The 115,343-nt window shown below is 31.4% G+C and carries 120 protein-coding genes (1 of these 120 running past the window's edge); 64 read left to right on the top strand and 56 right to left on the bottom strand.

What is annotated here, in order from left to right; all coding sequences use genetic code 11:
• Positions 1-2,364 carry the 3' portion of an AsmA family protein gene (locus Q0945_RS04995; protein WP_299431436.1) on the top strand. 378 nt of this gene lie to the left of the window's left edge, so the window shows 2,364 of its 2,742 coding nt (coding positions 379-2,742); its start codon lies off the left edge, out of view; the stop codon is at positions 2,362-2,364.
• 1 nt (position 2,365) lies between these two features.
• Here Q0945_RS04995 and Q0945_RS04990 read toward each other — a convergent pair whose 3' ends face one another.
• On the bottom strand, positions 2,366-3,160 hold the full coding sequence (locus Q0945_RS04990) for a DUF2797 domain-containing protein (RefSeq protein ID WP_299431433.1): 795 nt from the start codon (positions 3,158-3,160) through the stop codon (positions 2,366-2,368).
• Positions 3,161-3,273: 113 nt separating this feature from the next.
• Here Q0945_RS04990 and Q0945_RS04985 point away from each other — a divergent pair, with 113 nt between their 5' ends.
• Both Q0945_RS04985 and Q0945_RS04980 read left to right on the top strand, forming a co-directional pair.
• On the top strand, positions 3,274-4,788 hold the full coding sequence (locus tag Q0945_RS04985; RefSeq protein ID WP_299431430.1) for a GH3 auxin-responsive promoter family protein: 1,515 nt from the start codon (positions 3,274-3,276) through the stop codon (positions 4,786-4,788).
• Positions 4,789-4,861: 73 nt separating this feature from the next.
• Positions 4,862-5,419 carry a hypothetical protein gene (locus Q0945_RS04980; protein ID WP_299431427.1) on the top strand — a complete coding sequence of 186 codons (558 nt, stop codon included), beginning with the start codon at positions 4,862-4,864 and terminating at the stop codon, positions 5,417-5,419.
• A gap of 77 nt (positions 5,420-5,496) precedes the next feature.
• On the opposite strand, the gene clpX is transcribed toward Q0945_RS04980, so the two are convergent.
• The 6 genes from clpX to Q0945_RS04950 form a co-directional block, all read right to left on the bottom strand.
• A complete protein-coding gene (gene clpX / locus Q0945_RS04975) occupies positions 5,497-6,732 on the bottom strand; it encodes an ATP-dependent Clp protease ATP-binding subunit ClpX (RefSeq protein WP_299431424.1) in 1,236 nt (411 codons plus the stop codon).
• 91 nt (positions 6,733-6,823) lie between these two features.
• Positions 6,824-7,504: an ATP-dependent Clp endopeptidase proteolytic subunit ClpP gene (gene clpP / locus Q0945_RS04970; RefSeq protein ID WP_298484270.1), complete on the bottom strand. Its 681-nt coding sequence runs from the start codon at positions 7,502-7,504 to the stop codon at positions 6,824-6,826.
• 90 nt (positions 7,505-7,594) lie between these two features.
• Positions 7,595-8,917: a trigger factor gene (gene tig / locus Q0945_RS04965; protein WP_299431420.1), complete on the bottom strand. Its 1,323-nt coding sequence runs from the start codon at positions 8,915-8,917 to the stop codon at positions 7,595-7,597.
• A 199-nt stretch (positions 8,918-9,116) separates the two neighbouring features.
• A complete protein-coding gene (locus Q0945_RS04960) occupies positions 9,117-9,461 on the bottom strand; it encodes a phage holin family protein (protein ID WP_299431417.1) in 345 nt (114 codons plus the stop codon).
• 54 nt (positions 9,462-9,515) lie between these two features.
• Complete coding sequence (locus Q0945_RS04955) at positions 9,516-10,292, bottom strand: alpha/beta fold hydrolase (RefSeq protein WP_299431414.1); 777 nt, start codon at positions 10,290-10,292, stop codon at positions 9,516-9,518.
• Positions 10,289-11,002: a pyridoxine 5'-phosphate synthase gene (locus Q0945_RS04950; protein ID WP_299431411.1), complete on the bottom strand. Its 714-nt coding sequence runs from the start codon at positions 11,000-11,002 to the stop codon at positions 10,289-10,291. Before Q0945_RS04950 ends, Q0945_RS04955 begins: the two co-directional genes overlap by 4 nt.
• A gap of 92 nt (positions 11,003-11,094) precedes the next feature.
• Here Q0945_RS04950 and Q0945_RS04945 point away from each other — a divergent pair, with 92 nt between their 5' ends.
• The 7 genes from Q0945_RS04945 (at position 11,095) to Q0945_RS04915 (ending at position 18,391) form a co-directional block, all read left to right on the top strand.
• The gene (locus tag Q0945_RS04945) at positions 11,095-11,751 is read left to right on the top strand and encodes a CBS domain-containing protein (RefSeq protein WP_299431408.1); all 657 of its coding nucleotides are present in this window, start codon (positions 11,095-11,097) and stop codon (positions 11,749-11,751) included.
• Between the two features lie 3 nt (positions 11,752-11,754).
• Positions 11,755-12,636, top strand: coding sequence for an NAD kinase (locus Q0945_RS04940; protein WP_299431405.1), 882 nt, complete (start codon positions 11,755-11,757; stop codon positions 12,634-12,636).
• A 115-nt stretch (positions 12,637-12,751) separates the two neighbouring features.
• Entirely contained in the window at positions 12,752-13,438 is a 687-nt protein-coding gene (locus tag Q0945_RS04935) for a DUF6089 family protein (protein ID WP_299431402.1), read from the top strand.
• 103 nt (positions 13,439-13,541) lie between these two features.
• Positions 13,542-14,282, top strand: a complete 741-nt coding sequence (locus tag Q0945_RS04930) for an isoprenyl transferase (protein ID WP_299431399.1) — start codon at positions 13,542-13,544, stop codon at positions 14,280-14,282.
• Between the two features lie 4 nt (positions 14,283-14,286).
• Entirely contained in the window at positions 14,287-16,917 is a 2,631-nt protein-coding gene (locus tag Q0945_RS04925) for a POTRA domain-containing protein (protein ID WP_299431396.1), read from the top strand.
• A 92-nt stretch (positions 16,918-17,009) separates the two neighbouring features.
• The gene (locus tag Q0945_RS04920) at positions 17,010-17,825 is read left to right on the top strand and encodes an OmpH family outer membrane protein (RefSeq protein WP_299431394.1); all 816 of its coding nucleotides are present in this window, start codon (positions 17,010-17,012) and stop codon (positions 17,823-17,825) included.
• 56 nt (positions 17,826-17,881) lie between these two features.
• Positions 17,882-18,391 (top strand): OmpH family outer membrane protein, encoded by a 510-nt coding sequence (locus Q0945_RS04915; RefSeq protein ID WP_299431391.1) that lies wholly within the window; start codon positions 17,882-17,884, stop codon positions 18,389-18,391.
• Between the two features lie 65 nt (positions 18,392-18,456).
• On the opposite strand, the gene Q0945_RS04910 is transcribed toward Q0945_RS04915, so the two are convergent.
• The 4 genes from Q0945_RS04910 to gcvP form a co-directional block, all read right to left on the bottom strand.
• Entirely contained in the window at positions 18,457-19,308 is an 852-nt protein-coding gene (locus tag Q0945_RS04910) for a glycosyltransferase family A protein (protein WP_299431388.1), read from the bottom strand.
• Positions 19,309-19,319: 11 nt separating this feature from the next.
• The gene (locus tag Q0945_RS04905; RefSeq protein ID WP_299431385.1) at positions 19,320-19,850 is read right to left on the bottom strand and encodes a methyltransferase; all 531 of its coding nucleotides are present in this window, start codon (positions 19,848-19,850) and stop codon (positions 19,320-19,322) included.
• Positions 19,851-19,915: 65 nt separating this feature from the next.
• Positions 19,916-20,977 carry a ketoacyl-ACP synthase III gene (locus Q0945_RS04900; protein WP_299431382.1) on the bottom strand — a complete coding sequence of 354 codons (1,062 nt, stop codon included), beginning with the start codon at positions 20,975-20,977 and terminating at the stop codon, positions 19,916-19,918.
• 169 nt (positions 20,978-21,146) lie between these two features.
• The gene (gene gcvP / locus Q0945_RS04895) at positions 21,147-23,996 is read right to left on the bottom strand and encodes an aminomethyl-transferring glycine dehydrogenase (RefSeq protein ID WP_299431379.1); all 2,850 of its coding nucleotides are present in this window, start codon (positions 23,994-23,996) and stop codon (positions 21,147-21,149) included.
• Positions 23,997-24,136: 140 nt separating this feature from the next.
• On the opposite strand from gcvP, the gene Q0945_RS04890 reads away from it, so the two are divergent.
• Positions 24,137-24,955 (top strand): hypothetical protein, encoded by an 819-nt coding sequence (locus Q0945_RS04890; protein ID WP_299431376.1) that lies wholly within the window; start codon positions 24,137-24,139, stop codon positions 24,953-24,955.
• Here the strand turns inward: Q0945_RS04890 and Q0945_RS04885 are convergent.
• Positions 24,938-25,165 carry a hypothetical protein gene (locus tag Q0945_RS04885; protein ID WP_299431373.1) on the bottom strand — a complete coding sequence of 76 codons (228 nt, stop codon included), beginning with the start codon at positions 25,163-25,165 and terminating at the stop codon, positions 24,938-24,940. The genes Q0945_RS04890 and Q0945_RS04885 overlap by 18 nt on opposite strands.
• Positions 25,166-25,167: 2 nt before the next feature.
• Entirely contained in the window at positions 25,168-25,722 is a 555-nt protein-coding gene (locus tag Q0945_RS04880) for a sigma-70 family RNA polymerase sigma factor (protein ID WP_299432242.1), read from the bottom strand.
• 81 nt (positions 25,723-25,803) lie between these two features.
• On the opposite strand from Q0945_RS04880, the gene Q0945_RS04875 reads away from it, so the two are divergent.
• On the top strand, positions 25,804-26,154 hold the full coding sequence (locus Q0945_RS04875; protein WP_299431370.1) for a rhodanese-like domain-containing protein: 351 nt from the start codon (positions 25,804-25,806) through the stop codon (positions 26,152-26,154).
• Positions 26,155-26,343: 189 nt separating this feature from the next.
• Here Q0945_RS04875 and Q0945_RS04870 read toward each other — a convergent pair whose 3' ends face one another.
• A complete protein-coding gene (locus Q0945_RS04870) occupies positions 26,344-27,339 on the bottom strand; it encodes a DUF2927 domain-containing protein (RefSeq protein ID WP_299431367.1) in 996 nt (331 codons plus the stop codon).
• Positions 27,340-27,566: 227 nt separating this feature from the next.
• Between Q0945_RS04870 and Q0945_RS04865 the strand changes: the two genes are divergently transcribed.
• On the top strand, positions 27,567-30,107 hold the full coding sequence (locus Q0945_RS04865; RefSeq protein ID WP_299431364.1) for a hypothetical protein: 2,541 nt from the start codon (positions 27,567-27,569) through the stop codon (positions 30,105-30,107).
• A gap of 57 nt (positions 30,108-30,164) precedes the next feature.
• Here Q0945_RS04865 and Q0945_RS04860 read toward each other — a convergent pair whose 3' ends face one another.
• The 3 genes from Q0945_RS04860 to Q0945_RS04850 all read right to left on the bottom strand — a co-directional run bounded on the left by Q0945_RS04860 (position 30,165) and on the right by Q0945_RS04850 (position 34,234).
• Positions 30,165-32,180, bottom strand: coding sequence for a M3 family metallopeptidase (locus Q0945_RS04860; protein WP_299431361.1), 2,016 nt, complete (start codon positions 32,178-32,180; stop codon positions 30,165-30,167).
• Positions 32,181-32,586: 406 nt separating this feature from the next.
• On the bottom strand, positions 32,587-33,075 hold the full coding sequence (purE, locus tag Q0945_RS04855; protein ID WP_299431358.1) for a 5-(carboxyamino)imidazole ribonucleotide mutase: 489 nt from the start codon (positions 33,073-33,075) through the stop codon (positions 32,587-32,589).
• Positions 33,076-33,079: 4 nt separating this feature from the next.
• Positions 33,080-34,234 (bottom strand): 5-(carboxyamino)imidazole ribonucleotide synthase, encoded by a 1,155-nt coding sequence (locus tag Q0945_RS04850; protein WP_299431355.1) that lies wholly within the window; start codon positions 34,232-34,234, stop codon positions 33,080-33,082.
• Between the two features lie 116 nt (positions 34,235-34,350).
• Here Q0945_RS04850 and Q0945_RS04845 point away from each other — a divergent pair, with 116 nt between their 5' ends.
• The 3 genes from Q0945_RS04845 (at position 34,351) to Q0945_RS04835 (ending at position 37,088) form a co-directional block, all read left to right on the top strand.
• The gene (locus tag Q0945_RS04845; RefSeq protein ID WP_299431352.1) at positions 34,351-35,463 is read left to right on the top strand and encodes an adenylate kinase; all 1,113 of its coding nucleotides are present in this window, start codon (positions 34,351-34,353) and stop codon (positions 35,461-35,463) included.
• 26 nt (positions 35,464-35,489) lie between these two features.
• Positions 35,490-36,491, top strand: coding sequence for a GTPase ObgE (gene obgE, locus Q0945_RS04840; RefSeq protein ID WP_299431349.1), 1,002 nt, complete (start codon positions 35,490-35,492; stop codon positions 36,489-36,491).
• 66 nt (positions 36,492-36,557) lie between these two features.
• Complete coding sequence (locus Q0945_RS04835; protein ID WP_299431346.1) at positions 36,558-37,088, top strand: DUF4136 domain-containing protein; 531 nt, start codon at positions 36,558-36,560, stop codon at positions 37,086-37,088.
• Between the two features lie 52 nt (positions 37,089-37,140).
• On the opposite strand, the gene Q0945_RS04830 is transcribed toward Q0945_RS04835, so the two are convergent.
• The 7 genes from Q0945_RS04830 to Q0945_RS04800 all read right to left on the bottom strand — a co-directional run bounded on the left by Q0945_RS04830 (position 37,141) and on the right by Q0945_RS04800 (position 51,741).
• Positions 37,141-37,515, bottom strand: coding sequence for a DoxX family membrane protein (locus Q0945_RS04830; protein WP_299431343.1), 375 nt, complete (start codon positions 37,513-37,515; stop codon positions 37,141-37,143).
• Between the two features lie 77 nt (positions 37,516-37,592).
• Positions 37,593-38,603 carry a transglutaminase domain-containing protein gene (locus Q0945_RS04825; RefSeq protein WP_299431340.1) on the bottom strand — a complete coding sequence of 337 codons (1,011 nt, stop codon included), beginning with the start codon at positions 38,601-38,603 and terminating at the stop codon, positions 37,593-37,595.
• On the bottom strand, positions 38,603-39,322 hold the full coding sequence (locus Q0945_RS04820; protein ID WP_299431337.1) for a carboxypeptidase-like regulatory domain-containing protein: 720 nt from the start codon (positions 39,320-39,322) through the stop codon (positions 38,603-38,605). The genes Q0945_RS04825 and Q0945_RS04820 overlap by 1 nt, the downstream gene beginning before the upstream one ends.
• Positions 39,323-39,435: 113 nt before the next feature.
• Positions 39,436-45,507 (bottom strand): MG2 domain-containing protein, encoded by a 6,072-nt coding sequence (locus Q0945_RS04815; protein WP_299431334.1) that lies wholly within the window; start codon positions 45,505-45,507, stop codon positions 39,436-39,438.
• Positions 45,508-45,700: 193 nt separating this feature from the next.
• Positions 45,701-47,866 carry an OmpA family protein gene (locus Q0945_RS04810; protein ID WP_299431331.1) on the bottom strand — a complete coding sequence of 722 codons (2,166 nt, stop codon included), beginning with the start codon at positions 47,864-47,866 and terminating at the stop codon, positions 45,701-45,703.
• 8 nt (positions 47,867-47,874) lie between these two features.
• On the bottom strand, positions 47,875-48,816 hold the full coding sequence (locus Q0945_RS04805; protein ID WP_298484237.1) for a type IX secretion system membrane protein PorP/SprF: 942 nt from the start codon (positions 48,814-48,816) through the stop codon (positions 47,875-47,877).
• Between the two features lie 36 nt (positions 48,817-48,852).
• Entirely contained in the window at positions 48,853-51,741 is a 2,889-nt protein-coding gene (locus Q0945_RS04800) for a gliding motility-associated C-terminal domain-containing protein (protein WP_299431328.1), read from the bottom strand.
• 230 nt (positions 51,742-51,971) lie between these two features.
• On the opposite strand from Q0945_RS04800, the gene Q0945_RS04795 reads away from it, so the two are divergent.
• Together Q0945_RS04795 and Q0945_RS04790 are read left to right on the top strand one after the other, a co-directional pair.
• Positions 51,972-53,330 carry a Mur ligase family protein gene (locus Q0945_RS04795; RefSeq protein WP_299431325.1) on the top strand — a complete coding sequence of 453 codons (1,359 nt, stop codon included), beginning with the start codon at positions 51,972-51,974 and terminating at the stop codon, positions 53,328-53,330.
• 67 nt (positions 53,331-53,397) lie between these two features.
• Positions 53,398-53,580 (top strand): hypothetical protein, encoded by a 183-nt coding sequence (locus Q0945_RS04790; RefSeq protein WP_299431322.1) that lies wholly within the window; start codon positions 53,398-53,400, stop codon positions 53,578-53,580.
• Here Q0945_RS04790 and Q0945_RS04785 read toward each other — a convergent pair whose 3' ends face one another.
• The gene (locus Q0945_RS04785) at positions 53,581-54,024 is read right to left on the bottom strand and encodes a DUF1569 domain-containing protein (RefSeq protein ID WP_299431319.1); all 444 of its coding nucleotides are present in this window, start codon (positions 54,022-54,024) and stop codon (positions 53,581-53,583) included. It lies immediately after the preceding gene.
• 61 nt (positions 54,025-54,085) lie between these two features.
• Between Q0945_RS04785 and radC the strand changes: the two genes are divergently transcribed.
• The 6 genes from radC (at position 54,086) to Q0945_RS04755 (ending at position 59,744) form a co-directional block, all read left to right on the top strand.
• Entirely contained in the window at positions 54,086-54,784 is a 699-nt protein-coding gene (radC, locus tag Q0945_RS04780) for a DNA repair protein RadC (protein ID WP_299431316.1), read from the top strand.
• A gap of 12 nt (positions 54,785-54,796) precedes the next feature.
• A complete protein-coding gene (locus Q0945_RS04775) occupies positions 54,797-56,092 on the top strand; it encodes a polysaccharide deacetylase family protein (RefSeq protein WP_299431313.1) in 1,296 nt (431 codons plus the stop codon).
• Positions 56,085-56,774, top strand: coding sequence for a YjjG family noncanonical pyrimidine nucleotidase (locus Q0945_RS04770; protein ID WP_299431310.1), 690 nt, complete (start codon positions 56,085-56,087; stop codon positions 56,772-56,774). The genes Q0945_RS04775 and Q0945_RS04770 overlap by 8 nt, the downstream gene beginning before the upstream one ends.
• Positions 56,775-56,836: 62 nt before the next feature.
• A complete protein-coding gene (locus Q0945_RS04765) occupies positions 56,837-57,382 on the top strand; it encodes a hypothetical protein (RefSeq protein WP_299431307.1) in 546 nt (181 codons plus the stop codon).
• Positions 57,379-58,812: a DUF5723 family protein gene (locus Q0945_RS04760; protein ID WP_299431304.1), complete on the top strand. Its 1,434-nt coding sequence runs from the start codon at positions 57,379-57,381 to the stop codon at positions 58,810-58,812. Before Q0945_RS04765 ends, Q0945_RS04760 begins: the two co-directional genes overlap by 4 nt.
• 92 nt (positions 58,813-58,904) lie before the next feature.
• Positions 58,905-59,744, top strand: coding sequence for a hypothetical protein (locus Q0945_RS04755; RefSeq protein ID WP_299431301.1), 840 nt, complete (start codon positions 58,905-58,907; stop codon positions 59,742-59,744).
• Here the strand turns inward: Q0945_RS04755 and Q0945_RS04750 are convergent.
• Complete coding sequence (locus tag Q0945_RS04750) at positions 59,741-61,018, bottom strand: replication-associated recombination protein A (protein ID WP_299431298.1); 1,278 nt, start codon at positions 61,016-61,018, stop codon at positions 59,741-59,743. The genes Q0945_RS04755 and Q0945_RS04750 overlap by 4 nt on opposite strands.
• A gap of 80 nt (positions 61,019-61,098) precedes the next feature.
• Here Q0945_RS04750 and Q0945_RS04745 point away from each other — a divergent pair, with 80 nt between their 5' ends.
• On the top strand, positions 61,099-61,830 hold the full coding sequence (locus Q0945_RS04745) for a rhomboid family intramembrane serine protease (protein ID WP_299432239.1): 732 nt from the start codon (positions 61,099-61,101) through the stop codon (positions 61,828-61,830).
• Here Q0945_RS04745 and rlmB read toward each other — a convergent pair whose 3' ends face one another.
• The 5 genes from rlmB to Q0945_RS04720 all read right to left on the bottom strand — a co-directional run bounded on the left by rlmB (position 61,831) and on the right by Q0945_RS04720 (position 72,247).
• Positions 61,831-62,565, bottom strand: a complete 735-nt coding sequence (rlmB, locus tag Q0945_RS04740; RefSeq protein ID WP_299431295.1) for a 23S rRNA (guanosine(2251)-2'-O)-methyltransferase RlmB — start codon at positions 62,563-62,565, stop codon at positions 61,831-61,833.
• Positions 62,566-62,628: 63 nt separating this feature from the next.
• Positions 62,629-64,101, bottom strand: coding sequence for a SusD/RagB family nutrient-binding outer membrane lipoprotein (locus Q0945_RS04735; RefSeq protein ID WP_299431292.1), 1,473 nt, complete (start codon positions 64,099-64,101; stop codon positions 62,629-62,631).
• Positions 64,102-64,111: 10 nt separating this feature from the next.
• On the bottom strand, positions 64,112-67,396 hold the full coding sequence (locus Q0945_RS04730) for a SusC/RagA family TonB-linked outer membrane protein (RefSeq protein ID WP_299431289.1): 3,285 nt from the start codon (positions 67,394-67,396) through the stop codon (positions 64,112-64,114).
• A 338-nt stretch (positions 67,397-67,734) separates the two neighbouring features.
• Positions 67,735-69,192: a SusD/RagB family nutrient-binding outer membrane lipoprotein gene (locus Q0945_RS04725; RefSeq protein WP_299431286.1), complete on the bottom strand. Its 1,458-nt coding sequence runs from the start codon at positions 69,190-69,192 to the stop codon at positions 67,735-67,737.
• 10 nt (positions 69,193-69,202) lie between these two features.
• Positions 69,203-72,247 (bottom strand): SusC/RagA family TonB-linked outer membrane protein, encoded by a 3,045-nt coding sequence (locus tag Q0945_RS04720; protein WP_299431283.1) that lies wholly within the window; start codon positions 72,245-72,247, stop codon positions 69,203-69,205.
• A 394-nt stretch (positions 72,248-72,641) separates the two neighbouring features.
• On the opposite strand from Q0945_RS04720, the gene rpsL reads away from it, so the two are divergent.
• The 38 genes from rpsL to ctlX all read left to right on the top strand — a co-directional run bounded on the left by rpsL (position 72,642) and on the right by ctlX (position 97,565).
• Entirely contained in the window at positions 72,642-73,016 is a 375-nt protein-coding gene (gene rpsL / locus Q0945_RS04715; protein WP_013305196.1) for a 30S ribosomal protein S12, read from the top strand.
• A gap of 21 nt (positions 73,017-73,037) precedes the next feature.
• Positions 73,038-73,514 (top strand): 30S ribosomal protein S7, encoded by a 477-nt coding sequence (gene rpsG / locus Q0945_RS04710; RefSeq protein WP_121062855.1) that lies wholly within the window; start codon positions 73,038-73,040, stop codon positions 73,512-73,514.
• Between the two features lie 6 nt (positions 73,515-73,520).
• Entirely contained in the window at positions 73,521-75,653 is a 2,133-nt protein-coding gene (gene fusA, locus Q0945_RS04705) for an elongation factor G (RefSeq protein ID WP_299431279.1), read from the top strand.
• A gap of 10 nt (positions 75,654-75,663) precedes the next feature.
• Positions 75,664-75,969 (top strand): 30S ribosomal protein S10, encoded by a 306-nt coding sequence (gene rpsJ, locus Q0945_RS04700; protein ID WP_121062851.1) that lies wholly within the window; start codon positions 75,664-75,666, stop codon positions 75,967-75,969.
• 354 nt (positions 75,970-76,323) lie between these two features.
• Positions 76,324-76,941: a 50S ribosomal protein L3 gene (gene rplC, locus Q0945_RS04695; RefSeq protein ID WP_121062849.1), complete on the top strand. Its 618-nt coding sequence runs from the start codon at positions 76,324-76,326 to the stop codon at positions 76,939-76,941.
• Complete coding sequence (gene rplD, locus Q0945_RS04690; RefSeq protein WP_299431269.1) at positions 76,941-77,570, top strand: 50S ribosomal protein L4; 630 nt, start codon at positions 76,941-76,943, stop codon at positions 77,568-77,570. Before rplC ends, rplD begins: the two co-directional genes overlap by 1 nt.
• 5 nt (positions 77,571-77,575) lie before the next feature.
• Complete coding sequence (gene rplW / locus Q0945_RS04685; RefSeq protein ID WP_121062845.1) at positions 77,576-77,866, top strand: 50S ribosomal protein L23; 291 nt, start codon at positions 77,576-77,578, stop codon at positions 77,864-77,866.
• 9 nt (positions 77,867-77,875) lie between these two features.
• The gene (gene rplB, locus Q0945_RS04680; RefSeq protein ID WP_299431265.1) at positions 77,876-78,700 is read left to right on the top strand and encodes a 50S ribosomal protein L2; all 825 of its coding nucleotides are present in this window, start codon (positions 77,876-77,878) and stop codon (positions 78,698-78,700) included.
• 13 nt (positions 78,701-78,713) lie between these two features.
• Positions 78,714-78,992: a 30S ribosomal protein S19 gene (gene rpsS, locus Q0945_RS04675; protein WP_121062841.1), complete on the top strand. Its 279-nt coding sequence runs from the start codon at positions 78,714-78,716 to the stop codon at positions 78,990-78,992.
• Positions 78,993-78,995: 3 nt separating this feature from the next.
• Positions 78,996-79,403 carry a 50S ribosomal protein L22 gene (rplV, locus tag Q0945_RS04670; protein ID WP_299431261.1) on the top strand — a complete coding sequence of 136 codons (408 nt, stop codon included), beginning with the start codon at positions 78,996-78,998 and terminating at the stop codon, positions 79,401-79,403.
• Position 79,404: 1 nt separating this feature from the next.
• A complete protein-coding gene (rpsC, locus tag Q0945_RS04665) occupies positions 79,405-80,124 on the top strand; it encodes a 30S ribosomal protein S3 (RefSeq protein ID WP_121062838.1) in 720 nt (239 codons plus the stop codon).
• Positions 80,125-80,144: 20 nt separating this feature from the next.
• Positions 80,145-80,570: a 50S ribosomal protein L16 gene (gene rplP, locus Q0945_RS04660; RefSeq protein WP_121062836.1), complete on the top strand. Its 426-nt coding sequence runs from the start codon at positions 80,145-80,147 to the stop codon at positions 80,568-80,570.
• Between the two features lie 11 nt (positions 80,571-80,581).
• On the top strand, positions 80,582-80,773 hold the full coding sequence (rpmC, locus tag Q0945_RS04655) for a 50S ribosomal protein L29 (RefSeq protein ID WP_121062834.1): 192 nt from the start codon (positions 80,582-80,584) through the stop codon (positions 80,771-80,773).
• A 13-nt stretch (positions 80,774-80,786) separates the two neighbouring features.
• The gene (gene rpsQ, locus Q0945_RS04650) at positions 80,787-81,044 is read left to right on the top strand and encodes a 30S ribosomal protein S17 (protein WP_121062832.1); all 258 of its coding nucleotides are present in this window, start codon (positions 80,787-80,789) and stop codon (positions 81,042-81,044) included.
• 1 nt (position 81,045) lies between these two features.
• Complete coding sequence (rplN, locus tag Q0945_RS04645) at positions 81,046-81,414, top strand: 50S ribosomal protein L14 (RefSeq protein WP_013993867.1); 369 nt, start codon at positions 81,046-81,048, stop codon at positions 81,412-81,414.
• A 13-nt stretch (positions 81,415-81,427) separates the two neighbouring features.
• Positions 81,428-81,742, top strand: a complete 315-nt coding sequence (gene rplX / locus Q0945_RS04640) for a 50S ribosomal protein L24 (RefSeq protein WP_298484214.1) — start codon at positions 81,428-81,430, stop codon at positions 81,740-81,742.
• A gap of 2 nt (positions 81,743-81,744) precedes the next feature.
• On the top strand, positions 81,745-82,296 hold the full coding sequence (rplE, locus tag Q0945_RS04635; protein WP_121062828.1) for a 50S ribosomal protein L5: 552 nt from the start codon (positions 81,745-81,747) through the stop codon (positions 82,294-82,296).
• 1 nt (position 82,297) lies between these two features.
• Positions 82,298-82,567 carry a 30S ribosomal protein S14 gene (gene rpsN / locus Q0945_RS04630; protein ID WP_121062826.1) on the top strand — a complete coding sequence of 90 codons (270 nt, stop codon included), beginning with the start codon at positions 82,298-82,300 and terminating at the stop codon, positions 82,565-82,567.
• A gap of 68 nt (positions 82,568-82,635) precedes the next feature.
• Entirely contained in the window at positions 82,636-83,034 is a 399-nt protein-coding gene (gene rpsH, locus Q0945_RS04625) for a 30S ribosomal protein S8 (protein ID WP_121062824.1), read from the top strand.
• A gap of 18 nt (positions 83,035-83,052) precedes the next feature.
• On the top strand, positions 83,053-83,595 hold the full coding sequence (gene rplF / locus Q0945_RS04620) for a 50S ribosomal protein L6 (RefSeq protein WP_299431251.1): 543 nt from the start codon (positions 83,053-83,055) through the stop codon (positions 83,593-83,595).
• 10 nt (positions 83,596-83,605) lie between these two features.
• Positions 83,606-83,959, top strand: a complete 354-nt coding sequence (gene rplR / locus Q0945_RS04615; protein WP_121062820.1) for a 50S ribosomal protein L18 — start codon at positions 83,606-83,608, stop codon at positions 83,957-83,959.
• Between the two features lie 8 nt (positions 83,960-83,967).
• Positions 83,968-84,492 carry a 30S ribosomal protein S5 gene (gene rpsE / locus Q0945_RS04610; protein ID WP_121062818.1) on the top strand — a complete coding sequence of 175 codons (525 nt, stop codon included), beginning with the start codon at positions 83,968-83,970 and terminating at the stop codon, positions 84,490-84,492.
• An 11-nt stretch (positions 84,493-84,503) separates the two neighbouring features.
• Positions 84,504-84,683, top strand: coding sequence for a 50S ribosomal protein L30 (rpmD, locus tag Q0945_RS04605; RefSeq protein WP_299431246.1), 180 nt, complete (start codon positions 84,504-84,506; stop codon positions 84,681-84,683).
• Between the two features lie 14 nt (positions 84,684-84,697).
• Positions 84,698-85,150, top strand: coding sequence for a 50S ribosomal protein L15 (rplO, locus tag Q0945_RS04600; protein WP_299431243.1), 453 nt, complete (start codon positions 84,698-84,700; stop codon positions 85,148-85,150).
• A 16-nt stretch (positions 85,151-85,166) separates the two neighbouring features.
• Positions 85,167-86,510: a preprotein translocase subunit SecY gene (secY, locus tag Q0945_RS04595; RefSeq protein ID WP_299431240.1), complete on the top strand. Its 1,344-nt coding sequence runs from the start codon at positions 85,167-85,169 to the stop codon at positions 86,508-86,510.
• Between the two features lie 3 nt (positions 86,511-86,513).
• A complete protein-coding gene (infA, locus tag Q0945_RS04590) occupies positions 86,514-86,729 on the top strand; it encodes a translation initiation factor IF-1 (RefSeq protein WP_013751343.1) in 216 nt (71 codons plus the stop codon).
• 11 nt (positions 86,730-86,740) lie between these two features.
• Positions 86,741-86,857 (top strand): type B 50S ribosomal protein L36, encoded by a 117-nt coding sequence (gene ykgO, locus Q0945_RS04585; RefSeq protein WP_013621733.1) that lies wholly within the window; start codon positions 86,741-86,743, stop codon positions 86,855-86,857.
• Between the two features lie 2 nt (positions 86,858-86,859).
• Positions 86,860-87,234, top strand: a complete 375-nt coding sequence (gene rpsM, locus Q0945_RS04580; protein ID WP_121062810.1) for a 30S ribosomal protein S13 — start codon at positions 86,860-86,862, stop codon at positions 87,232-87,234.
• Between the two features lie 12 nt (positions 87,235-87,246).
• Positions 87,247-87,639 carry a 30S ribosomal protein S11 gene (gene rpsK / locus Q0945_RS04575; protein ID WP_121062808.1) on the top strand — a complete coding sequence of 131 codons (393 nt, stop codon included), beginning with the start codon at positions 87,247-87,249 and terminating at the stop codon, positions 87,637-87,639.
• An 85-nt stretch (positions 87,640-87,724) separates the two neighbouring features.
• Entirely contained in the window at positions 87,725-88,330 is a 606-nt protein-coding gene (gene rpsD / locus Q0945_RS04570) for a 30S ribosomal protein S4 (protein WP_121062806.1), read from the top strand.
• Between the two features lie 16 nt (positions 88,331-88,346).
• On the top strand, positions 88,347-89,339 hold the full coding sequence (locus Q0945_RS04565; protein WP_121062804.1) for a DNA-directed RNA polymerase subunit alpha: 993 nt from the start codon (positions 88,347-88,349) through the stop codon (positions 89,337-89,339).
• 54 nt (positions 89,340-89,393) lie between these two features.
• Positions 89,394-89,891, top strand: coding sequence for a 50S ribosomal protein L17 (rplQ, locus tag Q0945_RS04560; protein WP_121062802.1), 498 nt, complete (start codon positions 89,394-89,396; stop codon positions 89,889-89,891).
• A gap of 97 nt (positions 89,892-89,988) precedes the next feature.
• Positions 89,989-91,092, top strand: a complete 1,104-nt coding sequence (carA, locus tag Q0945_RS04555; protein WP_299431235.1) for a glutamine-hydrolyzing carbamoyl-phosphate synthase small subunit — start codon at positions 89,989-89,991, stop codon at positions 91,090-91,092.
• 138 nt (positions 91,093-91,230) lie between these two features.
• Positions 91,231-92,523: a phosphopyruvate hydratase gene (gene eno, locus Q0945_RS04550; RefSeq protein WP_299431233.1), complete on the top strand. Its 1,293-nt coding sequence runs from the start codon at positions 91,231-91,233 to the stop codon at positions 92,521-92,523.
• 123 nt (positions 92,524-92,646) lie between these two features.
• On the top strand, positions 92,647-94,188 hold the full coding sequence (locus tag Q0945_RS04545; RefSeq protein WP_299431232.1) for a glycogen/starch synthase: 1,542 nt from the start codon (positions 92,647-92,649) through the stop codon (positions 94,186-94,188).
• Positions 94,189-94,330: 142 nt separating this feature from the next.
• Positions 94,331-95,620, top strand: coding sequence for a citrate synthase (locus tag Q0945_RS04540; RefSeq protein ID WP_299431229.1), 1,290 nt, complete (start codon positions 94,331-94,333; stop codon positions 95,618-95,620).
• Positions 95,621-95,714: 94 nt separating this feature from the next.
• Positions 95,715-96,626: an arginine deiminase family protein gene (locus Q0945_RS04535; protein ID WP_299431227.1), complete on the top strand. Its 912-nt coding sequence runs from the start codon at positions 95,715-95,717 to the stop codon at positions 96,624-96,626.
• The gene (gene ctlX, locus Q0945_RS04530; protein ID WP_299431225.1) at positions 96,627-97,565 is read left to right on the top strand and encodes a citrulline utilization hydrolase CtlX; all 939 of its coding nucleotides are present in this window, start codon (positions 96,627-96,629) and stop codon (positions 97,563-97,565) included.
• Positions 97,566-97,609: 44 nt separating this feature from the next.
• Here the strand turns inward: ctlX and Q0945_RS04525 are convergent, their stop codons facing one another.
• Positions 97,610-98,347: an SDR family oxidoreductase gene (locus Q0945_RS04525; protein ID WP_299431223.1), complete on the bottom strand. Its 738-nt coding sequence runs from the start codon at positions 98,345-98,347 to the stop codon at positions 97,610-97,612.
• A 98-nt stretch (positions 98,348-98,445) separates the two neighbouring features.
• Here Q0945_RS04525 and Q0945_RS04520 point away from each other — a divergent pair, with 98 nt between their 5' ends.
• Positions 98,446-98,790 carry a helix-turn-helix domain-containing protein gene (locus Q0945_RS04520; RefSeq protein ID WP_299431221.1) on the top strand — a complete coding sequence of 115 codons (345 nt, stop codon included), beginning with the start codon at positions 98,446-98,448 and terminating at the stop codon, positions 98,788-98,790.
• A gap of 424 nt (positions 98,791-99,214) precedes the next feature.
• Here Q0945_RS04520 and Q0945_RS04515 read toward each other — a convergent pair whose 3' ends face one another.
• The 24 genes from Q0945_RS04515 to Q0945_RS04405 all read right to left on the bottom strand — a co-directional run bounded on the left by Q0945_RS04515 (position 99,215) and on the right by Q0945_RS04405 (position 115,263).
• The gene (locus Q0945_RS04515; protein WP_299431219.1) at positions 99,215-100,195 is read right to left on the bottom strand and encodes an LD-carboxypeptidase; all 981 of its coding nucleotides are present in this window, start codon (positions 100,193-100,195) and stop codon (positions 99,215-99,217) included.
• A gap of 491 nt (positions 100,196-100,686) precedes the next feature.
• On the bottom strand, positions 100,687-100,965 hold the full coding sequence (locus Q0945_RS04510; protein ID WP_299431217.1) for a hypothetical protein: 279 nt from the start codon (positions 100,963-100,965) through the stop codon (positions 100,687-100,689).
• Complete coding sequence (locus Q0945_RS04505; RefSeq protein WP_299431215.1) at positions 100,965-101,354, bottom strand: VOC family protein; 390 nt, start codon at positions 101,352-101,354, stop codon at positions 100,965-100,967. Before Q0945_RS04505 ends, Q0945_RS04510 begins: the two co-directional genes overlap by 1 nt.
• 133 nt (positions 101,355-101,487) lie before the next feature.
• Positions 101,488-102,237: a helix-turn-helix domain-containing protein gene (locus Q0945_RS04500; RefSeq protein WP_299431213.1), complete on the bottom strand. Its 750-nt coding sequence runs from the start codon at positions 102,235-102,237 to the stop codon at positions 101,488-101,490.
• A 70-nt stretch (positions 102,238-102,307) separates the two neighbouring features.
• Positions 102,308-102,814 (bottom strand): cupin domain-containing protein, encoded by a 507-nt coding sequence (locus Q0945_RS04495; protein WP_299431211.1) that lies wholly within the window; start codon positions 102,812-102,814, stop codon positions 102,308-102,310.
• A gap of 3 nt (positions 102,815-102,817) precedes the next feature.
• Positions 102,818-103,435 (bottom strand): NAD(P)H-dependent oxidoreductase, encoded by a 618-nt coding sequence (locus Q0945_RS04490; protein ID WP_299431209.1) that lies wholly within the window; start codon positions 103,433-103,435, stop codon positions 102,818-102,820.
• 58 nt (positions 103,436-103,493) lie between these two features.
• Complete coding sequence (locus Q0945_RS04485) at positions 103,494-104,324, bottom strand: sigma-70 family RNA polymerase sigma factor (RefSeq protein ID WP_299431207.1); 831 nt, start codon at positions 104,322-104,324, stop codon at positions 103,494-103,496.
• Positions 104,325-104,501: 177 nt separating this feature from the next.
• Positions 104,502-104,642 (bottom strand): nucleotidyltransferase family protein, encoded by a 141-nt coding sequence (locus Q0945_RS16120; protein ID WP_366135938.1) that lies wholly within the window; start codon positions 104,640-104,642, stop codon positions 104,502-104,504.
• A gap of 61 nt (positions 104,643-104,703) precedes the next feature.
• A complete protein-coding gene (locus Q0945_RS04480; protein ID WP_299431205.1) occupies positions 104,704-104,925 on the bottom strand; it encodes a nucleotidyltransferase family protein in 222 nt (73 codons plus the stop codon).
• Positions 104,926-105,062: 137 nt separating this feature from the next.
• Positions 105,063-106,172 carry a serine hydrolase domain-containing protein gene (locus Q0945_RS04475; RefSeq protein ID WP_299431203.1) on the bottom strand — a complete coding sequence of 370 codons (1,110 nt, stop codon included), beginning with the start codon at positions 106,170-106,172 and terminating at the stop codon, positions 105,063-105,065.
• Between the two features lie 171 nt (positions 106,173-106,343).
• The gene (locus Q0945_RS04470) at positions 106,344-106,697 is read right to left on the bottom strand and encodes a hypothetical protein (RefSeq protein WP_299431201.1); all 354 of its coding nucleotides are present in this window, start codon (positions 106,695-106,697) and stop codon (positions 106,344-106,346) included.
• 11 nt (positions 106,698-106,708) lie between these two features.
• Complete coding sequence (locus Q0945_RS04465; protein WP_299431199.1) at positions 106,709-107,182, bottom strand: YHS domain-containing (seleno)protein; 474 nt, start codon at positions 107,180-107,182, stop codon at positions 106,709-106,711.
• Between the two features lie 32 nt (positions 107,183-107,214).
• Complete coding sequence (locus Q0945_RS04460) at positions 107,215-107,568, bottom strand: hypothetical protein (RefSeq protein WP_299431197.1); 354 nt, start codon at positions 107,566-107,568, stop codon at positions 107,215-107,217.
• A 68-nt stretch (positions 107,569-107,636) separates the two neighbouring features.
• Entirely contained in the window at positions 107,637-108,695 is a 1,059-nt protein-coding gene (locus Q0945_RS04455; RefSeq protein WP_299431195.1) for an AraC family transcriptional regulator, read from the bottom strand.
• Positions 108,696-108,892: 197 nt separating this feature from the next.
• The gene (locus Q0945_RS04450) at positions 108,893-109,180 is read right to left on the bottom strand and encodes a hypothetical protein (RefSeq protein WP_299431193.1); all 288 of its coding nucleotides are present in this window, start codon (positions 109,178-109,180) and stop codon (positions 108,893-108,895) included.
• Positions 109,181-109,500: 320 nt separating this feature from the next.
• Positions 109,501-109,653 (bottom strand): hypothetical protein, encoded by a 153-nt coding sequence (locus tag Q0945_RS04445; protein WP_299431191.1) that lies wholly within the window; start codon positions 109,651-109,653, stop codon positions 109,501-109,503.
• A 134-nt stretch (positions 109,654-109,787) separates the two neighbouring features.
• Positions 109,788-110,495: a class I SAM-dependent methyltransferase gene (locus Q0945_RS04440; protein WP_299431189.1), complete on the bottom strand. Its 708-nt coding sequence runs from the start codon at positions 110,493-110,495 to the stop codon at positions 109,788-109,790.
• Between the two features lie 11 nt (positions 110,496-110,506).
• Positions 110,507-111,247: a glucose 1-dehydrogenase gene (locus Q0945_RS04435; protein WP_299431187.1), complete on the bottom strand. Its 741-nt coding sequence runs from the start codon at positions 111,245-111,247 to the stop codon at positions 110,507-110,509.
• A 71-nt stretch (positions 111,248-111,318) separates the two neighbouring features.
• A complete protein-coding gene (locus Q0945_RS04430) occupies positions 111,319-111,885 on the bottom strand; it encodes a cyclic nucleotide-binding domain-containing protein (protein WP_299431185.1) in 567 nt (188 codons plus the stop codon).
• A gap of 27 nt (positions 111,886-111,912) precedes the next feature.
• Positions 111,913-112,470, bottom strand: a complete 558-nt coding sequence (locus Q0945_RS04425) for a GNAT family N-acetyltransferase (RefSeq protein WP_299431183.1) — start codon at positions 112,468-112,470, stop codon at positions 111,913-111,915.
• A gap of 161 nt (positions 112,471-112,631) precedes the next feature.
• Positions 112,632-113,600: a hypothetical protein gene (locus Q0945_RS04420; protein ID WP_299431181.1), complete on the bottom strand. Its 969-nt coding sequence runs from the start codon at positions 113,598-113,600 to the stop codon at positions 112,632-112,634.
• Positions 113,601-113,768: 168 nt separating this feature from the next.
• Positions 113,769-114,071: a type II toxin-antitoxin system RelE/ParE family toxin gene (locus Q0945_RS04415; protein WP_299431179.1), complete on the bottom strand. Its 303-nt coding sequence runs from the start codon at positions 114,069-114,071 to the stop codon at positions 113,769-113,771.
• Positions 114,068-114,310, bottom strand: a complete 243-nt coding sequence (locus tag Q0945_RS04410; RefSeq protein ID WP_028284019.1) for a type II toxin-antitoxin system ParD family antitoxin — start codon at positions 114,308-114,310, stop codon at positions 114,068-114,070. Before Q0945_RS04410 ends, Q0945_RS04415 begins: the two co-directional genes overlap by 4 nt.
• A gap of 221 nt (positions 114,311-114,531) precedes the next feature.
• A complete protein-coding gene (locus tag Q0945_RS04405; RefSeq protein WP_299431177.1) occupies positions 114,532-115,263 on the bottom strand; it encodes a DUF3784 domain-containing protein in 732 nt (243 codons plus the stop codon).
• Between the last annotated feature and the right edge of the window lie 80 nt (positions 115,264-115,343).

Below are 115,343 nucleotides of genomic sequence, written 5' to 3'. Positions count from 1 at the left end.
GAAGCTAATTATGCTATTTCTAAAGGGGAGGAAGAAGAAAGTAATACAACCAACGCAGGAGAAAATTCTGGGTTTAGTTTTTCTATGAATTCTTATACAATTAAAAATTCAGATATAAATTATATAGATAAATCTACAGGAATAAGCTTAATACTTAAAGATGTAAACCATTCTGGGTCAGGAGATTTGTCTTTAATAACTTCGGAACTAAATACACATACAGATGCTTTAGTGTCTTTTACATTGGACTCTACCAATTATCTAAATAAAAACAAGATAAAATTAGATGCAGTTGTAGGGATAGATTTAGAAAAAAGTAAATACACCTTTTTAAAGAATAAAGCGCTTATAAACCAATTGCCTCTTGTGTTTAATGGGTTTATACAAGTTAATGATAACAACCAAGAGTTAGATATTACTTTTAAAACCCCGTCGTCAAATTTTAAAAACTTTTTGGCATTAATTCCAGAAGTATATTCCAAAGATATAGGCAATGTAAAAACCTCAGGAGATTTTACGGTAGAAGGAGCTTTTAATGGAATAGTAGATGATGCACATATTCCAAAATTTAATATAGCAATAGCATCTCATAACGCTTCCTTTAAATATCCAGATTTACCAAAAACGGTACAAGACATAAATATAGATGTGGCTATAAATAATGAATCAGGTATTGCAGAAGATACTTATGTAGATATTAATAAAGGAACCTTTAGGATAGATGAAGATACGTTTTCCGTAATAGCAAATATTAAAGAGTTAATGGGAAATACAAAAGTTAATGCCCAATTAAAAGGAATAATGAATTTGGCTAATATTTCTAAAGCATATCCTGTTCCATCGGATTTAGATTTACAAGGGCTTTTAAATGTAGATATAAGCACTGCTTTTGATATGGCTTCTGTAGAACAAGAAAAATATGAGAATACAAAAACACAAGGAACTTTACAGCTTAAAGACTTTGTGTATAAAAGTAGTGAAGTACCAAATCCAATAAAATTAAATACTACATCGGTTACATTTAATCCTAAAACAGTTACCTTAAATACTTTGGAAGGAAAAACAGGAAAGACCGATTTTAAGGCAAATGGTACTATAGATAATTTATTGGGTTTTATGTTTAATGATGAAAAGGTAGAAGGGAACTTTAACTTAAACTCAAACACTTTTGCGTTAGAGGATTTTATGGTTGCTAAAGAAGAAATGGGGTCTGCAACTTCACAAAACAAAACAACAGAACCTAGTTCTGGTGAAGAGAAAATTAAAATCCCATCATTTTTAGATTGCACCATAAATGCCGATGCTAAAACAGTATTGTATGATAATTTAACACTTACTAATGTTAAAGGTAGCCTTAAGATTAAAGACGAAAAGGCAACTCTAAATAATATGACATCTTCTATGTTGGGAGGTAAGGTTGGTTTTGGGGGCGAAGTATCTACTAAACAAGATATACCAACATTTGCAATGCAATTAGATTTAGATAAATTAGGTATTGCAGAGACTTTTAAATCCTTAGAATTTTTTAAAGTGTTAGCACCAATTGCAAGTGCGTTACAAGGTAAGTTAGATTCTAATATAGAAATAACAGGAAACTTAACAGATGATTTTACGCCAGATTTAGGTTCTATTTCTGGTAATGTTTTGGCAGAATTACTTTCTAATGATATAGATCCTAATAAAGCTAAATTACTTTCTTCTTTAACCAGTAATCTTAGTTTTATAAAGTTAGATGATATAGATTTAAAAGGAGTAAAAACTGCTCTAACTTTTGAAGATGGAAAAGTAAAAGTAAAACCATTTTCTGTTAACTATAAAGATATAAAAGTGAATGTATCTGGTGGTCATAATTTTGATAGTAGTTTAGATTATAAAGCTACTTTAGATGTACCTGCTAAATATTTAGGCAGCGAAGTAACGAGCTTAATATCTAAAATAGACGATAGTAGTTTAGAGAATTTAACTATACCTGTTACCGCAAATATTGGAGGTTTGTATAACAGTCCAAAAGTATCTACAGATATGGCTAGTGGAGTAAAAAGTTTAACATCTAAATTAATTGATATTCAAAAACAGAAATTAATTAATAAAGGAAAAGATAAGGCAAAAGATTTATTGTCGGATGTTTTAGGGGGCAGTGCTTCTGAAAATGATACAACACAATCTAAGGATAAAACCAAAGAAGGGGTAAAAGAGGTATTAGGAGGTATTTTAGGTGGTAGTAAGCAAAAAGAATCTTCGGAAAATTCTTCAGAAACAAAAGAGGATTCTACAGCTGCTCCTAAAAAGGAAGAAGATGTAATAAAAGAAAAGGCTAAAAATATTTTAGGCGGACTCTTGGGTGGTAAAAAGAAAGAGGAGTAAACTAGTTAATAGTTAGTCCAACATACAATCCTTCATTTGCTCTAATATTAAAAACAGTATTGTCTTCAAAAATTAGATATTGACCTTTAATACCAGTAAGTTTTCCTTTGTAATTTGGAGTTTTAGATAGATTTAGACTTTTTACTTTTTCAGGATACGATAGTACAGGAAAATGTAAATGAGTTTCTAAATTAGAATCTATAAAATATTCCTGGGTTTCCTCTGGAATATATTGTTTTAGCTTATTTCTCCATTCTACTAAATTTTCATCATCAATAGTATTAGTGAGCATTTTACGCCAATTGGTTTTATCTGCAACATGTTCTTTTAAAGCAACCTCAGTAATACCAGCTAAATATCTATTTGGTACTTCTACAATTTCTATAGCTTCATGTGCACCTTGGTCTATCCATCTAGTAGGAATCTGACCTTTTCTAGTTACACCAACTTTTATATTGCTAGAGTTAGCCAAATAAACTATATGTGGTTGTAATTGCGCTTTTTTTTCAAATTCTAAGTCACGATCTTCTTTTCCTAAATGTGCAGTACTTAATTCTGGTCTCATAATCCAATCTCCAGCAGAAGGAGTTTCAAAAAAGCAAGATTTGCAAAATCCTTGTCTATAAATAGCTTTGTCTAAATGGCAATTAAGACATTCATATTTAATAAAATCTATAGACAGTTCTTTGCTTAAAACTTGATTTACGTTCAAAAAGTCATTTTCAAAAATTAAATAATATTGAATAGGGTCTCCTATTTCTGTTTGCATTTTTTTTAAAACACCTTGGTATTGCATGATAAATAATTGAATTAAAAAATCTATTTGAAAATGATAACTTTTAGAGCTAAATTTAGTGTCTATTTCCTAGTTTAGGAAGAAATAGAAAAACAGGATAAAGATACCTAAAAATGCCAATACCATTATTTAATTCTATAGCTTCTTGGCTCTTAAAAAAGAGATTTCATCAAATAGAACTTTTTATAAAATATCCGGAAGAGGTGCAAGCTGAGGTTTTAAGTCAGTTAATTGAGTATGCAGAAGATACAGAAATTGGAAGAAGATATGATTTTACATCTGTTAAAAACTATCAAACATTTAGAGAAAGGGTTCCTATAGTTTCTTATGAAGAAATACAGCCAATAATAGAACGCACAAGAAAAGGGGAGCAAAACCTTTTTTGGCCAACATCTATTAAGTGGTTTGCAAAGAGTAGTGGTACTACCAATGCTAAAAGTAAGTTTATACCTGTAAGCTCTGAAGCTTTAGAAGATTGTCATTATAAATCGGGAAAAGACTTGTTGTGCTTGTATTTAAATAATAATGAAAACTCACAATTATTTACTGGTAAGAGTCTAAGGCTAGGAGGTAGTAAAGAAATTTATGAAGATAATGGTTCCTTTTTTGGAGATTTATCTGCTATCTTAATAGATAATATGCCTTTATGGGCAGAGTTTAGTAGTACGCCAAGTAATAAGGTGTCTTTAATGAGCGAATGGGAAGATAAATTAAGAGCAATAATAAAAGAAACCACCCAAGAGAATGTAACTAGTTTAGCAGGAGTGCCTTCTTGGATGTTAGTACTTCTTAATAATGTAATAGAAGAAACTGGAAAAAACCACCTTTTTGAAGTTTGGGAAAATTTAGAGGTATATTTTCATGGAGGTGTAAGTTTTAGCCCCTACATGGACCAGTATAAAAATTTATTTCCAAGAAAGGGTTTTAAGTATTATGAGATTTATAATGCCTCGGAAGGTTTTTTTGCTATTCAGGATTCTAATTACGAGAAAGATTTATTGTTAATGTTGGACTATGGTATTTTCTATGAATTTATTCCAATGGAAACTTATGGTACTATAGAACAATATGCTATTCCTTTATGGGAAGTGAAAATGAATAAGAACTATGCTATTGTAATTACCACTAATTCTGGCTTGTGGCGTTATAGAATTGGAGATACGGTTCGTTTTACATCTTTAAAACCTTATAGAATAAAAGTTACTGGGCGTACAAAACATCATATTAATGTATTTGGAGAAGAGTTAATTATAGAAAATGCCGAAGAGGCTTTAAAAAGTGTTTGTATTAAAACAGGTGCTAAAATTAAAGACTATACTGCGGCACCTATATTTATGTCTGGAAAAGAAAAGGGAACACATGAGTGGGTAATAGAGTTTAGAAAACCTCCTGAGAAATTAGATTATTTTATTGAATTTCTAGATAATGCCTTAAAATCATTAAACTCTGATTATGAAGCAAAAAGATATAATAATATAACTCTTAAAATGCCAGTAGTTCATATTGCTAGAGAGAACTTGTTTAATGATTGGTTAAAATCTAAAGATAAGTTAGGAGGGCAACATAAGATACCAAGATTGTCTAATAAAAGAGACTATATCGAAGAATTACTTCACATGAACAATTAAATGTGGATATGTTTCGTTTAATACTCACCTTAGGGTTCTAATCATCACAGAACTGTAACTTAAACTAACAAATATGGCAGAAAGACTAGTTATTATATCCGACATGTGGGGAGCAAAAAAAGGTCTTTGGATTACATCTTATTTAGGGTACCTTCAACAGTATTTTGATATTGTATTTTATGATAGTCAGCAATTAGCGAACTTAGATTTGAAAGTAAATTCAGGGGAAAATATTCATAAAGCCTTTGTGGATGGTGGAATTGATACAGCAGTTGCGCATTTGTTGAAGAAAGAGAAAGTTGAAAGTCATTATTTAGCATTTAGTACTGGTGGTACAATAGCTTGGAAAGCTGCAACATTAGGTTTGCCAATGAAATCTTTATATAATGTTTCTGCTACGAGAATACGAAATGAAGAAAGTAAGCCAAAAGTGCCAACAAAATTAATTTTTGGTAAAAATGATGCATACAAACCATCTCATGAATGGGAGAAAAAGTTGGGTGTTGAATCTGAACGTATTGAAAATTTTGGACATACACTTTATACGGATGAGAAAATTATTAAAAAGGTATGTATGGATTTACTGAATCAAGTAACTAAATTACCAAATAAAGCGAAGAAGGTAGTTTAAAATTTACATAATATCAGAAACAAAAAAGCGAAGAATTTAATTCTTCGCTTTTTTGTTTTTAAGTGATTTACTTTGGATTAAGAAACTGCTTTTAGTTTCTTAATAGTCTCATAAGATATTTTTTTCTCTGCGTAAGGTTTAGTTACCTTAAACTCTTTTTTGTCACTGCTAGGTAACTCAAACATAGCATCTGTAAAAATAGCTTCGCAAAGAGAACGTAAACCTCTTGCTCCTAATTTATATTCTATAGCTTTTTCAACTATATATTCTAAAGCTTGTTCTGTGATAGTAAAAGTAATATCATCCATTGCAAAAAGCTTCTCATATTGTTTTATGATAGCATTTTTTGGCTCTGTTAATATTGCTCTTAGAGTTTTGGCATCTAATGGGTTCATATGCGTTAAAACAGGAAGCCTTCCTATAATTTCAGGAATTAAACCAAATTCTTTTAAATCCTTTGGGATTATATATTGAAGAATATTGGCTTCATCTAATTGTTCATCTGCTTTAGAAGCACTATAGCCAACAGCTTGCATATTTAAACGTTTGGTTATAGCTCTTTCTATTCCGTCAAAAGCTCCACCTGCTATAAATAATATATTTTCTGTATTTACTTCAATAAATTTTTGATCTGGGTGTTTTCTACCTCCTTTTGGTGGTACATTAACTACTGTTCCTTCAAGAAGTTTAAGTAATCCTTGTTGTACGCCTTCTCCAGATACATCTCTGGTTATAGATGGGTTATCACTTTTACGAGCAATTTTATCTATCTCATCTATAAAAACAATACCTCTTTCTGCTTTTTCTAAATTGTAATCTGCAGCTTGTAAAAGACGAGTTAATATACTTTCTACATCTTCACCTACATAACCTGCTTCTGTTAAAACAGTAGCATCTACAATTGCTAAAGGAACATTAAGCATTTTTGCTATGGTTTTTGCCATTAAGGTTTTTCCTGTGCCTGTTTGGCCAACCATTATAATATTACTTTTTTGTATTTCTATTTCATCTTCCGAAGAAGAGGGTTGTAATAATCTTTTGTAGTGATTGTATACAGCAACAGACATTACTTTCTTAGTGCGCTCTTGTCCAATAATAAAAGTGTCTAGAAAGTCTTTAATTTCTATTGGCTTTTTTAAAACAAGCTCACTAGAAAGATCATTGGTTTTGGTTTGTTTAGATTCTTCTGCTACAATGCCGTGGGCTTGTTCTATGCAGCGGTCACATATATGCGCATCTAAACCAGCTATTAATAAGTTGGTTTCTGGTTTTTTACGACCACAAAATGAGCATTCTAAGTTTTCTTTTGCCATATCAAATTAGTACCTTTTCGTATACATAACGAAAGGTTTTCTTTTTTGGTTTATCCTCTTTTAAAAAGGAAGAGTATTTAAATAGTCGAAATTATTGCTTATCCCTAACCAAAATTTCATCAATCATACCGTATTTTTTTGCTTCTTCGGCTTTCATCCAATAGTCACGATCACTATCATCATGAACCTTATCTATAGTTTGTCCTGAGTGCTGTGCTATTATTTGGTATAATTCTTCTTTTAATTTTAGAATTTCGCGAGCGGTAATTTCAATATCACTTGCTTGTCCTTGTGCACCACCCATTGGTTGGTGTATCATTACACGAGAGTGGGTTAAACCACTACGTTTTCCTTTTTCACCTGCACATAAAAGAACAGCACCCATAGATGCAGCCATACCAGTACAAATAGTTGCAACATCTGGTTTTATAAATTGCATAGTGTCATAAATTCCTAAGCCAGCATATACACTACCACCTGGAGAATTAATATATATTTGTATGTCTTTAGAAGCATCTGCACTTTCTAAAAATAATAATTGTGCTTGTACAATGTTTGCAACTTGATCATTTATACCTGTGCCTAAGAATATTATACGATCCATCATTAATCTAGAAAAAACATCCATAGCAATAGCATTTAGTTGTCTTTCTTCTATAATATTAGGAGTCATATTTGTTGGGTACATGCTACTCATGATTTTGTCATAGTACATGCTGTTGATTCCTTGGTGATTTATGGCGTAATTCTTAAATTCTTTTCCGTAATCCATAATTAGGTATTTATTCAATTTTATAACTAAAAAAAGGTGCCGAAAATAAATTTCCGGCACCGTAAAGATACTTATTTATTTTATGCAAAACTACCCGTAAACCTCTTTCACAAAGTTTTCGTATGTTACCTCTTTTGTCTTTAAGTTTACTTTTTCTTTATAAAGAGAAAGTAGCTTTTGACTCATTAACTGTTCTGATAATCTTTTTACTTCGTCTTGGTTGCTTAAAACTCTAGTAGCAATATTATCTAATTCTTCTTCTTTTGGGTCTAATTGCCCAAATTGTGCCATTTGACTTTTAATAAATCCTTTAGCAAATTCTTTTAACTCCTCCATTTGAATTTGAATATCATTGTCTTTAATGATTTTCCCTTCAATTAGTTGGTAGCGTAATCCTTTTTCAGATTTTTCAAACTCTTCAGCAGCTTGTTCCTCTGTTAACGGTTTTTCTCCCGTAGATTGTATCCACTTAGTTAAAAAATTTGTTGGAAGTTCAAATTTTGTATTTTCAATGAAGTATTCAGTAACGTCATTAAGCAATTTTTGGTCTGCTTGTTGCTCAAATTGTTTTTCTGAATCTTCTTTTATTTTTTCTTTTAATTCTTTTTCAGAAGTAACTGTGTCTTTTCCAAAAAGTTTGTCAAATAACTCTTGGTCTAATTTAGCAGGTTCTCTTTCATTTATTTCTTCAATAGTAAAAGTAACTTCTGTATTTAAGTCTTTAGCTTTTTCTGCATCAACACCTAAAGTGCTAGCTAATAAATGTTCTTCTTTTAAAAGACCTTTTGTTTTTAAGGTAACAACATCGCCAACTTTTTTACCAACTAAACTATCAATAGCTTTTTTAGCTTTTAATTTATCTAGTTCTAGTGTGCTTTTGTTCTCTATAGCTTCTTCTTCATTAGAGAAAGTACCAGTTACTTCGTCTTTTTTACCTGCCTCTTCTTTGCTAACTAATTTTCCGTACTGCTTAGTAATACGTTCTATTTGTTCGTTAACCATTTTGTCATCGGCAACAATTTTGTAGCTAGTAATTGCTTTCTTTGTTTTTAAAGCAACATCAAAACTAGGCGCTAGTCCTAATTCAAACTCAAAATTAAAATCGTCCTTATCCCAATCAAAACTTTCTTGTTGTTTTGGTAGTGGATTTCCAAGAACATCTAACTTCTCTTCGGTAAGATATTTGTTAAGGTTTTCTTGAATAAGTTTATTTACTTCGTCTACTAAAACAGCTTTACCATATTGCTTTTTAATAAGTCCCATAGGTACTTGGCCTTTTCTAAAACCAGGGATATTTGCTTGTTTTCTGTAATCTTTTAAAATACTCTCTACTTTGTCTTGGTAGTCGTCCTTAGTAATGGCAACTTTTACAACAGCATTTAAATCGTCTATCTGCTCTTTTGTGATGTTCATTCTTGAATCTATTTTTGCATAAATAAAATGGTGTGCAAAAGTACTATAATTTATAAAGCCTCACAACTTTTTAAACTACTGAATTTCAAACCTTAAACTTCGGCTTTATTTGCTCGATAATTGAGATTTAAATACGAAGGGCTTGTTGGTAATTTAAAAGCTTGTTTTCTCGTAAATATATCTTGGGAATATCTAAGGGTTATTTACTTTCTTTAAGTAAAGAGAAAAGTATGGATTGTAGAAAAGATAAAAGTAAACTAAATAGTACTGCAGACCAGAAGCTAGTTACGTGAAAACCATCAATTAAATTGTCTGCTAAAAAGATAATAATAGCATTAATTACGAGCAGAAATAGCCCTAAAGTTAGTATGGTAACTGGTAAAGTGAATATTACTAATATAGGTTTTACTATAAAATTAAGTAGACTAAGAACAATTGCTACAATAATAGCGGTAATGTAATTGTCTACTTGTACATTTGGTAAAAGGTTGGATAAAACTATTACAGCTAATGCACTTAAAAGTGTTCTTAGTATTAATTTCATAGTTATTTTAAATAAGGTGTAATTCTTACTAAATATAGGAATTATTAATGGTTTCTACTTATGGTTTAAAAAAATACTGGATTTAGAAAAAAACTGTTTAGGGTTTTCGGCATGAAGCCAATGACCAGCATTATCTATGGTTTCTATAGTTGCTTTAGGAAAATGTAGTTTAATTTGAGGAAAATCATTTGGCATTATATATTCTGATTTATCTCCTCTTAAGAATAAAGTATCTCCATTAAAAACATCTAAGTTACTAACGTTTTCTCCTATTTCTTCCATTTTAGTGCTTAAAACTTTTAAGTTAAACCTAAAGCCTAATTTGCCTTTTTCTTCCCAATAGAGATTTTTAAGTAAAAATTGGCGTGTACCAAAATCTGGCATATACTTTTCTAGAGCTAGGTCTGCTTCTTTTCTAGATGCAATCTTTTCTATAGAAATGGCATTTAAGCTTTCTATGATATTTTCATGGTGCGGAGGGTAAAATTTAGGAGCTATATCTGCAATTATTAACTTTTTTACCATTTCAGGGTAAGAACACGCAAATTGCATAGCGGTTTTGCCTCCCATAGAATGACCTATTATAAATGTAATTTGTATGTTATGATAGTCAAGATAATTTTTTAAATCTGCAGCTAAAATGTCATAATTAAACTCCTCAGAATGAAAACTTTTCCCATGATTTCGTTGGTCTATTAAATGAACCTGAAAACCTTCTTCTGCATAATTACTACCTAATGTTTTCCAATTATCAGACATGCCTAAAAAACCATGCAAAATACATAAAGGTTGTCCTTCTCCTATTATTTTGGAATGTAATATTTTACTCATTTTAATTTGTTTAAATACATGTTTACAACATTTTCTAATCCTAAATAAAGTGATTCGCTTATTAAAGCATGCCCAATAGACACTTCTAATAAGTTAGGAATATTTTCTTTAAAATATTTTATATTGTCTAAACTTAAATCGTGTCCTGCATTAATACCTAGCCCTAATTTATTAGCTAATATAGCTGCATTCGTAAAAGGCTTTATGCCTTCTAGATTTTTTTTAGCATAATCATCTGCATAACTTTCTGTATATAATTCAATACGATCTGCTCCAACTTTTGCAGCGCCTTCAATCATTTTAGAAACAGGGTCTACAAAAATAGAAGTTCTAATATTGTTGTTTTTAAAAGTGGAAATTACATCACTCAAAAAAGATTCATTTTTAATAGTATCCCAACCAGCGTTAGAAGTTATTGCATCTATGGCATCTGGCACTAGGGTAACTTGCGTGGGTTTGGTTAGTAAAACTAAATCTATAAATTTTTGAATTGGGTTACCTTCAATATTATATTCGGTGGTCACAATTTCTTTTAAATCTATAGCGTCTTGGTAGCGAATATGCCTTTCATCTGGTCTAGGGTGTATGGTAATGCCTTCTGCTCCAAAATTCTCAATATCCTTAGCTACTTTTAATAAATTAGGAACATTTCCTCCACGAGAATTTCTTAGAGTTGCTATTTTATTTATGTTAACACTTAACTTAGTCATAGATATTATTTTAATTTAAAGCAGAGCAAAAATACAAATTAGGCATGCCTTTTGATATTTTAAATTAGTATTTTGCGTTATATTTTAAAGATATGCAGATTCAAACTCACATATTAACAAACATTCCTGTTTTTAAAGTAGAAGATTCTTTAAAAGCAGTGGTTAAATTTTTTAAGAATACAACTTTTTCTCACGTAGCAGTTATAGAAAAAGGAAAGTTTTTAGGTGTCTTAAGTGAAGATGATTTAGAAAACTTAAAAGTAGATGAAAAAATAGAAGGATATAGGTATGGTTTAGATAACTTTTTTACTCGTAAAGACGCTAATTGGTTAGATGTTTTAGAAGGTTTTGCTCGTAACGAAGCAAATTTATTACCTGTTCTCGGAGAAAACGAAGAGGTTCTTGGTTATTACGATTTAACAGATGTAGTTGGAGTTTTTATAGATACGCCTTTTTTTACAGAACCTGGGAATATTTTAGTAGTAGCAAAAGGAACCAAAGATTATTCTTTTAGTGAAGTTGCTCAGATAGTAGAGAGTAATAATGCAAAATATATTGGTGGTTTTATTACAGGAATGATGAATGATGTAGTACAAATAACCATAAAAATAAGTACGGAAAACTTTAGTGATGTAGTACAAACTTTCAGAAGGTACAATTACAATATAGTTTTTGGGAATAGTGATGATAAATTTTTGGAAGATTTAAAAGAACGTTCCAATTATTTGGATAAATACTTAAATGTTTAAGAAATGAAAGTTGCCATTTATGGTCAAACATATCAAGACAATGCCATAGAGTACGTGTTGGAATTGGTAGAAGAGCTTCATAAGCAATCTGCCGAAATTTATTTTGAAGAAGAATTTCATTCTTTATTATTGTCAAAAACAGCATCTAAAACATATAAAACTTTTACAGCAGAGGCAGGTTTAGATTCTTCATTTGAAATGTTTGTAAGTTTTGGAGGAGACGGCACAATTTTAAGGGCAACAACCTATGTTCGTGATTTAGGAATTCCTATAGTTGGTGTAAATACCGGTAGGTTAGGTTTTTTGTCTACATTTAAAAAAGAGGATGTTAAAAAGGTTGTAAAAGAGTTTGTTCAAGGGGCGTATACTATTGTAGAACGAAGTTTGTTAGAAATAAAAGCCAAAGGTTATGAGAATGAATTTCAAGATTTAAATTTTGCTTTAAATGAAATTACAGTAAGTAGAAAAGATACAACATCTATGATTACGGTAGAAACACATTTAAACGATGAATATTTAACTTCTTATTGGGCAGATGGTCTAATAGTTTCTACACCAACCGGCTCTACAGGTTACTCTTTAAGTTGTGGAGGTCCTGTTATTGTTCCTACAGCAAAATCGTTAGTTTTAACGCCAATTGCACCACATAATTTAAATGCAAGGCCATTAGTAATTTCAGATAACACGGTAATAAGATTAAAGGTTTCAGGTAGAGAAGAGAATCATTTAGTGTCTTTGGATTCTAGAATTGCTTCTGTGGAAAATGAAACCGAAGTTGAAATTAGAAAGGCCAATTTTACAGTAAAAATGATTGAGTATACTTCTGAAAGTTTCCTGAAAACACTTCGTAATAAATTATTGTGGGGAGAAGATAAAAGAAATTGAGAAGCTTGTAAAACAATAAATGCCTTTAAAAGCTGTTTATCTTGAGAGAACAGAACAAGAACAATTTTATAGTCTAAGCTATTGAAATTGTTATATTTGCAAACTTTTAAATTTTATGAAGAGAATTATTTTTGTAATCTTCGCTATTACTTGTTTAGGATTAAATGCGCAAACCTATGAGGTTGGGGTGTTTGCTGGTGGCGCTAACACTATTGGAGACGTTGGTAGAACAAGTTATTTAGTCCCTTCTGGCTTAGCTTATGGAGGTCTTTTTAAGTGGAATGTAAGTAAAAGATATGCTTGGCGAGCAAGCATTATTCGTGGTAGTTTTACAGCAGACGATTCTAAATCTAATATGACATCAAGACAGCAAAGAGGATATGTAGTAGATAATTCTGTTTTAGAAGCTTCCTTAGGATTAGAATTTAATTTTGTAGACTATAATTTACATAAATTAGGGCCGGCATTTACCCCTTATTTATATACTGGGTTTACTTATTTTAGATACGATTACAGCTATTTTAATAGTGGTATTTTGCAAGAAATTAACCAAAAAGATGGAGCATTAGCTATACCAATGACAGTTGGTTTTAAGTATCGTATTAGTCAAATGCTTATTTTTGGCGCAGAAATTGGAGCTAGGTATACTTTTACAGATAATTTGGATGCCAGTAATCCTAAAGGTTCAAATTTTGAGCCATTTAGATTTGGAAATATTTTTAGTGATGATTGGTACGTGTTTTCAGGGGTTACATTAACCTATACTTTTGGAAGAAAACCATGTGGCGATTGTTTTGAATAATAACTTTTAAGGGAAGCCTAAAATGTATATATGAGAAAGTAACCTTTAAAATTAGAGAGAATTCTCAAAGCATTTAAATCTCAATTATCGAGTAAAACTATACATGAGCACTATAGAAGAAATAAAAGGCCAACAATTACCATCCCATTTAGCAATAATAATGGATGGCAATGGTAGATGGGCAAAGCAAAAAGGGAAATTGCGTGTTTTTGGTCATGAAAACGGAATAAAAACTGTAAGAAGAACAGTAGAGAGTTGTGTAAAAATAGGCATAGAGTATTTAACTTTATATACTTTTTCTACAGAAAACTGGAATAGACCTAAGTTAGAGGTTGAGATGCTAATGCGCTTATTAGTAAGTTCCTTGAAAAAAGAATTAAAGACTTTTTTACAAAATAATGTTAAATTAAATACAATTGGAGATGTTAACGCTTTGCCAGTAAAAGTGCGTAAAGAGCTCCAAGAAGTAATGGCAAAAACGGAGGGTAATACAGGAATGACATTGACCCTTGCATTAAGCTACGGCTCTCGTGAAGAGATAAAAAATGCAGTGCAACAAATAGCCATCAAAGTTAAAAATAATATAATTTCTCCAGAAAATATTGATGAAACCATTATAAATACTCATCTTTACACGCAAAATTTACCAGACGTAGATCTTCTTATAAGAACTAGTGGGGAACAACGTATAAGTAATTTTTTACTTTGGCAAATTGCATACGCGGAATTATATTTTATTGATGTATTTTGGCCAGATTTTACTGAAGAACATTTAGTAGAGGCACTTAAAAATTATCAGAACAGAGAACGAAGATTTGGAAAAACTAGCGAACAACTTAACTAGCAATATGTATAAGGGCATATTCCTAAAACCCTTTTTTACCATCCTATTTAGTATTATTACAAGCTTGGGCTTTGCGCAAGAAACCGCTTCTTATGAAGATGGTAAAAAGTATATATTAGGAGGTTTAAAAGTAACTGGCTTGCAAAGCTATAATGAGCAAACAGTTAAAACGTATACAGGATTAAGAGAAGGGCAACCTATAACGCTTCCTGGAGAGCAAATAAGTGCTATAATTAATAAATTATGGGGGTTAGAGCTATTTAGTGAAATAGACTTTTATATCACAAATATAGTAGAAGATAAAGTTTATTTAACCCTAAACATTATAGAAAGACCTACCTTATCTAAAATAACGGTTTACGGAGTTAAGAAAAGAAAAACAGATGAAATTCTTAAGGATACAGACCTTAAAAAAGGAAAGAAAATAACGCAAAGTTTAATAGCGAATTCTAAAAACTACTTGCAGAATAAATACAAGAAAAAAGGGTATTTAAACGCAAATGTTACCATTGCTACAGCAAAAGATACATCAGAAACCAATGCCCAGAGCATGGTGGTAAATGTAAAGAAAGGTGATAAGGTAAAGATAAAAGACATTGTTTTTGAAGGCAATAAAGAAATGTCTTCAAAAAGATTAAGAAGAGCACTTAAGAAAACTAAAAAGAAGCAACTTGGACGTTTTTGGAAAAAATCTAAATTTATAAAAGAAGATTATAAAAACGATTTATCCTTATTAGTAGATAAGTTTGCTGAAAATGGATATAGAGACGCTCGTATAATCTCAGATTCTATTCAGAAAGTAGATGAGAATAATATTATAATAAAACTAAAAGTAGAAGAAGGTAATAAATATTACTTTGGAGATATAGACTTTGTTGGTAATAGTGTTTATACAGATAGACAATTAAGTAGAGTTTTAGGAATTAAAAAAGGCGCAACTTATAATGGTGTACTATTAAGAGAGCGTATTGCAGATGACTCTAAACCAGATGCTCAAGATGTAACAAGCCTTTATCAAAATAATGGGTATTTATTTTCTAGTATAAATCCAGTAGAGGTTTCTGCAGAGAATGATACTATTAATTTTGAGATACGTATTATAGAAGGTAAAGAAACTTTCTTAGATCACATTACGGTAAATGGTAATGATAAAACCAATGACCATGTAATATTTAGAGAATTAAGAACAAGACCTGGTCAACGTTATAATAAGTCTGACATTATTAGAACAATAAGAGAATTAGGACAATTAGGTTATTTTGATGCAGAACAAGTAAAACCAGATATTATTAACCCGGATCCAAATGCTGGTACGGTAGATATAGCTTATAGTTTAGTAGAATCTGGATCTAGCCAAATAGAACTACAAGGTGGTTATGGCGGTGGTGGTTTTATAGGAACATTAGGACTTTCTTTCAGTAATTTTTCTATAAAGAACTTATTTAAAGGAAAAGAATATAAACCTGTTCCAATGGGAGATGGGCAAACTTTTGCTTTGCGTGTACAAGCCAGTAGAACCTTTAGAGTGTATAGTTTAAATTTTGCAGAACCCTGGTTAGGTGGTAAAAAACCAGTACGTTTTAATATGTCTTTATCTAGAACACAACAATTTAGAGCTTCATTTGGGAACAACGGAAGAGTGCAAGTAGATAAAAATCAGCAATTCTCTATAACAGGTATTACGGCAGGTTTGGCAAAAAGGGTGCAATGGCCAGATGATTTCTTTACCATATCACACTCTTTAAGTTACCAATTATACGATTTTAAGAATTATAGATTACAAGGTTTATTTAATTTTGGAAATGGTAAATCTAATTCTATAGCCTATACTTTGGGTATTTCTAGAAATGCTACCTCTGGGGGTAGAATTTTCCCAAGAGGAGGTTCTAACTTTGAAATTACAGCAAAATTCACACCACCATTTTCTTTAATAAATGGGAAAGATTATAAATCTTTATTAAAAGCAGAAGATGTAAGAGACCCATCTTCAGATGGTGGTACAGCAATTACTGCTGCTGAGGATAACCAATTAAAGAAAGACGATCAAGAACGTTTTAAATGGCTAGAGTATTACAAAGTTAAATTTAAAGGAGATTGGTATACAACTTTATTAGGTAGTGCGGATCATTCTTTAGTTTTACGTACTAATGCAGAGTTTGGGTTTTTAGGTAATTACAATAGCTCTGTAGGTAATGTTCCTTTTGAGCGTTTTTATGTTGGTGGGGATGGTTTAGGAAACTTTACTTTAGATGGTAGAGATGTGGTACAGTTAAGAGGATACGAAAATCAATCTTTAACTCCATATACAACTAATTTACTTACTGGTAATTTAGATCAAGAAGGGGCGTTAGTGTATAATAAATTCTCCATGGAATTAAGATATCCGTTAACCTTAAAGCCTTCTGCATCTATCTATGGTTTAGTATTTTTAGAAGCGGGTAATGCTTTCAACAATTTTCAAGACTTTAATCCGTTTGAGTTAAAACGATCGGCTGGTGCAGGATTGCGTATTTTCATGCCAGCATTTGGTTTACTAGGTATAGACTTTGGGTACGGATTTGATTCTGATGCACAATCTCCAGGAACCGGTGCTCACGGATGGGAAACACACTTCATAATTGGTCAACAGTTTTAATTTAAAACATAATGCTAAATTCTAAATCGTTCATTTCTATGGTTTTAGTATTTTTGGCACGATATTTTCAATAAGATAAAACGATATCAATAATGAAATTAAAAATAAAAGTTTTTTTAGTATTAGTTGCAGGTTTGTTTTCTATTTGTGTAACAGCACAAAGAGGTGTTAGAATTGCTTATGTAGATATGGAATACATTTTAGAAAATGTAGAAGAGTATAGAGACGCTACATCGCAATTAGAAACTAAAGTGCAAAAATGGAAAGTACAAATAGAACAAAAGCGTAGTGTTGTAGAGCAAATGAAAAAAGACCTTATGGCAGAAAAAGTATTGCTAACTGAGGAGCTTATTGCAGAAAGAGAAGAGGAAATACAAATACTAGAAAAAGAAATGATAGAGTACCAACAAGATCGTTTTGGTCCTCAAGGAGATTTAGTTTTACAAAAAAGACAGCTTATACAGCCTATACAAGATCAAGTTTTTAATGAGGTACAGACTATAGGAACAAATAAAAAGTACGATTTTATTTTTGATAAATCTGCGGATGTTGTAATGTTGTATTCTCAAAAAAGACACGATATTAGCGATTTAGTTTTAAGAGGTATTGCAAGAACAAGAAAAATTAGCAAACCTAAAAAGAAAGTAGCTAGAAGACTAGCGGATGATTTTGATAGTAAAGAAGAATTAGAAAAAGAAATTAGCGATGAGCTAAAGGAAAGACAAGCAAAAGCTGAGCAAGCAAGTGAAGCAAGAGCAAAGTCTGCAGATGAAAAAAGAGCAGAGCAACTTAAATTGCGTGAAGAACGTAAAAAAGCATACGAAGAAAGAAGAAAAAAATTATTAGAAGAAAGAGAAGCTAAGAAAAAAGCAAAACAAGAAGAACGTAACACAGAAGAAGAAAACTAATTTTAATAACAAAAATTTAGTACCATTAATTAACACTCAAATAGAAATTGAAAATCATGAAACAAGTAAAGAAAATAGCTGTAGCATTAGTATTATTTATAGCAGCAACAAGTTTTGTAAACGCACAAAGTAAAGTAGCGCATATAGATGTAACACAATTGTTATCTCAAATGCCAGAAATGAAAACTGCAGAGGCAGAACTTAAAAAGTTGCAAGAAACTTATAATGCAGATATACAAGCTTCCATGACAGAGTTGCGTAATAAGTTTACGCAGTATCAAAACGAAGCTGCTTCTAAATCTAAAGAAGAAAATGATAAAAGAGCTGTAGAGTTACAAGGATACGAGAAAAGTATTGGTGAAGCACAACAGGCTGCACAACAAGAATTCCAGAAAAAACAAGCAGAGTTATTTGCTCCAATTTCTGAAAAAGCTAAAGCTGCAATAGAAAAAGTAGCTGCTGCGCAAGGTTACGACTATGTAATAGATGCGCAAGCTGGTGGTGGTTTAATCGTTGCCAAAGGAAAAGATCTTTTAGTAGATGTTAAAAAGGAATTAGGTTTCTAAAAACATTACTCTATAATTTATTAAAAAACCATCCTACATTAGGATGGTTTTTTTTATACTACAATTTAGAATAATTTTTGTTTAATTTTTTTCCATCTAAGTTTTCTTATGAAGTCTCCTTCTTCTTTAGAAACTAAAAAAGGGACTTTTTCTTTTTTAGCATTTCTATATCCCTCAAGATTATGAAAAAAAGTAGCGCTTTTTTTCTGTTTTAAGGCCATTTTTAATGAAGCAATTATAGTGATCCAAAAACCATAGCGTAATGCGTGCATGGCTTTTCCTTGCAGTAACTTTGCTTTTTTGTTGTAAGCACCACCAGTAGGTCTTAAATGTTTAACCTGTAGTTGATCTTTAGTATATATTTCAAAGCCATGGTATTGTGCTAATAACTCATCTACCGTATCCCAACCCATGGCATTTTTAAGCCCTTTAATGGCTTTAAAACAAGTTTTAGAGTATGCTTTAAAAGCGCCACGTACATGGTCTTTATTCATGGGGTGATTTAAAAGCCATTCGCCATCTTTAGTTTCTTCATATGCAAATCCTCCAGCAATACCAACTTTAGGATTGGTTTTAAATATATGGGCTATAGTTTCAAAATAATTTTCTGGGAGAATAATATCAGCATCTAACTTAACAATAAAATCATAAGAGTTATCTAGTAACTCTAGTCCTTTATTAAAAGCATTTATAACTTTACTACCAGGCATGTGCTCTTTAGAAGAAGTGGTATTTAGCTTTGTAATAAAATTGTGTTTAGAAATATAAATTTCGATAATTTCTTCTGTCTTGTCAGTAGAGTTGTCATTTACAAGGATTACTTTTTTTGGGCGTAGAGATTGTTTTAAAATAGAATCTAACGTATAAGAAATATACTGTTCTTCATTATGAGCGGGTATTACTATATAATAATCCATAATGCAGACTTTTAAATTTGTTTTATTTTTTCTGCATATACAATGTAGTATCTAGGAGTAAAATAACGTAAAAGAGGCCTAATTCCAATTTTTTTAACAGGGTTGGTCCATTTTGCGCTATCTTTTATTTGCCAACCCGCTTTTTCTAAAAGCCAATCAAATTGCCAATCTTCAAACTCATGGTAATGTCTGTCCCAAGGGTCTGTTTTACTTTGGTAAGCAGGGGAAAACCATAAACGCATTGGTATACTTGCCACTAATTTATCTGCTTTAATTTCTTTTAAGATAGTAAGCGGATTTAGTAAGTGTTCAAAAATTTCAAAAGCAGTTACTACTTCTGCATTAGAGGTTGTAAGGCTAGAGAAATCAATATCTATATCTTCTCCTTTAGTGTTTTCTACAGAATACCCATTTTCTTTCATAATTTTAGAAAAAGGATTAGGAACCCCTAAATCTAAAATAGACTGGTTAGTGGAAATATGTTTTTCTAAGAATGTTAAGGTGTGTTTAAATCTTTTACTAGGAAAAGTCTTTTCGTACATCTACTATCATTTTTGATATGGTTACGAAGGTAAAAAAATTAGTGTATACTTTACTAGGTGTTTTTTTAAACTCTATATACTATAGCATTAATATTCATTCCAGCACCAACACTAGCAAAAATAACTACATCTCCTTTATTTATATTTTGATTCTCAATTTTATTTTTATTAACCAAATCATATAATGTAGGTATGGTTGCTACAGAACTATTACCAAATTCTTCAATAATCATTGGCATTATTCCTTTTGGAACTTCATCTATGTCATAAAGTTTATAAAAGCGTTCTACTATTGCTTCATCCATTTTTTCATTGGCTTGATGGATAAATATTTTCTTTAAATCTTTGATAGGAATATTTGCGTTATCTAAACAATGTTTCATAGCTACAGGAACATTAGTTAAAGCAAATTCATATATTTTTCTACCAAACATTTTAATATAAAGAGTATCATCTTCTATTTTGGTATTGTACGTTTTACCAAAGAAAAGGTAATTTGCTTCGCCATTTGCATAAGTGGCGGAGTCATGAAAAAGAATCTCTCCTGCATTGGGGCTATTTTCTACAATTGTTGCGCCAGCACCATCCGAATAAATCATAGAATCACGATCATATTTATCTACAATTCTAGATAATGTTTCGGCACCAATTACTAAGCATTTAGTTGCAATTCCACTTTTAATAAAGGCATGTGCTTGTATCATAGCTTGTACCCATCCTGGACATCCAAAAAGAATATCATAAGCCACACATCTAGGATTTTTTATTCCCAACTTATGTTTTACACGGGTTGCTAAACTTGGTAGTGTGTCTCCTTGTATATTACCGTAAGTAACATCTCCAAAATTATGAGCAACAATGATATAATCTAAAGTTTCTTTATCAACTCCAGCATTTTTGATAGCTTTTTCTGAGGCGAAAAATGCTAAGTCTGATGTGTTATGCTCTTTATTAGCATACCTTCTTTCGCTAATTCCAGTAATTGCTTTAAACTTTTTTATTATTATAGGATTTGGGGCTTTTATTATGGTGCCGTCTGAGTTTAAAAATTCATGAGATTCAAAATCTTCATTTTTTGTTATTTGTGTTGGTAAATAACTTCCGGTTCCAGTAATTCCTATAGGCATATTCTTGACTTTTATAGCAAAGCATACAATATAGTTAAAAGTGTATTTTTTATTATGCGTGCATAATAAAAAATACGATAGCCAGTAATCATATTTTAAATATTTAAAAAAATAACAAGCCCTTTTGAATTAACAAAAGGGCTTGTTGTATAGGGCTTTTGACAGTTTTTTATACTTCTGCGTACGCTTCAATAGGAATACAGCTACATATTAAATTACGATCGCCATAAGCATCATCCACTCTTCTAACCGATGGCCAAAATTTATTTTCCTTTACAAAGTCTAAAGGGAAAGCAGCTTTTTGTCTACTATATTCAAAATTCCAACTATCGTTAGTTATCATTTCTAAAGTATGCGGCGCATTTTTTAGAACGTTATCCTTATTCTCAGAATATGCCTCTTCTATTTCTTGTCTTATAGATAGCATTGCATCACAGAAGCGGTCTAATTCTGGTAAGCTTTCACTTTCCGTGGGTTCTATCATCAATGTTCCTGCCACAGGAAAAGAAACCGTAGGAGCATGAAAACCGTAATCCATTAATCTTTTAGCAATATCGGTTACTTCAATGCCATTTTGTTTAAATGGTCTACAGTCTATAATCATTTCATGAGCCGCTCTTCCTTTTTCTCCAGTATATAAAACATCATAACCACTACTTAATCTATTTTTTATGTAGTTAGCATTAAGTATTGCAGTTATTGTAGACTGTTTTAATCCTTTTTCGCCTAACATTTTAATGTAGCTGTAAGATATTAAGCATACTAATGAACTACCCCATGGAGCAGCAGAAATAGCAGAAATTGCTTTAGATCCTCCTGTTTTTATTACTGGGTTAGATGGTAAAAATGGAGCTAATTGTTCTGCAACACATATTGGCCCTACACCAGGACCGCCACCGCCATGCGGAATTGCAAAAGTCTTATGAAGATTTAAGTGGCAAACATCTGCGCCGATGGTTGCTGGGTTAGTAAGACCAACTTGCGCATTCATATTTGCTCCATCCATATAAACTTGTCCACCATGATCATGGATAAGTTTTGTAATTTGTTTAATAGAAGATTCAAAAACCCCATGCGTAGATGGGTAAGTCACCATTAATGCCGATAAATTTTCGGAATGTAGTTTTACTTTTTCTTCTAAATCTGAAACATCAATATTTCCTCTTTCATCTGTTTTAGAGACTATTACTTTCATACCTGCCATTACTGCAGATGCAGGGTTGGTACCGTGCGCTGAAGCTGGAATAATACATATATTCCTATTCGTATCTCCATTAGATTCATGGTAGGCTCTAATAGCCATAAGTCCTGCATATTCTCCTTGCGCACCAGAGTTAGGTTGTAAAGATGTAGCTGCAAAACCAGTAATGATAGAAAGGTCGTTTTCTAGTTCTCTTAATACAATTTGGTAACCTTCTGCTTGTTCTATTGGAGCAAAAGGGTGTATGTTACCCCATTGGTTAGAGCTTAATGGTAGCATTTGCGTTGCCGCATTTAACTTCATAGTACAAGAACCAAGAGAAATCATAGAGTGGTTTAATGCTAAATCTTTACGCTCTAGTTTTTTAATATAACGCATTAACTCTGTTTCGGAGTGATAGGAGTTAAAAACAGGATTCTCTAAAAATGCTGAAGATCGTTGTAGTTCTTGTGCAATTTCTTTTTTATCTATAAAAGAAGTTATCTGGATAGTTTTATTTTCTTTTGCTTCCGAAAAAATAGTTACAATAGTATCTACATCAGCAATAGAAACGCTTTCGTTTAAAGAGATAGAAATTGTATTTGCATCAACATAATAAAAATTAATTTCTTTTTGCTCTGCTAATGGCTTTATTATAGCAGACTCAGCTTTAATAGTAATAGTGTCAAAGAAGCTGGTATTTAATTGTTTATAACCTAATTTCTCTAAATTTGTAGCAAGGGTAACTGCTGCTGCGTGTATTTTGTTAGCAATATATTTTAGGCCTTCTGGGCCATGATACACAGCATACATCCCTGCCATAACAGCTAATAATACCTGAGCTGTACATATGTTAGAGGTAGCCTTATCTCTTTTAATATGTTGCTCTCTAGTTTGTAGCGCCATTCTAAGGGCTTGTTTGCCATCAGTATCTTTAGTAATACCAATTATTCTTCCTGGAATATTACGTTTGTAAGCCTCCTTTGTGGCAAAAAAAGCAGCATGTGGACCACCATAACCTAAGGGAATACCAAAACGCTGTGTTGTACCAACAACAACATCTACACCAAATTCTCCTGGCGGTTTTAATAAGGTTAAACTTAAAATGTCTGCAGCAACTGCAACTTTTATATCCTTTTCATTAGCCTTAGAAACAAAAGAATCAAAGTTATGTACTTGACCATTTTTTCCTGGATATTGTAATAACATTCCAAAGAAATCATTAGTAAAGGTAAACTCTTCATGATTACCAATAACTAATTCTATTCCTAATGGTGTAGAACGCGTTTGTAACAATGATAGCGTTTGCGGTAGTACTTCCTCAGAAACAAAAAACTTTAAGATGTTAGCTTTTTTTTGAGCTCTGCTACGAACATCAAAAAGCATAGTCATAGCTTCTGTTGCTGCAGTACTTTCATCTAAAAGAGAAGCATTCGCAATTTCCATAGCAGTTAAATCGCAAACTACTGTTTGGAAATTTAATAAGGCCTCTAATCTACCTTGCGCTATTTCTGCTTGGTATGGCGTATATGCAGTGTACCATCCTGGGTTTTCTAGTATATTACGCTTAATTACAGAGGGGGTAAGAGATTCATGATATCCTAAGCCAATGTATGACTTAAACACCTTATTTTTATTAGATAGCGCTTCTAAATGATTAAGAAACTCGTGTTCGCTCATTGCAGGAGACAATTGTAAGTCTTGCTTAAGGCGAATATCATCTGGTATTGTTTCGTAAATAAGTTGTTCTAGATTAGTAACACTTATGCTTTGTAGCATGTGTTTGTAATCTTCTTTTTTTATGCCAATATGGCGAGATGCAAATAAGTCTGTTCGCATATTCCGAATTAGTTTTTTTACTTTAAATAGTTTTGCAAAATAAGGAAATTATTTATGGGATTTTAGGACTAGGTAAAGGAAGAATACTAAAGTTTTTAACCAAAAACTAAGGTTATAAACAGTTTAGCTATTTTTGTTAAATGAAGGTAATAAAAACTCTTTTTAATTTTTACTTAGATGCTAGTATTCATGTTGCTATAGCTGTAGTTTCTTTACTTTTAGTGACAGGCTTATTATTTTCTATAAAAATTGATAATCATTTACTGTCTTTTGTTTTTTTTAGTACTATTTGTGGATATAATTTTATAAAATATGGGGTAGAGGCTAAGAAATACATTTTAGTTGCAAATAAATACCACAAAAACATTCAGTTTTTTAGCTTTATAGCTTTAGCTATTGGTATATATAATATCTTTTATTTGCAGTCTAAAACTATTTTAGGCTTATTAGTTTTAATTACTTTAACAGGTTTGTATGCTATTCCTGTTTTACCACATATAAAAAAGTTTAGAGATTTTGGTGGCTTTAAAATTATATCTGTAGCCATGGTTTGGGCAGGAATAACAGTTATTGTTCCTGTTTTGAATATAAATTTACCATTGACTTGGGATATTTGGGTAGAAACATTACAGCGTTTTATTTTAGTTTTAATTCTTCTTATTCCTTTTGAAATACGAGATTTAAAATATGATTCTCCAGAACTTAAAACATTACCGCAACGATACGGAGTTACAAAAAGTAAAATAATAGGTGCTTTTTGGGTACTAATTTTCTTTTTATTAATTTATTTAAAAGACATTATTACAACAATAGATGTTTTAGCAAAAGGTATTTTGTTTTTAACGTTGGGAATTTTAATGTATGTAACTAAAAGAAATCAGAATAAATATTTTGCTTCTTTTTGGGTAGAAAGCATTCCAATATTTTGGTATATATTACTTTTATTTTTTCCCCTCTAATTTATTTTTCATAGCTATTTTGTCATTATCAGACAAAATATGAAGGTTAGCTTTATTACAAAGCGACGTTAATTCTGCATTTTTTTTACTGTGTTTAGAACAAGCCTTACACATAAAAAGATGGAATTTTAATTTTATTTTCTCCATTAAAGAAGCCTCATCATACTGAGCTTTGTTACAAATTACTGCTGCTTTATCACAAGAAATCATACTTAAAACCAATTTTTATTTAAACAATCCATGAGAGCAGTTCTTGCTCTATGAATCATAACCCACAAGTTAGACGGATTAATTTTTAGTTCATTACAAATATCTTCTGTATCTATACCCTGAATTGTTTTCATGACAAAAACTTTAGATTGTTTTTTTGGTAATTTAGAAATGCATAGTTGTATGGCTTCACCCAATTCTTCGTTCTCTAGTACATTGTTATTCATAGTACTAAAAGGGTCTGCTACTTGTTCTTCTAGCCAATCTCCTTCAGAATCACTATTAGAACTATAGTTCATACGAACTTCTGCTTTCCCTTTTTTAGAATTTATTTTTCGGTAATGGTCTATTACTTTTCTTTTAAGGATAGCTATTAACCAAGTACGCTCCGCGGCATCTCCTTTATAATTTTTAGCAGATTTTAATCCTGCAAAAAAAGTTTCTTGTACTAAATCTTTTGCAATTTCTGCATCACTAACCCTAGTAACTGCGTAATTAAAAAGATAATCTGCGTATTTATCTACCCAGATATTTGGATTTAGTTGATGCGGAGCCATTCTATTATTTATTAATACCAAAAGTAAAAGATTTTTATTTAATAAGTTAATTTTGAGTTGTTATGAAACAAAATAAATGTTATGAAATTATTTTTCTTATCTTTTACATTGTTGTTTTTATTTTTCTCTTGTTCACAAAATAAAGCAATACATATCACAGAATTTTCACAAAAAAATATAAATAATGCAATACTTATAGATGTAAGAACACCAATAGAGTATGCTAAAGGGCATTTGAAAAATGCCAAAAACATTAATTGGTTTGATAAGAATTTTGAAGAGCAAGTTAAATCTTTAGATAAAGAAGAAACTATTTATTTATATTGTAAGGCTGGCGGGCGTAGTGCGAAAGCGCAGCAGAGACTTTTAGATATGGGGTATAAAAATGTGATAAACTTAGAAGGAGGTTATTTGGCTTTTGTAGCAAAATAATCTCTTTGTTAGAGTATTTCTTAATCCAAATAATTTATGACCGTGCCTTTTTTAAATCTAAGCCGAGACCGTTGTCTTTAATAGATAAAGTTGTTTTTCCATTACTTACAATAGATTTTATTTTAATTTCAGACGCGCGGTCTGGTTACATATATTTTATGGCTTGAACTTAAAAAAATATAAGCTGTATTAATTTAATAAAATTAAGTTACCTACAGCATTATTTAGCTCTTCTGCAGTTGTTCCTGGAACCATATCTTTGTGGTAAAGAAAACGTATAATTTCTTTTTCTACGTCTAAAAAGTCGTTATTTGGGCTTATAGTAGAGCATAAAAAACTTTTTTCTTCATCACATTTATTAGAGTGTCCAAGCCCTAAAGAATGACCTAGTTCATGTTTTAGTAAAGATTCTATTGGGCTAGATATCCAAATTCTAGAGTTGTTAAGAGCAAGACCAGTTCCAGAACTTATTGCGTAACCATCGTAGGTTTTACCCTCAATAATCTCATGCATATCTGGCCATAAGGTTTCTATTTCTTCTGCATTTCCATAGTATAAATGAACATTGGATTCTGTTTTGGTTTCTACAATTGTAATAGAAAAAGTTCCTAAATTAAATAAAGCATTATATTGGTCTAATACGCTTTGTACCGTTGCTTTATAGTCTGTACTTATAGCGCCATCTAAAAATATTTTCATTGGGGCACCCCATTTTTGAATAGAACTTAGGGCGTTAGAGTCTTCCCATAATGTTAAATATCTAAAATAATCTACAAGCTCTTTTTGCTCTGCTGTTAAAATAGCATATTCCTCTATATTTTCTAAAGTTATAATAATGTCTTCATCTACAATAGTAGTGCCATCAAAAACAGAGATAGTAGCAGAAATACTTGGTGTAGTTTCAAAATCTAGAATGGTATTCTCTCCTATGGTAATTTCTCCGGTGTTTTCATTTATTATTAAATCGGCTTCAGATTGTATAGTATAAGTTAAAGCATCATTATCTTTATCGGTAGCTTTAATAATGCCAATACTGCTTTCAAAAGCAGAATGTTCTTCAATGCTAAAACTTTGATTAGCCGTAAATTCTGGATTGTTATTATCTAAATCATTAGAGTCATTAGTAGAATCTTTACTACATGAAAAGATTAATAAAGAAAAAATTGGGATCATAATTTTTTTCATGATTTTTTATTTGGACGCTAATTTATTCAGCATTTATAACTTAATAATCCCTGTAAATAGGGTTTTTAATTACAACTATTAGGTTTTTTAAAACGGTAGGTTTAGTAATAAAATTGTATTTCTTTAAAATAGAGCTACTATTTTATGGTTATACTATTAAAAATACCTATTTACAGGGATGCTTAACGTTTTTTTTAGGGATATTTTTGTAAAAAATAAAATACAAGATGAAGGTAGTAAAGAGTTTAAAACAATTAATAATAGTTGTAATTGTAGTATTATATAGTACTACTAATTTATTAGCTCAGCAAGACACTTTGTGGTATGACTCTAAATGGAAGAAAACTACAAAAGAAAATGCAAGTTATTACAGGCCACCTGTAAAAGCAGAAGGAATTTTTTTTAGAGTAAAAGATTATTACAAGTCTGGTGTTTTACAAATGAATGCTTTATCTAAATATGTTGATAAAGACTTTTGGGAAGGTAAAGTTACTTGGTATAAAGAAAATGGAAAAGCATACCAAGAAGGTACATATAAAAATAATAAGTTAGATGGAGAATATATAAGTTACATACAAGATAAAAAGATAATTTCTACCTATAAGAATGGCTTATATGTAAGCGGAGAAACAAATTTAAATTACAGTTCTTATTATATTTATTTTAAAGAAATTGAAGATGGTTTTAAGAGAACATATCATAATGGAGATTTAAATGGGCTGCGTTACGAAGAGTATTTAGATAAGGATAACAAAAAAAAATATACGAAGTATTATGATAAAAATGGAAAGCTCTTAGGAGAGTCTAAATATTTATCTAACGGAAATAAAGTAGGTATAGAGGCGTATTATAATTACAATCCATTTTCTATATCTAGTATACAATATTATTCTAAAGGAGGGGCTGTACTAGGTAAATCTGTATATTATAAAAACGGAAATATAAGAGAAAAATTTATTTCGGAACCAAACTACAAAACAATTTATTATACTACTAATGGGAAAGAATTAGGTTCTTTAACCTACAGTATGGTTAACTCTTATTTGAGCCCTAGAAATGGAACACAATATACTTTTAAATCTAATTATTCATACTCAAAAAAGGAAGAAGATTGGCTTTCTTATATTACTGTTTATGAAGAAGGAAAGATTGTAGAGTCTACAGAAAAGTATAAGAATGGAAAAATGAAATCCCTTTTTACATATAAAGATGGCGTTAAGTTGCTAGATATTTTTTATGATGAAGAAGGGAAAGAAAAATCAAGACTAAGTTATAAAGATTACAAAGCTTATAATGGAATACAATATAACAGAGATTCTAAAATAACATATGTAGACGGAGATTTAATTGAAGAGATAAAATACTACCCAGAAACTAAGATTAAATTCATGGTTTCAAAAGATGATTTAAAAACGTATTACAATAAAGAAGGAAAGGTTTTGGGGACCTTAACATTAAGAAGTGGGTCTTACGGATCTCCAGAAGATGGGGTTAAGTATAGTTATTATAATGGTGTTTATGATAGAATAGAAGAATATAAAGCAGGAAGAATAATAAAAGTGACTACTTTAAGAAAAGGGAATAAAGGTGCTTATTATAAAACTATTGAGATATATGATTCTAGCGGTTATAATAAAGAAAAAGAAATAAGATTTTATAGTAATGGAAAGCCGCAAAGTAATACAGATTTTAAAAATTATAAACCAGTCTTAGGGGTTTATTTTAATGAAAAAGGAGAGAAGATTGGTAGCTATGATTTTAAAACGAAAGAAGGAAAACGTTATGAGTTTTTCTACGAATCTGACCAAATAAAAGAAGTTGAAGAAATAAATAACGGTAAGTTAATTAGTGCTCTAACTTATGAAAGAGTTTATAATTATGATAAGAAAGACTATGAATATGTATTAATAAAAGATATAGATAGTTCTAAAGATGCCAAATTTTTTGATAAAGAAGGAAAGTTAATTGCTAAAGCTACTTTTAAAAATGGGGAATTATATAACGGTACTACTTTTGATGCAAAAGATAAGGTCTTGTATACTATAAAAGATGGTAAGAAAAATGGTATTTATAAAAAGTATGATTATAACTCTAATGTGCTAGAAAAAGGTGCTTATAAGAACGATTTAAAAGACGGACTTTTTGTAACCTACAATGCTTCTGGTTCTAAAAAGTCATCTGTAAATTATGTTAATGGAAAACCAGAAGGAGATGCTATTTATTATAAAGGGGATGAAATACTAAGTAAAATGACCTATAAAAATGGCAAGCCTTATAAAGGAAAAGTAACTAATTACAATTCTTATTCAGATACGTATCAAGAAGACACATACGTTGATGGAAGTATAGTAAAATCTATAGATACTAAAAAGGATGGAAAAATTATAACAACATATACTAGCAAAACAAATAAAGAAATTGTTAAGTATAATTTAAATGATAAAAAGGTCTTAACCTATAATTTGCATAATGAAAGTTTAGAAGGAAAAGTTATTGGTTATGATGATGAAGGTAATGTGGAAAGAACAGCAGAATTTGAGAAAGGTAAATTAGTAGCTGGAAAAGTAAAAGTAAAAGGACAATCTTATAACAATCCTTCTAGTTATATTTTTTTAATAAGAACAGATACCACTTTTGCTATAGAACAATATAATGAAGATGGCTTGGAATATAAAGCTTTTGAAAAAGTTGAAAAAGGAATTCGTTTACAACATTTGTATAAGCTAGATTCTAAAACGGAGTATATTTACCATACCGATTTATTATAAGAATTATAAAAGAAGCTCCACTAGTACTACTAGTGGAGCTTCTTTTTAGTAGAACTGTTATAACAAACCAGCACGCTCTAATAAAGCTTCTACTTTAGGTTCTGCGCCTCTAAAACGTTTGTATAAAACCATAGGGTTTTCTGTTCCCCCTTGGGAGAGTACGTTGTCTTTAAACTTTGTTGCAACCTCTTTATTAAATATTCCTTTTTCTTTAAAATATGCAAAAGCATCAGCATCTAAAACCTCTGCCCATTTGTAACTGTAATACCCAGAAGAATACCCTCCTTGAAAAATATGAGCAAAAGCAGTACTCATACATGTTTCTTTTGTTTCTGGGTATAAGTTTGTTCCTGTAAACGCTTTTGTTTCATGAGCTTTTACATTTGTAATATTTGTTGGGTCTGCACCATGCCAAGACATGTCTAACAAGCCAAAACTTAATTGACGTAGCGTTGCCATACCTTCTTGAAAAGTGGCAGATTCTTTTATTTTCTGAACCAAATCCATCGGGATTAATTCTCCCGTTTCATAATGCGTAGCAAAAAGCTCTAAAGCTTCTTTTTCATAACACCAGTTTTCTAAAACCTGACTTGGTAGTTCTACAAAATCCCAATACACAGACGTTCCAGATAAGCTAGGATAGGTTGTGTTTGCGAGCATACCGTGTAATCCGTGGCCAAACTCATGAAAAAGGGTAGTAACCTCGTTAAACGTTAGTAAAGAAGGTTTGCTTTTTGTAGGTTTGGTAAAGTTACATACGTTAGATATATGCGGGCGCACATTTTCTTCTCCTCTTTTGTATTGCGACTTAAATGAAGTCATCCAAGCACCACCACGTTTTCCTGCCCTTGGGTGAAAATCTGCATAGAAAAGAGAAATAAAATTCTTTTCTACATCATATACTTTATATGTTTTTACTTCTTCATGGTATTTGTCTACATCAAAAACCTCTTCAAATTGTAGGCCAAAAAGTTTTTCAGATACTTTAAAAACACCATCAATTACGTTTTCTAATTTAAAGTACGGTTTTAAAATTTCATCGTCTAGATTAAAAAGTTTTTGTTTTAATTTTTCAGAATAGTAAGAGCCATCCCATTTTTGTAATTGCTCTATACCATCTAATTCCTTTGCAAAATCTTCTAATTGTTTAAACTCACGTTCTGCAGCAGGTTTTGCTTTTTCCAGTATCTCGCTTAAAAATGCTTGGACTTTTTCTGGCGTTTCTGCCATACGCTCTTCTAAAACAAAATGTGCATGGGTTTCATAACCTAAAATATTAGCACGCTCATGTCTTAGATTTGCTATTTGCAGTACATTTTCTTGGTTATCTAAATTATCTCCTTTAAAACCTTTGCTACCAAAAGCCAGAGTAAGTTCTTTACGTAGTTCTCGGTTACTAGCATACTTCATAAAAGGAATATAGCTTGGATATTCTAAGGTAATTAGCCAACCATCTAAATCTTTAGATTTTGCTAATTGTGCAGCAGCTTCTTTTGCACCCTCAGGTAGTCCATCTAAATCAGCTTCGTTAGTAAGGTGTTTTTGGTACTTATTGGTTTCGGCTAAAATATTTTCACCAAACTGTAATTTTAGTTTTGCAAGTGCAGCATCAATTTCTCTTAGTCTTGTTTTTTTATCTTCAGGCAGGTTAGCACCATTACGGCTAAAAGCTTTATATCTTTTATCTAATAAAGTTTGTTGTTCTGTATTTAGTGTTAAGGAATCTTTTTGGTCATAAACCGCTTTAACTCTAAGAAATAAATCTTTGTTAAGTGTAATATCGTTTCCAAACTCAGAAAGTAAAGGAGATATTTCTTGCGCTATTTTCTGAATTTCTTCATTAGTTTCTGCGGAGTTTAGATTAAAAAACACAGATGAAATTCGGTCCAATTGCTGTCCAGAAAATTCTAAAGCTTCAATAGTATTTTCAAAACTCGGAGATTCTGTATTTTTTGTAATAGCATCAATCTCTGCTCTAGCATCTTTCATTGCCTGTAAAAAAGCAGGTTTAAAATGTTCGTTTTCTATAGTAGAGAAAGGAGCAGTATCAAAAGGAGATAAAAGTGGGTTCATATTCTAGGTTAATAGTTTGTGAATGTTCGTTTATAGTTGTTGGTTAGTGGTTGTCGGTTGTTTTTTTGATTTTGAAAAATGTTATACTTAAATTAATAAGTAAATATGTAAAGGAAATAATAGTTGAAAAAATGGCTCCTGTAATAAAAGAAAAGTTTTTAGCTGTGTCTTTTGAATTGTTTGGAGAAATAAAAAATTCCCATTTAATGAATACTACTATCTGAATAAGAACATAAATAAATAAAAAAAGAAGGAAACTTCTAGACAAGCATTTAGCATAACTATTGCTAAACTTATTTTTAAACACAAACAAAATAATAATAATTACAACTGCACAAAGAGTAAAAATGATAGTAGGAGTATTCACTTGAATAATCTGTTTTATTAAATGTCTTTGTACTTATTACTAAATACTTCGAACTTCTTTCGCTCCATCAATAACTTTTTGTTTTAACCCTTCTTTATAAAGAATAATTTTATCTAGAACACATTTGTCACTAGCGCCAATAATTTGTGCTGCAAGAATACCTGCATTTTTTGCGCCATCTAAGGCAACTGTAGCTACAGGAACACCACCAGGCATTTGTAGTATAGATAAAACAGAATCCCAACCATCTATAGAGTTGCTACTTTTAACAGGAACACCAATTACTGGTAGCGGTGACATAGAAGCTACCATTCCGGGTAAATGTGCAGCACCACCAGCACCTGCAATTATTACAGAATAGCCGTTAATATGGGCATTTTTACTAAAATCGAATAATTTTTCTGGAGTTCGGTGTGCAGAAACAATGTCTACATCTACTTTAATATCAAAACCTTTTAAAATATCTATTGCATCTTGCATTACTGGTAGGTCGCTTGTGCTTCCCATTACTACTGCTACTTTGCTCATATCTTTATTTGCTTATAACTTTTATTGTTTCTTTTACTTGTTGTGCAATTTCTCTTGCCTTTATAATATCTTTATTTACTATGGTAACATGTCCCATTTTACGAAAAGGCCTTGTTTGTTTTTTACCATAAATATGCGGGGTAACACCTTCTAATTTAAGAATTTGTTCTATATTCTCATAAATAACATCACCAGTATGGCCTTCGGCACCAACTAGGTTTACCATAATACCAGCTACTTTATTTTCAGTACTTCCTAAAGGTAAATCTAAGATAGCTCTTATATGTTGTTCAAATTGATTGGTGTAACTTGCTTCTATAGTTTGGTGTCCGCTGTTGTGAGGTCTTGGAGCAACCTCATTTACTAAAATTTGGTCATCTTCTGTTTGGAACATTTCTACGGCTAGTAAACCAACTTGCTGTATTTTATTAGAAACTTTTAGCGCTATTTCCTGTGCTTTTTTTGCTACATCTTCATTAATTCTTGCCGGGCAAATAACATATTCCACTTGGTTGGCTTCTGGGTGAAATTCCATTTCTACCACAGGATAGGTAACTACCTCACCAGATGCGCTACGGGCAACTATTACAGATAATTCATTTTTAAAAGGAACCATTTCTTCTGCAATACATTCTACATTTGGTAAACCTTTTAAATCTTCTACCTTACGAACCACTTTTACCCCTTGCCCGTCATATCCAAATTGGGCGCATTTCCATACAAAAGGAAATTGTAATCCGCCATTTTCAATGCTGTCTTCTATTTCGCTAGTATATGCAAAACGGGAGAATGCTGCGGTTGGAATGTTATTGTCTGTATAAAATAATTTTTGAGTAGCTTTATTTTGAATAATACGTAAGGCTTTTGTTGGCGGATATACTTTTACTCCTTCGTCTTCTAATTTTTCTAAAGCTTTGGTGTTTACATTTTCAATCTCTATAGTAAGTACATCTACACTTTTTCCAAAATTATAAACGGCATCAAAATCTAATAAATTCCCTAAAACAAATTCATTACTAGCAATTTTAGAAGGTGCATCTTCGGATGCTTCTAAGACTTTAGTTTGTATGTCAAATTTTCGGGTTTCATACAACATCATTTTGCCAAGTTGGCCACCACCAAGAATACCTAATTTAAAATCTGAAGAAAAATAACTCATGTTTATACTATACTTTAGTAAAAATAATAACAAAAATACAGCTAAATCTTAGAAACCAATTCTATAAAATCTAAAAACCACCCTCAAAATGTTATCTTTGCCAACTTAGTAAAATTATGGGACTAATAAAACTTCAGGATAAAACCTTTAAACTTTTTTTAAGCGAAGCGCAAATTCTTGCTGCTGTAAAGAGTGTAGCAGATAAAATTTCTGCTGATTATAAAGACCAGAATCCAATTTTTGTAGGTGTATTAAATGGGTCTTTTATGTTTGTTTCCGATTTTTTAAAAGCCTATGATTTTCCGTGTGAAGTATCTTTTGTGAAATTAAGCTCTTACCAAGGCTTAACCTCTACGGGGATAGTAGAAACGTTATTAGACTTGCCAGAAAATATTGAAGGTAGAAGTGTAATTATATTAGAAGATATAATTGATACTGGTAGAACCTTAAAAGAAATTATTCATTTGTTTAGTAGAACAAATGTGAAAGAATTTAAAATAGCTACTTTATTTTATAAATCTAGCGTTTACAGAGGGGAATACCCTATAGATTATTTTGGATTAGATATTCCAGATAAATTTATTGTAGGCTATGGCTTAGATTATAACGAACAAGGTAGAAACTTAAAAGAAGTATATCAATTAAACCAAACAACTATGATCAATCTTGTCCTATTTGGAAAACCAGGAGCTGGGAAGGGCACTCAGGCCGAATTTTTAAAAGAAAAATATAATTTGAAACACATTTCTACGGGAGATGTTTTTAGATTTAATATTAAGAATGGTACTGAATTAGGAACATTAGCAAAATCTTATATAGATAAAGGGGAGTTGGTTCCTGATGAGGTTACTATTAACATGTTACAGGCTGAGGTGGAAAAAAATCCAGAAGTTGCAGGTTTTATTTTTGATGGTTTTCCTAGAACTACTGCACAGGCAGAAGCTTTAGATGCTTTTTTAGAATCTAAAGACATGGTTATAAACGCTACAGTTGCATTAGAAGCTAATGATGAGGTGCTTATTCAAAGATTATTAGAAAGAGGGAAAGTTAGTGGCCGTTCAGATGATCAGGACGAAAACAAAATTCGTAATCGTTTTGAAGAATATAATTTAAAAACAGCTCCTCTTAAAGAATTTTATGAAGAGCAAAATAAATTCTATAGTGTAAACGGTATTGGTAGTATTACTGAAATTACAGAACGTTTAGCAGGCGTTATAGATAGTTTGTAGAATAACAGTAATAAGAATTTGTACGTATGACGGAGGGGAATTTTGTAGATTATGTAAGAGTGTTTTTAACTTCTGGTAACGGGGGTAAAGGATCTGTACACTTACATAGAGAAAAGTACATAACAAAAGGTGGTCCAGATGGGGGAGATGGTGGCCGTGGCGGTCATGTTATTCTTAGAGGGAATAAAAACCTATGGACACTAGTAACTTATAAGTTTAAAAAACACTTTAAAGCTACTCATGGAGAACATGGTGCAAAAAGTAGAAGTACTGGAGCAGACGGTAAAGATGTGTATTTAGACGTGCCATTAGGAACTATTGTTAAAGACCCGGAAACAGAAGAAATACTACATGAAGTAACTTCTGATGGTCAAGAAATAATAATCTTAAAAGGAGGCATGGGAGGCCGTGGAAATTGGCACTTTAAATCTCCTACGAACCAAACACCTAGGTATGCACAACCTGGCATGGAAGGAGAGGAAAGAGATTTTATATTAGAATTAAAAGTATTAGCAGATGTAGGTTTAGTAGGTTTTCCTAATGCAGGAAAATCTACTTTACTGTCTGTAATAACTTCCGCAAAACCCAAAATTGCAGACTATGAGTTTACTACCCTAAAACCTAATTTAGGAATAGTTCAATATAGAGATTTTCAGAGTTTTGTAATGGCAGATATTCCTGGTATTATAGAAGGAGCTGCGGAAGGAAAAGGATTAGGACATTATTTTTTAAGACATATAGAACGTAATTCTACGTTGTTATTTTTAATACCTGCAGATAGTAAAGATATTGGTAAAGAGTATCAAATTCTTTTAGATGAATTACGTAGATATAATCCAGAATTATTAGATAAAGAAAGACTTATTGCAATATCTAAAAGCGACATGTTAGATGAAGAACTTATTACAGAAATGAAGGTTGAGCTAGATAAAGACCTTAAAGGAGTTCCTTATATGTTTATCTCTTCGGTAGCGCAATTAGGCATTACAGAGTTAAAAGATAAACTTTGGAATATGCTTAACGTTTAGTCGAAAAAATCTATTTATGTAGATTTTCGCACTCTTTTTTATGTACATTTATAAAAAGCATGTACTATGAAAAAGTTATTTTCTTTACTTTTTGTTCTTGTTTTATTTTCTTGTAACGCTGTTCGTGTGCAGTATGATTATGAGAAAACTACAGACTTTACAAGCTACACTACCTATAATTATTTTTCAGACATAGAAACAGGCTTAAGCGATTTAGATACTAAAAGATTACTAAAAGCCTTAGATATAGCCATGCAAAGCAAAGGAATGCTTTTGTCTGAGGAACCAGATTTTTACATAAATATTGAAAGCAAAATATACCAAACTACAAATGGAAATACGGTTGGTGTTGGGGTAGGTGGTACTGGTAACTCTATTGGCGGTGGTGTATCTGTAGGTATTCCAGTAGGGCAACCCAAAATGAAAAGAGAAATAGCTTTTGATTTTGTAGATACTAAAAAGGATGCACTTTTTTGGCAAGCTATAGGTATAGATATTTACAAGGAAAACCAAACACCTGAACAAAGGGAATTGCATTTACACGCTATTGTGAATAAAGTGTTAGATAAATATCCGCCTAAAGTAAAGAAGAAATAAAAAAAGCTTCAAGTAATTGAAGCCTTTTTTAGACGATTCCGTTTTTTTAAATTTATGCCTCAAGCAAATCAGTATATTGGTCTTTGTATCCATAAAGCATTATTACATTAAATACAATTAGAATTATGGAGCCAGCTATAGTTGCTGGTTCTAATGTTCCATGGTATAAAACTGCATTTATTGATATACTCATTAGAATAACCATAAGTAATGCACCAAATTTATTTAAAAGTAAAGATAGCCCTGCAATAATTTCAATAATAGCTACTATATGCATAGTTTTAGTAGCCTCTAGGGCTTCTAAATAATTTACAGCATTTTCTGTTTCTGGTACAAATATTATAAAATCAAAAAACTTGTTAAGCCCAAAAAATAAAAGAAAAAGCCCATAAAGAATACGTAATACTAGAAATAATTTTGAATTCATACTACTTGGTTTTAGTTGTTGAACACTAAAAGTACGTAATATTTTTCTTTAAGTTTTTAAGATTATTGTGTTTTTGACTACTTATGAGTTTTCACTGTATAGGTAGCAATTATTAATTCATCAACTTTAATGTGAACATCATAATGTCCCGTTTTATTAAATGTATGCGTTAGAATGCATTTATTTTTAATTAGTATAGTTTCTGGTGTACTAGTTTTAGAGCCACTTCCGTTAATAATAACCAAAGCTATTTCCTCATTTGTGAATGGTTTAGTTTGTAAAAGTTCAAAACGAACCGTTTTGTTTTTTTGACTTTCTATATGCATAACTCCTGGTGAAATAGGAATAACATCATTTGTGTAAGCTTCCTTATAAACAATAGGCCCGTTAATAAATTGAGCATAAGAAGGAGCATTGCTCATTAAAGTCCAATCTAAATCTAACGGATAATGATTTTTAATGAATATGGATGGTTCTCCTAAAAAATACCCATCAAAGTAATCCGCTTTAAATTTAGGTTTTCCTTCTTCTAATAGGACTTTTCCGGCCGACCAAGTTGCATCGCAGAAATACCATTTTCCATTAAGTTTTACTACATTCCAAGAATGATTGGGGAGACTATTTTTATCTAAATTTAAGTTAACTGTACGACCAAAACCATTTATTATTTTACATTCTAAATCTGCCAAACTAGCAAGTTCTCTTATTAAATATGCATAGCCCGTGCATGCAGTTTTCTTATGATTTAAAAGTTTTTTAAAAACTTTAGGGGTAAAACTAGAGTTCCATTGTAAGAACGCACCTCTGTCTTTCTTAATTTTTTTTCGATTCTTTTTAGTCTTTAAATAGGAAGAGTAGTCGTTTTCTATATTAGTACAAACCCAAGTATAGATAGCTCTAAATTTTTCAACATCAGTATCTAGATTACAAGTTAAATTTTGGGTTAGTAGTGGTAAGTTTTTTAAACTTTCACCTTTATAGGTATTGGCAATGCTATCAGCTTTTTTAAAACTAATTTGTTTAAAATCGCTTCGTTGCCCAAAAGAAACTGTAAAGGTGAATAGAAAAAGTAATGTGGTATATTTCATTATTTAAATAGACCAACAAATTTTTGAAAGATATTTTGCTTGGTTTTATAAACTTCCCCAACTTGTATTTCTCCCATAAGCTCAACATCGGCATTTGTAAAGTTTATGGTAATACTTATAGTGTCAGAAGTGCTTTCTTGTATTTTATATTCTTTAGTGTCGTATCCTATATAACTAAAAATTAAAACATCATTTATATCAAGTTTGTTGGGGAATTCAAAATTACCGTCTAAATCTGTTACCGTTCCTTGTTTTGTGCCTTTTAAAACCACATTAACGCCAGGTAACGGAATGTTCTCTTCATCAAGTACCGTTCCTTTTACTGTATATTGAGAAACCGTATTTACAGAAATATTTCCCCGTTGAATGTTAGATGTTTCTGTTTTAACTATAGGTTCTAAACTTGCTATTTCTTGAGCATTTACATTAGAAATAGCACATAATGCAAGTAGCGAAAAACCCATGCTTGCAATTCCTTTGGAGAAAGTTGTACACATTGTAATATAGTTTTTAGTTTGTAATTGAGACGATTTAAAACGCCCACAAGTATTTGGCTTTGGTACTAAAAAATAATTGTTTATTTCTTCCTGTGTCATCGTTGTAAAATCTATTACTTCTTTTTCACAGGAGTTACAATAACCACCAAGTTCTGTTTTATTAAAGGTATTAAAATTTTCTTTACATGCTTTTTTAATGGTAATGTTACTATCATTTTTCATAATACTTTGGTTTTAGATTATACCTCTAATCTATACCCCAAAAAGTACTTTAAAAACTAGCATTTAGTGAATACCTATAATTTATACGTAAAAGTATTATTTCAGTTAGTTATCTATTTTACACTAACTCTTACTCCTTCACTATGGCTACTAAATTCTGGAGCATACATACTTTGTATGGTAGTTATACCATTGCTAAAATCTCCAGCATTATTTACACGTACATCATACTCAAAAACATAAACTCCTTTAGGTAAATAATCAAAAAAGAAATTAGTGCTTGCATCTTTAGTAGTTTCATAATACCCTAAACCATCTTGCCATTTGTATTGCGAGAATACATTTACGGGTTCAAAACCAGCGGCACGCATATCTTTCATGTGAATATATTGCATAGTCCTGTCTACTTTTAATTCTATACGAATACGAACTAAGTCACCTACTTTTACATTGGTTTTAGAAGTGATTTCGTAGAGTTGTTCTCCTGTATCTGTATTCTTTTTTAGAAATAATTTTTTCTTTAATCGTAATGGCGTTTCTGCAGAGGTAATTTTATCCAAATCTTCAAAATATTGCCAATAAAGAGCTCCCCAGGCAATGCCATTTCCTTTTTTAGAAATATTAACTTCTCCTAAACTTGTATCTATTTCGTTAGCATCCCAAGTGGTTTTGTAATAACCGGTTCCAGCTTCAGTTTTTACATTTTTTAGCTTTTCTGTGGCTATTTTATTTCCTCCAATTAATACGGCTACAGTTTCCGATACTGACAGCCATTCACTTCCTTGTAATAATAATGCATATACCGCTTCTGTAGTTGCCTTAGTAGTTTTCCATTGATTAGTTTGTTTGTTTTTAAGTAACCAAATTTTAAGATTATCAACGGTAGTTACATCATTCTCTATCTCAGAAAAAGCCTCTATAAGTAACGCTTGCGTTTCTATAGGGGCTTGGTACCAATACCAAGAATTGGTGTTCTCTTTCCAGTACATTCCTAGTTCCTCCGAAGTGATACTATTCTCTTTTAGCGACCTTAGAATTTTAGAAGCTGTAGTTGCATTTTTTGCTCTATGACTAATTAATGCTAACATTCCTTTTCTATACAAACTATTAGCTTTCCAATATTTCTTAGTTTGTCCAAAATAGTAATTGGTTATCTCGGTTACTTTTTTTGATGCTTTATACTCCGAGAAAAAGCTTCGCATATACAAGTAATGAATTTGCGTACTGGTTAAGTGGTTGTCATTTATGTTAGAAGTATGTTTTTTCATGTACTCATACTCTTTCACAAACTCTTTGTCTAAATAGGCTATCGCTTTTTTAAGCATAGTATTTCTTTCTTTCTTGTTATTGGTAACATTTAATTGTTTTAAATGACCTAAGCCAGAAGTAATATGTTGTGTAATAAAACGATTTTCTCTACCACCTTTAAACCAAGGCCATGCACCAGAAGACATTTGATTCTGTTGTAGTTTTAATAGGGCAAAAGCTTGTTCATTTTGCATTTTATTGAGGTTAAACAATAAAGCAATTCTTTTTTTCTGTTCCGTTTCTGACTGTGCATCTCTTAGCCAAGGAGTTTCTTGTATTAAAAGCGATTTTAATTCTTGGTTCTTTTCTAAATTACTAATCAAAGCATCAGAATTTGCCCACTGTTTAAATACATCTTGAATTCTAGGATTACTATTTACAATATGACTAGCTAGTGCATTTGCGTAATATCTAGAGAAAGTTTGTTCGTTACAATCATAAGGGTATTCCATTAAATAGGGAAGTGCCTGTACTGCATACCAAGCAGGGTTACTTGTAATTTCTAAACTAAGTTTATAATGCGTTAATGTACTTTGACTACGCTCATCATTCGGTAAGTTTTTTAATTTATCTAAAGTAAACGTTTTACTTTGGTTACTACGAACCCACATAGGTAGAGTTTCTGTAACCAACATTTTATTACTTAAAACAGGAAGTGAATTTTGTTCCCCATCACTATAATTTCCTGCTTTTGCAATTACGGTATATTGAACCCCTTGTAAACCTTCAGGAATATTTAATTTCCATGATACTTGAGTGTTGTTTAATGAATCCGCGGTAAATGAAAGTGTTGTTTTAGTGCTAATTAGTTTATTAGAAATAGGTTTTCCAGTTATAACATCAGTTAGTTTTAATTCTGCTGTTCCAATTAGTTTCTTATCGGTTAGGTTTGCTATTTTACTACTTATTACTATAGTATCTTTTTCTGTTAAAAATCGTGGGGCATTAGGTACTACCATAAGTTCTTTTTGGGTAACAGTATGCATGGTAGATATAGCGCTTTCCCCAGTTTTGTTATGTGCTAATACTTGTAGCTTCCATTTGGTTAAAGCTTCTGGTGTGGTAAAGCTAAAAGTAACATTCCCTTCTTTATCTGTTAGTAAATGTGGAAAGAAAAAGGCAGTTTCCTGCAAATTAGTACGGATTTTTACAGGCTCTTTTTCTTTATATTTAGTATCTAAATTTTCTTTGTCTTTGGTAGCATTCCCTGTTTCTGAAATATTCATTTCAGTTTTAGGAGCTCTCTCTGGAGCAGCCATATCCATTTCGGCAACTTCTTCAGAGTCTTCGGTAATTATAATTTCATTCATAACAGCCATTGGAGCACTACTTTTTCTTAAAATTCCTCTACTTCTGCCATAATTATACCCAAACTGTAATCCAAACCATTGGAATGTATCATAATATTGGTGTGTATAATTATAACTACTATTAAAAAGATTATAAGCTGTAAAATTGATAGTATTAAAACTATCATATCCGTTAATAGAACATTGAGAATAGTAATACGGTTGAGCATTAGGGTAATAGTTCCAATAATGATTTCTAAAAGAATCTAAAGAAGCATCATACATACTAGCTAGTATTTCTGCCGATACCTTTTCTCCTTCTGCGCCTTTAATTTTAAATGACCAAGTTTCCTCTGTTCCAGGGAATAATTTATCTCTAAAAGTAAGGGTCTCAATTTCTAAATCTTTTTTAGGGTATGGAACATTAATGTTAATTCGATCACTGGTAAACGAATTGTATGCGGCAAAGCTATAACCAATAGAGAATCCTCCTAAGTCTTTTTTGTTAACCGGAATACTAATAGTTTTACTAGTACCATTTATATATAGAATTTGAGTGTCAACAATTTTTTTATCTTTTTCAATGAATAATGTTACTTCTAAATCTTTAACATTAGAGAAAATACTTAGTTTTACTTTATCACCAACTTTATAAGAAGATTTATCTGTTTTAATATGAAATAGTTGATTGTCGGCTAAAGTTTTGTCCTTTTCGCTAAATACAGTAGTGCTGGCAATATCTTTTACAGAGTTTCCGAATTTGTCTTTTGTTTCTAGTTCTATTCGGTATTTCCCAGATTCCCAATCTTTAATTTTTCCCAGAGTTAATTCACTAGTTTCTTTGGTGTTAAAATTACTTTGCCAAACCATTTTTCCTTTTTTCCAAGTTTGTGAATCATGTTCATTAGCATAACTTTCATTAGGGAAAAGTTTTTTAAATTCCTCTTTACTCCATGCTTTGTAATATGGAGCATTCCATGGCCTTTGCCTAAGAACATATTTTGGAGCGTTTAGCTTATATATTTTAACAGACCCTTTTGCAGGAACTGCAGAACCATTAAGATTTTGAATGTAAATTTGTAGTGTATTGTCTTTATTTTCTTTATCTAAAACATTTGGAATATTAATGGTAGCAGTTATACTATGGTAACCTACTTGTACTATTGTAGAAGTGCTGTGGGTTTCACCATTAACATCAGTAACATCGGCGGTAATTTCATAACTAAATGTAGGTAAATCTTTTTTGCTTAATGCGTTGTCTGGAATGGCTTTAAAGGTAATGTCATACAAACCACTGTCATTTGTAGTAACTTCTCCATGAGCAATTTCTTGAGGTTCTATATGTCTATAAGATCTATAACTCCAATAATACCATCTAGGAAAATAAACTACTCTTTTTACGCTGTAACTAACTTTTGCATTGGTAATAGAACTGCCTGCAAAGGCAATAGCTTTTCCTGTAACTTTTATACTATCATTAACTTTATAAGTTTCCGAAATTGGATTAAAATAAGTTTTAAATTTTGGCCTTTTATATTCTTCTACAGAGAAGTTTGTAGAACCATTTATATTAATTTTGGTGGAGTTTACATAGAGAGAAAAATTACCAGTGAGACCGTTGGTTGGTAAAATAAATTCACCTGAAAAAGAACCATATTCATTGGTTACATAATCTATTTTTTTAACTTCTTGGTAGTTGGCGTCTTTAAGAGTTACTGTAACATTTGTGTCTTCCAATAAGGTCGATTTTTGTTGGTCTTTTTGTATAGCAATCCCTTTAAAATACAAAGGTTGTCCTGGTCTGTAAATACTTCGGTCTGTAAAAAGAAAACAAGTATTTGTTGCTTTGGGTGTTCTTTTATTGTATTTCTGATTCACATAGAATTCACCAAAAAAGGCTTTATCTCCTGTACTTTGAGCTTCAATATGAACATCGCTCAATCTTTGTTTAGTAAGTGGAATTGATACAAATCCTTTAGCATCAGTTTTTAGGATTTTAGTTTGTTTTGGTCCATCGTAATTAATTCGATAAGTATATTTTATATTACTTTCAGTTTTTGGTTTCCCATTATTTCTATCAATAAGCTGATATTTATAAAAGTCTGGTGTTCTTGTTTCCACAAGAGCCAAATTAGTTACTTGTATGGGCGAATATGCAAAAGAAACCTTATCATCTTTAGATTTTGCTAAAAGTAAAAAAAAACCATTTTCTAATTCTGGCAGTAAAATTTCTGTAGTGTGTGTTTGGTAATCTTCTTCATTGGTTAAAGAAGCGTTCCATTGTTTATAAACTTTAAGAGTTTTAATAAATTCTAACTGTTTTTTTTCAGGATATAAATTGTTTAGTTTTTTTAATTGGGAGGCTTTAATTTTGATGGCCGAAAAAGCTAAATTTTCTTGATTTTTATATCTCACCAACACTTTAGAAGGTTTATTAGTTGGGATGTATTCTTCCGTTGTTAATGCTATTTTTTTACTTAAAATGGTAGCTTTTAATGCTCTACATTGGTTAGCTCCATAACTTTTAGGAAAACTAGCAATAGTTTTTTCGCAAAGCTCTAAAGCTTCTTTTAACTTCCATTGGTTTTTTGTTTCTCCAGTTGGGGAGTATGAAGCTCCTAATTGTTGATACAAGCTTGCTGCCTCATAATTATAAAGCGCAGAAACTTTATCTTTTTTATAACTTTCCGCATTGTTTTGAAGCGTGTGTAGGTATTTTAAATCTTTATCTTGCACTACTGTATTGGCATGTACAAACTTTAATCGGTCTATATCTACAGGAGCAAAAGCATCTAGAGTTTTATCTTTTGCATGAAAGCTTAGTAGTTGTTGGTATATTTCGAGTGCTCTATATTCTAAAGAAGTTTTGTCTTTTGTATTTATTTTTTCATTAGTGAATATTGATGCATCACATAAATAATTATCCTTATTAATTTCAAATTTATCTGCAGGTCTTGTGATACTAGTTTCATTAAACTTATAAAAATCTAATGCAGTATGCGCTAAAACATCAAACAAAGTAGGTCTAAATAAATCAGATTTTTTTTGGTGATTTAAGATGGCAGAATACTCTGAAATTGGCGATTCTTGTAATTTTTTAGTATGTAATAAGGAATTAGAAAAATGAAGGTTTATTTCATGAAATAAAGTAGTTAAATCCCAAGTTCTAAAATCTTTACTATTTACTTTACTTTCTGTATTTGTTCTATTATAAAATTGGTATCTGTTTTGTTGAAAATATTGCCAATATAGATTAGCTAAATAACTTTCCAAAATGTTTTTAGTAGGGAAAGATGCTTCTCTAATCTGTGTATTAAAGTTGGCTATAATTTTTAGTTGTGCATCCTCCTCTAAAGTCATTGCATATTTAGAAGAATATAAAAGCGCTTTAATTTTTTGTGAGGTATTATTTTCTTTATTCGCTTTTTTAGAAATAAATTGTACTACCTCTAAAGCAGATTTAGTTAAAGCATCTTTTTCTAATTGCTCTACTTTTTGCCATAAAACATCAAATGAGCTATTTTTTTTTTGAGATTGCATCATTTGCGCAAAGAAAATTATAGTAAGTATAGTTATGGTATTTTTCATCTATATAAATTTACGTAACAAATATGAACTCTTATAATCTTTACTACAAGATTAAATGAGTGAAACGGACTTTAGAGTTAGTGAACCCAACATTTAGTACGTTAGAAACCAAATTCTAATCTTGTTTTAATAAAAGAAAACTCCCATAACAACATGTTGTTATGGGAGCTTAATTTATAAAGATAGTATTACGTTATTTCCAATCTACAATAACAAACTCACATCTACGGTTAATTTCATGTTGTTCTTCGGTACAGGATTCTTCCGTTTCACATTTAATTAGCGGCATTTTTTCACCATATCCTTTTGCAGTTAGCCTTTCTTTAGAGATGCCTTGCCTTATTAAATATTCTAGTACGGAGTTAGAGCGTTTTTGCGAAAGTATTTCGTTGTAATTATCATTACCTCTAATATCTGTATGCGTACCAATTTCTAATTGTATACCAGGGTTATTTTTTAAGATTCTAATGATTTTATCTAAGGTTTCTTTACCTTCTAAACGTATGTACCAAAGATCATAATCAAAATGCACTTTTGGTTCTGCTTTTATAACAATACGTTTTCCTTGTCTTACAACGGCAGGCTCATCTTGTATAGCTTTTTCAATACGTGCTTTACGTTCTTTCTCTGCTTTAATTTTGGCCTCTTCTTTGCGTTTTTCTTCTTGCTCTTTTACTCTTTTAGCTTCTTCTTTTTTACGTTTTTCTTCTTTTATACGCTCTTCTTTAGCAAGTTTTTCTAGCCTTTCCTTTTCTTCTTTAGCTTTCTGTATTTTATCATTCTTTTCTTTCTCTATTTGAGCAATAGATCGTAATTCTAAAGAACCATCTTTAACACTATTACGTTTTTTATCTGTAATAATAATTTTAGAATTGTCTTTATATTCTGCTTTTCTAGCTTTTACGGTATATTGCGCCATACAAGTAACAGAAAATTTAAATTCTGCTTTTTCTGATGCAGTTTGCGACTCTACTAATGTTCCGTCTTCTGTAACTAAATCTACTACAGCAAAAGCAATTGGTTTTTGTGAAGATGCTTCTGTAACAATACCAGCTATAAATTGGGAACAATCTTTAATGTGTAAAGGTTTTGTTTCTTCTAATTTATAAATATCATCACCACCAACACCTCCTGGTCTATTGGAAGCAAAGAAACCCTGGTTGTTATTTGAAGATATATTGAATGAAAAATCATCATAACCACCATTAATAGGTTTACCTACATTATTTGGTTTTTGGAAAGTATCTCCTTGTTTTTTACTAACAAAAACATCTAATAATCCAAAACCAGCATGACCGTTAGAAGAGAAATATAAGTTGTTTTTTTTGTCGATAAATGGAAACTGTTCTTTCTTTTCCGTATTTATAGTTGCACCTAAGTTTTTAGGTTCTCCAAATTCTCCATTTGCGTTTAAAGAAACCGCATATAAATCTAATGAGCCAAAACCTCCTGGCCTGTCTGATGCAAAATACATTATAGTTTCACTTGCATTTAAAGCGGGATGTTCTGTAGAAAAATTATCTCCATTAAATGGTAATTCTTCTATATTTTCCCATGAGCCATCTACTAATTCTGCTTTATAAATTTTTAATCTAGATATTTTTTTGCCATCTGTTTTCTTTTTCCCTTTATGGAAGTTATTACGTGTAAAGTAAATGGTTTTTCTGTCTTTTGTTATCGCAAAAGTTGCTTCATGCATTTTTGTGTTAATAGTAGAGGAAAGACTTACACTAATACTATCTCCTAAAGTAATTTTATCTAGTGGATGTGTGTACATGTCTAAATAGTTTTCACTATTCCATCTATAACGTTTGTTTAATCCTGGGATTGCTTTTTTCTTAGAAGCAGCATATATTATACTACTATCTACTCTAGTTGCACCAAATTCAGATTTTATAGTGTTTAATGCTAGATTTTCTAATTTAAAACGCTCACCAATAGCATCTACATTTTCTAAGTGCCTTAAATCTTCTTTAAGTAAAGCAACTTTTTCTAGGTTGTTTTGGCTTTTGTAATAGTCCATTAAAACCTCTGTTGCTTCTTCAAATTCCCCAACTGCTTTTAAGGTTTGGCTGTATTTAAAGAAATAACTTTCGTCTAAATTATCTCCATAAACAGAAGTTAAATAAGAATACCATTTAGCTGCTCTTGGCAGTTGGTAGGTATTGTAATAACTGTCTGCTAAGTTTTTTACAACTTTAGAACTTTTATTTGTTTTTACAATTTCTACATATAATGGAATAGCATCCGTATAAAAAGCTCTTTCAAAATACATGTTTGCTCGCTTTAATTCTTCTTGAGCAAATGAAACGGTCTGTAATAGACCCGTGAATAGTATAAATAGGAATATTTTTTTCATAGTATAGTTTAGTAGAATCTTGGAGATTTATCATATCCTCTTTGTAGACCAAGTAAATCTAAATCAAACAAAAGGAAAATTTCATGAGAACCAGCACTAAAATCACTTAGATTAGATAAGGTGTAATCATATGCGTAACCAGCTTTTAAACCAGGTAATATTTTCATGTTAAACATAGCATTTACTGCGTCTTCTAATCTGTAAGATACTCCAGCCTCAAATTTATTATGGATCAAAGTATTTAAAGAAACATCAAAGGTAATAGGAGCTCCTTTTACCATTTTTGCTAGCATAGACGGTTTAAGTTTAATATTATCATTTAGGTCATAAACATATCCTGCGGTAACAAAAACATGCATTTTTTCTGAGCCTACAGTACTAATTCCGTTTTGATTGTCTATGTGTTTAGAATTAAGTAAATTAGGAATAGAAACTCCTGCGTAAATCTTATCTCTATGGTAAAAAGCACCTAAACCAACATTAGGGAAAGTACTATTTATGTTTTCATTAAAAGCAATATCATCTTGTGTTTCTGGTAAAGTAAAACCATTAAAATTGCTGTTAAAATTAGTAATACCAGCTTTAAGCCCTAAAGCTAATCTGCTTTCTTCATCTAATTTAAGACTATAGGCAAAATCTGCAAAAATGTTATTTTCTTTTAAAGCACCATCTCCAATTTCATCTTTTATAAAAGAAATCCCTGCTTCTACTTTTTCTGTAAGAGCAGCATGCGCAAAGAAGGTTAATGTTTTTGGTGACCCTACAGCAGAAGCCCATTGACTTCTGTATAGTGTTCCAAAGTTTATTACACTAAGATTGTTCGTTGTATAAGCTGGGTTTATAACACTCATATTATACATGTACTGGGTATATTGTGGATCCTGTTGCCCTTTTACATAAGAGGAATGTAATAACAACAGAAAGAAAAAATATAGAAATGTTTTTTTCATTATTATTTTATTAATGATAGTTGGTTGGTGTATAGTTTATCTATTAAGGTATAAGTCGCCTTGAATTGGGTTATAGCCTTCTTTATTGTAGTTTATTATATAAAAATAAACTCCGTTTGGTGCAACACTACTTTTGTTATTGGTACCATCCCAAGCAGGGTTATTTATATCTCCTTTAAACATGCTACTACCGTATCTATTAAGAATTTCTAAGGTAAAGTCAGGAAATATTATTTCTATGTTTGGAATAAAATACAAATCGTTTTTACCATCTCCGTTAGGGGAAAATGCATCTGGAATAAAAAAGTTGTATGCATCTGGTTCACAATTACTAAGAAGTATTGTTACCGCGAAACGTTCTGGGTTAATACAACCAGTAATTGGGTTATAGCTTTCTGCATAGTACATTGCATTTGCAACTAAGGGGGTACTACTATCTAATGGTGTAGTACTTTCTGCGTCATTAAACCAACGGGTTTCGTAGGAATTAGAGTTTTCTAAAACAGCTAAATTAGTTACGGTTGGGTTGTCTAAACCGCATAAACTTAATGTTGTAAACTCTAGAGTAGCTGGTTCTAATTCATGTACTATTGGTGTAACCTCTACACGATCTGTACTATGACAGCCGTTAGAATTTTCAGAGCTTGCAAAGTAGCTAATTCCGTTTTCTAAAATAGTAGTTTGGTCAAGTAAGTTACCACCAGTTAAAGCATCATACCAAACAGTAGTATCTCCGTTTGGAACATTTACACTAAGGTTACTTACTGTAGCATTATCCGCAGCACAAAACTCTGGATTAGTTTCTGTAACGGTAGGTCCTTCTGGATTAGTTAGCATAGTAACTACCTGTACTCTATTAGATCCTTCACAATTATTATTTAAATCGGTATTAGATATAAAATAATCTTCTCCATTTACAAGAGCAGTTGTTATTGGTAAAATAGAAGTGTCTGTAGCGGTACTATAAAAAAGAATTGTTCCAGTAGCTGTAACACTAATATCTTCTAATGTTGGGCCAGAACTAGTATAATTATTTAAGCAAAAAGTTTGTAAGGCATCTGCAACTGGAGCGTCTGGAACGCCACCTCTTGCAAAGTTTTCTTGTAATTCAAAATCAAATTGTAATCTACAAGGTGTAGTATCATTTTGAGAGCTTCGTACACTAACCGTATAATTTCCTTGAGCAAACCCAGCAACATCTATTTGATAACTAGCAGTACCTCCTGTAAAGTTTATACTGTTTTGTGTTAGTACATTATTTGATAATTGATCTATAACATCATAAGTTATAGAATACGTTCCACTTGCTAAGGTTGGAGCATCAATAAGAACATCAATTAAAGTAGCATCACAATTATCATCTACAACTAAATCTAATTGTATTTCTGATGGAGTAGGAGTAATAGAACTACTAGAGCTTAAAGTACATCCTAAATCTAAACCACCAACTACATCAAAATTAAAATCATAATCACCACCTTCTACAAAATTAGTTCCTGGTATAGTAAAGGATGCAGTACCATTTGAAAAACTAAGAGCATTTTCTGATAAGTTTGTTATTATGCCACTAGGACTAGTAATACTATAATCTATAGTATGAGTTTGATTTGATAAAACTTCTGTATTATCAAAAATATTCATGAAGTCTACAGTTACATCAGTATTAACACAACCATTTGTAGTTGTTACAGATGGGTTTGTTATAAGGAAATCTACCGACGGGACTAGTATGCTAGGGCAAACTCTTTGACTAGGAGATGTACCTACAATGTTAGTAATATTTAGTGTTACGGTACTATTAGTTGGGGCAGTGCTTTTTTCAATGTTAAAAGAAGCAACACCATTAGTTAAAATTGCACTAACTGTTTCTGTTTCTACCACTCCACTTAAACTATATGTAATATCATAGGTTCCATTATATAAATACGTATCATCATAGGTTAAGGAAACCGGAAAAGTATCTTGAGATACACAATAGTTGTCTACTTCTAAAGTGCCTATAAGAGTAGGTAGTATAGTTATGGTAACAATAGTAGAAGATTCTTGACATACTGGATGATAAGGTGTGGGATAAACTAAATAAGTAAAAGAATATTCGCCAATACCAAAATCGTTATATATTTGTTGAATATCTATAATGTTATCCGATAAATCGCTTAATTGGTTGGTGCCACTATTGTCTGACCAAGTACCTTCCGAGTCTTCATCTGTAAGTAAATCATTAAGGTTTACATTAGTATAAATAGAAAAATCTTCATTGTTACAAATGGTGAGACCTTGGGCTTCTCCAGATTCTGCTCTTGGGTGTACTTTTAAAATTATAGTAGAAATGCTTTCTGGGCAACTACCTACTGGAGCTACGGTATAAGTAAAGGTGTAATTTCCTGGGCCAGCTTCCTCTGCATTAAAAAAATTGTCATTTAAATGACCAGTAAAAGTAGCAGGGTCTTCTTCCCATAAACCATTAACGTCTGGTAAAATATCATTTACTTGGTCACCAAGAAACCTGTTTAAATCAACAGCAGTATCATTACTACACGCATTGGCATCTCCTTCTATATTATCTTCACCAGAATAGCCTCCTAAGTCTATAGTAACAGTAGCAGATTCTCCGCAAAGGTTATTAGTGTATGTAAAAACATGTGTTCCTGCGTAATGTATTCTCCAAAGATTAAGAATACCTGTGTTTTCTTGAAGAGCAAAATATACTGCAGGATCATTAGTACTCCAAGTACCTCCTGGTGATTCTCCTATTAAGACACTGTTTAAATCGTATGATTGGTTGTTGCTATCGGAATATTTGTCACAAATAGTAACTGTAGCACTAGTACCTGCACATTGCGCGTTTATGTCTACAGAAAAATTTAATAGACACAAGAATAAAAGCCATTTAAAATAAATAGTTTTTTGATTTTGTTTGTTCATTTGGTAATGGTTATATAGTACTTGAAAACGCCAATGTAGTAGGATATGCTATTTTTTAACATCTTTTTGTTGTATAACCTTACAAAAGAGTTGTTAAATAAGAGAGAAGTATGGTTATACGTATTTAAAAAAGTGCGTTTCATCGATAATTATCTGCTATTATTAGGGTAGAATAGCCTTGATGTACTTAAGAGCTTTACTTATCTTTACGTTTTTTAACTATAAATTTTATGCAAATTCATTTTATTGCAATTGGTGGTAGTGCCATGCACAATTTAGCTTTAGCTTTAGAGCACAAAGGATATAAAATAACAGGGAGTGATGATGTTATTTTTGAACCTTCTAAATCTAGACTTACTTCAAAAGGATTATTACCAGAATCTTTTGGTTGGTTTCCAGAGAAGATACATGCTGGCTTAGATGCCGTAATTTTAGGAATGCATGCAAAAGAAGATAATCCAGAGCTGTTAAAAGCTAAAGAATTGGGGGTTACTATTTATTCCTATCCAGAATTTTTATACGAACAATCTAAGAATAAAACGCGTGTGGTTATAGGAGGTAGCCATGGTAAAACAACTATTACTTCCATGATTTTACATGTGTTAAATTATCATGACGTTAATGTAGATTATATGGTTGGTGCACAATTAGAAGGATTTGACAGGATGGTGCATTTAACGGAAGAGAATGATTTTATTGTTCTAGAAGGAGACGAGTATTTATCTTCTCCTATAGATAGAAGACCTAAATTTCATTTATACAAACCTAATATAGCATTGTTAAGTGGTATTGCTTGGGATCATATAAATGTGTTCCCTACCTATGATACTTATGTAGAGCAGTTTAAAATATTTGTAGATAGTATTGTAAAAGGCGGCAGCATAACATATAATATAGAAGATCCAGAAGTTAAGACTGTAGTGGAAGAATCAGAAAATTCTATACGTAAATTAGGATATACTACCCCAGATTATACTGTTGAAGACGGACAAACATTATTAGACACTCCAGAAGGACAAATGCCAATAGAAGTATTTGGAAAACATAATCTTAGCAATTTGGCTGGTGCAAAATGGATTTGTCAAAATATGGGTGTAGATGAGGATGATTTTTATGAAGCTATAGGTACTTTTAAAGGTGCTTCTAAAAGATTAGAGAAAATTGCAGAAAGAACTAACGCTGTTGCATATAAAGATTTTGCGCACTCGCCAAGTAAGGTTGCTGCAACTACAAAAGCAGTAAAAGAACAGTACCCTAATAGAAAACTAATAGCTTGTCTAGAATTACATACCTATAGTAGTTTTAATCCAGAATTTTTAAAAGAATATAAAGGAGCATTAGATGCTGCAGATGAAGCTGTTGTTTTTTATTTACCAGAATCTGTGAAAATTAAAAAATTAAAAGAAGTAACTAAAGAGCAAATTTCGGAAGCATTTAAGAGAGACGATTTAAATATCCAAACTAATGCAGCTAGTTTTAAGGAGTTTGTTTTTAATAAGAATTACGATAATTCAGTTGTACTACTAATGAGTTCTGGAAATTATGGTGGGTTAGATTTTGATGAGGTTAAAGAACTTATAAATAATTAGAAAATAGTGTATTAAGTAATTTTGTCAGTTTTTCTAGTATGGATTGTTTATTGTAATTGGTCTTTCTATGGAATGTAGACTAAGAGTATATACAGAAATCGTATTTTTTATAAAAAGAAGAGTATCTATAATTCTAGTTGCTTTTATGCTAGGCATGTCTAATGTTATTTTAGAAGAAACAAGAATGATAAATGATACTCGTAAAGAAATAGAGTTGCAAGAAGTTCAGGATAAAGACACTATAAAATAATTAAACACCAAATTGTCTTAAATGGTGGTCCAAATGTTTATATTCCATTTTACCCCATTGGTCACGCGTTAATACCCCAAAAACGGGATGAGAATGCCATTTTTCTCTAGTTTTTAATGCATAAAATTCGGTTACAAGTTCTTTTAGTTTTTCTACTTCACAAGCAAAATCTTTCTCTTCTTTAGTTTTTAATGCAGGTGCTGTTGGCAAACTTTTACGCCAAGGTTTATCATTATACATAGATTTTTTAACAAATAGTTTAATAATAAAGTTTGCTTTCTTATCCGATTCTTTATTTTTAATAGCAATTTTTAAAGGATATTGACAATGCCATGCCATTTGACCTAGAGACATTTTTCCCCATTGTCTTTGAGAATTATCCTTTAAATTATTTATTCTATGTAGCACTTCCTTGTAAGCGTCTTCGTTAAATAATGATTTCATAACACTGTTTTATTACAATGGAAATTTACATATAAATTTTTAAGTTCACTATCTTTAAGCCATGCAAGAAAAAGTAAGTTCGCTTTCTATTAAGCATTGGGCTGATGATGATAAACCTAGAGAAAAGTTATTTCATAAGGGAAAATCTGTTTTATCAGATGCAGAATTAATAGCAATTTTAATAGGTTCAGGCAATAGAGAAGAAAGTGCGGTAGAATTATCAAAAAGAATTTTAGCATCAGTAAATAACAACTTAAATGAGTTGGGTAAATTGTCTATAAAACAATTAACCCAGTTTAAAGGAATAGGGGAGGCTAAAGCAATTTCTATAATAGCAGCACTAGAATTAGGAAAAAGAAGAGGGGGAGAACAAGCAAAAAGTATTGTTAAAATTACAAGCAGCAAAGTTTGTTTTAACATACTACAACCTATTTTAGGAGAGCTGCCACATGAGGAGTTTTGGATTATTTATTTAAATAATGCCAATTCTATTTTATATAAAAGTCAGTTAAGTAAAGGAGGTATAACAGGAACATTAGTAGACGTTAGGCTGGTTATGAGGCAAGCATTAGAATATGGTGCTGTAGGACTTATATTGGCACACAATCACCCTTCAGGAACGTTAAAACCTAGTCAAGCAGATAAACAAATTACTCAAAAACTAAAAGTAGCTGCCCAAGCATTAGATATTAAAGTCTTAGACCATTTAATAATAACTGAAAAAGATTATTTTAGTTTTGCAGACGAAAGCATTCTATAATTTTTAGAGCCTATGTTATTAATATATACACATAAGATTACACCGCGATTTAGCTATATAATGCGGCATATGTTTACTAAGATTTTAGGCATAAAAATTATACTTACAACTACGGTAGAAGATTTTATAAAGCATAAGGGGCCTAAAATTACCTATACGAAACAACCATTACAGAACGAGTTTTTTGTACGTAGCAATGATTTGCTTTTTGAGCAAGGAATAAATGCTATAGATATTTCCATTAATGATTGGGATGGGGTGCCAGCTTTTTTTGCAACAGGAGAACGTAGTAGTATTCCTTTTGATGTTTTTTCGGCAAGCTTTTATTTGTTAAGTAGGTATGAGGAATATTTACCACATGTTAAAGACATGCATGGTAGGTTTCCTCCCAAAGAGAGTATAGCCTATCAAAATGATTTTTTACAAATTCCTTTAGTAGATTTATGGGCTTTAAAGTTGTTAGACGCTCTTAAAGAAAAATTTCCAGATGTAGAGGTAGTAAAAAGAAAGTATAATTTTACTTCTATTATAGATGTTACTTCTTCGCATTGTTACGCGTATAGAGGAATTGTAAGAGGTATTTCAGGTTTTTTATTAGATCTAGTTTATTTTAGATTAAAAAGAATTGTACAAAGAGTTACAGTTTTATTTAACCCAAGTAAAGATCCCTATAACAACTACGAATACTTAATAGATTTGCATAAAAAGTATAGCATAAAAAGTATGTTCTTTTTTCAGTTTGCATCCTATTCTACCTATGATAAAAATGTATCAACTAATAATAATAAATTTAAATTTTTAATAAAATCGGTTGCAGATTATAGTTTAGTATCGTTAGCTACATCTTATAGTTCTTTTGGTAATGTAACATTAATCAAAAAAGAGAAAAAAGAGTTGTCTAGTGTTATTAATAGACCCATTAACTATTCTAGAATACGATATAATAGAGTAGATATTCCAGAAACTTATAGAAATTTAGTAGAAGCAGAATTTACAGATGATTATACTATGGGGTATACCTCAGAAATTGGTTTTAGAGCAGGTACTTGTACCCCTTTTTATTTTTATGATATTCCACTGGAAATACAACAACCTATAAAAATACATCCGTTTGCAGTACATGATTATGCTTTAACAAAAGAAAAGAGTGTAAAAGATATTTTATCAAAAGTTACAGTAATAAAGTCTCGAGTAAAAGAAGTTAATGGTAGTTATAATGCTATTTTTTCCAATGAGCTTTTAGGAGGAGATTCTAAAATAAATTGGTTAAAAATTTATACAGAAATTATAAAAAGTAGTAATGTTTAAAGAAGTGGTTACAGATGTTTTTTTTGATTTAGATCATACCCTATGGGATTTTGAAAAGAATTCTGCAATTACATTTGGTAAAATTCTTTTGGAGAATAAGTTAGATATTGAGCTAGAAGATTTTTTAAAAGTTTATATCCCTATAAATTTAGAATATTGGAAACTTTTTAGAGAAGAGAAAATAACAAAAGAAGAGCTTAGATTTTATAGGCTAAAAAAAGCTTTTGATACTTTAGAATACAAGGTGCAAAATCAACTTGTACATAAACTATCTGACGATTACATAGCCCATTTATCTTCTTTTAATCATTTATTTCCTAATGCAATAGAAATATTAGAATATTTAAAACCAAACTACCAATTACATATAATTACCAATGGTTTTCAGGCCGTACAAGAAAGAAAATTAAAGAATTCTAACATTCGAGATTACTTTTCTTATGTTGTAGATTCTGAGATGGCTGGAGTGAAAAAGCCAAATCCAGAAATTTTTAAAATGGCTTTGCATAAAGCAAATACGATACCCAAAAAATCTATAATGATAGGAGATAGTATAGAAGCCGATATTTTAGGAGCAAAAGCTGTTGGTTTTCATACGCTACATTTTAATACGCATAACGAGTCAAGGCACGATTATTGTGATATGATTTATGATTTAAATGAAATAAAAAAATATTTATAGAGTTATAAATATTAGGTGCTATTCTTTGCATTATTTTTTATTCTTAAACAATAGACGGTAGTATGAAAAAGTTAGGTGTATGTTTATCGCTTATAACACTTCTGTTATGTGTGGTATCTTGTATGGAAGACCAAGACTTTGATCAATATAAAGATTTGAGTGTTGTTCCCGTTTATGAAAGTAGCATCTTATATTTAGAATCTACTGAAGATGTTATAAATAATGTTCCTCCAGGCCCTTTTTATTCCCAAGATTTTAGTTTTAACGCTTTTTCTGAAGCTGTTTTTTCAGATAGAGTATTAGATGGTGTAATTACTTATGAGGTAGAAAATACTACAAGTAAACCATTATCCTTAACCTTAGAGTTTTTAAATGATGCTGATGAGGTTTTAGATGCAGAACCTTTTACTATAGATCCCGCACCATCTGGAACTTTACAAAGAGATGTTGCTTATGGTAATACAGGAAAAAGCCTTGATATTATTAGAAATACTTCTAAAATTAGGGTTGTAGCTGTTAATGAAGGTAACAGTACAAGTACTTCTAATGTTTCCCCTCCACTTGTAATATTTAAATCTAGTGGTAAATTTAGCTTACGTGTAAAATGAGAAAATATAGTTTAATTTTTATTCTCATAGCGTTTGTATGCCATTTTGTTACTGGGCAGAACAAGCAGTTGTTATATGATTTTTCAGAAATTCCGCAATCTTTGTTAATAAACCCGGGAACAGAAACAGACTTTCAATGGTATTCAGGAGTTCCTTTACTTTCAGGAGTTTCATTGCAAGCTGGTTCTTCAGGAATATCTGTAAATGACCTTTTTGCTAATGATGGAATAGATTTTAATGATAAAGTAAGAGACCGTTTAATTAACGGTATGAGCCCTAAAGATGATTTAAGTGGTACCTATCAAATAGAATTAATAAATATTGGGTATAGGGGGTCTGAAACAGATAATTTTTATTCTTTTGGAATTTATAATGAAGGAGATGCTATTGGTTATTGGTTTAAAGACTACGCCAAATTAGGTTTTGAAGGTAATGCAGATAATTTAAACAATAGATTTAATCTTAGTCATTTAAAAACTAGAGGAGAAATTTTAAATGTTTTTCATTTTGGAGTTACAAAAGAGATAGACAATAAATTAACTTTTGGGGTAAGGGGTAAGTTGTATTCTGGAATTTTAGATTTTACATCTACAAAAAATAAAGGATACTTTGTTACAACAGAAGGGCAGAATAACCTGTTGGCTAATACAATAAGTGCAGATTTAGAATTAAAGTCTTCTGGAATAATAACATTAGATCATGTCATTGATGGAGATAGTTCTGCTGGCGATATGATAAAAAGAGGTTTTTTTGGCGGTGATTTAGGTCTAGGAGTAGATTTAGGATTTACCTATCATTTAAATGAGCAGACAGTAATAACAGGTAGTTTATTAGATTTAGGCTTTTTGTATCATAGTACAGATGTGTTAAGCTATACTTTAAAAGGAAATGCTACTGTAGAAGGAGTAGAGATTATATTACCAGATGCTATAAATGACCCTAATGCAGATTTTTGGCAAGATTTAGTAGATGAGGTAGAGGGTTTACTGCCATTTGAAGAAAATAGAAAAAGCTATATCACTTTTAGGCCAACAAAATTATATGGTTCTTTACGCTATAATTTTGGAGAAACCGTACAATCAAAAGGAAGATTAGATTGTGATTGTAACCTTTCGGGTGGTAAATCTAACCGGGCAAAATACGCTAATGGTTTAGGGGGGCAGCTTTATGTTATTAATAGACCAAGAGGACCGCAGGCAGCTTTATCTGCGTTTTATCAAAGACGTTTTGGAAACATAATGGCAGTAAAAACAACCTATACTATAGACAAATATTCTTATTCTAATGTTGGGCTAGGTTTAAGCTTGCAAGCGGGACCAATAAATATGTATTTCATGGCAGATAATTTATTAGCTTATAGAAATATTGCGGCTAGTAATTACGCTTCTTTTCAGTTAGGAATTAATATTATATCTTGGGGTAAAAATTGATTTAAATGTTAAAAAGATTAAAATTTTAGTCTTCTTATAGTCAAATTTGGCACATTTATTTCATATTACTAATAACTCTAAAGAATTTTATTTTGAAATATTTTATTTTATTTGCCGCGTTTACAATTAGTTTTTCTTCTATGGCGCAATCCGTTTTTGATGATTATAAATATATAGTTGTGCCAAAAAGGTTTACTAGTTTTAAGAAAGAAAACCAATATCAAACTAGTACATTGGTAAAGCATTTGCTTACGGAAAATGGTTTTACTGCTGTTTATGAAGATGCTCTTCCAGAAGAACTTACAGTAAATAGATGCATGGGTTTATATGTAAAATTAAATGATAACTCTTCTATGTTTAGCACAAAGGCTAGTATCTCTTTTGAAGATTGTGGTTCTAAGGAAATTTTTATAACAGAGGAAGGAAAAAGTAAAGAAAAAGAATATAAATTGTCTTATTCTGAAGCAATAAGAAATGCAATGAAATCTTTAGATGTTGTTAATTATACTTATAAAGAACCCGTAAATGAACCTATAAAAATTAGTTTTAAAAATGATGTAAAAAAGATGGATAACACAGCTCAAGAATCTACTAGTAAAGTCCAGAAAACCCAAGTCGTAAAACAAGAGGCAACTAAAGAGGAGCAGAGTTATAAGAGTGTTGCGCCAGTAAAATCTAATTATACAAAGGCAGTAAATAAAATTATGCCTATTGAATTTAATTCAGAAGAGGTATTGTATGCTCAAGAAATAACAAATGGCTACCAGTTAGTAGATAGTAGCCCAAAAGTTCGTTTAAAGATATATAAAACCTCTGTAAAAGATGTGTACTTAGCTGCTAGTGGTATTATTTATGGTACAGATGGCAAGTGGTATTATGAATATTACCTAAATGATGTTTTAACTACAAAAGAATTAAATATTAAATTCTAAAAGTTATACTTGTCTTTCCATCTATTTTTTAAAAAATCTTTGAGCGTATTTTCTCTTTGGTTATTTCCTGGAGTATAAAAACTAGTGCCAGAAATTTCATTTGGTAAAAATTCTGCTGCTACAAAGTTATTTTCATAGTTATGCGCGTATTTGTAATCTTTACCGTAACCAATGTCTTTCATTAGTTTAGTTGGAGCATTTCTTAAATCTAAAGGAACGGATAAGTCTCCAGTTTGCTTTACTATTTGTTGTGCTTTTCCAATAGCTGCGTAACTAGCATTACTTTTTGCTGAAGTGGCTAGGTAAATAGTACACTGACTAAGAATTATCCGTGCTTCTGGATAACCAATAGTAGCAACTGCCTGAAAACAGTTATTAGCAATTACTAATGCCGTCGGGTTGGCTAATCCAATATCTTCAGATGCAGATATTAATAAACGTCTTGCAATAAATTTCACATCTTCCCCGCCTTCTATCATTCTAGCAAGCCAATAAACAGCAGCATTAGGGTCACTACCTCTAATAGATTTAATAAATGCAGAAATAATATCATAATGCTGTTCCCCTGTTTTGTCATATAAAACAGTATTTTTTTGAACTTTACTCATTACTAAATCATTAGTAATAGTAATGTTTTCTTCTTCTTCAGAATTTACAACAAGCTCAAATATATTTAAAAGTTTTCGGCCATCTCCGCCAGATAAGCGCATAAGAGCTTCCGTTTCTTTTAAATTTATTTTTTTGGTTTTTAGTATAGCGTCTTCTTTTATAGCTCTAACTAATAAAGCTTCTAAATCATTTTTATCAAAAGCATTAAGAATATAAACTTGGCATCTAGATAAAAGTGCCGGAATTACTTCAAAACTTGGATTTTCTGTGGTTGCTCCAATTAATGTAACCCATCCTTTTTCTACTGCGGCTAATAAAGAATCTTGTTGTGATTTACTAAAACGGTGAATTTCATCAATAAATAAAATTGGATTTTTAGCTGTGAATAACCCTCCAGACTGTTTGGCTTTATCTATAACTTCTCTAATATCTTTTACGCCACTATTAATAGCACTTAGTGTATAAAAAGGACGTTTACTTTCTTCTGCAATAATGTTTGCTAAAGTAGTTTTTCCTGTTCCTGGTGGTCCCCAAAGTATTAAAGATGGTATAAGACCTTTTTTTATTTGATTTGTTAAAGACCCTTTTTCTCCTACTAAATGGTTTTGACTTATATAGTCTTCTAGGTTTTTTGGACGTACTCTTTCTGCAAGTGGCTCATTCATACCATAAAAGTAAAATAAAAAATAAGATGACAATCTTACAGGATTTATTAATTTGGATAATTTGTTGTAGTATAGTTTATATGTCTGAAAATAATTATTTTAAATTATCTAATAAAGTAGTTATAGCCCCATTTGTAGCTGTAATTAGTATTTGGTTAGTCTATTGGTTAGAGTTAGTTTTAAAAACTAATTTTAATCAATTTGGAGTGTATCCAAGAACCTTTACTGGGTTAAGAGGAGTTTTGTTTAGCCCTTTTATACATGGTTCTTTAGAGCACTTATATAATAATACCATACCACTTGCAATTTTAATAACTACATTATTTTATTTCTATAATAAAGTAGCATTTCGAGTTCTTGTTGTTGGAACTTTAATTTCTGGAGTAATAACCTGGCTTATTGCCAGAAATTCTTATCATATTGGAGCTAGTAGTATCATTTATTTATTAGCAAGTTTCATTTTTTTTAAAGGAATTTTTACTAAATATTATAGACTTGTAGCTTTATCACTTATGGTTGTATTTGTTTATGGGAGTTTATTGTGGTATTTATTTCCAATTAAAGAAGGTATTTCTTGGGAAGGACACTTAGGAGGTTTTATTGCTGGATTGTTTTTAGCGGTTGTATTAAAAGCAAAAACTCCTGCTCCTAAAAAGTATGTTTGGGAGCAGGAGGATTATAAAGAAGAGGATGACCCCTTTTTAAAACAATTTGATGAAAACGGTAATTTTGTAGAGCTAGAAAAAGAAGAAATTAAAGAAGAAATAAAAATTAATTATCACTTTAAAAAGAATACAAATAAAGAAGATTAACTATCTTCTTTGGCGTACTACTTCATATAGGAATACTGCACAGGCAACAGAAACGTTTAAAGATTCTATTTCCCCTAATAAAGGTAATTTAGCAGCATAATCAGAAGCTTTAATTATAGAAGGTGAAATACCTCTGTCCTCTGCACCCATTATTATAGCAATAGGTTCTTTAAAATTTACATCATAAATAGTATTCTCAGTTTTTTCTGTCGCAGAAATTACTTTTATTCCAGATGCCTGTAAATGAAAAACAGCATCTTTTATATGACCAACTTTTGCAATAGGAACTTTAAAAGCGGCTCCAGCAGAAGTTTTTATAGTATCTGCAGTAACTGGTGCAGCTCCTTTCTTTTGGATAATAATACCATCAACACCAGTACATTCTGCGGTTCTAATTATAGCTCCAAAGTTACGAACATCAGATAGTTGGTCTAAAAGTAAAAATAGGGCAGGTGTTTCCTTGTTTTCTGTTTTTTCTATTAATTCCTCCATAGAATAAAAATTTATTGGAGAAATATTTGCAACAGCTCCTTGATGATTGTTTTTTGTTAGACGATTTAGTTTCTCTATTGGTACGTAAGAAGAGTTAATTCCGTTTTTACGTATTAAACTTTCTAGTTCTCTATATAAATCACCTTTAAGACCTTTTTGTAAAAAAACCTTATCAATTGTGCTTTCAGATTCTATTGCTTCTATTATGGCTCTTATACCATATATATGGGTTTCTTTTTGCATGGGTTAAAGGTATAAAAAAACCACTCTGTAAAAGAGTGGTTTTAATAATATCAATTAAAAAGTTTAATTTACATCCCAGAATATTTTGGTTTGCTGTGTATCACCTCCAATAGCTGTAGAAGCTGAAGTATAATTATCACTATTTAATAATTGTTCTTCTACAGGATAAGTATATCTAACTGGTACAGGTGTTGATGTATCTACAGGAATATTTAAGGCAGGAGCATCTAGTTGTCTCCATACAGTCCATCCTTCAAAACCTCTATTGTACATTGCTAACCAATATTGTAAACCTAGTTTTTCTTTCCAAGTACCAGGCGCTGTTGCATATGCTACATCTGTTTGGGAAATATAACTTGTTATATCTGCCTGATCAACTCCCCAATCTTGCATATTTGCTGTAATACCATTAGAATAGTGAGTAGCAGCATCGCCACCAACACTTATACCTAATTCTGTAGCTTGTGCTAGCATAAAAGAAACTTCTGAATAATCTAAAAGTACACCACGGAAAGTAGGCTCTCTAAAAGTTTCATTTAAACGTGTTGTAACATCAATACTGTTTGTTGTACCATATATACCACCAACATAAATTACATCTCCAGAACCATCTGTTATATTATCTCTAAAATATACGGAACGTCTAGGGTCATCTAATGTATTCATATAATCTACGATTGTATTGGAAGGGAAGTAATCTGGCGGTCTGCCACTTTCAACAAGAGTTTCCCACATTGGGTTTGTGTTAGGTGGCGTAGCTTCATAAGTTAAGCTAAAATTATCTGCATTAGATGTGAAAACACCACTTGCAACAGCTTCTTGAATAGAAGTTTGTGCTAATGTTTCCATTGCAGGGAATTCTACTACTCTAATAGCTAATCTTAATTTTAATGAGTTAGCAAACTTCGTCCAACTTGTAATATCATCACCGTAAATAATATCAGAATCTCCAAAAGCAGATTCTCCACTAAAAGAAACACTAGGGTCTAAAGAGTTTATTGCAGCATTTAATCTTACAAATAAATCATTATAAATGGTTTCCGCATCCTCATAAGTTGGTTGAATATTTTCAATTCCTAGTAAGGCATTAGTATAAGGAATGTCTCCAAAAGTATCCACCATTTGTTGCCATGTATATACACTTAAAATTTCAATTAAAGCATTTCTGTTAGCAGTAATTCCTGCATCTAAATTTTCTTCTACAATCTTTGTTTTCGCATCCTGTAAATCAAGGAGCACATCACGGTACATTTCTGACCAATGATTTAAAGGAACACTTCTATTTACCAAATCAAAATTAGATTCAGATGCAAAGTTTCTTTGTGCAACGTATTGCGCCATGAATCTGTAATGGTTTTCGTTAACATCTAAAGATGTCATTTGATTTACCAGACTTTTAGTAGCAGATACGAAAAGCGATCCAGAACTCGTCGTAGTGGGTTCATTAGGATTAATGTTGAACCTTTCATATTGTTCATCTGTACAAGACGACAATAAAATGAATGACAGTAATATATGTAATATTATTTTTTTCATAAGATTTTTTTTAGAAATTTATTTTAAGACTAGCACCTATTTCACGTGTAGATGGATATGGAGAAGATTGATATCCTTGTATAATACCTGCACTTAAACCAGCTTCTGGGTCTGCATAAGGTACATGACTTTCAATAATCCATAAGTTTCTACCAATAATCGATAATGATAAATCTTGAATAAATGTATTTTTTATTAATTTTTGAGGAAACTTATAAGTAATAGAAGCCTCTCTTAGCTTAACATAACTTGCATCATAAACGTTGCTTGCATGAGCATTACCCCAACCAAAAGGTTGATCAAAAAAGTCATTTACAGCAGCTCTAGTAGTATTTTCTCCAACGTTAGTAACAGTGTAAGTACCGTCAGGGTTGAAAGAAACATCACCTGAAACACCGTCTAGTAAAAGACCTCCACCACTAGCAACTGGGTTTCTTACTGGGTTGCCTAATTCATTTACACCTGCAGTTTCTGGATATAAACCAGAAGCTAGTCCATACCATTGATCTAAAGAGAATACACTTCCTCCTTGACGAATATCAACTAAAAAGCTAAATGAAAAATCTTTATATGTAAATGAGTTTCTAATTCCACCAATCCAATCAGGATTAAAATCCCCTAAAATATAGGTACTTCCGTTAGTCCCAGAAGTTCTATAATAATCTCCATCTGAAGAATCAATTACTTTATTTCCATCATTGTCATAAACAAAGTCAGTACCTCTAATTACTCCAAATGATTCACCCACTTGTGCACCAATAGAAACCCCTCCTTGAGGTGAAGCAAATTCTAAATACTCTACACCAGGATAAAGTTCTTCTACAGTATTTTTATTATTAGACCAGTTTAACTTTACATCCCACGCAAATGTATCTGTTTTTAATGGGGTTAAATTTAAGAATACTTCTAAACCTTCATTCTTTATACTACCCGCATTTAAAAATGCGCTTGAAGCACCTATGGCATCAGATAAATTTACTTCTGTTATTAAATCTTCTGTCTTTCTGCTGTAATAAGTTATATCAAATCCTATACGATTATTTAAAAGTTTACCTTCAACACCTATTTCGAACTCTTTCGTTCTTTCCGGTTCTAAGTTAGAATTCTTAAAAATAGTAGGATTCGATAATGATGAATTTCCTCCAAAAGGTGTGTTTATGGTATATGTATTAAAAACATTATAAGGGTTTGTGTCACTACCTACCTCCGCATAGTTAACTCTAAACTTACCAAAGTTTAACCAATCAACATTCTTAACTAAATTTGAAAAAAGTACACTAGCTGTTCCAGAAAAGTAATTAACTCTGTTATTATCTAAAGATAAAGCAGATGATCTGTCTGTTCTTACAGTACCTTCTAGGAAATACGTGTCATAAAAACCAAAAGAAGCTCTAGCGTATAATCCGTCTACCTTTTTTGTCCAATTTCTTGGGAATATTTGCTCACTAGTAATTGGGTTTTTAGAATTATCTAATGTATATAAACGCGGAAGATTTAATCCGCCATTGGTTTCCGTTCCTATCTCATCTTTTTTATCTACTCTTAAGTTCCAACCTATATTACCATCAAAATTAATATTATCTGTAATATTATGATTAAAAGATGCAATAATATCGTAGTTGGTTTCTGAAGAACTATCATGTCTTAAAAAGTATTCTGATACTGAATTAGAACCTATTGCTATTCTTTCGTCTACTTTTAAGTCATAAGAATCCATAGCAACTCTACCTAATATGCTAAACCAGTCACTGACTTTATAATTTAAACTAAAATTTCCAATATATCTATTTCTAGCGTCTGTAGAATAGTTTTCAAATCTTGTCCAATAAGGGTTGTCAAAAAAAGCAGAGGATAAATCTGAAGCAGAATTAGGATTCCACGTAATGTTTTCTCTAGTAGAAAAATAAGCATCTCTCTGTCTATCAATGTTAATGTTTGTTTGCCACCATTGTCTAAAGTCGCGCATTACATTAAAGTCATTATATCCTGTACCGTAACGTCCTTTTCCAGTTGTTCTAGTGTATGAAAAAGATGTAGAAGCAACTAATTTTTCAGTAAGATTGTAACTTCCATTGAACGTTAGTGTATTTTTCTTAATTTCACTATTGGGAACTATACCTTCTTGATTAAAGTTGGTAATCCCTACTCGGAAACTTCCTGAATCACTTCCTCCAGAAAATGATACATTATTAATTCTAGTGCTTCCTGTTTCAAAAAAGTTAATCGGCGTTTTATCCCCAGCAACCCAAGGTGAAAGTTGCCCGTAAGTATCACTAAGTTGTGGATATATATTGTACCATTGATATACCTGCGTATTAGGATTGAATGCTGGTCCCCAAGAAGCGTCTTGATTTACAATTGCAGAAGTTTGTGGCCCGTCTCCTAAACCTAAATCAAAAGATCGAAAATCTAATTGACCAAAACCACCAGCACCATATTCTTGTTGGTATTCTGGAATTGTACTTTTATCTACGTTTGAGGCAGTATAAGAACTTGAAAAACTAATTCCAATCCCCCTACTCTTTTTTCCTTTTTTTGTAGTAATAATAATTGCTCCATTAGAAGCTCTGGCTCCATATAATGAAGCAGCAGCTGCACCTTTTAAAACATTAACATTAGCTATGTCACTTGGATTAATGTCAGATGCTGCATTACCATAGTCAAAGCCACCTCTTCCGCTTTCTTGACTATTTCCTCCACTATCTGCGCTAGTTCTATTAGGGCTTCCGTTCTGTATAGGTATGCCATCTATTATAATTAGCATTTGATTAGAGTTCGTTATAGAACTAAATCCACGATTAATAATGTTTACAGATCCACCTAATGTACCAGTAGCTTTAATGTCTAAACCAGCAACTTCACCAGATAATGCATTTGCAAAGTTTTCTACAGGTATGTCAGATAGTGTTTCGCCTCCTACTTCTTGAGTAGTATAACCCAGCGCCTTTTTTTCTCTTTTAATACCAAGAGCTGTTACAACAACTTCATCTAAAGCTTCTGCGTCTTCTTGCAATTTAACATTAATAGTGTTGGAAGCACCTACTACAGCAGTAGTAGTTTTTTGGCCAATGTAAGAAAACATAAGAGTTTGTCCTTCAGAAGCATTTATGCTATAATTTCCATCAAAATCTGTTTGCGTTCCAGATGTAGATCCTTGAATTACAATGTTAACCCCCGGTAAAGGAAGCCCATCTTGATCAGAAACCGTACCTGAAACTGTTTTCTCTTGCGCAAGTGTAACCTGCACAATTAACGCTAGGAGAAGCGTCAAAATCCCATTTAATTTTGTTCTCATTTTTAAATTATTTGAATTAGCTAATAACAAAAGTCTTAATTAATTGTTAATTACGCAACTTTTATTTGTAATTAATTATGCGCGCATACTATTTAATCTGTAGTAAATTTATTATTTTATTACTTTTTGAGTTAAAAATGTAACATTTGATAGTTTTTCATTTTTTAAATCACAAATTTTGAGCTAAGATTTTATCCTTTTAAGAAAAACAACAATACTATATTATTAAATTATTAAAGACCAAATTTTTAAAAAGTAGAGGTTTGATAATATGATAAAAAGAACAAAAGCCATTCTTTTTTAAAAGAATGGCTTTTTGATAAATTTATAGTTGAGTTTTATTTTTGATCCCACCAAACTTTGTCAGATTTGTAATCTATATTTGGTACATTTTCTGTATTATTTAAAATTGAATTTGTTGGATAAGGGAATCTTTCTGGTATTTGAGAACTATAATTTATTACAGGCAATGGAACATTAGGATATCCTGTTCTTCTGTAGTCATTGTAAGATTCAATTTGTAGAAAATTTGCAATATACTTTTGTTCAATAATTATTTTTTGTGCCGCTTCTAAATTGTTTGGTATAGTTATATTGTTTATAAATGTATTTATATCACTTTCAGATAATGTTAGGGCTCCATTTGTATTTAATTTTTCTAAGTTTGCTTTTACTGCATTTTTTAAAAATATTTCGGAATTACTATATTCAGATTTATGCGCATATGCTTCTGCTACAATAAATAGTAATTCATTGTAGGTCATCCAATCTACATTGGTTGTGTTTTTTATAAAGTAATCATTTGTATTTAATTCGCCTTCAGCTTTTGAATTGGAAACCATTGATATTTCTGAGTTTTGGATTTCTGTTCCGTTTTCCGCTCCAATGATATTACCGTCTTCTTGTTTTAGAGTATATGCATTTAGTCTTGGGTCTGAATTAGAGGACAACATATCAACAATAAATTTATTTATAAAAATATCTGTCGATTTATCTTCCCATTGCGCCCATGGGTTATTTGCATCTTCTTTGTCTTCAAAAGCAAATCCAGCGTCATCATCATTGGAAGAAAATCCATCCATAGCGTATGTTAATGCTAAATCTGCCTGATTTGTTCCTTTTGCATATATTAAACGTAATGCATAGCGAGCTCTAAGGCTGTTGGCAAGTTTTTTCCATTTGGATAAATCTCCTCCATACAATAAATCTTGATTTGTGTTGGCGTTAGAGTTTATTGCAGCAGTTAAAGACGTGTTTGCTTCATTTAAGAGTTGGTCAATAGAATTGTATAAACTTTCTTGAGTATCAAATTTAGGTTTCGTTATTTTTTCATTAAAAGCTTCAGACCACGGAGCTTTTCCCCAAAAGTCAGCTAAAATTGAAAGGGCATACGCTTGTATTACTTTTCCAATGCCAATGTATTGTTGATTGTTTTTTTCTTCGGCTTTAATAATCATAGTATTTGCGTCTTTTAAAACTCCAGTGTATAGACTAAATTGCCATGTGTTGTTTATGTCTGTGTCATCTATAAAAAGAGTAGAGATGCTTCTACTTGAACCATCATCTGCTATTTGTTGGGTCCAAAGGCTTGATACTCTTGCAGGGTAGCCTCCTGCTAGTTCATAGGATAATTGAGTTGTTAGGCTTGGTAATATTACCTCTTCTGTAATTTGCGCATCACTTGGAGAATCCGGATCAGTATTTACATCAAGATAATCGGAACAGCTTATAATAAATAAACTAACAAAGAGAAGTGAACCTAATTTATTTATAAATCTTATATTTATTTTTTTCATAATATTTTTTTTAGAAAGATAGGTTAAGAGTTAAGCTATAACTTTTATTAGATGGTATTTGGAAATTTGTAATTCCTTGTCCATTTCCACTTCCGTATAAGCTAAGTTCTGGGTCTGATCCTGTAAAGGAGTCATCTGTCTTTATCCACAAGTTTCTGCCTGATAAACTTAATTTAGCAGAATTAAATCCTGTTTTAGCTATTAAATTAGAAGGTATATTGTAAGCTAGAGTTACGTTTCTAAGTTTAATAAAATCTGTTTTTTGGACAAACTCTTCATCACCAGCATAGGCATTCCAGTAATTAAAATCTTTTTTTATTGGTATTGTGTTAATTGCTCCAGAAGATTCTATGATACCTTCAATTATAACATCTTTTTCTCTATCTGCGGTCAATATAGATGTTCCATAGAACGATGTGTAAAACTCGTCTAAATTGTATATTTTACCTCCCACTCTTATGTCCATTACTCCAGATAACTCAAATCCTTTATATCTAACATTAGTGGTTAAGCCTCCGGTCCAGTCAGGTGTTGCTGTTCCAGCATTACCTACATCTCCAAACTGTATATAGCCATCGTCATCTAATAAAAGCTGACCTTCCTCATTTCTTTTATATAAGGTTGTCCAAATTACACCATAAGGTTCCCCTTTTCTAATAAAAATACCAGGATTTGTAAAACCAGATAACCTAACAGATTCTACTCCTTCTGCAAGTTCTATAACTTTACTGTTATTTTTAGAGTAATTAACTCCTATGTCCCAGCTAAAATTTTTAGTTTCTATTGGAGTGGCGCTTAAAGCTATTTCTATACCTTTATTTTCAATGGACCCTGCATTTTTAAAAATTGAACTAAAACCTGTTTCTGCCGCTAATGGTACTTCAAAAATTTGATCTTCACTTTTTCGGTCATAATAATTGATTTCTATTCCAAGTCTGCTTTGAAAAAACTGTAAGTCAGCGCTTATTTCAACTTCATTTGTAAATTCAGGAGTTAATTCAGGGTTCCCTTTTATAGCGCTCTGAACGTAACTTCCTGATCCTTGAAACGGGAAGTTTATGTTTCCTCTTTGTCCATCTCTAGGATTAGCCTTTATGTTTCCTGTTATTGTTGAGTATTCTGGAGCATCTTTTCCTATTCTTGAATAGGAACTTCTTAGCATGGCTCTATTAAGAGTGCCTTGTAAATCAAAAACTTTTGCTAAATCTAAACCTAAACTTCCAGAATAATAAAAGAAGGAGTTTTTGTTTGATGGTAGTGTAGAGGACCAATCATTTCTTCCGGTTAAAGTTAAAAATAGATAATCATCATAACTAAAATTTGCTTGACCATAGAAAGAATAGTTTCTTTTTATGGTGGTTTCCTCATCGGTTTGTAAAGATGTTGTATTAGAAAGGTCATAAAAGTTTGGTATAACAAAAGAGGCACCTTCAGCATATAGTGAAGAAAATTTTCTGTCGAATAAATTATAGCCAATTAAATAATCCGCACTAATTTTTTCACTAAAGTTTTTGTTTATCGTAAGGATTATATCTGTGTTAAAATCTCTATTTGTTCTATCCGTTTGTAAAACTCTCCCACTAGAATAAGTTCCAATAATACCAGAATTTTCAATAGATCTTGTGCTTGATAGGTTGTAATCTATGCTAGACGTGGCTTTAAGTTTTATCCATTCTAAGATATTGTATGTTAAGGAAATAGACGGTTGAAATCTATTTGTTTTTGAAGTTAATCCAGTATTTTCTAATAAGTGATATGGGTTGTTTCTGTTTGTTCGGTATAAGCGTTGAGATCCGTCTTCGTTTGTAGCAGGTAACAAGTTATATGATATTGGCGCTCCGGCAATAGTCCACATAATAGAAGTTCTTCCGTTTCCTTCAAAAGGTCTTTTGTTTATACTATTGGTGTAACTTAATCTTGCGTTTACACTTAGTTTTTTGGTTATGTCATGAGAAGAATTAAATAGGAAAGAATATCTGTCAAAAGAATTGGTTTGAACCGTTCCTTCTTGATTAAAAATACCTACAGATGCATAATAGGTTGAACTTTCTGATCCACCTCTTACGCTTAAGGTATTGTCTTTTGTAATACCAGTTCTGAATATATCATAGGGGTTGTATTGAGGTATTCCTAACTCAGAAATTTTTGGTCCCCAGCTTAATGATGTTTGATCCCCAGGTTCTCCAGTTCTATAATTTCCTTCAGAACCTTGGGCATATATTTGTTGGCGCTTTGGTTCAATAATATTGCTAATAGTGGTGGAAGATTTAAAATTAAATTGAGCCGAACTGTTTTTGTTTCCTTTGTGGGTGTCAATTACAATTACACCATTTGCTGCACGGGAACCGTATATTGCGGATGCTGCAGCTCCTTTAAGAATGGTAATGTTTCTAATTTGATCAGGAGAAATGTCTATTGATCCTCCAGATGTGCTGCCGTAGAATAATGCTTGGTCTTCATCTCTAGAATCAAACTGATTTTCTGTGTTAGATACAGGAATTCCGTCAATTACATACAAAGGGGTGTTGTCATAATTTAAAGAAGATACACCACGGATTAAAATTCTTGAAGAGCCCCCTGCTAAACCCGAAGAGCTATTTATTTGTACACCCGTAGTTTTTCCTGCAAGTGCGTTAACAAAATCTGTTTCATGGGCATCTAGTATTTTTTCAGTGTCAACTGTTGCTACAGAATATGCAAGCTTACTAGGGTTTTTACTTTGTCCTAAACCTATAACAACAACTTCTTCAAGTGCTTCAGCATCTTCTTCCATTGTTATGTTTATAGTGGTTTGTGTTTTTATTATTATTCTGATTTCTTTTTGTCCCAGATAGGAAAAGAGGATGGTTTGTCCTTGATTTCCATTTATAGAATAGTTTCCATCAAAATCTGATTGTGTTCCTTTGGGGGTTCCTTCAATTAATATGTTTACTCCAGGTAGCGGTATACCGTCTTGGTCAAAAATAGTTCCGGAAATTGTTTTTTCTTGAGCAAATGAAATTTGCATAATAAACCCTATAAAAATTATACAGGTTTGTTTTAAGATTTTTTTCATTCTATTTTTTTTTGATTGATTATTTCAAAAGTGATAATTTCTTACTAAAGAAACAATTATTCTTATGTTACTAACATAATTAAAAATGTTTGTTATGTTATGTATATATGAGTTGCGATGGAAATACCTTCGTAAATTTCATATAATTTTTTCTATAAACGTAAATTTGACATAATTGTAAGTTTTTTACTACAATACTATAAAATAACGCTTAATTTTTGTTTTTATTTAATGATAGTGATTTTAATGTGTTTCTAATAGTTTTTTTGATAGATATTTAAGGGTGGAAAAAAAACTTTGAAAATAAGTTGGTTAGGATTTGAATTTTGTTTAAATATTACTACATTTGCCGACCCTTAAATAGGGGTAAGTTATATATACATATAAAAATAGTATGCCAACAATTTCACAATTAGTACGAAAAGGAAGGGCCACGATTACTAAGAAGAGTAAATCGGCTGCTTTGGATTCGTGTCCACAAAGAAGGGGAGTTTGTACACGTGTTTACACAACAACACCAAAAAAACCAAATTCAGCAATGCGTAAAGTTGCAAGGGTTAGGTTAACCAATGGTAAAGAGGTAAATGCATACATCCCTGGAGAAGGACACAACCTCCAAGAGCACTCGATAGTATTAGTACGTGGAGGAAGAGTAAAAGATTTGCCAGGAGTTAGGTATCATATCGTAAGAGGTGCTTTAGATACTGCAGGTGTTGCAGGAAGAACGCAACGTAGATCTAAATATGGCGCAAAACGCCCTAAGAAGTAAACCACTTTTTAAAGAAAAGACATGAGAAAAAAACAGGCAAAGAAAAGACCATTGTTACCGGATCCAAGATTTAATGATCAGTTGGTAACTCGTTTTGTAAATATGATGATGTGGGACGGGAAAAAATCCGTTGCATTTAGTGTTTTTTATGATGCAATTGATATTGTAGAAGAAAAAAAGACTGACGAAGAAAAAACAGCTTTAGAGTTATGGAAAGATGCACTTTCTAACGTAATGCCTCACGTAGAGGTAAGAAGTAGAAGAGTTGGTGGTGCAACATTTCAAATTCCAATGCAAATTAGACCAGATCGTAAAATTTCAACTGCTATGAAGTGGTTGATTAGTTATGCTAGAAAGCGTAATGAAAAGGGTATGGCTCAAAAATTAGCAGCAGAAGTTTTGGCAGCTTCCAAAGAAGAAGGTGCAGCTGTTAAGAAAAGAGTTGATACGCACAAGATGGCTGAAGCAAATAAAGCATTCTCTCACTTTAGATTTTAATCAGAAATGGCAAGAGATTTAAAATTCACAAGAAATATAGGTATTGCTGCGCATATTGATGCAGGAAAAACCACTACAACAGAACGTATATTATTTTATACGGGTGTTAGTCATAAAATAGGAGAGGTACATGATGGTGCTGCAACTATGGACTGGATGGAGCAAGAACAAGAAAGAGGTATTACAATTACTTCTGCAGCTACTACATGTGAGTGGCAGTTTCCTACAGAAAATGGAAAGCCTGCAAGTGATGCTAAAGGATATCACTTTAATATTATTGATACTCCTGGTCACGTTGATTTTACAGTTGAAGTAAATCGTTCATTAAGAGTTCTTGATGGTTTGGTTTTCTTATTTAGTGCTGTTGATGGTGTTGAACCACAATCAGAAACTAACTGGAGATTAGCAGATAACTATAAAGTTCCAAGAATTGGTTTTGTTAATAAGATGGATCGTCAAGGGTCTAACTTTTTAATGGTTTGTAAGCAAGTTAAAACAATGTTAGGTTCTAATGCAGTTCCTATTGTTTTGCCAATTGGTGAGGAAGCAGATTTTAAAGGAATTGTTGACTTAGCTAAGAATAGAGCTATTGTTTGGCATGACGAAGGATTTGGTTCTACTTTTGATGTTATTGATATTCCAGAGGAGATGAAAGCTGAAGTAAAGGAGTATAGAGCTGCTTTAATTGAGGCTGTTGCTGAATATGATGAGGAGTTAATGGAAAAATTCTTCGAAGATGAAGATTCTATTACAGAAGAAGAAGTGCATGCTGCATTAAGAGCTGCTGTAATGGATAGAGCAATCATTCCTATGATATGTGGTTCTTCGTTTAAGAATAAAGGAGTTCAGTTTTTATTAGATGCTGTTTGTAGATATTTACCATCACCTTTAGATAAGGAAGATATTGTAGGTACAAACCCTGATACTGATGAGCAAATTTCTCGTAAGCCAGATGTTAAGGAGCCTTTCTCTGCATTAGCATTTAAAATTGCTACCGATCCTTTTGTTGGTCGTTTGGCATTCTTTAGAACATATTCAGGTCGTTTAGATGCTGGTTCATATATATTAAACAATAGATCCGGTAAAAAAGAACGTATTTCTCGTATTTACCAAATGCACTCTAATAAACAAAATGCTATTGATTTTATCGAAGCAGGTGATATTGGTGCAGCTGTAGGTTTTAAGGATATTAAAACTGGAGATACTATGTCAGATGAAAAACATCCTATAGTATTAGAGAGTATGGATTTCCCTGATCCAGTAATTGGTATTGCTGTAGAGCCTAAAACTAAGGCTGATGTGGATAAGTTGGGTATGGCTTTGGCTAAATTAGCAGAAGAAGATCCAACGTTTCAAGTTAAGACTGATGAAGCTTCGGGGCAGACAATTATTTCTGGAATGGGCGAGCTACACTTAGATATTATTGTAGATCGTTTAAAACGTGAGTTTAAAGTTGAAGTTAACGAAGGTGAACCTCAAGTTGAATATAAAGAAGCTTTAACTAGAACTGCATCACATAGGGAAACTTATAAAAAGCAATCTGGTGGTCGTGGTAAGTTTGGTGATATTGTATTCGAAATGGGTCCTGCGGATGAGGATTTCAAAGGTCCAGGATTACAGTTTGTTGATGAAATTAAAGGTGGTCGTATACCAAAAGAATTTATTCCTGCGGTAGAAAAAGGATTCCAGGCTGCAATGAAGGATGGTCCTTTAGCTGGTTTTGAAATGGATGCAATGAAAGTTGTTCTTAAGGATGGATCTTTCCACCCTGTGGATTCTGATGCATTATCTTTTGAGCTTGCTGCAAAAATGGGATATAAAGCTGCTGGTAAAGCTGCTGGTGCTGTTATAATGGAGCCAATAATGAAACTAGAAGTGTTAACTCCTGAGGAGAACATGGGTGATATTGTTGGAGATTTAAATAGAAGAAGAGGAACTATTAGTGATATGAGTGATAGAGCTGGTTCTAAAGTCGTAAAAGGTACTGTACCATTATCAGAAATGTTTGGTTATGTAACTTCTTTAAGAACACTTTCTTCTGGTAGAGCAACATCAACTATGGAATTTGCGCAATATGCAGAAACTCCATCGAATATATCAGAGGCGGTAATTAAAGCATCAAAAGGATTAACTGTATAAATTTTAGAAGATGAGTCAAAAAATTAGAATAAAACTAAAATCTTACGATCATAGTTTAGTGGATAAATCTGCTGAAAAAATCGTAAAAACGGTTAAGACTACAGGTGCTGTTGTAACAGGTCCTATACCTTTGCCAACACATAAAAAAATATTTACGGTATTGCGTTCTCCGCACGTAAATAAAAAGTCTAGAGAACAATTTCAATTAAGCTCTTATAAGAGGTTGTTGGATATATATAGTTCTTCATCAAAGACAATAGATGCTCTAATGAAATTGGAGCTTCCTAGTGGAGTTGAAGTAGAGATTAAAGTGTAATTACATAATCATAATGTATGATTTAATAAAAGCCTAGAAATTTAATTTCTAGGCTTTTTCTTTGCTGATATTTGTGTTTTATTTATTGGGAATAGAATCCCTTTTTAAATATCTTCAAATATAGTTTGGTAAACCGAAAAATATTCCTATTTTTGCCGCCACTAAAAACCTCTTTAGGTATATAAAGTGTACATGTCCTAAGCTGCGTGCGAAGGAAAAACGGAAAAAACAAAATTCAGGGTTGAATTAGTTTTGACCCTTTTTTTATGTGTAAAAGTTACGAGTAATACGAATAATTAATATAAACGGAGATGGGGTTTATTTTTTAAATCAGGTATCCATAATTTAAAACAAATGTCTGGGTTAATAGGAAAAAAAGTAGGCATGACTAGTATTTTTGACGATAATGGTAAGAATATGCCATGTACCGTTATTGAGGCTGGGCCATGTGTGGTTACCCAAGTCAGAACCGAAGAGGTAGACGGGTATAATGCCCTTCAACTTGGTTTCGATGACAAGGCTGAGAAACGTGCTAATAAGGCTGAAACAGGTCACTTTAAAAAAGCAGGTACTTCACCTAAGAAAAAAGTCGTTGAATTTCAAGAATTTGAAGGAGAGTACAAATTAGGAGACACTGTAGGTGTTGATGTTTTTGTAGAAGGTGAGTTTGTTGATGTGGTAGGTACGTCAAAAGGAAAAGGTTTTCAGGGTGTTGTTAAGAGGCATGGCTTCGGCGGTGTTGGTCAAGCAACTCACGGTCAACATAACAGATTAAGAGCTCCGGGTTCTATTGGTGCGGCTTCGTATCCTGCTAGGGTTTTTAAAGGTATGAAGATGGCTGGAAGAATGGGTGGTGATAAAGTTACTGTTCAAAATCTTAAAGTATTGAAAATAGTTCCAGAAAAAAATCTTTTAGTAGTAAAAGGTTGTGTTCCTGGACATAAAAACGCTTACGTAACTATTCAGAAGTAATGAAGGTAGCAGTTTTAGATATTAAAGGAAAAGAAACGGGTAGGAAAGCAGAGCTTTCGGATTCAGTTTTCGCAATAGAGCCAAATAATCATGCGGTATACTTAGACGTTAAGCAGTATTTAGCGCATCAAAGACAAGGTACGCATAAGGCTAAGGAAAGAGGAGAGATTGCTGGTAGTACTAGAAAGATTAAAAAACAAAAAGGTACTGGTACGGCTCGTGCGGGTAGTATTAAATCTCCAATCTTTAGGGGTGGTGGTCGTATTTTTGGCCCAAGACCTAAAGATTATACGCAGAAATTAAATAAAAACGTTAAGCGTTTGGCTAGAAAATCTGCACTAACAATTAAGTCAAAAGAGAATGCAATTGTTGTTCTTGAAGATTTTAGTTTTGATACACCAAAAACAAAAGATTTTATTCAAATTCTTAAGTCTTTAGGCTTAGAGAGCAAAAAGTCTTTGTTTGTGTTGGGTGATTCAAATAATAGTGTATATTTGTCTTCGCGTAATTTAGAGCGTTCTGAGGTTATAACTAACTCAGAGTTAAGTACTTACAAGATATTAAATGCAAATAATATTGTATTGCTTGAAGGTTCTTTAGAAGGAATTGAAGCAACTTTAAATAAATAGGAAGCATGAGTGTGTTGATAAAGCCGATAATAACTGAGAAAATGACCGCAGATAGCGAGTTGTATAATCGTTATGGTTTCTTTGTTAGTCCAAAGGCTAATAAGATTCAAATTAAAGATGCTGTTGAAGCAACTTACGGTGTTTCCGTAAAAAAGGTACGTACTATGAATTACGGGCCTACTAGAAAGTCACGTTACACTAAGACAGGTGTACAGCATGGAAAGACAAATGCTTTGAAAAAAGCTGTTGTTGATGTAGCTGAAGGTGATATAATTGATTTTTACAGTAATCTATAAAGACAAGAGATGTCAGTTAGAAAATTAAAACCAATCACTCCTGGGCAGCGTTTTAGAGTAGTTAATGGATTTGACGCCATTACTGCTGATAAGCCGGAGAAAAGCTTGCTTGCTCCGTTAAAAAAGTCGGGAGGTAGAAACAGTCAAGGAAAAATGACAATGCGCCATAGAGGTGGAGGTCATAAAAGAAGGTATCGTGTAATAGACTTTAAAAGAGATAAGCAAGGTGTTGCTGCTACGGTAAAGTCTATTGAGTATGATCCAAATAGAACAGCATTTATTGCTTTGTTGGAATATGCTGATGGAGTAAAAAAATATATAATAGCACAAAATGGTTTGCAAGTTGGTCAGAAGGTTTCTTCAGGTCAAGGAGCTGCGCCAGAAGTTGGTAATGCACTTGCTTTAAGTGATATTCCGCTAGGAACTGTTATTTCTTGTATAGAATTACGTCCTGGACAAGGTGCTGTTATGGCTAGAAGTGCGGGAACTTTTGCGCAATTAATGGCAAAAGACGGTAAGTTTGTTACTGTAAAAATGCCTTCAGGAGAAACTAGATTAATTCTTTCTGGTTGTATGGCTACAATAGGAGCTATTTCTAATTCTGATCACCAATTATTGGTTTCTGGTAAGGCTGGTAGATCAAGATGGTTAGGTAAGAGACCAAGAACTAGACCAGTAGCAATGAATCCTGTGGATCACCCAATGGGTGGTGGTGAAGGTAGAGCTTCTGGTGGTCATCCAAGATCAAGAAACGGAATACCTGCTAAAGGATTCAGAACTCGTTCTGAGACTAAGAGTACAAACAAGTATATAATAGAACGTAGAAAGAAATAAAAAGTAGAAAGAAATGGCACGTTCACTAAAAAAAGGACCTTACGTTCACTATAGTTTGGATAAGAAAATCCAACAAAACGCAGCCTCTGGAAAAAAGTCGGTAATTAAGACTTGGTCTAGAGCTTCAATGATAACACCTGATTTTGTGGGTCTTACTATTGCAGTACATAATGGAAGGCAATTTGTCCCTGTTTTTGTTACTGAAAATATGGTAGGTCATAAATTAGGAGAATTTTCTCCAACACGATCTTTTAGGGGTCATGCAGGAGCAAAGAATAAAGGAAAAAAGTAAGCTATGGGAGTTCGTAAAAAACAAATGGCCGAAAGAATAAAGGCTGAAAAACAAAAAGTAGCATTTGCTAAACTTAACAATTGTCCTACTTCTCCAAGAAAAATGCGTTTAGTTGCGGATTTGGTAAGAGGTAAGAAAGTTGAAAGCGCTTTAGCTACTCTAAGATTTAATCCTAAGGAGGCTTCTAGAAGGTTAGAGAAATTATTACTTTCTGCAATTGCAAATTGGCAAGCAAAGAATGAAGATGCTAATGTAGAGGATGCTGATCTTGTAGTAAGTGAGATTAGAGTAGATAGTGGTAGTATGTTAAAAAGATTACGCCCTGCGCCTCAAGGAAGAGCACATAGAATTAGAAAACGTTCCAACCATGTAACATTGGTTGTTGGATCTAACAATAATACACAAAGCTAGAATGGGACAAAAGACAAATCCAATTGGTAATCGTTTAGGAATCATCAGAGGTTGGGAATCTAACTGGTACGGTGGTAATGATTATGGAGATAAGTTAGCGGAGGATGATAAAATTAGAAAATATATTCATGCTCGTTTATCAAAGGCAAGTGTATCTAGAGTTATCATAGAGCGTACTTTAAAACTTATTACTGTTACAGTTACTACAGCAAGACCTGGTATCATAATTGGTAAAGGTGGGCAAGAGGTAGATAAGCTTAAGGAAGAGCTTAAAAAAATTACCGGTAAGGAAGTTCAGATTAATATTTATGAAATTAAAAGACCTGAGTTAGATGCTAATTTGGTTGCAGCAAGTGTTGCAAGGCAAATTGAATCTAGAATTTCTTTTAGAAGAGCAATTAAAATGTCAATTGCTGCTGCTATGAGAATGAATGCAGAAGGTATTAAAATTCAAATTTCTGGCCGTTTAAATGGTGCAGAGATGGCTCGTTCGGAGTCTTATAAAGATGGACGTATTCCATTATCAACTTTTAGAGCAGATATTGATTATGCTTTACATGAAGCTCATACTACTTATGGTAGATTGGGAATCAAAGTTTGGATAATGAAAGGTGAAGTATATGGAAAGAGAGAGCTTTCTCCATTAGTTGGAATGCAAAAGAGCCAAGGTGGAAAAGGTGGAAAAAATGATGGTGGAAGAAAACCACGTCGTAGAAAGTAATTTTTTAAAGAAGTAAGAAAATGTTACAACCAAAAAGAACGAAGTTTCGTAAAATGCAGAAGGGCCGTATGAAGGGTAATGCCGGAAGAGGGCATCTGCTTTCAAATGGTATGTTCGGTATAAAGTCCTTGGATACATCTTTTTTAACATCCCGTCAAATTGAAGCTGCTCGTATTGCTGCTACAAGATATATGAAGAGAGAAGGGCAGTTATGGATAAAGATATTTCCAGACAAGCCTATTACAAAAAAGCCTTTAGAGGTGCGTATGGGTAAAGGTAAGGGAGCTCCAGAATATTTTGTAGCTGTTGTAAAACCAGGAAGGGTTTTATTTGAAATAGCAGGAGTATCTATTGATATAGCTAAAGAAGCATTACGTTTGGCTGCGCAAAAATTGCCAGTTAAAACTAAGTTTATTGTGGCTAGAGATTATACTGTTCAAGATTAAACGTAGGAATCATGAAAAAACAAGAAATAAAAGAATTGTCCAACCAGGAACTTACGGAGAAGTTGGTGGAGTTAAAAAAGCTTCATGCTGATTTAAAGATTGCGCATTTTGTTACGCCTCTAGAAAACCCACTTCAGATAAGAAAAGTTAGAAGAACAGTAGCTAAATTGGCTACGGAATTAACTAATAGGGACAACCAATAATTGGTTCTGCTTTATGGAAAAAAGAAACTTAAGAAAAGAGAGAATAGGAGTAGTAACTAGTGATAAAATGGAGAAATCCATAGTTGTTGCAGAAGTTAAAAGAGTTAAGCATCCTATGTACGGTAAGTTCGTGTTAAAAACAAAGAAATACGTTGCACACGATGAAAAAAATGATTGTAATATTGGCGATAAAGTCAAAATTATGGAAACACGTCCTTTAAGTAAGAACAAGTGTTGGAGACTAGTAGAAATCTTAGAAAGAGCTAAATAATATGTTACAACAAGAATCTAGACTAAAGGTAGCGGATAATACCGGAGCAAAAGAAGTTTTGACTATACGTGTTCTCGGTGGTACAAAAAGAAGATATGCTTCAATTGGCGATAAAATCGTTGTTACTGTTAAGGAGGCAACTCCAAACGGCGGTATTAAAAAAGGAGCAGTTTCTACAGCGGTAGTTGTAAGAACTAAGAAAGAAGTAAGAAGACCTGATGGTTCGTATATACGTTTTGATGATAATGCGTGTGTATTGTTAAATCCAACTGGAGAAATGAGAGGTACACGTGTTTTTGGGCCTGTAGCTAGAGAACTTCGTGACAAACAATTTATGAAAATTGTATCATTAGCCCCTGAGGTACTATAATATATTCAGTACAATGAAGAAATTAAAAATTAAAACAGGAGATACAGTTAAAATTACTGCTGGTGACCATAAAGGTACAGAAGGTAAAGTTTTAAGTGTAAATCTTCAGAAAAACAAGGCAATTGTCGAAGGTGCTAATATGGTATCTAAACACGAAAAACCTAGTGCAAAAAATCCTCAAGGAGGAATTGTTAAAAAAGAAGCTCCAATACATGTTTCTAATCTTTCTTTAGTTGACCCTAAGTCTGGTGATTTAACTAGAGTTGGTTATGAATTAAGAGATGGTAAGAAAGTTAGAGTTTCTAAAAAATCCAATGAAGTAATTTAGTTATGGCTTACGTTGCAAGATTAAAAACAGAATATACAGAGCGTATTGTAGGTGCTCTTAAAGAGGAATTTGGTTATAAAAATATAATGCAAGTTCCTAAGTTAGAAAAGATAGTTGTAAGTAGAGGTATAGGAGCTGCAGTTGCTGATAAAAAGTTAATTGATCATGCAGTTGATGAGATGACTATTATTACTGGGCAGAAAGCAGTTGCTACTATGTCTAAGAAGGATGTTGCTTCTTTTAAATTACGTAAAGGTATGCCAATAGGAGCCAAAGTAACTTTACGTGGAGAAAGAATGTACGAGTTCTTAGATAGATTGGTTACTAGTGCATTACCTAGAGTGCGTGATTTTCAAGGAATTAAGGCTACTGGTTTTGATGGAAGAGGAAATTATAGTTTAGGTATTACAGAACAAATAATATTTCCTGAAATTAATATTGATAAAATTAATCGTATTAATGGTATGGATATTACTTTTGTAACTTCTGCAAATACAGATAAAGAAGCAAAATCATTATTAACCGAATTAGGATTACCTTTTAAAAAGAACTAGTATGGCTAAAGAATCAATGAAAGCCCGCGAAAGAAAAAGGGCAAAAACTGTAGCTAAATATGCTGAAAAAAGAAAAGCTTTAAAAGAAGCTGGAGATTATGAAGCGCTACAAAAACTACCTAAAAATGCATCACCAATACGTATGCATAATCGTTGTAAGCTTACTGGAAGACCTAAAGGTTATATGAGAACTTTTGGAATCTCTAGGGTTACTTTTAGAGAAATGGCTAATCAAGGTTTAATACCAGGTGTTAAAAAGGCAAGCTGGTAATTATAAAGAGTATTAACTGGTTTCAGGTTTAACGATATTGTTAAAAACCGTCACCGAAACAAATAAAAATGGTAACTGATACTATAGCAGATTATTTAACAAGAATTAGAAATGCCAGCAGAGCAGGGCATAGAGTGGTAGATATACCATCTTCTAATGTTAAAAAAGAAATAACAAAAATATTATTCGATCAAGGGTATATATTAAGTTATAAATTCGAACAAGATAAAGTACAGGGTTCTATCAAAATAGCTTTAAAATATAATAAAGTTACTAAAGAGCCTGTAATAAAAAAATTACAACGTGTTAGTAAACCTGGTTTACGTAAATATGTTGGAAAACAAGACTTGCCAAGGGTTCTTAATGGACTTGGTGTGGCTATAGTATCTACTTCTCATGGAGTAATGACTAGTAAGCAGGCGCAAGATGAAAATGTAGGTGGCGAGGTATTATGCTACGTTTATTAATATTTAAAGATTTAAAAAATGTCTAGAATAGGTAATAATCCAGTAGCAATTCCAGAAGGTGTAACTGTTGAAGTTAAAGATAGTGTTGTTACTGTAAAAGGTAAATTAGGAGAGTTAACTCAAGATTTTTCTGGAGTTTCTATAAATGTAGAAGAAGGTGAAGTAAAAGTTACTAGATCATCTGACTCTAAGGATCAAAAATCAAAGCATGGTTTGTATAGATCATTAGTTTTGAATATGGTTAATGGTGTCTCTAAAGGGTGGACAAAAGAACTAGAACTTGTAGGTGTTGGTTATAGAGCAAGTAACCAAGGTCAAAAGTTAGATTTAGCCTTAGGTTTTTCTCATAATATTGTTATTGATTTAGCTCCAGAAGTTAAAGTGGAAACAATATCTGAAAAAGGTAAAAATCCAATAGTAAAATTAACTTCGTATGATAAACAATTGGTTGGTCAAATTGCAGCAAAAATTAGATCATTCCGTAAGCCTGAACCATACAAAGGAAAAGGTATTAAGTTTGTTGGAGAAATATTAAGAAGAAAAGCCGGTAAATCAGCTTAAGAATAGCATTATGAAATTATCAAAGACACAAAGAAAATATAGAATTCGTAGAAGAATACGAAAAGTTTCTTCTGGTACGGCAGAAAGACCTAGATTATCGATTTTCAGAAGTAATAGTGAAATATACGCTCAGTTAATAGATGATGTAAAAGGTATTACGTTACTTGCAGCATCATCTAGAGATAAAGCAATAGATTCTAAAGGAAATAAATCAGAAATTGCAAAATTAGTTGGAAAAGCAATAGCTGAGAAATCTTTAAAAGCTGGTTATGATAAAGTAGCTTTTGATAGAGGTGGGAATTTATATCACGGAAGAGTTAAATCTTTGGCCGATGGCGCAAGGGAAGCAGGACTTAAATTTTAAATAGTATTATGTTTCAAAAATATAAAAACGTAGAGACAGTTAAACCAGGAGGTTTAGATTTAAAAGACAGATTAGTTGGTGTACAAAGAGTTACCAAAGTTACTAAAGGTGGTAGAGCTTTTGGCTTTTCTGCAATAGTAGTTGTAGGAGATGAGAACGGAGTAGTTGGTCATGGTCTTGGAAAATCTAAAGAGGTAGCAACTGGAATTGCAAAGGCAATAGAAGATGCTAAAAAGAATTTAATTCGTATTCCTTTAAATAAAGGAACTTTGCCTCATGAACAAAAAGGTAAATTTGGTGGTGCTAGAGTTTATATTCAACCAGCATCTCATGGTACCGGAGTAATTGCAGGTGGAGCTGTAAGAGCTGTGTTAGAGGCTGTAGGAGTTCAGGATGTATTATCTAAATCTCAAGGGTCTTCTAATCCACATAATGTTGTTAAAGCTACTTTTGATGCTTTATTACAATTAAGAGATGCTAAAACAATAGCTCAAGAAAGAGGAGTTTCTTTAGAAAAAGTTTTCAAAGGATAAAGAAGGATATTATGGCAAAGATTAAAGTAACACAAATACGTAGTAGTATAAAAAGACCTTTAAATCAAAAGAGAACATTAGAAGCTCTAGGTTTAAAAAAAATAGGACAGGTGGTTGAACATGATGCAACTCCTAGTGTTATAGGTATGGTAAATAAAGTTAAACACTTAGTTTCTTCAGAAGAAGCTTAATATATATTAGTGTAATGAATTTAAGTAATCTAAAACCAGCTGAAGGATCTATTCAAAGAGACGGTAAGCGTATAGGTAGAGGTCAAGGATCAGGTAAAGGTGGTACAGCCGCAAGAGGTCATAAAGGTGCTAAATCTAGATCTGGTTATTCTAAAAAGATTGGTTTCGAAGGTGGTCAAATGCCATTGCAAAGGCGTGTGCCTAAGTTTGGTTTTACCAATATTAACCGTAAAGAATATAAAGGAGTTAACTTATCTACTTTACAAGAGTTAGTTGATAAAAAAGTTATTAAAGATGAACTTTCTTTTGACTCTTTAGTTGAAAATGGTTTAGTGGGTAAAAATGATTTAGTTAAGATATTAGGAGGGGGAGAATTAAAAGCTTCTCTTAAGGTATCAGTTCATAAATTTACAGCAACAGCAAAAGCAGCTATCGAAGCAGCAGGAGGTGAAGCAATAAGTTTATAACTATAGAATAGACACTATGAAGAATTTTTTTGATACAATATCTAATATTTGGAAAATAGAAGAACTAAGGAATAGAATATTAATTACTTTAGGTCTTTTATTGGTTTACCGTTTTGGTTGCCAAATAGTACTACCGGGTATTGACTCTACACAGTTGGCGTCACTTGCTTCAAGTACGGATCAAGGTATTTTTGGATTACTTAATGCTTTTACTGGAGGTGCATTTGCAAATGCTTCTGTTTTTGCCTTAGGTATTATGCCTTATATCTCAGCTTCTATTGTAGTGCAATTAATGGGTATTGCTATCCCTTATCTTCAAAAACTTCAAAAAGAAGGAGAAAGTGGAAGAAAAACTATAAATCAAATTACAAGATGGCTAACCATTGGAATTTGTATTGTACAAGCACCAGCTTACCTTTATGGGTTAGAAGTGTTTGGTGTTAGAGACAGTGCTTTCTTATTAGGTAAAGGTTTAGACTTTATGGTACCTGCTGTTATTATTTTAGTTTCAGGTTGCGTATTTGCAATGTGGTTAGGAGAAAAAATAACAGATAAAGGTATTGGTAATGGTATTTCTTTATTAATAATGATAGGTATTATTGCTACCATGCCACAATCTTTTGTTCAAGAATTTTTATCTAGAACTACTAATAATAATGGTGGTTTAATGTTTATTCTTGTAGAGGTTATAGTTTGGTTCTTGGTTATATTAGCTAGTATACTATTAGTAATGGCTACTCGTCAAATACCAGTACAATACGCTAGAAGAACTGCTTCTGGTGGTTATGAAAAGAATGTAGCTGGTTCTAGACAATATATTCCATTAAAGTTAAATGCATCTGGTGTAATGCCAATAATATTTGCGCAAGCTATTATGTTTGTTCCCGGTTTAATTGGACAAGCTTTTGATGAGACTTCTGCAGGACAATGGATGCAAGTACAATTTGCTGATATTTTTGGATGGGCATATAATTTATTATTTGCTTTCTTAATTATTATATTCACATATTTTTACACTGCTATTACTGTTCCTACGAATAAGATGGCAGATGATTTAAAAAGAAGTGGAGGATTTATACCAGGAATAAGACCTGGAAAAGAAACTGGAGATTTTTTAGATAAAATAATGTCTCTAATTACGTTACCTGGATCTATATTTTTAGCTTTGCTAGCTGTTTTACCAGCAATTGTGGTAAAACTTATGGATGTGCAGGCAGGATGGGCTATGTTTTATGGAGGTACATCACTATTAATTATGGTTGGTGTTGCTATAGATACAGTGCAACAAGTAAATTCTTATTTGTTAAATAGACATTACGATGGGTTAATGAAATCTGGTAAAAATAGAAAAGTAGCATAATTTATGGCTAAACAAGCAGCAATAGAACAAGATGGCTCTATAATCGAAGCATTATCAAATGCAATGTTTAGAGTGGAGTTGGAAAATGGACATGTAGTAACGGCTCATATTTCTGGTAAAATGCGTATGCATTATATTAAATTGCTTCCAGGTGATAAAGTAAAATTAGAAATGAGTCCTTATGATTTAAGTAAGGCTAGAATCACTTATAGATATTAAGATAGATAGAGATGAAAGTTAGAGCATCAATAAAAAAGAGAAGTGCCGAGTGCAAAATTGTGCGTAGAAAAGGCAGGTTGTATGTAATCAACAAAAAGAATCCTAGATTTAAACAAAGACAAGGATAGTTATGGCAAGAATTGCAGGTATAGACATACCAAAACAAAAAAGAGGCGTAATTGCCTTAACTTACATTTTTGGAATTGGTAACAGTAGAGCTAAAGAGATTTTAAAAGTAGCTCAAGTTAGTGAAGATACAAAGGTATCGGATTGGAATGATGATGAAATAGGTCGTATTAGAGATGCGGTTTCTTCTTTTACAATTGAAGGGGAATTACGTTCAGAGACTCAATTAAACATCAAACGTCTAATGGATATTGGATGTTATAGAGGAATACGTCATAGATCTGGTTTGCCTTTAAGAGGTCAAAGAACTAAGAACAATTCTAGAACCAGAAAAGGAAAGAGAAAAACAGTTGCTAACAAGAAAAAAGCAACTAAATAATAATTAGGTATTATGGCAAAAGCAAATGCTAAATCTACTAAAAAACGTAAAGTTATAGTAGAGTCTGTGGGTGAAGCTCACGTTACTGCTTCTTTTAACAATATCATTATTTCGTTGACAAATAAAAAGGGAGATGTTATCTCTTGGTCGTCTGCGGGTAAGCTTGGTTTTAGAGGTTCAAAAAAGAATACTCCTTATGCTGCTCAAGTAGCTGCGGAGGATTGTTCTAAAGTTGCTCATGAAGCAGGTTTAAGAAAAGTAAAGGTTTATGTAAAAGGACCTGGAAATGGTAGAGAATCTGCTATTCGTTCTATTCATAATGCAGGTATAGAAGTAACAGAAATTATTGATGTTACTCCAATGCCACATAATGGTTGTAGACCACCAAAAAGAAGAAGAGTTTAATTAATTTATTATTTCATAGAGAGTGTAGTTACGATTATCGAAGGATAAGCCTTAATTCATAATCACACTTTCAAATTTTTAGAAAATGGCAAGATATACAGGACCAAAAAGTAAAATCGCTCGTAAGTTTGGAGAAGCGATTTTTGGAGACGATAAGTCTTTTGAAAAGAAAAATTACCCTCCAGGACAACACGGAAATAACCGTCGTCGTGGTAAAAAATCTGAATACGCTGTCCAGTTAATGGAAAAGCAAAAAGCAAAGTATACTTATGGTATATTAGAGCGTCAATTTAGAGGTATATTTGCAAAAGCAAATAGTAGTAAAGGAGTTACCGGTGAAGTACTACTTCAATTATGTGAATCTAGATTAGATAACGTAGTTTTTAGAATGGGTATCTCTAACTCTAGAAGAGGAGCTAGACAGCTAGTATCGCACAGACATATTACAGTTAATGGTGAGTTGGTAAACATACCTTCTTATTCTTTAAAAGCTGGTGATGTTGTAGGTGTAAGAGAAAAATCTAAATCTTTACAAACAATTCAAGATGCATTATCATCAAACAATAATGTGTACGAATGGATGACATGGAATTCTGAAACTAAACAAGGAACTTTTGTTTCTGTTCCAGAAAGAATGCAAATTCCAGAGAATATCAAAGAACAATTAATAGTCGAGTTATACTCTAAATAAACAACACCAATCGAATATGGCATTATTTAATTTTCAGAAACCCGATAAAGTAATAATGATCGATTCCTCTGATTTTGAAGGCAAATTTGAATTTCGCCCTTTAGAACCAGGTTATGGATTAACGGTTGGGAACGCATTAAGAAGAGTATTACTTTCTTCATTAGAAGGTCATGCTATTACTTCTGTTAGAATTGATAAGGTAGAGCATGAATTTTCGGTTATACCGGGAGTTGTAGAAGATGTTACCGAGATTATATTAAATTTAAAACAAGTACGTTTTAAAAAGCAAATTGAAGATTCTGAGGCAGAAGTTGTTTCTATATCTGTAAGTGGTAAAGATCAATTAACTGCTGGAGATTTTCAAAAGTTTATTTCTGGTTACCAAGTTCTTAATCCAGACTTAGTAATTTGTAATATGGATGCTAAAGTTAGCATTAATATGGAAATTACAATAGACAAGGGTAGAGGATATGTGCCAGCAGAGGAAAATAAAAAGTCTGGAGTAGCTTTAGGTACTATTGCTATTGATTCTATATTTACACCAATAAAAAATGTAAAATATAGTATTGAAAACTTTAGAGTAGAGCAGAAAACAGATTATGAGAAATTGGTTTTTGAAATCGTTACAGATGGTTCTATTCATCCAAAAGATGCTTTAACAGAAGGAGCTAAAGTTTTAATACATCACTTTATGTTATTTTCTGATGAGAGAATAACTTTAGAAGCCGATGAGATTGCGCAAACGGAAACATATGATGAGGAATCCTTACATATGCGTCAGTTGCTAAAAACAAAATTAGTGGATATGGATTTATCTGTAAGAGCACTAAATTGTTTAAAAGCTGCAGAAGTTGATACATTAGGAGATTTAGTTTCTTTTAATAAAAATGATTTAATGAAGTTTAGAAACTTTGGTAAAAAGTCTTTAACGGAACTAGAAGAGTTGGTTATCAACAAAGGATTAAGTTTTGGTATGGATTTATCAAAATACAAATTAGATAAAGATTAATTTTACTTCTATTAGAAGAGAAAAGCTCTGATAAGGAAGAAAATAGAATAAGTAATGAGACACGGTAAAAAAGTTAATCATTTAGGAAGAAAAGCTGCCCACAGAAAAGCAATGTTGGCAAATATGGCTTGTTCCTTAATTGAACACAAGAGAATTAATACTACAGTAGCTAAAGCAAAAGCTTTAAAGCAATTTGTAGAACCTTTAATTACTAAAGCAAAAGCAGAAAATAATAAAACTGCAGATAAAGGAACACATAACAGACGTATTGTTTTTAAGAACTTAAGAGACAAGTATGCTGTTTCTGCTTTATTCAGTGAAGTTTCTGAGAAGATTGGAGAAAGACCAGGGGGTTATACTAGAATTATTAAACTAGGAAATCGTCTAGGAGATAATGCAGATATGGCAATGATAGAGTTAGTAGACTTTAACGAGCTATATAATGCTGGTAAACCTGCTAAGAAAAAATCTACAAGAAGAGGTAGAAACAAAAAAGTTGATACTCCTCCTGTAGCTGTAGCTGAAACTAAAACAGATGATTCAGAAGAATAGTATGTTTAAAGAAATATTTTTTATGAAAGGATAAGTTATTTATAACTTATCCTTTTTTTTATGTTTTTATATTATATTAAAATTCATATTTAAGTTTATGAAATATCAAACAAAGAAAAAAGCAATAGTATTATTGGCAGATGGTACCATGTTTCACGGGAAATCTGTAGGAAATTTAGAAGGAACTTCATTTGGAGAAGTTTGTTTTAATACTGGAATGACTGGTTATCAAGAAATATTTACAGATCCATCCTATTTTGGTCAGTTAATGGTAACTACCAATGCTCATATTGGTAATTATGGTACAAACGAAGATGAGATAGAATCCGATTCTGTTAAAATATCTGGACTAATATGTAAAAATTTTAGTTATGAATATTCTAGAGACCTTGCTGATAAAAGTTTAGAAGATTTTTTAGGAGATAATAATCTTTTTGCAATATCCGATGTAGATACAAGAGCATTAGTTAGTTATATTAGAGATAATGGTGCTATGAATGCTGTAATTACTACAGATGTTAGTAATTTAGAGTCTATAAAAGAGCAGTTAGCAAAACAACCTAGTATGAAAGGTCTAGAACTTTCTTCTAAAGTATCTACTAAGGAACCTTACTTTTATGGCAACGAGAATGCTAAGTATAAAATATCAGCTTTAGATATTGGAATTAAAAAAAATATACTTAGAAATTTAGCAAAAAGAGATGCTTATATAAAAGTATTCCCATACAATACTAGTTTTTCTGATATGGCAGCATGGAATCCAGATGGTTATTTTATTTCTAACGGACCTGGTGATCCAGAGCCTTTAGTAGAAGCGATTGAAACGACTAAAGGATTAATAGATAGTGGTAAACCTTTATTTGGTATATGTTTAGGACATCAAGTAATTGCACTTGCAAATGGAGTTTCTACCTACAAAATGCATAATGGTCATAGAGGAATAAACCACCCAGTTTTAAATCTTGTTACTGGTAAGGGAGAAATAACCTCTCAAAATCATGGTTTTGCTATTAATAGAGAAGAGACTGAGGCAAATAGTAATTTAGAAATTACACACGAACATTTAAATGATAAAACAGTTGCTGGAATTAGAATAAAAAACAAGCAAGTTTTTTCTGTACAATATCATCCAGAAGCTAGTCCAGGACCCCATGATTCTGACTACCTTTTTGATGATTTCTTTGAAATGATTAAGAAATAACAAATAAGAGATATATAGTTTAAATAATCGTTATTTTTTTACTAATATCAGAATTAAAATAAACCAAAAAAAATAGGGTTTTGTATCTTTGTATTTTGAAAGATAAAAAGCAAAATAATCATAAATAATAAAAAACACATGAGTATTATCCTAAGTGTACACGCAAGACAAATTTTAGATTCTAGAGGTAACCCTACTGTAGAAGTGGATGTAATAACAGAAAATGGTATAATGGGAAGAGCAGCAGTTCCTTCTGGAGCATCTACAGGAGAGCATGAAGCTGTAGAACTACGTGATGGTGGTGATACTTTTATGGGTAAAGCAGTTTTAAAAGCTGTTGGTAATGTGAATGGAGCTATAGCAGAAGAGGTTTTAGGAATGTCTGTTTTTGAACAAAATCTTATAGACCAAACAATGATAGATTTAGATGGAACACCAAACAAATCTAAATTAGGAGCAAATGCTATATTGGGAGTTTCTTTAGCAGTTGCTAAAGCTGCAGCAAATGAATTAGGGCTTTCTTTATATAAATATATTGGAGGGGTAAGTGCAAATACATTACCTGTACCAATGATGAATATTATTAATGGAGGTTCGCACTCCGATGCTCCTATTGCTTTTCAAGAATTCATGGTAATGCCAGTAAAAGCAAAATCCTTTTCGCACTCCATGCAAATGGGAACAGAAATTTTTCATAACCTTAAAAAAGTATTGCATGATAGAGGCTTAAGCACAGCAGTTGGTGATGAAGGTGGTTTTGCACCAAATCTTGCAGGTGGTACAGAAGATGCATTAGATACTATTGCAAAAGCTGTAGAAAAAGCAGGGTATAAACTAGGTGATGATGTAATGATAGCTTTAGATTGTGCAGCGGCAGAATTCTATGTAGATGGTAAATATGATTACACTAAGTTTGAAGGAGATAAAGGTGTTATACGTACATCAGAAGAACAAGCACAATATTTAGCAGATTTATCTGCAAAATATCCTATCCTATCTATAGAAGATGGTATGGATGAGAATGACTGGGACGGATGGAAATCTTTAACTGAAAAAATTGGAGATAAAGTACAATTAGTAGGGGATGATTTATTTGTAACTAACGTAGAGCGTTTATCTAAAGGAATCAAAAATGGAATTGCAAACTCTATTTTAATTAAGGTAAACCAAATTGGAACTTTAACAGAAACTATATCTGCTGTAAACATGGCTAAAAATGCTGGGTATACATCTGTAATGTCTCACCGTTCTGGAGAAACAGAAGATAATACAATTGCAGATTTAGCTGTTGCATTAAATACAGGGCAAATTAAAACGGGATCAGCTTCTCGTTCAGACAGGATGGCTAAATACAACCAACTTCTTAGAATAGAAGAAGAATTAGGTAGTATGGCTTATTACCCGCAAGAAAAAGCATTTAAAATAAATTAATTTTAATATGCTAAATAAAAAAAAGTCTCTCTAATGTTTTAGAGAGGCTTTTTTTTTGGTTGCTTTCATAAGATTGTCTATCTTTTATATGTCATTTTTTGTAACCTTATTTTTAATAATACTATGAATAATTTTCTTTTTGTCGCAGCAGAGAATGATGCATTATATAATTGTAAAGCTGGTGGGATGGGTGATGTAGTCAGAGATGTACCGCGTCAAATTGCATCTCGAGGGGATAAAGCCCACGTAGTTGTTCCTTCTTATGGTAGATTACACCAAGAAGGTACTTTAAAAACTACGTTAACTTTTAACTTACGAAGTACAACATACATTGCAGAATTGTATGAAGTAAAACCTAAGAAAAATTTTGACAATATTCATTATTATGTTATCCATCATCCAGAAATTGAAGCTGGAGATATAGCCCATATCTATCATAATGATCCCACAGAACCTTTTTATACAGATGCTATTAAGTATTTTATATTTTGTACGGCAGTTGCAGAAGCAATAAAAAATGAAGCATTTGGGAAAATAGATATAGTTCACATGCATGATTGGCATACAAGTCTTTTATTGTTTTTAAAGAAGTTTCATGGAGGTTATAGGGTTTTAGAAAAAGCTCGATTTGTTTATAGTATTCACAATCTTGCTATACAAGGAATAAGACCTTTTGAAGATAATTATTCTTCCGTAAAAAATTGGTTTCCAGATATCCCTTATGATACGGAAAGTTTAAAAGATTACCGTTATTCAGATTGTATAAACTTAATGGCAGTGGGCATTCGTTATGCTGATGCTGTACATACTGTATCCCCTTCTTATAAAGAAGATATTTTAAATGCAAGTAACCCTCCAGAGTTTATTGGTGGTGAAGGTTTGGAAGAAGATTTACAAAAAGCAGATAATGAAGGTAGACTAGTAGGAATTCTTAATGGTTCTAATTACAAAAATATTAGAACAGCAGAAAAAGGTAAAATATATTTAATAACAATTAATGCTATTTTTAAGTGGCTTCAAGAAGAATCTAAAAAATATAAAGCAGATTTTTTAGCACATACTGGAGAAAAAGTAGCAAAGTATTTAGTTGAGCCTCCAGAGTTTATTTGCTCTAGTGTAGCTCGTTTAACAGAACAAAAGTTTTATTTTTTTAAGAGATCGCCTAATGCGTTTGTTGAAATTTTAAAAAAGCTTAAGAAAATAAACGGTGCTTTTATTTTGTTAGGAACAGGGGCTCCAGACTATGAAGAATTATTTAGAAAGATAAGTTACGAGCATGAGAATTTTATTTTTATAAATGGCCAATCTGAAGATGTTATAGATGCTATTTATTTAGAATCTGATTTATATTTTATGCCTAGTTTGTTTGAGCCCTGTGGAATAAGTCAAATGCTTGCTATGAGAAATGGAAACCCATGTTTAGTACATTACACAGGAGGGTTAAAAGATACAGTATCGCATTTAAAAACAGGTTTTAGTTTTGATGGAACTACTTACGAAGAAAAAATAAAGAATATGTTAGAGGTTTTTGATCTTGCATTAAACATTTATTTTAAAGAAAACGTAAAGTGGAAAAAAATTCAGGATAATGCAAAAAAAATGCGTTTTACATGGGAGAAATCTGTAGATGAATATTATAAATTACTCTATTCTATAAATCAATAATAAACCACCTATATTTTTAAAATTCTTTTAATTTGTACTAAAGCTAAAACGATATAGTGACTAGTTTTGTTGCGCTTTTATATTGCTAAAACCCAAGGTTTTTTGTAGTTTTACGAACCACGAAAATTAAGTAAATAAATTCATGTCGGATAAAGCAATTTTAGAGTATAACGGAGAAAAATATGAGTTTCCTGTAATAAAAGGAACAGAAGAAGAATTAGCTATAGATATTAAATCTTTGCGTTCAGCATCTAAGGGTCTAATAACTATAGATCCAGGGTATAAAAATACAGGTTCTTGTGAAAGTGCCATTACATTTTTAGATGGTGAAAAAGGAGTTTTAAGGTATAGAGGTTACTCTATTGAAGAATTAGCAGAAAAAGCTGATTTTTTAGAAGTTGCTTATTTATTAATTTTTGGAGAATTGCCAAACTCTGAGCAGTTAAAGAATTTTCATGAAGACATAAAAGAAGAGTCACATATAGATGAGGAGATGAAGAAAATTCTTCATGGTTTTCCAAAATCTGCACATCCGATGGGGGTATTATCCTCTTTAACAAGTGCGCTAATTGCATTTAACCCTAGCTCTGTAAATGTTAGCTCGGAAAAGGAAATGTATCACGCCATTGTTAGAATATTAGCAAAGTTTCCAGTTTTGGTAGCATGGACAATGCGTAAGAAAAAAGGATTACCTCTTGATTATGGAGATGATGCATTAGGTTATGTAGAGAATATACATAAAATGATGTTTAAAAAGCCTACACAAGATTATGTAAAAAATCCTATTATAATTGATGCATTAGATAAACTATTAATATTACATGCAGACCATGAGCAAAATTGTTCAACATCTACTGTGCGTATTGTAGGTTCATCACATGCCGGATTATTTGCTTCTTTATCAGCAGGTATTTCTGCTTTATGGGGTCCTTTACATGGCGGTGCTAACCAAGCTGTTTTAGAAATGTTAGAAGCAATAGAGGCAGATGGGGGAGATACTAAAAAGTATATGGCAAAAGCCAAAGATAAAAGTGATCCATTTAGATTAATGGGCTTTGGACATAGAGTGTATAAAAACTTTGATCCAAGAGCTAAGATAATTAAAGTCGCTGCAGATGAAGTTCTTGCAGATTTGGGTATTAACGATCCAATTCTAGAAATTGCTAAGGGATTAGAAAAAGAAGCATTAGAAGACCCTTATTTTGTAGATAGAAAGCTGTATCCTAATGTTGATTTTTATTCTGGTATTATATACAGAGCGCTAGGAATTCCTACAGAAATGTTTACAGTAATGTTTGCTTTAGGCAGATTGCCAGGATGGATTGCTCAGTGGAGAGAAATGCGTTTAAATGGAGAACCAATTGGTAGACCAAGACAAGTTTATACTGGAGAAAATCTTAGACCATTTAAGAAACTTGACGACAGAAAATAAGATTATCATTTTTTTAATATTCTAAAGCCCTTTTTTTAAAAAAGGGCTTTTTTTTAGTAAAAAAGTAATTCTATATTTGTTTCAAATTTTTTATATGTTGCATTTAAATGTTACAGATGAAACATCTGTCTTAAAGGCAGTAGTACTAGGTACTGCGGAAAGTTGTGGGCCAACGCCAAAGCCTGAAGAGGCTTATGATCCTAAATCATTAGAGCATATTTTAGCAGGAACGTATCCTGTAGAAAAAGATATGATTCTAGAAATGGAGGGTTTTGCAGCAGTTTTTAAAAAGCATAATGTTATAGTATATAGACCAGAAGTTCTTAAAGATTGTAATCAAATTTTTTCTAGAGATATAGCATTTGTAATAGGAAGTAAATTAATTTTAGCAAATATTTTACCAGATAGGGAAAAAGAAATTGATGCAATACTTCATGTATTAGATAAAATACCAGAAGAGAGTATTATAAGACCGCCAGAGGAAGTACACGTAGAGGGTGGCGATGTTATGCCTTGGAAAGATTATATTTTTATTGGAACCTACACTGCACAAGATTATTCAGAGCATATTACAGCTAGAACAAACAAGGCTGCTGTAGATTTTATTACGCAACAATTTCCAGAGAAAACTATAAAATCTTTTGAGTTACGAAAATCTAAAAATGCGAAAGAAAATGCATTACATTTGGATTGTTGTTTTCAGCCAATTGGTAATGGAAAAGCAATTTTACATAAAAATGGATTTTTAGTAGAAGAAGAGTACCAATGGTTGGTAGATTTTTTTGGTGAAGAAAATATTTTTGAAATTACTGCAGATGAAATGTATCAAATGTTTAGTAATGTTTTTTCTATATCACCAGAAGTTATAGTTTCAGAAAAAAGTTTTGTAAGATTAAATACTTGGCTAAAAGAACAGGGTTTTATAGTAGAAGAAATAACGTATTCCGAAATTTCTAAACAAGAAGGTTTGTTGCGTTGTAGTACATTACCACTAATACGAGAATAAATGATGCAAATATCAAACACAATACTAATGATTCGCCCAGTTAACTTTCGTAAGAACGAACAGACGGCGGTGAATAATTACTTTCAAGAAGATATAAATCTTGATAACAAAACTGTTATTAAAAATGCTCAAAAGGAATTTGATGCCTTAGTAGAAATTTTAAGAGCTAAAGGGGTAAATGTTATAGTTGTAGAGGATACAAAAACTCCAGATACACCGGATTCTATTTTTCCTAACAATTGGATTTCTTTTCACTCTAATGGTACGGTAGGTTTGTACCCTATGTTTGCAGAAAATAGGCGAAATGAAAGAAGAGAAGATATTTTAAACACTTTAGAGGAACAAGGGTTTATTATAGAAAATGTGATGGATTATACTTCGGCAGAAGAAGATAATCTTTTTTTAGAAGGTACTGGTAGTTTGCTTTTAGACCGTGTAAATAAAAAAGCGTATTGTGCTTTGTCTGATAGAGCGAACGAAGAACTTATTATTGAGTTTTGTGAAGATTTTGACTATTTACCGGTTATTTTTAACGCCTATCAATCTGTAGGAGATAAACGTATGCTTATATACCATACTAATGTAATGATGTGTTTAGCAGAAGATTTTGCTGTTATTTGTTTAGATTCTATTGATGATAAAAAAGAGCTTAAGAATGTTGTAAAACATTTAAAAGAAAATGATAAAGAACTAGTTGTAATTTCAGAAGAACAAATACACCATTTTGCAGGTAACATGCTCCAAGTTTTAGGTGCAAATGATAAAAGGTATTTAGTTATGAGTTCTGCTGCTTATAACTCTTTAAATAGTGCGCAAATAAATAGTATAGAGAAATATTGTGAGATTCTTCATAGTTCTTTAAAAACAATAGAAACATGTGGAGGAGGAAGTGCTAGATGTATGATGGCAGAAGTATTTTTACCGCAAGTTTTAGATTAAAATAATTAAACAAACAAACCTGAAGCGCTATTTATAAAATAAAATCAAAGTGTTGTTCCACCATCTATAATAATTTTTTCGTTTCTTAAAACTTGAGATTTGTCTGATAGTAAAAATTCTACAATTGGAGCAATATCAGTTGGCTGGACAATTCTACCAATAGGAGAAGTGGCTGAAAAATGCTCTAAAAGATTGTTAATAGCTTCATCACTCATTCCTGACTTTTTTTGAATTGGACTTTCTGTAACACCAGGACTTACAATGTTTACCCTTATACCTTTACTCGCAAGTTCTATATTTAAAACTTTTGAAATACTTTCTAAAGCAGCTTTACTTGCTGTATAAACACTTGTATCTGCAAATGCTTTAAAAACCACAATAGAAGTATTTAACAAAATACTTGATGGATTTTTTAAAATCGGAACAAATTTTTGAACCGTAAAAAAAGCACCCTTAAAATTAATGTTCATAGTTTCATTAAACAGCTCTTCCGAAGTTTCTTCAAAATTAGATGCTTTAAAAATGCCAGCATTTACAAATAGTCCATCAATTTTTCCAAATAAATTTTTAACTTTTAAAACTAATTCATCAATATCCTTCAAAGAAGATGTATCAGATAAAAATCCGATGGAATTATTTCCTAATTCAGAAACCGCACTATCTAAATTTTTTTTAACTCTTCCAGTAATTATTACTTGGTATTTTAAGTTTAAAAGATATTTAGCACAAGTAAAACCAATTCCTGTAGTCCCTCCAGTAATTAAAATTATTTTAGTTTCCATTTACTTTTTTACGCAAATTTGACAAATAACTTTATATTTGACAAGTACTTACTTTTTGGTAAGTAACTAACTAATGAGTCGGAAAAGTGTATTCTAATATGAAAACAGAAGAAAAAATAATTAAAAAAAAATACCAACAAGCAAAAGAATGTCCAATTACGATATTTATGGAGAAAATTGGAGGAAAATGGAAACCTGTAATAATTTGGCTTTTACTCTTAAATAAAGTGATGCGCTTTAACGAATTAGATAAAGCAATAGACGGAATTAGTCAAAAAATGTTATCACAGCAATTAAAAGACTTAGAAAAGTTAAAAGTAGTAAACAGAAAAGCATATCCAGTAATTCCACCCAAAGTTGAATACCGATTAACAGAAAAAGGAAAATCATTAAAAGAGAATTTGACTAGAATAATGGAATGGAGCAATAATAATCTAAAATAAATTACGTACACTTGACCTCCTTCTATTAAATAGAACAGTTTATAAGTAGAGAATACAAGGCAAATAAATGTTTAACTTTAAATAGATTATTTGCCTATGAAACAATCAAAGTATTCGCAGATTGTATTTATAATTAAACAGGTAGAGACGGGGACAAATATCCAAAGTTTATCGAAAGATGGGTATTAGTAAAGCTACTTCGTACAATTGGAAGAATAAATACGGTGGTTAGGGTCTTGGAACTTCGAAGACTCAAGAATCTTGAGGAGGTCAATTGGTCAAAAAAAAGAGCAATACATGAAATACGGTTAAGTGTTTATGCTGAAAAAGGCAGCACTATTAATACGTATAAAAAAGAGGTTTTAAACCTGATTTATTAAAAATGAGAATCAATTACGAAGAAGAAAATTAGGTATATAAAATTTTAAGGAACAAAAGTAATTGTTGAAAATTCATCTGCAATAGTAACTTCTGCTGTTCTCCCCATAAGTAAAGCCCTATTATCTAGTTCATGGCCTGCTGGAAAATTAAATAAAATAGGTATGTTATTAGGTACAACATCAGAAATTAATTGTTCTATTGAGGTTCCCCAAGGAGTGGTGTTTTTTCTAATCTTTGTCATACCACCTACAACTACAGCTTTTACATTTTTAAAGTAACCAGCACGTTTAAGGCTTTGTAGCATTCTATCAATACTATACTTATATTCTCCTACTTCTTCAATAAAAAGTATTTTTTGATTGGTAGAAATTTGACTTTGAGACCCTAACATAGAAGATAAAATTGCAATATTACCACCAACTAAATTCCCTGTAATTTTTCCATTTCTATTATATTTAGAAGAAGGTATTTTATACTCTAAAACCTCTCCAAATAATGCCTTTCTAAAAGTCTCTATAGTGTGCGGTATATCCTCGGCCTTATTTTGCATACTACTTCCTAACATTGCATGTAATGTTTCTACTCCTAAAGTATGCAAGTGACTATGAAAAGCTGTAATGTCAGAATAACCAATAATCCATTTAGGTTGCTTTAAAAATTTACTAAAATCTAACTTGTCTAAAATTCTAACAGAACCATATCCACCTCTTCCACACCAAATAGCTTTAATATTAGGATTATCTAGTGCATCTTGAAAATCTTGACAACGTTGCTCATCGGTACCCGCAAAATGATTATTCTGATTATATAAATTTGATCCAAAAACAACTTTTAATCCCCAACTTTCTGCCAATCTTTTTGCATTTTCTATAGCTGGTTTCTTATATGCTTTTATAATTCCTGCAGGTGCTAAAATTGCAATAGTGTCACCTTTTTGTAAATAAGGCGGTGTAATTAAAGTTGATTTAGTTTGCGCGTTTATAGGCATAACAATAATTAAAAAAAACAGAAAAAAATACTTCATAAAAAACATATATAATAAAAACCTAGAATAGAGTATATTTAATACCCTTCTAAAAAAAACACTATAGAGTTAGATAAAAATAAACAAAATGCAATTAACTTTTACAAAACAGCGTATGAAGGTAATCCTAAAAAAGTAATTGTCACGTCCTAAAAATACAACCACGGTTAATGTTTAAATTTAAGCGGCATATTGATGCACGTAATTAGTTGTTTTATAATCTAAAGATAGATGCAATTTTCTAGATCTGTACAATTTGATTTCATTTTTGGCTGCTTTTTTCACATGAATAGCGTTAAAAAATGTTTGATTGAGATAGAATTCGTCTTTTAGAATTCTATTAACCCTTTCAGTTTTTTCTTTTTCATAGCAGTGGTTATCTTTTTGTCATACTTATCTCTATATTTTTTTAGTTCATTTGTATAAACATTGTTAAAATATAGAATGCCTCTATCTGAATGATGAATACGTCCATTAATGTTTTTGGTTTGCTAAATAACCTTTTTAATTACTCTTACACAACCTTGTAGTTCCAAGCTATCACTTTCATCCCATACAGGTATTTTCTCAATGCCTGGTTTAGAATATCCTTTACTGGAATTGATATTTCCCAACCCAATTTCTAAAACACATTCATTGTCTTTTATTTGTAACAATTCATAGGTTGTTTTACTTATAAATTTATTCATTGTATTCATGCCTAAGGCAACATCAATTCCAAATTTTCCCGATGGTTTAGCTAGCTGTTTTGCAACTTTTTTAAAATTCATTAGGGTGTTTCTGAAAAGGTTAAAATAAACCCATTTAAATCCATTATAGCAAATTCATTGGTGCCATAAAACGTTTTGCTCATTAGTTTTATGATATTGGTCTTTTTTACAATTTGATTGTAATAACTATTTATGTTTTTTATTCTAATGTAAAAAGTTAAGGCACCTCCAACTTTTAAAGATTTTATTTCTTTATATTCAGTTTTTAATGATTTTTCCTCTTGAAACATCATTCCTACATTATCTAACATTACATAACCCCATTCATATTGTCCTGATTCAGGATTTGTATCGATTAATTTAAAACCTAAATTGTCTATGTAATAATCTAATGTTGCGTTTACGTCTTTAACCATTATGTTTGGTGTAAGAGATTCTAATTTAGCCATATCGTTTTTTTAGTTTGAGAATAAGATTTAATAGAGATGCTAATAAGAACTCCCATCAAAAAATATTTCATAATTGTTTTATTACAAATGTAAAAGTTAAGAAAGGGTTATGTTTTGTAAAAAAACGACAAAATTACAGTTGGGAAGGATTTATTCCAGACATTTTATTTACCTCTTTGGTAAGATGCGAATGGTCAAAATATCCATTATCAAAGGCTATCTTCAATAAACTTAAGTTTGGATTCTTTTTAATGTATTCTTTAGTTTTATTAAAACGAATTATAGAATGATATTCTTTCATGGTAACTCCAACTATCGTTTTAAAACGTCTTTCTAATTGCCTCAAACTTATACAATAATCTTTAGCTATTTTATTCAAATCTAGGTCTCTATAATTAGCGCAAATAGATTCACAAACCGAGTGTTCTAATTTGTTTAAATCTGTATCTGACCAATTTATTTCAGTAATTAAAAAGCTATTGATTAATTGTATTTTTTCTAAATGGTTCTTTTTTTCAATAAGCTTTTCTAAAAATGAATTGTTAAGTTTAGGAAAAAGATTTGAGGCATTTATAGTTGTGTTTTTTATTTCTGAAAGTGGAATATTAGAGATAGTATTAAATAGCCCAGTTTTAAATCTAATTCCTAAAGTTTCTGAATTTTCCTTTGAAATAACTTTTTTGAGTTGAGTCATCATTCCAGAAACTCTAATTTCATTTCCAGAGTTAAAGCGCATTTGTTTGTCAAGGTCAAAAACGATGTCAATATATCCATCAGGTAGAATGCTAGATTCCATTTTATTTGTAGTATTTGTAGCTACCCAAATAGAATCAACAATTGAATTCAATTTTCTTGATGGTATGTATTCTTTATAGTTCGGCATCTAAAAGTTATAACTAAAATATAAAAAGCAACTTTAGTAGATAATTAAAGTTGCTTCGATTTATTAAAATTTACTCTCTTGTAGGTATCATATTAGAAGTGTCTATAGGAAAACTATCATATTTATTATATAGCTTTAAATATTTTTTAGGGTCAATAGGAACTTCATTTAAGGTTTCATATAAGCCTTTAAAAAAGCCTTCTCTTTTTTGAGATGGATTAAAAATTAAGGTCAATTTCACAGTTTTATTAGTATCATTTTTAAATCCGTGAGGGGTAAATCTTGGAACATAAGCAACAGTTCCAGGTTTGGCTTTGTACTCTTCTTTGTCAACTTGCATGGTTAGCTCTCCTTCATTTACAATAAAAGTTTCGTCCATAAACCTGTGGTAATGTAATTTTGCTCCAATTGCCATTGGTGGAAGCGTAATTTCATATATCCCCAATTGGTCATTAGACATTTCACTTGTTACCTTAAATGTTATTGAAATTGTACTTAACCCAAATTTTTCTCCTTCATTGGGCTGTATAATAGAAGCTTTATTTTCAAGCTTGTCATTAAAGTAGTCTGGTTTCATTGATTAAATATTTTGTAAGTTCATTAAAATCTTTTCCTGTTGTATTTTATTATTCTTTTCTAGAAGCTCCGGATAAGCTGTTCCTTCAAGAGAAAAAATTGCTTTAAGCTCTAAATTGATAAAACCGAAAATTGTTTTGAGATATGGTTCTTGAAAATCAAGCGAAGCCATTGTTGTACCTTTATACGTTTCGCCTATAGTTGTAATTACATATGCTTTCGTGTTTTTGAGTAAACCTTGATAACTACCATCTTTATTTACTCTAAATGTATGTTCAGATCTAATGATGTGATCTAAGTATGATTTTAAAGTTGATGGTATATTTAAATTATACAAAGGACTACTAATGAGTACGTAGTCTGCAGATTTTAGTTCTGAAATAAGTTTGTCAGATAACCTTGTGGCTTGTTTGTTAATCTTGTTTTGCTCTTTCAAAGGAATATGGAATGCTTCTACTGTTTCATTTTGCAAGTGAGGTATTTCAGTTTTTGTTAAGTCTTTATAAATCACTTTTCCTGTTGGATGGACTTTTAACCAATTCTTTTCAAAATAATCAGCTAATTGTCTTGAGTGTGAACCTTCTTTTCTTAAGCTGGCATCTATTCGTAATAATTTTTGCATCTATTGATATGTTATGTTCAATAGTAAGACAAAACAAAAAGAGAAAACGTGACAAACTTTATAAGGAAAGTGATTTTAGTTTATTTGGATCAACAATAGAGTAGATATTTACAATCTTATTTTTTTCTATTTCAAATATTTGACAATTTTTAAGGTCATCATTTTGATAAAAAAGAATAGCAGGTTGGTGATTTATGATGGTATTTTTAATCTCTAGACCAGTTAAAAAGGCTTTATAAACATAAAGTAATAACTTAGAAGTGCTTTTTATACCACTTGTTAATTCTCTAACTACTTTAATGTTTTTTCCTCCATCTGCAGCAAATAGTATGTCTTTAGATAGTAGTTTTTCTAAAGCGGACATGTTTCCATTTTGCATAGCTTCAATGTATTGCTTCAATTTTTGGGTTTCATTTTTCTGAATATTATTGTTTTTTGTTTTACTAGTATTCAGTTTAATTTTTGCTCTACTTAATAATTTTCTTGAATTTTCAATTGTAAAGCCAATGGTTTCAGCAATTTCTTTATGGGAATATTCAAAAGCTACTTTTAAAATAAAAACGGCACGTTCTTTTGCTGTTAATTTTTCTAGAAGTGTTAGCATTGAATAAGATAAAATCTCATTGTAATTTATTTTGTCATCTGCATTTTCGGTAGAAAGTGGCTCTGGAAGCCAAAGATTATTTAAAGATATTGCTTTTTTCTTCTTTTTTAAGTTGATAGATTGATTGATGACAGATTTGATTAGGTAACCAATTTCATTTTCAATATGCTTTTTGTCAATCAAAAGGTATTTTATTAGAATATCTTGAATTGTGTCTTTCGCATCTTCTGAAGAACCAAGGATGTTATAAGCGAATGGAAACAGTATGTCGTGATAATTTTTCAAATCTAAATTTTGCTTTTAGGAACTAAGACAATTCAATTTATAAAAACGTGACATATTAATTGTTAAAATTGGAAGTTTCCAAGACCTCATAGTTTTTCATTGTTAAACTATTGGAGTTTATCTATCAATTTTTTCACTATATGCATGCTCTATTTTTAATTTGCCCCATATCTCATTTCATTTTTTGTTTTCTATTCTAGCATTGTAAATAACCAAATCAAATTTTGGTGTTGGTCTCACTAAAAGGTTAAACAAATCTTCTAAACCATATGGTGCTATATATTTAATTTGGTTTTCAAAACTTAGTCTTATTGCTATAGAAGTTGCCGTTTAAGGCCAAAAAGTAATTGCTTGATTGCAATTAGTGTATTGTTCATGTCTAATATGCATCCTTGCTTAATTTATTAAAATATATGACATCAATATCATTAAGCTTTGTCCAGTTTTTGCCATGTTTTACATCCCAAACTTTATTTCTTATAAAACCAGCTCCAATCCAAAAATCATTTAAGTTTAGATCTCTAATTACTTTTAAAATGTTAGCCATCCATAGATCACTTTCAATAATTTCTATTAGTTCTTTTTCTAATTTTTGCGACATGCAATGGCTGCTATCGTTTATGTATATTAAAAGTTGCGTGTTTGTACGCGAGGATTTTCCAAAGTAAAATCAGAAGTTATAAAACAAAGTATCAAACTTTGGTTTAGGGTAAAACTAACAATTTTTCATATAAGTTGTTAGCGGTAGTTTTTTACATATTCGACAACTAATGAATCTGTCTTTTTAGCCAAGTTATTGGTGAATAATGTTTTTCGATTCATAAATATTGCTATTGTTAAAGGCTTGTTTAAATATCTTTTAGTAAATGTATTTGTGCCAAACCAACCTCCTGTATGCGTTGCAGTACTGTCTGTAACACCCCAACCCATTGCATAATAACGTTCAACTCCATTATTTTTATTCGTAGAACTAGGCTTGAATATTATTTCGTGAGTTTTTTCAGAAAGAATAGTCTTATTTCTTAAAGCTAGGTCATATTGAAAATAATCATTTACACTTGTATATACTCCACCAGCTCCTAAAAGACCATTTAAAAAATGACCATCCATTTTTTTCCAATTACCTAAACTGTCTTTTTCATAGCAAAATGCTCTTTCTTCAATTTCAATAGGTTTTGTAAGATTGAAAAAATTGGTTTTTTTCATTCCAGCTTTATTGAATATATTTTTCTTTGCAAATTCAGCAAATTCTTGTCCACTCACTTTTTCAACAATACAAGGAATGAATTCATATATCCCATTATTGTATTGATATTTTTCTCCTGGTTTTGTGATTGTACGATTTTCACTAGAATACCATTCTAAAATATTTTTATTGTTTGCTATCATTGTAGAATCCCATTCTTTAAAAAACGCTTCTTCAGCGTCAGCTTTTCCAGAAGTATGATTTATTAATTGCTCGATTGTAGTTCCATCCTTAAAAGTTTCTATTGGAAAAATTGAATAAACAGAATCATTTAATGATATTTTTCCTTCATCAACAAGTTTTAGTATAGTTAGTGCTGTGAATTGTTTACTAACAGAAGCCATCCTCATATTAGTGCTTTTTGTTATCGGTTGATTTTCTGTCAGATCCCTCATTCCGTAGCCTTTGCCAATAATCATTTTACCCTTATAAGAAACAAGTATAGCTGCTCCAGGTTCATTTTCTCCGATATTAGAATTAAATAGTGAATCAATACTTGTCCGCAATTGTTCTAATTTAGTATCCTTTGTTTCGGTTTTCTTGTCTGAAGGTGATTTACAAGAAACAAAAAGTATTAGAAGTAGTACGATTGTATTTTTCATATAGGTTGGTTTTAATTACCGTTAACGGGTCTTATTTGTGAGTAGTAACGAATTAATAATTACTACTTTTTCAGAAAGTAATTTACAAAATAAAAAGTAATAGCAATTTGAATTATTACTTAAATCGCTATTACTTATAAACGTTGTTAACAAACGATATTCTCAATGATTTTAAACAACTATCTCAGATTTATGTAAACTAACTACAGTTAAAACTGCAACCCCATTAATCCAATAATAATAGGCATCTATTCCATCGAACGAAAAAGCAAAAGGTGTAATGATAAATACAATTGCGACTAAAAAGTCTACTACTAAATGCATTTTATAAGAAATTACCTTAAACACTCCCAAATGATGGTCTGTTAGCAGTGTTAAAATAAAAGCTGCAATTCCTGTTACCACTGAAAGTTGTAAGGCTAAAGGACTTGAATCTCCTAATCCAAGTAGAAAAGGAAGCGCTATTAATGCAATAGCAACAGGATAATCTAAAAATGCGTGAATTCTCTTGGTTACAAATTTCATAACTTTATTTTTTAATTATGAGTTTTACTTAAGTTTTTCCAATTCTTATCTGCAGTACCTTTTAATTTGCTGTGATTATTTTCAGCCAACCATAATTGTTTTGCATCAAGTTCCACATTGTTTAAATACAGATAGTATTTTCCATCTTCTACAATAAATTTATTTGGGTCAACTCTAAATTTTGCTCCTGCATAGCAACCAAATGCACAAAAACCGCCATATTGAGGAAGGTATTTTCCAGGATTTTTGTCAAACGTAGTTTTTTGTTCAGCTGATGTGAAATAGTACACTACTTTTTTGTGCTCAGATTTAAAGTTTTTATTTCCTTTTTGAGCTAACCCCAAATCTAAGTATGAAACAGGACTATAACCAGCAAGTGCAATGTTACTATTATCTATGTTATTCGCCATTTTATCTTGAGCAAATACTACTGAACTCATTACTAGAGCTAATCCTAAAATTGTTGTTTTAATTGATTTTTTCATTTTCTTATATTTTAAATTGTTGTTTATTTTAACTATTCTGCGTTGAAGTATTCTTCTTGAATTACTTTTCCTTCATCATTCCAAATTCTACGAATAATTTCGTGCCAGTAAATCTTACTTCCATCTTTCATATCGAAATCGAATGTGAATTCTGATGCTGATACATTTCCATCTACAATAGAATGATGATGTGTAATACCATTTACTTTTGCAATTGCACCAGCAAATGCTTCCATTTTTGCAATCATTTCTGTTTTTCCTGTGGTTCCTCCATTTCCGTAATCTGAAGTATTAGCATTGTCTGCAAAGAATTCTTTTACGGCATCAACGATTGCTCCTTGTGAAACTATCGCATCAATTTTTTGTACTTGTTCTTTAATATTCATCCTTTTTGTTTTAAAATTATACTGCAAAGATGAGATGGTATTAAAGCTTAGTTGCTACAAAAAAAAGACTAAGAATTGTACTTTTTTAATTTGAATTCGGAAGGTGTAACTTTAGAATAATGTTTAAAGAATCTCGAAAAATGATTTGGTTCTTCAAATCCTAGTTGTCTAGAAATAGAGACAATGGATTGTCCTTCGAGTATCATTAATTTAGCAGAATTTATTAATTCTAATCGTATTAACTGACCTAAAGAAGTATTCATTTTAGCTCGAACTTTATTAGACAATGCTTTTATAGAAAGGTTCATTTCATTAGCGTAAAACTCAAGAGACCTTTCTTGCGTGTGATATTTTTTTAGTAGTTCTAAAATATCTTGCGAGAATAAATCTCTATTTTCGAAATCGAAGTTTTGTCTAAACTGTTTTGGTGTTTGCCCAATTGATTTTTTAAAAACTCTATTGAAATAAGCATCATCTTTATATCCTAAATCATAAGAAATTTCTTGAATGTTTTTACTTGTGAATGCGACTTCTTTAAGGCTTTCTTGTAGCCTTTTTGACGTTATTAAGTTTTTGACTGTTAAACCAATTTTATTTTTAATTAGTGCTTGAGCATTATATCCTCTGTCGTTAATTAAATTAACTAAATCAATACTTGTTAATTTATTTGAATATTCTTTGTCTATTATGTCTTTAGCATCAAAAATTACTTGGTACTCTTCTTTGTTAGCTTTGAAAGGATTTTGCCAAAACCATTGTTTAGAAGACACATCAATTATATTAGCAGAATTATTAGTTAAGGCTGTTTCAGATAGGAACGATTTACATTCATCACATTCTAATAAGTCAATATAACCTAAAGAAATTAGGTGTTTAAATAATACTCTTACATCTTTATCATAAAATTTCCTTTCATTTAAAAATTCTATTCGTCTAACTGTAAAGTCATCTGACAAGAATTTAATGTATTGTCCTTTTTCTAGAAAAATTGCTTTTTCTTGCCAATCAAAATAGTTTTTAAAATCAACTTGAATGCTTCCTTTTCCGGAAAGAATATGAATAAGAGTATGACTTTCTATAAAGTATACTTTATTAATTTCTGGTGAAAATTTTTCAACTTTTTGCATTGCTGCATTCAAGGTTCTAACGCAACAAATGTTGCTTTTTTTATTGAGTCTAAGCTACAAATTTAAGTTCGGAATTCATTATTTCCTTAGGAGTTTTAAACCGCTATTATTTTTATGCCTTGTTGTGGGCTTTTTTTTATAAAAAATAGTTAATCATTAATATCTTCATTGTAAGATTCAATTATTAAATTTACTAATTAACGATATTTTCGACCATCAGTGTGTCTCCCATACTTTGAGTGAGTCTTATGAGCAATAACCATATTTAATTTAGGTAGTACTGTTATAAATTGTCCATAAGCTCTTGAAGCAGCAAAAGCCCCTTCATATGTTTCTACATGTTTATCTTCAATCATTCTCCACCACATATATCCATAGGCTCTACCCCAAGTTCTCACACGTTCAGGATTCATCTCATTTAAAGGAGTTACTATGCTTGTTATTTGCTTAACCCACCATTCAGGAAAACCTGAGTGTTTTCCCATTTTCCATTGCGAAGCATCAAATGTCCAAGTCGAGCCATATCTCTGGTAGAAAACCACATGTGATATGCTAAAAACTTCGATTTTTCTGGATTGCCCTCCTTTCGCTGTAGGGAACGATTGAAATCTTGCATCTTTATAGGTATAGCAATATCTTTTTCTAGTGCATCATAAATATTAAGTTTTGTTAACTGCTCGAAAATTCCACCAGCGGCATTAAAGTCCCAGTTATTGTATAAGTGGTATTCTCCTGGTTTTTGAGAGCCTCTTGATGGTGAATACTTTGTGTCATCTCCTCCATTGGAAGCGGGATGGTAAATGCCTTATTTTGCACTTATCAGATCTCGAATAGTTGCTTGTTTTTCTATAGGCAAAAGTCCTAAATTATCATCAATATTAAGTTCAGATAATGTCAAATCAAGGTTGATTTTTTTATTATCAACATACTTACCGTATAACATTGCCAATATCTTCAATAGCCACATATTTTGCTTTTATCTTTTTTGTTGAAAATGCTATATTTTATATTTGGCGACTTTAAAAAAATAAAAGGACATTCGATTAAGTACCAAATGCCCTATGTTTTTTATGCATTGTTGTGTGTAGGTTTTTATTTAATACCTCCAAACGCACCAAAACACATATTTTTGTGTAAAATTTCAGTCTTTTTGAAACCTACTTTTCTCATTAATTCTAGCTGATAAGTCATTGACCTAGGTGAATCTTCTTTTTCTACATAATCTAGAACTTTATTTCTGTATTCCTTTCCATCTATACTTTCTAGATAATCTCCATAACGTTCCCAAGTATATTTATTAACAGTATTAGTTTCTTGAGTTATTAAATCTGAAATCATTAAACATCCCCCTGGTTTAAGTAAATTATATAGTTTATTAAAAGTAGTTTCCCAGTCGTTGTCATCTCGTAGATGGTGCAATACTGCTCCAGCTAATATAATGTCAAAACTTTTTTCTTTTAACTCTACTTCACGAATATCTCCTTGGATAGTTTCTACTTTGTTGTTTGTTTTGGCAGAGACTCTTTCCTTTGCTTTATCTAACATAGGTTTGCTCAAATCAACTAAAGTACAGTTTAAGTTAGCAATTTTAGTTAACATTTTTAAACTATAATTTCCTGCTCCACAACCTATATCTAATAAGTTTTTAGCATTAGGTATAATTCTTTTAGAAGCTTCGGTTAAAAGTTCAAGAGATATTTTTGCATCAATTGTAGCTACTTGACCAGTATCTAGATTTGAAAATCTTTCGACATCATTATCAAAACGTTCTTTTATTTCTTTTACTGTTGATTTTATCATTGTTTATTTTTTTATTCAAAACCTCCTGAAACACCTATTTTTTGTCCTGTAATCCAAGAAGAATCATCGGAAGCTAAAAAGACAGCTAATTCTGAGATGTCCTTAGGTTGTCCAATTCTTCCCAATGCTGTGTTTGCGACTACAAAATTTTCTATCTCTGTTCCTGCAATTTGATTTCCTTCTGTTTGAGTTGGACCAGGCAAAATTGAATTTACGCGAATGTTTTTTGCTCCTAATTCTTTTGATAATGTTTGAGTAATAGAATCTACAGCACTTTTACTAGCAGAATAAACTACAGACATAGGTGTAGGTTTAACACTTGCAATAGAGCTAATATTTATAATGCTGGCACCATTTCTATTGAAAATTTTTAATGCCTCTTGAATACAAATTATTGTACTTAAAACATTATTGCTAAATTGATGGTAAAATTCTTTTTCTGTGACAACCTCTATGGGTTCAAAATTATATACCCCAGCATTATTTATTAGTATATCAAGATTTCCAAATGCTTTATTGGATTGCTCAAATAGATTTTTTACATCTTCTGATTTTGTGATGTTAGCTTTTATAGCTATTGCAGTGCCTCCGTTTTTTGTAATCGTTTTCACAACAGATTCAGCTCCGTTATGGTCTGAAAAATAATTAACGATAACTTTTGCTCCTTCTCTTGCTATCGCTTTTGCTATTTCAGCTCCAATACCTTTTGAAGCACCTGTAACTATTGCTGTTTTATTTTTTAATTTGGTCATTATCTAATTTTATTAATTTGGAATAAAACTAGAGTAATAAAAAAACAAAAAGTTTGCTCTATGACAAAAAATTACTTTCTTGCTCTTATTCGACTAAGAGTGTATTGAGTGATACCTAAAAAAGACGCAATTTGATTTTGAGGAATACGTTGAATTATTGATGGGTGTCGTTGTAATAATTTATTATATTTTGTTAGTGCGTCATCTACAAACATTTCACTTTTTAAGTTATATTTTTCAAGTAATGCTTGTTCTTTAATTAAACTTATTATTTTAGAAAAATTAACAATTTTATCTTCAAATAATTTGAAAGAGTTGTCTGTTATTCTTAGGACTGAACACCTTGTTAAAGCCTTTATGTATTCTTTTGATGGTGTTTTATTGGTAAAACTATCTATATCTACAGCAAAATGTCCTTCTGTAGTAAAATATTGTATAAATTCATCGTCATTAGAGTTTGTCCTTACAACTTTAAACACACCATCTAATACGAAACCCAATTTTCGGCAAATTTTCCCTCGTTCAGAATAAATTTCACCTTTATTAATAGTTTCTAAATTAATATTATTTTCTATTAAATTTTGTTCTTCTAATGAAATAGGTAAGACAGAGTTTAATTTTGTTATTAATCTATTCATTTTTGGTTTTTCAGTGTTTTTGAGCACTTATACACGGTGTTGCCACACGTTTTTATTTATTCCGTAACAAATACATTTTTCGTATTCAGGATATTCTTGCAATTCCGGATGCTTAAATTCTCCGATTTTCTCCATTCCGATTTTTTTCATAACATTTTCTGATTTAGAGTTATTCTCAGTACAAGTTGAGATTATATTATCTAAATTCAGTTTATTAAATCCAAAATCAAGACATTTTCTAGCACCTTCCGTTGCAAAACCTTTCCCCCAAGCACTTTTTTTTAATCGCCAACCAATATCAATAGCAGGTGTAAAGTCAGTTTTATATTCTTGAAATGCCAGAGCTATAAAACCAATTAATTCTCCACACTCTAAAATTTCTGTTGCGAAATAAGTATGATTATGTTTTTTATAATGAAGTTTTAGTTTCTCAAATAATTGCTTATTTTCTTTTTTTGTCAAGATTTTTGGAAAATGCTCCATTACTTCAACATCTGAATTCATTGTTTCCAATTCTTTCAAATCGCTTTCCGTCCAATTGCGAAATCCGAGCCTTTCCGATTTAAAAATGTATTCTTTTTTCAAGTTTAGTGTGTTTTTTATCAAATGTGGGGCAGCGTTGTTGTATATGGTTTGTTGCGTGGTTAAGCGACGAATTTAACAAATACAAACCGAATAGAAAATCTGCGAGGATTTTCGTAAGCAGGCTTTTACCAGCAATTAATTTTATACTTTGTTAGGCACAGTTATTTTATTTCAAAAATTTCGAACTCAGTCAGTTCATTTATCGATTTAATCATATTTATTAATTCATTACCTGAGTCATATTTCTCTAAAACTTTTTTTAGATTCAAAAACGACTGTTTTAAGTCTTTTATTTCTTTATAATTTGATACCGCTAAATAACCTGATAAGTCATTTTCTAATAATGTGTTTATCTCCTTTTTTATTGAAAACTGCTCATTCTGATTTAATGACTTCAAGTCAGAAAAAAGACGATTTTTATTTTTATTTACTAACTTTTTTATTTCTCCATAAACTATATTTATATCTTGAGAAACTTCGACTAATTTTTCATTTGATTTAAGAAATAATCGTTTCTCAATTTTATCAGTTTTGACTGATTCGTTATATGGATTGTTCATTACAGAATTCACGATGTCAGAATCAAAATTTTTAGTTTTTAGCACCAGAATACTAAGGTTTCCATTAGATATCGTATCGCCAATTCTTGGAGACATTATAGTTGTAGTATCAATTAGAACATTTACATTTTGATTTAAGTTATTGATTGTGAAATCTTCCAATTTTTGTTTATACTGTTCTTTAAATTTTACTTTAATTCCACGTTGTCCAATCATATTAAAATCTGTATTTATCTTTTCAATTGAGTTTGAATTGAAAAAGACAGAATCCCCTTTTGTAATAGTAAATTGACCTTTTGAGAATATTAAATTATTTAACTTATTTTCATCTAAAAAAAATGCTAATGTGATTTTTAATTCATTATTCTTTTCAGAAATTGAATATTCTGATAATTTTAATTTTGAATAGTAGCTTAACCTTTTTTTTAATTTTTCTTTAAAATCTGTATTGTTTTCTAATAGTTTAACATACAAAATTGTTCCTCCATATTCATTAAAAGTCTTTCTCTTTTTATCAGAACAGGAATATAGTCCAACTGTAATGATTAATAAAATAATTATTCTTTTCATTGTTTTCAGGATATGCTCTTTAATTGTGCCCAACGGGCTCGTATAACCGTCAGTTACGGGTTCATGTGCGTTAATTTTCGGTTTAGAACTGGCTTTAGCAATTCCTAGTGGATTCGGACGTAGTCGAATCCGCCGTAATTGCGGTTATGTATTGTTGTATGCAGTTTTTTATTTCAGTCGTTTTTTAATGTTCATTCGTTGGTGTAAAACTCTAACAATTTCCACGATATCATTTTCCACTTTTCTATAAAAAATTAGATGTGATTTTATTTTGGTCACTCGATAATTCTTTCGAGTTAGTTCTGCTGACTTTCCTGTTATAAAGTTACCAGCAATAAATTCAATTTCCATAATTATCAAGTCATAATATCTGTCAGCTTGTTCTTTAGACCATTTATTAAGGGTGTAAATCCAAATCTTATCTAAATCTTCAATCGCTTGTCGACTTATGCGATATTTGTTTTTACTCATAAGTGTTTACGATGTAATTCTTTCAGATGTTGTTTTGGGTCAAAGTTTTCAACAAATCCGCTATTTTCTCCAACTTCTAGAGCTTTAATCAGTTCTCTTTCCTTTTTTTCTTCACGTTCTAACAAACGTAAGGCAGAACGAATTACTTCGCTAACCGAACCATATCTTCCAGAGTTTACTTCTTCTCTTATAAAATCCTCAAAATGATTTCCGAGTGATATTGATGTGTTTTTTCCCATTTTGACTATATTTTTACTCAAAAGTACCAAATATTGGTAACGTAGCCAAATTGCATACGGCATCTCGGCTATGATTAGTACGGGAATAAATAAGTGATTAATTTCCGATTAAGCACTAAGCCAAAATCTTTTGCATTTTGTTTTATTTCTCTAAAAGCCAAATCAAAAGATTTGGCGACCTCACAAATATACACAAGCCTTTGAATTAATCACTTACAGCCCTATTTGCTATAGCCGTTGTTAGGCAAAGTTTTTTTTATTTCATTCAGTACTTTCTCGTTCGATTTTCCCCTTGCCGAGTAATATATTTTTTTCCCATCTGATTTAGTGAGAAGTATGTAGGATTTTTGCTCAGAATTTAAAATCAGCTTTACTATTTCTCCATTTGCAGTTTTAAAAAATCCCTTTCGGATTTCTCCAAGTGCAAATCCGTTTGTTTTTAAAGTGATTTTTGGTAATTCATTTTCAATTTCAATACTTTTAATTTGCTCCGTTTCTATAGTCTCGCCATAAATTCCTTTTAATTCTATTTTTTGCGAATCGAATACTATTTTGTTTTCTTTAAAACCGTACGAAATGAGTCCAACCACGAAAATAAATGCACCAACAATAACATAAAGTCCAATTTTGTTTGATTTTGTATTTAAACCTCCCGAAAATTTTGAACTGTTAATTGCAAAATATATGTAAGTTAGAATTGGATAAACGGCTAGAAATATTCCCGCATAATTTTTGTTTATCAGGTTTATTCCATATCCAAGGACTAGAAATGAGATGCCCAAAATAATATGGAATTTTCTAAAATATGGGATATAGGATTTAATGTCCACTTTTTTCCTTTCTTCTTCGGTCATTGTGTTATATCCCGAAAGAAGATATTTCGCATTATTTTCCGTTACAATGAATCCTATTGCTACAAAAAGCAAACTCATTCCGACTAAAATGTATGTCATTTTTGTATTATACTGAAATAGGTTGACCTTTTTTTTTGTCTTTTTTGTCCGTTCAAAAGATTTTTTTCAGCCGTTTGGAA

It is taken from the genome of uncultured Maribacter sp. (assembly GCF_947500405.1).
Classification (GTDB): domain Bacteria; phylum Bacteroidota; class Bacteroidia; order Flavobacteriales; family Flavobacteriaceae; genus Maribacter_B.
The sequence above is the reverse complement of the archived record's forward strand: the minus strand, read 5'-3'. Positions and strand labels throughout refer to the sequence as shown.

What these genes read in the sequence shown, in the direction of transcription:
- Q0945_RS04990 (WP_299431433.1), bottom strand. Translation starts at nt 3,160, where the DNA reads ATGCAATACCAAGGTGTTTTAAAAAAAATGCAAACAGAAATAGGAGAC.
- Q0945_RS04985 (WP_299431430.1), top strand. Translation starts at nt 3,274, where the DNA reads ATGCCAATACCATTATTTAATTCTATAGCTTCTTGGCTCTTAAAAAAG.
- Q0945_RS04980 (WP_299431427.1), top strand. Translation starts at nt 4,862, where the DNA reads ATGGCAGAAAGACTAGTTATTATATCCGACATGTGGGGAGCAAAAAAA.
- clpX (WP_299431424.1), bottom strand. Translation starts at nt 6,732, where the DNA reads ATGGCAAAAGAAAACTTAGAATGCTCATTTTGTGGTCGTAAAAAACCA.
- clpP (WP_298484270.1), bottom strand. Translation starts at nt 7,504, where the DNA reads ATGGATTACGGAAAAGAATTTAAGAATTACGCCATAAATCACCAAGGA.
- tig (WP_299431420.1), bottom strand. Translation starts at nt 8,917, where the DNA reads ATGAACATCACAAAAGAGCAGATAGACGATTTAAATGCTGTTGTAAAA.
- Q0945_RS04960 (WP_299431417.1), bottom strand. Translation starts at nt 9,461, where the DNA reads ATGAAATTAATACTAAGAACACTTTTAAGTGCATTAGCTGTAATAGTT.
- Q0945_RS04955 (WP_299431414.1), bottom strand. Translation starts at nt 10,292, where the DNA reads ATGAGTAAAATATTACATTCCAAAATAATAGGAGAAGGACAACCTTTA.
- Q0945_RS04950 (WP_299431411.1), bottom strand. Translation starts at nt 11,002, where the DNA reads ATGACTAAGTTAAGTGTTAACATAAATAAAATAGCAACTCTAAGAAAT.
- Q0945_RS04945 (WP_299431408.1), top strand. Translation starts at nt 11,095, where the DNA reads ATGCAGATTCAAACTCACATATTAACAAACATTCCTGTTTTTAAAGTA.
- Q0945_RS04940 (WP_299431405.1), top strand. Translation starts at nt 11,755, where the DNA reads ATGAAAGTTGCCATTTATGGTCAAACATATCAAGACAATGCCATAGAG.
- Q0945_RS04935 (WP_299431402.1), top strand. Translation starts at nt 12,752, where the DNA reads ATGAAGAGAATTATTTTTGTAATCTTCGCTATTACTTGTTTAGGATTA.
- Q0945_RS04930 (WP_299431399.1), top strand. Translation starts at nt 13,542, where the DNA reads ATGAGCACTATAGAAGAAATAAAAGGCCAACAATTACCATCCCATTTA.
- Q0945_RS04925 (WP_299431396.1), top strand. Translation starts at nt 14,287, where the DNA reads ATGTATAAGGGCATATTCCTAAAACCCTTTTTTACCATCCTATTTAGT.
- Q0945_RS04920 (WP_299431394.1), top strand. Translation starts at nt 17,010, where the DNA reads ATGAAATTAAAAATAAAAGTTTTTTTAGTATTAGTTGCAGGTTTGTTT.
- Q0945_RS04915 (WP_299431391.1), top strand. Translation starts at nt 17,882, where the DNA reads ATGAAACAAGTAAAGAAAATAGCTGTAGCATTAGTATTATTTATAGCA.
- Q0945_RS04910 (WP_299431388.1), bottom strand. Translation starts at nt 19,308, where the DNA reads ATGGATTATTATATAGTAATACCCGCTCATAATGAAGAACAGTATATT.
- Q0945_RS04905 (WP_299431385.1), bottom strand. Translation starts at nt 19,850, where the DNA reads ATGTACGAAAAGACTTTTCCTAGTAAAAGATTTAAACACACCTTAACA.
- Q0945_RS04900 (WP_299431382.1), bottom strand. Translation starts at nt 20,977, where the DNA reads ATGCCTATAGGAATTACTGGAACCGGAAGTTATTTACCAACACAAATA.
- gcvP (WP_299431379.1), bottom strand. Translation starts at nt 23,996, where the DNA reads ATGCGAACAGACTTATTTGCATCTCGCCATATTGGCATAAAAAAAGAA.
- Q0945_RS04890 (WP_299431376.1), top strand. Translation starts at nt 24,137, where the DNA reads ATGAAGGTAATAAAAACTCTTTTTAATTTTTACTTAGATGCTAGTATT.
- Q0945_RS04885 (WP_299431373.1), bottom strand. Translation starts at nt 25,165, where the DNA reads ATGATTTCTTGTGATAAAGCAGCAGTAATTTGTAACAAAGCTCAGTAT.
- Q0945_RS04880 (WP_299432242.1), bottom strand. Translation starts at nt 25,722, where the DNA reads ATGGCTCCGCATCAACTAAATCCAAATATCTGGGTAGATAAATACGCA.
- Q0945_RS04875 (WP_299431370.1), top strand. Translation starts at nt 25,804, where the DNA reads ATGAAATTATTTTTCTTATCTTTTACATTGTTGTTTTTATTTTTCTCT.
- Q0945_RS04870 (WP_299431367.1), bottom strand. Translation starts at nt 27,339, where the DNA reads ATGAAAAAAATTATGATCCCAATTTTTTCTTTATTAATCTTTTCATGT.
- Q0945_RS04865 (WP_299431364.1), top strand. Translation starts at nt 27,567, where the DNA reads ATGAAGGTAGTAAAGAGTTTAAAACAATTAATAATAGTTGTAATTGTA.
- Q0945_RS04860 (WP_299431361.1), bottom strand. Translation starts at nt 32,180, where the DNA reads ATGAACCCACTTTTATCTCCTTTTGATACTGCTCCTTTCTCTACTATA.
- purE (WP_299431358.1), bottom strand. Translation starts at nt 33,075, where the DNA reads ATGAGCAAAGTAGCAGTAGTAATGGGAAGCACAAGCGACCTACCAGTA.
- Q0945_RS04850 (WP_299431355.1), bottom strand. Translation starts at nt 34,234, where the DNA reads ATGAGTTATTTTTCTTCAGATTTTAAATTAGGTATTCTTGGTGGTGGC.
- Q0945_RS04845 (WP_299431352.1), top strand. Translation starts at nt 34,351, where the DNA reads ATGGGACTAATAAAACTTCAGGATAAAACCTTTAAACTTTTTTTAAGC.
- obgE (WP_299431349.1), top strand. Translation starts at nt 35,490, where the DNA reads ATGACGGAGGGGAATTTTGTAGATTATGTAAGAGTGTTTTTAACTTCT.
- Q0945_RS04835 (WP_299431346.1), top strand. Translation starts at nt 36,558, where the DNA reads ATGAAAAAGTTATTTTCTTTACTTTTTGTTCTTGTTTTATTTTCTTGT.
- Q0945_RS04830 (WP_299431343.1), bottom strand. Translation starts at nt 37,515, where the DNA reads ATGAATTCAAAATTATTTCTAGTATTACGTATTCTTTATGGGCTTTTT.
- Q0945_RS04825 (WP_299431340.1), bottom strand. Translation starts at nt 38,603, where the DNA reads ATGAAATATACCACATTACTTTTTCTATTCACCTTTACAGTTTCTTTT.
- Q0945_RS04820 (WP_299431337.1), bottom strand. Translation starts at nt 39,322, where the DNA reads ATGAAAAATGATAGTAACATTACCATTAAAAAAGCATGTAAAGAAAAT.
- Q0945_RS04815 (WP_299431334.1), bottom strand. Translation starts at nt 45,507, where the DNA reads ATGAAAAATACCATAACTATACTTACTATAATTTTCTTTGCGCAAATG.
- Q0945_RS04810 (WP_299431331.1), bottom strand. Translation starts at nt 47,866, where the DNA reads ATGAAAAAAATATTCCTATTTATACTATTCACGGGTCTATTACAGACC.
- Q0945_RS04805 (WP_298484237.1), bottom strand. Translation starts at nt 48,816, where the DNA reads ATGAAAAAAACATTTCTATATTTTTTCTTTCTGTTGTTATTACATTCC.
- Q0945_RS04800 (WP_299431328.1), bottom strand. Translation starts at nt 51,741, where the DNA reads ATGAACAAACAAAATCAAAAAACTATTTATTTTAAATGGCTTTTATTC.
- Q0945_RS04795 (WP_299431325.1), top strand. Translation starts at nt 51,972, where the DNA reads ATGCAAATTCATTTTATTGCAATTGGTGGTAGTGCCATGCACAATTTA.
- Q0945_RS04790 (WP_299431322.1), top strand. Translation starts at nt 53,398, where the DNA reads ATGGAATGTAGACTAAGAGTATATACAGAAATCGTATTTTTTATAAAA.
- Q0945_RS04785 (WP_299431319.1), bottom strand. Translation starts at nt 54,024, where the DNA reads ATGAAATCATTATTTAACGAAGACGCTTACAAGGAAGTGCTACATAGA.
- radC (WP_299431316.1), top strand. Translation starts at nt 54,086, where the DNA reads ATGCAAGAAAAAGTAAGTTCGCTTTCTATTAAGCATTGGGCTGATGAT.
- Q0945_RS04775 (WP_299431313.1), top strand. Translation starts at nt 54,797, where the DNA reads ATGTTATTAATATATACACATAAGATTACACCGCGATTTAGCTATATA.
- Q0945_RS04770 (WP_299431310.1), top strand. Translation starts at nt 56,085, where the DNA reads ATGTTTAAAGAAGTGGTTACAGATGTTTTTTTTGATTTAGATCATACC.
- Q0945_RS04765 (WP_299431307.1), top strand. Translation starts at nt 56,837, where the DNA reads ATGAAAAAGTTAGGTGTATGTTTATCGCTTATAACACTTCTGTTATGT.
- Q0945_RS04760 (WP_299431304.1), top strand. Translation starts at nt 57,379, where the DNA reads ATGAGAAAATATAGTTTAATTTTTATTCTCATAGCGTTTGTATGCCAT.
- Q0945_RS04750 (WP_299431298.1), bottom strand. Translation starts at nt 61,018, where the DNA reads ATGAATGAGCCACTTGCAGAAAGAGTACGTCCAAAAAACCTAGAAGAC.
- Q0945_RS04745 (WP_299432239.1), top strand. Translation starts at nt 61,099, where the DNA reads ATGTCTGAAAATAATTATTTTAAATTATCTAATAAAGTAGTTATAGCC.
- rlmB (WP_299431295.1), bottom strand. Translation starts at nt 62,565, where the DNA reads ATGCAAAAAGAAACCCATATATATGGTATAAGAGCCATAATAGAAGCA.
- Q0945_RS04735 (WP_299431292.1), bottom strand. Translation starts at nt 64,101, where the DNA reads ATGAAAAAAATAATATTACATATATTACTGTCATTCATTTTATTGTCG.
- Q0945_RS04730 (WP_299431289.1), bottom strand. Translation starts at nt 67,396, where the DNA reads ATGAGAACAAAATTAAATGGGATTTTGACGCTTCTCCTAGCGTTAATT.
- Q0945_RS04725 (WP_299431286.1), bottom strand. Translation starts at nt 69,192, where the DNA reads ATGAAAAAAATAAATATAAGATTTATAAATAAATTAGGTTCACTTCTC.
- Q0945_RS04720 (WP_299431283.1), bottom strand. Translation starts at nt 72,247, where the DNA reads ATGAAAAAAATCTTAAAACAAACCTGTATAATTTTTATAGGGTTTATT.
- rpsL (WP_013305196.1), top strand. Translation starts at nt 72,642, where the DNA reads ATGCCAACAATTTCACAATTAGTACGAAAAGGAAGGGCCACGATTACT.
- rpsG (WP_121062855.1), top strand. Translation starts at nt 73,038, where the DNA reads ATGAGAAAAAAACAGGCAAAGAAAAGACCATTGTTACCGGATCCAAGA.
- fusA (WP_299431279.1), top strand. Translation starts at nt 73,521, where the DNA reads ATGGCAAGAGATTTAAAATTCACAAGAAATATAGGTATTGCTGCGCAT.
- rpsJ (WP_121062851.1), top strand. Translation starts at nt 75,664, where the DNA reads ATGAGTCAAAAAATTAGAATAAAACTAAAATCTTACGATCATAGTTTA.
- rplC (WP_121062849.1), top strand. Translation starts at nt 76,324, where the DNA reads ATGTCTGGGTTAATAGGAAAAAAAGTAGGCATGACTAGTATTTTTGAC.
- rplD (WP_299431269.1), top strand. Translation starts at nt 76,941, where the DNA reads ATGAAGGTAGCAGTTTTAGATATTAAAGGAAAAGAAACGGGTAGGAAA.
- rplW (WP_121062845.1), top strand. Translation starts at nt 77,576, where the DNA reads ATGAGTGTGTTGATAAAGCCGATAATAACTGAGAAAATGACCGCAGAT.
- rplB (WP_299431265.1), top strand. Translation starts at nt 77,876, where the DNA reads ATGTCAGTTAGAAAATTAAAACCAATCACTCCTGGGCAGCGTTTTAGA.
- rpsS (WP_121062841.1), top strand. Translation starts at nt 78,714, where the DNA reads ATGGCACGTTCACTAAAAAAAGGACCTTACGTTCACTATAGTTTGGAT.
- rplV (WP_299431261.1), top strand. Translation starts at nt 78,996, where the DNA reads ATGGGAGTTCGTAAAAAACAAATGGCCGAAAGAATAAAGGCTGAAAAA.
- rpsC (WP_121062838.1), top strand. Translation starts at nt 79,405, where the DNA reads ATGGGACAAAAGACAAATCCAATTGGTAATCGTTTAGGAATCATCAGA.
- rplP (WP_121062836.1), top strand. Translation starts at nt 80,145, where the DNA reads ATGTTACAACCAAAAAGAACGAAGTTTCGTAAAATGCAGAAGGGCCGT.
- rpmC (WP_121062834.1), top strand. Translation starts at nt 80,582, where the DNA reads ATGAAAAAACAAGAAATAAAAGAATTGTCCAACCAGGAACTTACGGAG.
- rpsQ (WP_121062832.1), top strand. Translation starts at nt 80,787, where the DNA reads ATGGAAAAAAGAAACTTAAGAAAAGAGAGAATAGGAGTAGTAACTAGT.
- rplN (WP_013993867.1), top strand. Translation starts at nt 81,046, where the DNA reads ATGTTACAACAAGAATCTAGACTAAAGGTAGCGGATAATACCGGAGCA.
- rplX (WP_298484214.1), top strand. Translation starts at nt 81,428, where the DNA reads ATGAAGAAATTAAAAATTAAAACAGGAGATACAGTTAAAATTACTGCT.
- rplE (WP_121062828.1), top strand. Translation starts at nt 81,745, where the DNA reads ATGGCTTACGTTGCAAGATTAAAAACAGAATATACAGAGCGTATTGTA.
- rpsN (WP_121062826.1), top strand. Translation starts at nt 82,298, where the DNA reads ATGGCTAAAGAATCAATGAAAGCCCGCGAAAGAAAAAGGGCAAAAACT.
- rpsH (WP_121062824.1), top strand. Translation starts at nt 82,636, where the DNA reads ATGGTAACTGATACTATAGCAGATTATTTAACAAGAATTAGAAATGCC.
- rplF (WP_299431251.1), top strand. Translation starts at nt 83,053, where the DNA reads ATGTCTAGAATAGGTAATAATCCAGTAGCAATTCCAGAAGGTGTAACT.
- rplR (WP_121062820.1), top strand. Translation starts at nt 83,606, where the DNA reads ATGAAATTATCAAAGACACAAAGAAAATATAGAATTCGTAGAAGAATA.
- rpsE (WP_121062818.1), top strand. Translation starts at nt 83,968, where the DNA reads ATGTTTCAAAAATATAAAAACGTAGAGACAGTTAAACCAGGAGGTTTA.
- rpmD (WP_299431246.1), top strand. Translation starts at nt 84,504, where the DNA reads ATGGCAAAGATTAAAGTAACACAAATACGTAGTAGTATAAAAAGACCT.
- rplO (WP_299431243.1), top strand. Translation starts at nt 84,698, where the DNA reads ATGAATTTAAGTAATCTAAAACCAGCTGAAGGATCTATTCAAAGAGAC.
- secY (WP_299431240.1), top strand. Translation starts at nt 85,167, where the DNA reads ATGAAGAATTTTTTTGATACAATATCTAATATTTGGAAAATAGAAGAA.
- infA (WP_013751343.1), top strand. Translation starts at nt 86,514, where the DNA reads ATGGCTAAACAAGCAGCAATAGAACAAGATGGCTCTATAATCGAAGCA.
- ykgO (WP_013621733.1), top strand. Translation starts at nt 86,741, where the DNA reads ATGAAAGTTAGAGCATCAATAAAAAAGAGAAGTGCCGAGTGCAAAATT.
- rpsM (WP_121062810.1), top strand. Translation starts at nt 86,860, where the DNA reads ATGGCAAGAATTGCAGGTATAGACATACCAAAACAAAAAAGAGGCGTA.
- rpsK (WP_121062808.1), top strand. Translation starts at nt 87,247, where the DNA reads ATGGCAAAAGCAAATGCTAAATCTACTAAAAAACGTAAAGTTATAGTA.
- rpsD (WP_121062806.1), top strand. Translation starts at nt 87,725, where the DNA reads ATGGCAAGATATACAGGACCAAAAAGTAAAATCGCTCGTAAGTTTGGA.
- Q0945_RS04565 (WP_121062804.1), top strand. Translation starts at nt 88,347, where the DNA reads ATGGCATTATTTAATTTTCAGAAACCCGATAAAGTAATAATGATCGAT.
- rplQ (WP_121062802.1), top strand. Translation starts at nt 89,394, where the DNA reads ATGAGACACGGTAAAAAAGTTAATCATTTAGGAAGAAAAGCTGCCCAC.
- carA (WP_299431235.1), top strand. Translation starts at nt 89,989, where the DNA reads ATGAAATATCAAACAAAGAAAAAAGCAATAGTATTATTGGCAGATGGT.
- eno (WP_299431233.1), top strand. Translation starts at nt 91,231, where the DNA reads ATGAGTATTATCCTAAGTGTACACGCAAGACAAATTTTAGATTCTAGA.
- Q0945_RS04545 (WP_299431232.1), top strand. Translation starts at nt 92,647, where the DNA reads ATGAATAATTTTCTTTTTGTCGCAGCAGAGAATGATGCATTATATAAT.
- Q0945_RS04540 (WP_299431229.1), top strand. Translation starts at nt 94,331, where the DNA reads ATGTCGGATAAAGCAATTTTAGAGTATAACGGAGAAAAATATGAGTTT.
- Q0945_RS04535 (WP_299431227.1), top strand. Translation starts at nt 95,715, where the DNA reads ATGTTGCATTTAAATGTTACAGATGAAACATCTGTCTTAAAGGCAGTA.
- ctlX (WP_299431225.1), top strand. Translation starts at nt 96,627, where the DNA reads ATGATGCAAATATCAAACACAATACTAATGATTCGCCCAGTTAACTTT.
- Q0945_RS04525 (WP_299431223.1), bottom strand. Translation starts at nt 98,347, where the DNA reads ATGGAAACTAAAATAATTTTAATTACTGGAGGGACTACAGGAATTGGT.
- Q0945_RS04520 (WP_299431221.1), top strand. Translation starts at nt 98,446, where the DNA reads ATGAAAACAGAAGAAAAAATAATTAAAAAAAAATACCAACAAGCAAAA.
- Q0945_RS04515 (WP_299431219.1), bottom strand. Translation starts at nt 100,195, where the DNA reads ATGAAGTATTTTTTTCTGTTTTTTTTAATTATTGTTATGCCTATAAAC.
- Q0945_RS04510 (WP_299431217.1), bottom strand. Translation starts at nt 100,965, where the DNA reads ATGAATTTTAAAAAAGTTGCAAAACAGCTAGCTAAACCATCGGGAAAA.
- Q0945_RS04505 (WP_299431215.1), bottom strand. Translation starts at nt 101,354, where the DNA reads ATGGCTAAATTAGAATCTCTTACACCAAACATAATGGTTAAAGACGTA.
- Q0945_RS04500 (WP_299431213.1), bottom strand. Translation starts at nt 102,237, where the DNA reads ATGCCGAACTATAAAGAATACATACCATCAAGAAAATTGAATTCAATT.
- Q0945_RS04495 (WP_299431211.1), bottom strand. Translation starts at nt 102,814, where the DNA reads ATGAAACCAGACTACTTTAATGACAAGCTTGAAAATAAAGCTTCTATT.
- Q0945_RS04490 (WP_299431209.1), bottom strand. Translation starts at nt 103,435, where the DNA reads ATGCAAAAATTATTACGAATAGATGCCAGCTTAAGAAAAGAAGGTTCA.
- Q0945_RS04480 (WP_299431205.1), bottom strand. Translation starts at nt 104,925, where the DNA reads ATGTCGCAAAAATTAGAAAAAGAACTAATAGAAATTATTGAAAGTGAT.
- Q0945_RS04475 (WP_299431203.1), bottom strand. Translation starts at nt 106,172, where the DNA reads ATGAAAAATACAATCGTACTACTTCTAATACTTTTTGTTTCTTGTAAA.
- Q0945_RS04470 (WP_299431201.1), bottom strand. Translation starts at nt 106,697, where the DNA reads ATGAAATTTGTAACCAAGAGAATTCACGCATTTTTAGATTATCCTGTT.
- Q0945_RS04465 (WP_299431199.1), bottom strand. Translation starts at nt 107,182, where the DNA reads ATGAAAAAATCAATTAAAACAACAATTTTAGGATTAGCTCTAGTAATG.
- Q0945_RS04460 (WP_299431197.1), bottom strand. Translation starts at nt 107,568, where the DNA reads ATGAATATTAAAGAACAAGTACAAAAAATTGATGCGATAGTTTCACAA.
- Q0945_RS04455 (WP_299431195.1), bottom strand. Translation starts at nt 108,695, where the DNA reads ATGCAAAAAGTTGAAAAATTTTCACCAGAAATTAATAAAGTATACTTT.
- Q0945_RS04450 (WP_299431193.1), bottom strand. Translation starts at nt 109,180, where the DNA reads ATGGGAAAACACTCAGGTTTTCCTGAATGGTGGGTTAAGCAAATAACA.
- Q0945_RS04440 (WP_299431189.1), bottom strand. Translation starts at nt 110,495, where the DNA reads ATGATAAAATCAACAGTAAAAGAAATAAAAGAACGTTTTGATAATGAT.
- Q0945_RS04435 (WP_299431187.1), bottom strand. Translation starts at nt 111,247, where the DNA reads ATGACCAAATTAAAAAATAAAACAGCAATAGTTACAGGTGCTTCAAAA.
- Q0945_RS04430 (WP_299431185.1), bottom strand. Translation starts at nt 111,885, where the DNA reads ATGAATAGATTAATAACAAAATTAAACTCTGTCTTACCTATTTCATTA.
- Q0945_RS04420 (WP_299431181.1), bottom strand. Translation starts at nt 113,600, where the DNA reads ATGAAAAGAATAATTATTTTATTAATCATTACAGTTGGACTATATTCC.
- Q0945_RS04415 (WP_299431179.1), bottom strand. Translation starts at nt 114,071, where the DNA reads ATGAGTAAAAACAAATATCGCATAAGTCGACAAGCGATTGAAGATTTA.
- Q0945_RS04410 (WP_028284019.1), bottom strand. Translation starts at nt 114,310, where the DNA reads ATGGGAAAAAACACATCAATATCACTCGGAAATCATTTTGAGGATTTT.
- Q0945_RS04405 (WP_299431177.1), bottom strand. Translation starts at nt 115,263, where the DNA reads ATGACATACATTTTAGTCGGAATGAGTTTGCTTTTTGTAGCAATAGGA.